The organism is Tessaracoccus sp. ZS01 (assembly GCF_022342445.1).
In the GTDB taxonomy this organism is placed as follows: Bacteria; Actinomycetota; Actinomycetes; order Propionibacteriales; family Propionibacteriaceae; genus Arachnia.
In genome coordinates this window covers 1-115343 of sequence record NZ_PQFE01000005.1, presented here as the reverse complement: position 1 = coordinate 115343, position 115343 = coordinate 1, and the positions used below count along the sequence as shown (strand labels likewise).

Genomic DNA, 115343 nt, shown 5'->3' with positions numbered 1-115343 from the left:
TGTCGCCCGGCGAGATCCGTGACGTCGGCCTCGAACGGCAGGTAGCCGCCCACGTGGGAGGCCACCTCGTCATCGTTGACCCAGACGCGGGCCTCGTGCGAGGCCGAGCCGAAGCGGAGGAACAACCGTTCGCCGTCCGCGAGGCGGGGCACCGTGACGGTGCGCTGGTACCAGACCCAGCCGACGTGGTCGCGGACCGCGGATTCGGTGGTGATGTCGTTGTACGACGCCGGCACCGGCATGGGGCGCGGCTGCTCCAGGGGCCCGGCGAACCAGCGCTGCTCGATGCCGCTGTTCTGCGTGTCGACCGAGAAGTCCCACACACCGTCGAGCGACGTGATGGTGCGGGAGAGGGAGGTACGGGCGCCCAACATGTGAGCTCCTTTGCTTGAGGGTCCGGGTCAGTGCCTCAATTCAACCCGCGGCAACTTTGCCTTCCCCCAGATTGCCATAAGTTGCAGTGGCCCGGTATGGCTCGGCGCATCCGACCCATTGTTGAATTGTCACGTTGGCTGGGGTGCAACAGACGGCAACTTTGAGGTGCCCAGCGGCTCGAATGAGACATTTACTTCATCAACCTATGGGAGCAGATCGGTGCGGTACCGAACTGCACTGGCCTCGGCAGCACGGGTGCTGCCTCGTCGAAGGAGACGGAAACAAATGTCCATCAGCACTCAGAGCCGGACGGTTCGCCCCTTCGGGTGGCGCGACAAGATCGGCTACCTCTTCGGTGACTTCGGCAACGACTTCACCTTCATGCTCCAAATGATGTTCTTCATGGTGTTCTACACCGACGTGATGGGCATCAACCCGGCCCATGTTGGTCTGCTGTTCCTGCTGGCCCGCCTCCTCGACGCCTTCACCGATGTGGGCATGGGGCGCCTCGTCGACGTGCTGAAGCCCTCGTCGAGCGGCCGCTTCAAGCCGTGGATCCTCCGCATCGCCATCCCTGTCGCCCTGGCCGGCGCGATGATGTTCATGCCGTTCGCCGTCGACGCAAGTTACGCGATGCGCGTGCTCTACATGATCGTCACCTACATCGTGTGGGGTTCGGTCTTCTACACGATGATCAACATCCCCTACGGCTCGATGGCCGCGGTCATCTCCAACAAGCCCGAGCACCGCGCGTCGCTGTCGGTGTTCCGCTCCGTGGGCGCCCAGCTCGCCTTCCTGCTGATCTCCGCCGTGCTCCCCCAGGTGGTGTTCGTGGAGAATGCCAACGGCGTCGACCAGCTCGACCCCACCCGGATGGCGCTGGCCGCCGTCGCCTGTGCCATCGCCGCAGTCGCCTGTTACGCATTGTGCTACTTCAACGTCGAGGAGCGCGTCCAGTCCATCCTCAAGCCCAAGGACCAGCAGGCCTCGTTCGGTCAGATGCTCGGCACCCTCACGAAGAACCGCCCCCTGATCGCGCTGGTCGTCGGCGCCATCGTCTTCCTCATCGGCAACCAGATCGCCTCCACCACCACCGCGTACCTGTGGAAGGACTACTTCAACAACGGCGGCATGATGTCGACCGCGCAGATCGTCGCCATCGCCCCTGTCTTCATCATCGCGCTGGTCGCCACCCGCCTGGCCATGAAGTTCGGCAAGAAGGAGATGATCGGCACCATGCTCGCCGTCTCCGGGCTGCTCTCCATCGTCATGTGGATCATGAAGATCTCGAACCCGTGGCTGTTCATCGCACTGTTCTTCGTCCTCTCCATCGGCGTGGCGATGTACAACACCCTCGTCTGGGCGGTCATCACCGACGTCCTCGACTACCAGGAGATCCAGACCGGCGAGCGTGACGACGGCACCGTGTACGCCATCTACAGCTGGAGCCGCAAGCTGGGTCAGGCCGCCGCCGGCTACGTCGTCGGCTGGGCCGTGGGTTCCGTCGGCTACAGCTCCGAGGCCGCGCAGGCAGGGGTCCAGCAGTCGTTGGAGACCAAGAACGGCATCTACCTGCTGTTCCTCCTGGTGCCGGGCATCCTGTACCTGATCACCTCCGCCATCATGCTCTTCTGGTACCCGCTCGGCCGCAGGCAGGTCATGGACAACTTCCAGACGCTGCAGGCCCGCGCCGCCGCTGTGGAGCCCGATTCGGCTCAGTCGGTCGACCCGGCCGCCGCCGACGTCATCCCGGCCGCCAGCGGTGTGACCCACGGCGAGACCGGCGCCCGCCGCGACAACATCGCCAACGATCCGCGCGAGTGACCTCTGTTCCCTCGGCACGGCCCCCGCACTCCTGGTGCGGGGGCCGTTTTGTTGCCGTCCGGGTGTCGAACTCGACACAACGCTTCCGGAGCCCGCGTCGTGACGATTCTGGAACCGTCCGGGGTGCCACATCTGTCACTACGACGGGGGGTCGAGGTGACGTGTCGGTCATGTGACCGTCGGTCACCGGGAGGGCACGCAGCGGGCGCAGCGGGAGGGGAGGTCTGGCCAGCCGCCTTTCCAGAGCAGCGAGGCGACCTGTCCGGCCGCGCGGCAACTTTCGTACATGACGCCGTTCCAGCCGAAGCGCAACGTCCGGCCGTCGTGGTGGACGGCGTTGTCGTTGTCGCGCAGCATGTCTTGCGAGCCGTCCGCATGGTCGCGCATCCCGTCGAGCTCGATGATGAGGTTGTACTCGCGGTAGTAGGCGTCCGCCCGGCCCGCCATGCGTTGCACCTGCCGCTCCGGGATGGGCAGCCCGTGGGGTAGGAGCACCTCGGTGTGGAACCGCCACTCGAGCGCACTCTCGATTCCGCGGCCCGCCTGGCCGCACAGTTCGCGCAGGACAGCCCGGTGCCTGACCCCGGGGGTCGCCTCCAGTTGCTTGAGGACCCGCTCGGGGGTCGTCAGCCCTTTCGCCAGTGCCCGCGCGACTGCCGAGACGGCGTCGTTCTCCGTCGTCTCGTCCGCGATGTCCAGGAGCGTCACCTCGACGCTGGTCCGACGGAGGCTGAGCACACCGTGCCGGGTGGCGCGGCGGAACCTGATCTGCCATCGGTCGAGATCAAAGTCGGCCCGGGCCTTGGGCGCCCAGACGGTGACCTTCGACGGGGCGTCGCGCACCGCGTCGTGCAGGTGGCCCGAGGCGAGCCCGCCCACCACGGCCTCGCTTCCGCCGCGCAGCAGCCCCGCCCACGCTGCGGCTGCGAACGACGGTGGGCCAAGGAGGTGGAGACCGGGCGCAACCGGGGTCCACTCCTGCGCCATGCGGGCGATGATGCGTCGGCTCAGCCCGCCGTCGAGTAGTTGCCGGGTACTGACCACCTGGGCCTGCTCGCGGATCTGCTTGAGGAGCGAGTCTGGGATGTTCTTGCGCGCATACACGGGTCCAGCCTGGAACGGGAGCCGAGGGCGGGGAAGGGGCCGGGGCCAACGGACAACACCCGACTGGAAACGGACAACACCTGGTGGGCGTCGGACAACACCTCGAGCGTTGATTGGCCGTCCAGTGGGGCGTCCAACGCGTGGTGGCGGCCTGGGCTGGTCTGGTGGCACCCGTTGACCGGCTGCGGGTCGTCCGTGGCCGCGGTGGACGGCAGCAATGCGCGGACGACGCGGTGGCGGCGGCCGGTAGGGCGCCTGGGGGTTCGCGGTGCTGATGGGACGGTGGCAGAAGTCGCAAGACGGCTCGACCCGCCGTCGGAGTGTCGGTTCCAGCACCGACGTCGGTGCGAGATTTCGCACTACGCGGCGCGCCTGCGCAGTACTGCGAGATCTGGCACCGTGCTCGTTCGCCAAGGACGGCCAAGCTGGCCGGGCGGGCGTGGTTGGCGCCGACCTGCCGTGTTGGCTGCCTTGCTCAGCGTCACCATCCTCGGCCTCGGCTTCCAGCGGGTGAGCGACGACGGCCCCAGCTGGTCGGGTGTCACCCGTTGACCGGCTGCGGGTCGTCCGTGGCCGCGGTGGATGGCAGCAATGCGCGGACGACGCGGTGGTGGCGGCCGGTAGGGCGCCTGGGGGTTGACGGTGATGTACGGACGGGGGCAAAAGTCGCAAGACGGCTCGGCCCGCCGTCGGAGTGTCGGTTCTGGCACCGACTTCGGTGCGAGGTCTCGCACTACGCGACGTGTCCGGGTCGTAGTGCGGGATCTGGCACCGCGTCTTCGCGGCCCAGATCTCCCACCTCAGACGGGGAGCCTGCCCCTCTGGTCCTCAGTCCGGTGCAGCAGTTCGCCGGCGTTCGGCACCACGAGCGTGTCCGGGTCTGCCGACATCGCCTCCAGGTCCACGTCGGCCGGGTCCAGGTAGGTCAGCGAGATCTTCTCCACCACCTCGCGCGGGATGCCCGTGGCCAACGTCACGGTCACGCGGTTGGTCTCGACCCCGGTGGCCGGGTCGTAGTCGCCCAGGCCGCGCAGGTGCGTCGAGTGCGCCAGTTCGCCCCACGGGTGGTCCTTGAACCGCTCCCACTGCCCGACGAAGTACTGCCGGTTGTGGTAGCCGATCTCCTCGATGCCCGGGTGCATCACGGACACGTCCTTGATGTGCGGTGCGTAGATGATCAACTCGCCGCCGTCGGCGACGACGGGCTCCATCTTGTAGAAGCCCTTCGCGCCCGTCCACATGTCCTCGTACATCTGCGGGATCACGGAGACCACGCGCTTGTACGCCTTCGGCACGTACTTCACGTGCACCTGGCTGGACACCTCGGCGCAGGCCTCCCAGGAGGAGCGGGTGTCGCCGAAGGCCATGAACTGCAGGTCGTCTGAGCCGGGCTTGACGATCATGCCGAGCAGCAGCTTCGTCGACGGGACGAGCGCGGCCGCCGCGTCGATCATCTGCCGCACGGGGGTGATGCCGACGGAGCCGATCATCTCAAAGCTGGTGATCAACGCCCCCACCCAGTGGGACATGTCGATCACGTCGTGGCCGGAGAGTCCGGGGAAGAAGTACTTGTTGCCGCCGGAGATGCCCACCACCTCGTGGGGGAGGACGGGGCCGAGCACCAGCGAGATGTCGGTGTCGACGACCATCTTGTTGACCAGCACCGTCATGTCGCGGTCCGTCAGGCGGCCGTCGGTCAGCTCGCCGATGCGGGCGGCGGGGATGGTGCCGAGGTGGGCGAAGGTGTCGTGGTTGCGCCAGTCGTGGTTGTGGATCTCCCAACCGGGGTAGGTCTCCTCGAACCGTCCGGGCGCTGAGCCCATGAGCCGGCCGATGGCCTCGTCGCCCATGTAGTCGTGGGTGCCCAGCGCGATGACCACGCGGACGTCCTTCGGGCGCTGGCCGAGGGCCTCGTGGATGACCTTGGCCACCATGTCGACGGGGGCGTGGCGCGTGCCGTCCGGCACGACGAGGGTGACGCGCTTGCCGTCGAAGTCGTAGCGACGCAGCTCGTCGAGGACGAACGTGCGGATCTGCTCCTCGGTGAGGACCTGGTCTGGGCCTCCGACGGTTGCAGCGTCGGGCACTCCGGGATACAGCTTCGTCATGAGACCACCCTACGTCCGGCCGGCCGTCCCGCACCTGGGGTGCGGGACGGCTCAGCGGCTTCATTCATCGCTGGACACGCGCGTTGCCCTCCCAGATGGACCAGACCTGCGCCTCATCCATGGGGGAGCCGTAGTCGTTGAGGGACGTGGCAGCGAGGGCCCCCGTCGCCCAGCCGAACTGCATGCACTTCTCCGCGGGCCAACCGCGCAGCAGGCCGTGGAGGACGCCGCCGATAGAGCCGTCGCCGCCGCCGATGCGGTCGAGCACGTCGATGTCGCGCAGGTGGGCGACGTGGAACTCACCCTCGCCCCAGAGCACCATGCCCCAGCGGTGGTGGTTGGCGGAGATGACCTCGCGCAGCGACGTGCCGATGAACGAGGCTCGGGGGTACCGCTCGGAGACGCGGGCGATCATGGCCTTGAAGCTGCCGATCTCGTCGGCGATGTCCTCCCCGCCTGCCTCCGGGCCGGGGATGCCCAGGCACAGCTGGAAGTCCTCCTCATTGCCGTAGAGGATGTCGCAGAGCTGGGCGATCTCGTGGAAGGCTCTGTGCAGTTCGTCCTCGCGACCCTTCCAGAACGACGCCCGGAAGTTGAGGTCGAAGCTGATCGCCGTGCCGTGCTCGCGGGCCTTCTTGGCCAGCTCCACGCAGAACGTCGAGGTCTGGGGAGACAGCGCCGCCACCAGGCCGGACAGGTGCAGGATCTTCACGCCCTCGTCGCGGAACAGCTTGTCAAGGTCGTAATCGGCGACCTTCAGGTCCAGTCCCACCTCGCCGGCGCGGTCGTTCCAGACGCGCGGCGCGCGGCCGCCGAAACCGGCGTCGGCGATGTTGAACTGGTGGCGGTTGCCCCAGGCGTCTCCCTGCGGCACCTCCGGGCCCTCGTAGGCCATGCCGCGGGCGCGCAGATCTGCCTTGATGAATGCCGAGATGGGGGAGCCGTCGACGAACCGGGTGAGCACCTTGACGGGCAGCCCAAGGTGGGACGCCACAGAGGCGACGTTGGTCTCGGCGGAGGTGGCCTGCATCAGGTAGCGGCTCGAGGAGTGCACCGGCTGCCGGTTCTCCGGCGTGATCCGCACGCCCATGGAGGTCGGCACCACCAGTGCCCACTGCGCATCTTCACGTAGCTGCATGTCAGCTCACCACTTCCTGGCGTTCGTCGGTTGCCCACAGGGTGTGGAAGCTGCCCCCGTCGTCGACGCGCTTGTAGGTGTGGGCGCCGAAGTAGTCGCGCTGACCCTGGATGAGCGCGGCGGGCAGGCGGGGGCTACGCACCCCGTCGTAGTAGGAGAGCGACGAGGAGAAGACCGGGGCCGGCACGCCGTGCAGGGCCGAGAGGCTCACCACGCGGCGCCACGACGGGAGCGCGTCGACCACCTTGTCGTAGAAGTACTTGTCGGCGATGAGCAGCGGCAGATCCGGCTGGCCCTCGTAGGCGCGGGTGACCTCGCCGAGGAAGCGGGCCCGGATGATGCAGCCGGCGCGCCAGATGCGGGCCATGTCGCCGAGGCTGATGTCCCAGTCGTATTCGGCGGCGGCGGCCTGGATCAGGTTGAAGCCCTGGCTGTAGGCCACCAGCTTCGACGCGTACAGCGCCTGGCGGACGTCCTCGATGAAGGCGTCGCTGTCCTCGATGTACCAGCCGGCGGCCTCGGAGGCGAAGCGGTGTGCGCCCTCGCGCTGGACGGGCGACGACGACAACCCGCGGGCGAAGGTCGCCTCGCCGATGCCGGTGACGGGCACGCCCAGCGTCAGTGCGGTCTGGGTGGTCCAGGCGCCGGTGCCCTTCTGACCCGCCGCGTCGACGATGACGTCAACCAGCGGCGTGTCGGTGCGGGCGTCGACCTGGCGCAGCACCTCGACGGAGACCTCCATCAGGTAGGAATCGAGGTCGCCCTTGTTCCACTCCTCGAAGATGTCGGCGATCTCCGCGGGGCTGAGGCTGAGCGCGCGGCGGAGGAGGTCGTAGGCCTCGCCGATGACCTGCATGTCGGCGTACTCGATGCCGTTGTGGACCATCTTGACGAAGTGGCCGGCGCCGTCCGCCCCGACGTGGGTGCAGCAGGGTTCGCCGTCGACATGTGCGGAGATGGATTCCAGCATGGGGCCGAGGCGACGGTAGGACTCCTCCGAGCCGCCGGGCATGATCGACGGGCCGAGCAGCGCTCCCTCCTCGCCGCCGGAGACGCCGCAGCCGACGAAGTGCAGCCCGCGCTCGCGGAGCGCAGCCTCGCGGCGGCGGGTGTCGGAGAACAGCGCGTTTCCGCAGTCGACGATGATGTCGCCCTCGTCCATGCGGGAAGCCAGTTCCTCGATGACGGCGTCGGTGGCGGGGCCGGCCTGCACCATGATGATCGCGACGCGGGGTGACGTGAGGGAGGCCACGAAGTCGTCCATCGACTCGCCGGGGATGAACGTACCCTCGTCGCCGTGTTGGGCCATCACGGCCTCGGTCTTGGCGGCGGTGCGGTTGTGGATGGCGACCTTGTGGCCGTGGCGGGCGAGGTTGCGCGCCAGGTTGGATCCCATGACGCCCATGCCGGTGACGCCGATGTCAGCGCTGGACGGGGTGGGGGTGGCGAGTGCCATCGGGTTCTCCTTCTACGTTGTGTGGCTCCAGCATGTCGCGTGGTGGTGGTGGCGCCGGAGGTGTTGCAGTAAGTTGCCACAGCCCGGCTCCGTGGGGGATGGCGGGAGGCCTCGGGGGCCCGGGAGGGGAGCGGCGCTGACCCCGCCGTCGGTGGCAACAAATGGAAACTTGGCCGTCCCGAAAGACGACTCTGGTGGAGTTGACACCGTAACCCACGGCAACGGAGCGAGGACAGACTCATGGTGGATCTCACAGCGCAACCCTTCAATCTGGACGACGACGCGGTCGCCTGGGTCGAGAAGACCATCTCGGAGATGACCGACGAAGAGAAGATCGGGCAGCTGTTCGTCAACATGGGCGCCCAGCGCACCGAGGAGTACCTCACCGGGGTGCTGGACAACTACCACATCGGCGCGGTGCGCTATAACCCCGGCAAGGCCGAGGAGGTGTGGGAGCAGAACTACATCCTGCAGACCAAGTCCAAGCTGCCCATGCTGATCGCCGCCAACACCGAGGCCGGCGGCAACGGTGCCTGCACCGACGGCACCTACATCGGCTACGAAGCCAAGATCGGCAACACCCACGACGCCAGGTGGGCCTACGAGATGGGCCGCGTGTCCGGCATCGAGGCCGCCGCCATCGGCTGCAACTGGTCGTTCGCGCCCATCGTCGACGTCTACCGCAACTGGCGCAACCCCGTCGTGTCGCTGCGCTCGTTCGGCGGGGACGTCGACAAGGTCCTCGAGATGAGCCTCGCCTACATGAAGGGCATCCAGGAATCCGGCATCGCCCCCGCCGCGAAGCACTGGCCCGGCGACGGCATCGACGAGCGTGACCAGCACCTCTCGCACGCCCCCAACTGGCTGTCCACCGACGAGTGGGACGCCACCTTCGGCAAGCTGTACCAGGGCCTCTTCGACGCCGGCCTGCCGTCGATCATGACCGGCCACATCGCGCTCCCGTCGTACCAGAAGCACTTCAACCCCGACATGACCGACGAGGACATCCTGCCCGCCACCCTGTCGAAGGAGATCAACACCGACCTCCTCCGGGGCAAGCTGGGCTTCAACGGTGTCGTCGTCACCGACGCGTCCCACATGGTGGGCCTGACCGGCGCCATGAAGCGCTCCGACATCCTCCCCACGGCCATCGAGGCCGGCTGTGACCTCTTCCTCTTCTTCAATGACCCCGACGAGGACTTCGGCTGGATGATGGAGGGCTGGAAGTCCGGCAAGCTGTCCGACGAGCGACTCCACGACGCCCTGACCCGCATCCTCGGCCTCAAGGCCATGCTGGGCCTGCACAACCGCAAGCGCGAGGAGATCCTCCCTCCCAAGGAGGAGGCCATGGCGCGCATCGGCCTGCCCGAGTCGAAGAAGGTCGCCGAGCAGGTGGCCGACGCCGCCATCACGCTGGTCAAGAACAAGCAGCCCGGGAACCTGCCGATGTCACCGCAGAAGTACCCCCGCGTCCTCGTCGTGCCGATCGGCGCCGCGCCCAGCCCCTTCGCGATGCTCGCCGGTAACGGCGGCGGCCACCCGGCAGACCGGTTCGTCGAGAAGCTGCGTGAGCGTGGTTACCGGGCGGACCGCTACGAATCCCAGCTGGAGAAGGTCAAGGGCAAGGAGCCCGACGAGATCAAGAAGATCCTCGCCAACGCCTACGCCGGCAAGTCGCCGGTCTCGGACCTGACCGACAACTACGACATGGTCCTGTCCGTGGCCCACGTCTACGGCCTCGGCCAGCCGATCGAGCGCCCCTACTGGCCCGGTACGAAGGGCACGCTCGACATGCCCTGGTATGTCCACGAGCTGCCCACCATCCTCGTGTCGACGGCGTCGCCGAACCTGCTGGCCGACATGCCGCAGGTGAAGACCTACGTGGCCGGCTTCGACGACAAGGACTTCAACCTCGACATCATGCTCGACAAGCTGGAGGGCCGCTCCGAGTTCAAGGGCACCCCCGCCACCGAGATGTTCCCGTTCGCCGACACCCGAATCTGACGGAGATGTTCATGACCGAAACCAAGATGCCGGAGCGGGCCCAGGTCCTCGTCGACTTCAAGCCCACCAGGGAATTCTTCGTGGGCATCGACTCCGACGGCTGCGCCATGGACGCCATGGACATCAAGCACCAGGAGTGCTTCACCCCGGCCTACATCAAGTACTTCAACCTGCAGGCCGCCTCCACGCTGGTGCGGGAGACCGCCCTCTTCGTGAACCTGTACTCCACCACCCGCGGCCAGAACCGCTGGGTGGCGCTTGCCCGTCTCTTCGAGTTGCTCAGGCAGCGCCCCGAGGTGCTGGAGCGCGGCGTGCGGATCCCCGAGGGGCGGGAACTGCAGAAGTTCCTCGACTCCGGCTACCCCCGCTCTGACCGCGGCATCGCGGACTTCGCCGCGGCCCACCCGTCGGTGGAGATCGAGGAGTGCATGGAGTGGGGCAAGGGTGTCAATGAGCTCATAGAGTGGATGGTGCACGGCTGCGCGCCGTTCCCCGGTGTGCGCGAGGCGTTCGACGCCATGGCCGGCCGGGTGGACTGCATGACGGTCTCCGCCACGCCCATGGAGGCGCTGGAGCGCGAATGGCACGAGCATGACCTGGCCGGGTACATGAAGGTGATCGCAGGCCAGGAGATGGGCTCCAAGGCACAGCACGTGCACTGGGCCGCCAAGGGTAAGTACGATGATGACCACATCATGCTGATCGGTGACGCCCCGGGCGACCGGGACAGCGCCTTCTCCGAGGCGGTGCTGTTCTACCCGATCATGCCCGGCAGTGAGGCGGCGAGTTGGCAGCGTTTCCGCGAGGAGGCCCTCCCGCGCTTCCTGGACGGAACCTATCGCGGCGAGTACCAGGACGCCCTGGTGGCCGAATACGAGTCGCTCCTCCCCGCCACCCCGCCCTGGCGCACCATCTGACCGAGTCCCCCGGACCCCGAGGGAAGCCCCGGGGAAATCCAACTGAAGTAGGGGTTGGAACCAGACGTTGGCCTGATGCGGCCCAACTGATTTCTGGTGAAGGATGAGGTCCATGACCACTGTTGAGACCTCCGACGTGCACACTGGGCAGGGGAGAACTGTCCCGATGCAAGGGGAGGTTATGGAGCCGCTGGAACACGAGGACGTCACAACGCCGGCGGATCCGGTGCGCGCCAAACGGCTGAAGAGGCTGATCCACGTGTTGACCCTCATCGGCCTCGCCGGCGTCATCACCCTCATCGTCCTGGGGTTCTCCAGCGGGGTCCTGACGTCGGTGGCGTCCCTGCGTGAGTTCGTCGACGGCTTCGGGCTCCTCGCCCCCGTGGCCTTCATCCTGATCGGGTCGCTCGAGTCCGTCGTGCCGGTGATCCCGGGTTCCGGCGCCATCATCTCGGCGCCCATCATCTTCGGCCAGATCGAGGGCACCCTCTGGGCGTACCTCACCACCGTGCTGGGCTCCACCCTGGTGTTCTTCGTCTCGCGCCACGTCGGCCGCGACATGGTCGTCGCCCGTTTCTCGCAGCGCACACTGGAGCGGTACGGCAAATGGCTGGACCATCCAAAGTTCATGAAGTATTTCGCTATCGCGATTGCCCTTCCACTGGCCCCTGACGACGTACTGTGTTACATGGCTGGGCTCACCAACATGCGGTGGCGCACCTACCTGCTCATCATCTTCCTGTGCAAGCCGTGGGGAGTGGTGCTCTACACAACAGGCGTTATGACCATTCTGAAGGTGGTGTTCCCATGGCTGGGTCTCTAGTGCCAGCAGCGGAGACGCACCCCGACGCAGGTCTGCGGGTCTGTCTCTACTCGGGAGCCGGCCGGCTCATGGAACGCAGCGGCGTCGGATCCGCCATGCGGCATCAGGCGAAGATGCTGCTCAATCTGGGTTCGCAACTGGTGAAGCTGTGGAAGCGGCCCGACATCGTGCAGCTCAACACCATCTTCCCGGATTCCGTGCTCGTCGGCGTTCTCGCCAGGGCGTTGGGGATCCCCGTCGTCGTGTTCGCGCATTCCACCAGGGAGGACTTCGAACAGTCCTGGGTGGGCGCGCGAACCTTCGCGCCGCTGTTCGAGAAGTGGCTGGGCGTCGTGTACCGCCGCGGCGACGTCGTGGTCACCCCCACGCCCTATTCGCGCGGCATCATCGAGAATTACCGGATCACCGCGCCCATCCGCGTGCTCACCAACGGCGTCGACACGCGCTTCTTCTCAGGTGGCGCGGAGGCCCGCACGCGGTTCCGCGCGCGGCACCGCATCGCGTCGGATCGCCACGTGGTGCTGAGCGTCGGGCACCTGATGGTGCGCAAGGGCATCCTCGAGTACATCGATCTCGCCCGCTCCATGCCGGAGGCGGACTTCTACTGGGCGGGCACCGCACCCAATGCCGCGATGACGCCGGATGTGCGGGCCGCGTTGGCCCACCCGCCGTCGAACCTCCACCTGCTGGGCCACATCCCGCCGGACGAGGTGCGCGACGCCTACGCAGGGGCGGACCTCTTCTGCTTCATGTCGCACGAGGAGACGCAGGGCATCGTGGTGCTGGAAGCGCTGTCCAGTGGCGTCCCGGTGCTGGTGCGCGACATCCCGGTGTACGACGGCTGGCTCCACGAGGTGGCCGTGCACCGCGCGTCCACCACCCGCGAGTTCGAGACGACGGCGCGGGCCGTCCTCTCCGGCGAGGCGCCGGACCTGACCGAGGCCGGGCGGTTGCTGGCGGCCCAGCACGACCTGCTCGAGGTGTCCACGGACCTGGCTGCGGTGCACCGGGACCTGCTCGAGCGACGCCCGGGCCACCGTCGCGCCATCGGTGCCTGACCTGAGTGCTCGGTGAGCGTCGGTAATAGGCTGGGGCTGAGAACCCGTCAGTGGTGACGGGCGGCTAGGAGGGCCCCATGAAGACTCATCGGCTCGGCACGACGGACCTTGAGGTTCCCGCCGTCGTCACCGGCGTGATGCGCATCCAGGACAAGACCGACGACGAGATCCGCGCGTTGTACACCGCCTCGCGCGAGGCGGAGGTCAACTTCTTCGACCACGCCGACATCTACGGCTCGGCGCCGTACCACGGGTGCGAGAAGCGGTTCGCGGAGGCGCTGCGCCTCAGCGCGGCGGAGCGCGGGGAGATCATCCTGCAGACGAAGGCCGGGATCAACAAGGACGGCCCCTTCTTCGACTTCTCCTACGAGCACCTCGTGCGCCAGATCGACGATTCGCTGACCGCCCTGGAGACGGACTACCTCGACGTGTTCCTCCTCCACCGTCCGGACGCGCTGGTGGAGCCCGAGGAGGTCGCCCGGGCGCTCGACGAGGCGGTGACGGCCGGCAAGGTCCGGCACGTGGGCGTCTCCAACCACACCCCGAACCAGATCGAGTTGTTGAAGCGATACGTGCGCCAACCCCTCGTCGCGAACCAGCTGCAGCTGTCGATCACGCACGCGCCCATCGTCGCGCAGGGCGTGGCGGCGAACATGGTGGATGTGAAGCAGTCGGCGAGCCTGGACCTGGGCATCCTCGACTACTGCCGCCTGCACGACATCACCGTCCAGGCGTGGTCGCCGTTCCAGGCCGCGTTCTTCAACGGCGTCTTCCTGGGCCACCCGGACTTCCCTGAGTTGAACGCCGTGATCGACCGGCTCGCCGCCAAGTACGGCGTCGCGCCGGAGGGGATCGCGACCGCCTGGATCGCCCGTCATCCTGCCAACATCCAGACGGTGTTGGGCACGACCACTCCCGAGCGCGTCACGAAGGCGGCAGCCGGAGCCGACGTGGAGCTCACCCGCCCCGAGTGGTACGAGCTGTTCAGGGCCGCCGGGTACCTCGTCCCGTGATGCCGCGGTGCCCCCTGGATGTCGCCGTTTTGTGCGCCGCGGCGAGGGGGTGCTAAGGTTTGACGTCGGGTCGAGAGACCCGGATGCGCGCGTGGCGGAATGGCAGACGCGCCGGCTTCAGGTGCCGGTGCCCGCAAGGGCGTGGAGGTTCAACTCCTCTCGCGCGCACCACCAGGTGAGAAATCCCCAGCCAGCTACCCCGGCTGGGGATTTCCTGTCTGTAGCGACGCAGCCTGTAGCGACGCAGCCTGTAGCGACGCAGCGCGATGTGGTCAGGGTCAGAGCTGGACCGTGCCGTGTTCACCCTGGTCTGGTCGCTCGCCCGTGACAGCGGCCTTGGCCAACCCGATCAGCGTCGCCACCTGGCTGCCGCCGTCCCAGTACTCGGCGGTGTTGACGTTCACCTCGAGGATGACGTTGGCCGGGTCTTCGGCATCCCCGGCGTACGCCTCCTGGATGCGGTTCCACAGTTCGCGCTTCTTGGCCGTGTCGCGTTCGACCCGACCAGTGCCCGACATCGACACGTAGGCGCTGCCATCCATGAGCGAAAGGTTCACCTGCTGCCCGTCGGACTGGGTCGAGACGTCGTTGTCGCCCTGTGTGATGAAGCGAAAGACCGACTCCTCGCGCTCCGCGATGGTCATGGGGCGGCTCGTGAGCGCGCCGTCGGCGTCGCGCGTGGTGAACATCACGAAGCGCTGGCCCTTGATGAGGTCGTCGAGATTGGCGGCGTGCTCCGCCGGAGTCGTGTGCTTATCCATGGGGCGACTGTAAACGTTGAACAAACCTGACACAAGGGATGGCGCAGTCGTCCTTGAGGAGATGGCGTGGGTTACGCAGCGGCGTAGTAGCAGGGGCGATTCTGGGTCGTTGCGCAGGAACGGCGCATGGGGGGACGCGGGATGACAGAATCAGCCCACGGGCTGACGCGCGGCCCGGGGTCCTGGGGAGGCCGACATGGTGGTCGCAATTCTGTTGTGCCTGGGTTCCATCTGGGGCATTGTCACGGGCGTGGTCCAGCGCAGGACGGCGCGGATCATCGTCTCGACGATGGTTCTCATCCTGGTGATCGCCGGGTGGATCTACTTCTATTACCACCCGTACTGACGAGGGAATTTTCCGGATCAGGCCAGTGGGCCGAGCAGGAAGGTCTTCAGCGTCGCCTGCGCGACTTCGGTCTGACCGTGCTGGCCGGTGAACTGGGCCGTCGCGTCCGTGCCGCAGAGCGGCTCGATCCGCTCGGGGCCGCCCGGGTGCTGCGGGATCCAACTGGTGACGTCGAAGGCATTGCCGTCGACAGCGATCCAGCAGTCGGCGGGGGTGCTGTGGGCCGCCACGTCCGCCATCGTGTAGGCGCTCTGCCTAGGTGCCGCCGCCGTCGCCGCCACGCCGGACCAGGCGGCCGTCGCGCCCGAGTGGCCGGTGAGGGTCACCAGCACCAGCACCACGAGCGCCAGGGCGGAGACCACCCAGCCGACCACGCCCCGCTCCGACGCCACGTCGGCCTTGCGAACGCGCCAGAGCCAGGCGCCGCCCACCAGCAGCAGCACGACGGAGGCCAGCGCGGTCCACATGCCCAGTTCCGAGTGGGCTATGGGGAGGCCAACCTTCGCGGCCAGGTCGTCGCCGGTTCCCCAGGCGGCGACCGCCCCCAGGGCGCCGAGGGCGAGGAGCCCCAGCACCGGCAGGGCGAACCTCGGCCGCCAGGCCGGCCGGAGGGTCAGCGCGACGATCGAGACGGCGGACAATGGCAGCAACACGACGGGCAGGTGCACGAACAGCGGGTGGGCCGGTAGCCCGAGGATGTCTTCCAGCATGGGGATGAGACTAGATGTCGCGAAGGATGGAGCAAAGGTGTAGCACCTGTGCGTTCGCTGTGAGGTGAGGGGCTTGCGCTGCCGTTGACTTTGATGCCGTCCTCGGCATCAAACCCAGCATTGGAACCCAGCTCGCAGCTCGGGGGTCTGGTTAGTCCATCGACCTCATGCCCACCGACTTCGGGGCATGCACAACCGCCGGGCCTTGGAGCAATCCAAAGCCCGGCGGTGTCGCATCTTCCTACTCGACGCGCACAGGGCGACCGCTGCGGGCCGATTCTTCGGCCGCCTCGGCCAGCACCAGGGCCTCGATGCCGTCACTGATGGTCGGCGACACCTCGACGCCCTCGTTGATCGCGTCGATGAAGGACGCCAGCTCGTCGCGGTACGCGTCGGCGTAGCGCTCCAGGAAGTAGTCCAGGTATGGGTCCTGAGCCGCGCTGAAGTCCTTCTTGTTCACGGTCAACGACGTGGGGCGCAGGTTGTCGACGAACAGCGAACCGTCCGCACCGTGCACCTCCATCCGCTGGTCGTAGCCGGCGGCGCAGTGACGGTTGTTGGTGATCGACGCCACGGCGCCGTCGACGCTGCGCAGCACGACGACCGCGCCGTCGAAGTCGCCGGTGTCCGCCAGTTCGGGGATGTTGTTCTGTCCGAACGCGGTGACCTCGGCGATGTCGCCCATGAAGAACCGGGCCTGGTCGAAGTCGTGGATGGTGCAGTCCTTGAAGATGCCGCCCGACTGCGCGATGTAGCTCGCCGGGGGAGCGGCGGGATCACGCGATTGGATGGTCATCTGCTCGACGCGACCGATCTCTCCGGCGGCGACGAGATCGTGCGCCTTCTTGATCGACGGGTCGTAGCGACGCTGGAAGCCCACCATCACCGGCGGGTGCTGGAAGGTGGCCAGATCGGCCTCCAGTTCGCGCGCCTGCGCGACCGACGAAGCAACCGGCTTCTCGCAGAGCACGGCCTTGCCGGCCCGCGCCGCAGCAAGGACCTGCTCGGCGTGCAGCGGGGTGGGCGAGCCGATGATCACGGCGTCCACCTCAGGATCCGCGAACACCTCGGCGGCGTCCTTCACGGCCCGTGCGCCATGCGCGGCGGCGAGATCCTCTGCCGCGGTGCCGAACGGATCCGACACGAGCACGAGCTCGGCGCGGGGGTGCGACGCGATCGCCTGGGCGTGCACCCGGCCGATGCGGCCGGCGCCGATGATGGCTACGCGGAGCAACTTGTCTGTCATGTACCCACTCCTCAGGGGGCTGGAACGATGATGTCGCGGACGAGAGCGTCGAGATCGGCGTCTGCCGCGAGGAACTGGCGGAGGGTCTTGCGGGTGGGGCCGAAGCCTTCGAACTCCTCGGGCGTCATCCCGTCGACCTCGTAGGCGCGGCGGAAGTCCTCGATCTTCAGCAGCTCGTGGAGGTGCTCCTGCTTGACGGGCTCGTCCATGCGGGGGACGGTGTCATATCCGGACTCGTTGATGGTCTTCTGCCACGTGAACGGCGGGGAGACCACCACGTCGCCGCCCACGAACTCAGCCCAGTGGTTGACGTTGCGGAACGCGGCGGACAGGACGCGCGAGCGGTAGCCGCGCTCCTGGAAGATCTTGTAGGCACGCTTCATGCACGCGACGCCGGCCCACTCGAGGGCCTCCGGGTCCACGGAGAGTCCCTCGCGCTCGGCGGCTTCCTTGAGCCAGTCGTCGAGGCGTCCCACCATGATGGTGACGACGGGGCCCATCTCGGAGATGTCATGGCCCTCGGCCTCGCGGCGCTTCAGGCCGCGCTCGATGGCTTCGCCCGCCTGCACCGCCTGGGGTACGGAGAAGGAGACGGTCACGTTGATGGACACGCCGCGGTAGCTGGCTTCTTCGATGGCCTCCAGGCCGGTCTTGGTGGCCGGGATCTTCACGACGATGTTGTCGGCGAGCTCATGGAACTCCACGGCCTGGTCCGCGAGCGCCTGGGCGTCGCGGTGGAGGCGCGGGTCGGTCTGTACCGACAGGCGGCCGTTGCGGCCGTTGTGCTCCCTGAAGATCGGCTCGAGCAGCGCGGCTGCTTCGACGGACATGTCCTTGACGGCCTGCCAACCGATCTGCGACTCGCCCCAGGTGGGGTGCTCGGCCGCGATGGCCTCGATGCGCGGACGCCACTCATCGAGGTGCTGCTTGATGGTGGTGTAGGCGATCACCGGGTTGCATGTGGCCCCGACCCCGCCGAACGCGATGGACTGCTTCAGCTCATCGAGATCCGAGGAATCGTTCCACAGAGACGTGGGGGTGGTCTGCGCTGCGGCCAGCAGCGGCCCGGGGGTGTAGTCAGTCATCTGGCTCCTGCTTTCACGGAGAGCGGCGGCGTCGCCGTATGTGACCTCAGTTAATCGCATTGTCTATGCATAGTCAAGCTATTGTCAGAACATTCACCTCAGGACGTGAACAACGTGAACTGGAACGAGTACAGCGAGGGGCGGTAGACGTGGTTGCCCAGTTCGACGGCACGGCCCTCGGCCGTGCGGCCCACCCGGTGCATCGTCAGCAGCGGCGCGCCCTTGTCCTCGCCGAGGAGCTCCGCCTCTTCAGCCGTGGCGCCGCGGGCGCCGACCGACTGCTGCGCCGCCGCGATCAGCACGTCGCGCTTCAGCAGACACTGGTAGAGGCCGTGCTCGCCCAGCTCCTGCCAGGTGGGGGCGATGTCGAGCGGGATGAGGTTGGTGAGGATGGCCAGGGGGTGGTCGTCGGCGTAGCGCAGGCGGCTGACTTCGAGCAGTCCCTCGCCGGCCTTCATGCCGAGCTTCTCGGCCTCGTCGGCGGTCGCCTCGCGCACCTGGTAGTGGAGCACCTTGGTGGAGGGGGAGAAGCCGGCCTCCACGAGGTCCTCGTTGAGGGAGGAGAGCTTCATGGGGCGGTGCACGTGGGGCGGGGCGACGCGGGTGCCGACGCCGCGTCGGCGGGTCAGCAGGCCCTTGGCGACCAGTTCCTGGAGAGCGCGGCGCGCCGTCGGGCGGGCGACGTCGAGGCGCTGGGCCATCGAGACCTCGTCCTCGATGCGCGCGCCTGCCGCGAGTTCACCGGAGACGATCGCCGCCTCGATGGGTTGGGCGATCTGCTCATACAGGGGACGGTCCGAGTTGCGGTCGATTGTGATGTCCGGGGTGTAGGTCTCGTCCACGCATACTCCTTGACCTGGCCGACTTTGGCAGCGGTATGAACCGCCAGAGCGGTATTGCGACTGATCATACTCCGGAAGCGCGCCTCTCGAATGTTTGCACAAAGAGTTGACCACGGTGTTCCAGTCGGGCAGACTGAGGGCCGACGAAGGAGGTCATCACTGTGGATGGCGAACACGTGCCCGAGATTCTCGTGGTGGGGCGCTGCAGCGTCGACGTGTATCCGCTCGAGGTCGGGGTCCACCTCGAGGATGTGGGCGTTTTCCGGAAGTTCCTCGGCGGTTCCGCCACCAACGTCGCGGTCGCGGCCGCGCGCTACGGCCGCAACGTCACGGCGCTCACCGGCGTGGGCGACGACCCGTTCGGCCGTTTCATCATCGCCGAACTGGGGCGGCGCGGTGTGGACGCCTCGCACGTGGTGACCAATCCCGCGTTCAACACCCCCGTGACATTCTGCGAGATCTTTCCGCCGGACAACTTCCCGCTCTACTTCTATCGCGCGCCGACCGCACCGGATCTCGAGCTGCGCCCGGAAGATCTGCCGGCCGACCTCGCCGACTACCGCATCCTCTGGATGACCGCCAGTGGCCTGTCGGTTGAGCCTTCACGTCAGACCCACCGAACCCTGGCCCGCACGGAGCGCAGCGGAATGCTGGTGTTCGACCTGGATTACCGCGCCCGTTTCTGGGACGACGAGGTCACCGCCTCGGGGCACATCAGCTCCATGCTGGAACATGCCGACGTCGCGATCGGCAATCTCGAGGAGTGTCGCATCGCGGTGGGTGAGACGGACCCGGAGCGAGCCGCCGACGCGCTGCTCGACCGGGGCGTCGACATCGCCATCGTCAAGCAGGGCCCCGTCGGCACCTTCGCCAAGTCCCGCACCCAGAGCACCTTCGTGCCGGCCAACCGGATCGAGGTCGTCAACGGCCTCGGCGCCGGCGACGCGTTCGGTGGCGCGGTGTGCCACGGCCTCCTCAACGGCTGGGAACTGCCGCAGCTCATCCGGTTCGCCTCCGCGGCCGGCGCCATCGTGGCGTCCAAGCTCGAGACCGCCCCCGCCATGCCGGACCAGGCTGAGGTCGAGGAAATGCTGGCCCGCCACCCGGAAACCGACGCACGGGGGCAGGCGTGATCACCTTCGACGACCTCACTGACCTGCGCTTCACGCGCCCCGACGCAGTGGCTGCGGCCCTCGCTGCCCGCGCGCCCGGCGTCATGCCGGCACCGGGGGAGAAGCTGCTGGTCATCGCGGCAGATCACCCGGGCCGCGGCGCCCTCAAGGCCGGCAGCGACGAGTTGGCCATGGCGTCGCGCCGCGTGCTCCTCGAACGGTGCGCCGTGGCGATCGCCCGGCCCGGCGTCGGCGGGTTCCTCGGCACCCCGGACCTCATCGAGGAACTCGCCCTCCTCGGCGCCCTCGAGGGCAAGCTGGTGTTCGGCTCCATGAACCGCTCCGGCCTGGCCGGCTCCGCGTTCGAGGTGGACGACCGCATCACCGGCTACACCGCGCCCAGCATCGAGCAGGCGGGCCTCGACGGGGGCAAACTCCTCCTGCGCATCGACCTGCAGGACCCGGCCACCCCTGCCATGCTGGAACAGGCCGCGCGCGCCGTCGACGACCTGGCCGCGGCGGGGCGCATCGCGATGCTGGAACCCTTCATCAGCCGCCGCGTGGAGGGTCAACTCACCAACGACCTGTCGCCCGACGAAGTCATCCGCGCCATCAGCGTGGCCTCCGCGTTGGGCCACACCTCGGCGCGCACCTGGCTGAAGCTGCCGTGCGTGGCGGACATGGACCGCGTGCTGGAGTCCACCACGCTGCCGGTCCTGCTGCTGGGCGGCCCGGTCCCGGAGCAGATGGACGAAACCGTCCGCGCCTGGGCCAACTCACTGCGCAATCCCAGCGTGAAGGGGCTCGTCATCGGGCGCGCCCTGCTCTTCCCCCGCGACGGTGATGTGGCCGGCGCGGTCGACCGACTCGTGGAGGTTCTGTGAACGACAACGCCAAGTACGTCATCCCTGCGGGGGAAACTGCCCATGGCAACTTCGAGACGGACGTGACCGCGCAGCGCGCCGGCTGGGAGTGGTGTTCGATCCGCGTGCTCGGGCTGCCGGCCGGGGCCGCGCAGACCGTCGACACCGGCGGCGAGGAGATCCTGGTGCTGCCGCTCAGCGGATCCTGCACCGTGAAGGTCGACGGTGAGACACACCGCCTGGAGGGCCGCGGCGAGGTCTGGACCGAGATCACCGACTACCTGTACGTTCCGCGCGGCAAGACCGCCGTCATCCACAGCGAGCAGGGCGGCCGGTTCGCGCTGCCCGGGTCGAAGGCCACCAAGGACCTCCCCGTCGTGTACTGCCCGTCGTCGCAGGTCATCACGACGCTGCGCGGCACCGGCAACTGCTCGCGGCAGGTCAACAACTACGCGTTGGGCAACCCGCTGGAGACGTCCCACCTGCTGGCGTGCGAGGTGCTGACGCCCGGCGGCAACTGGTCCAGCTACCCGCCCCACAAGCACGACGAACACACTCAGGACGAACGCGTCCTCGAGGAGATCTACTACTACGAGGTGCGCCCCGGCCGCGACGGTTCGAAGGGGATGGCGCTCCAGCGCATCTACCCGTCGCCCGGCAAGCCCATCGACGTGTGCACCGAGGTCAACTCCCGCGACGTCGTGGTGATGCCGTTCGGCTACCACGGCCCGTCGGTCGCCGCCCCCGGCTATGACCTGTACTACCTCAACGTCATGGCCGGTCCCTCGGAGGACTCCACCTGGCTGATGACCGACGACCCCCATTACACGTGGATCCGTCAGGCCTGGGAAGAGTCCGAGGTCGACCCCCGTCTCCCCATGACCCCCCTCAATCCCCAGGAGTGAGCATGACCACCACCGTTCGCCTTACCGTCGGGCAGGCTGTTGTCCGATTCCTCGTCAACCAGTTCTCGGAATCCGACGGTGTCGAGCGCCGCCTGATCGCCGGGGCCTTCGGCATCTTCGGCCACGGCAATGTCGCCGGCATGGGCCAGGCGTTGCTCCAGAACGACCTGGACCCGGAACCCGACGGCGGTGAGATGCCCTACATCATGCCCCGCAACGAGCAGGGCATGGTCAACGCCGCGGCCGCGTACGCCAAGTCCACCAACCGCACGCAGACATGGATGTGCACCTCGTCCATCGGCCCTGGCGCGCTGAACATGGTGACCGGCGCCGCCGTCGCCACCACCAACCGGCTGCCCGTGCTGCTGTTCCCGTCGGACCAGTTCGCCACCCGCGCGCCGGATCCGGTGCTGCAGCAGGTCGAGGACCCGGTGTCGCCGCTGACGGCGGCCACCGACGCCTTCCGGCCCGTGTCGCGGTTCTTCGACCGCGTCACACGCCCCGAACAACTCATCCCGTCGCTGATGCAGGCCATGCGTGTGCTGACCGATCCGGCCGACACGGGCGCCGTCACCGTCGCCCTGCCCCAGGACGTGCAGGCCGAAGCCTACGACTTCCCGGTGGAGTTCTTCGCCAAGCGGGTCTGGCGGATCCGCCGTCCTGCGCCGGAAAGGGTCGCCATCGAGCGCGCCGCAGAGATCATCCGCGGCGCCGAGCGCCCGCTCATCGTCTCCGGGGGTGGCACGATCTACTCCGGGGCCAGCGACGTGCTGCGTGCCTTCGCCTCGGCGACCGGCATCCCGGTGTCGGACACCCAGGCGGGCAAGGGTGCGATCGACGCCGACCACGAGTGCTCCGTGGGCGGCGTGGGCTCCACCGGCGCCGAGTCGGCCAACGAACTGGCGCGCGGGGCGGACGTGGTGATCGGCATCGGTACCCGCTACTCCGACTTCACCACCGCGTCGCACACCGCGTTCCGCAACCCGCACCTCCGGTTCGTCAACATCAACGTCGGCGCATTCGATGCGGCCAAGCACGCCGCCGAGATGGTGGTGGCCGATGCGCGCGAGGCCCTGGTGGCCCTGAGCGAGGCGCTCGAGGGCTACCGGGTCGACGAGGCGTACTCCGCCGAGGTCGCCCGCCTGCGTGACGAGTGGGCCACCACCACGGACGAATGCGTCAACGTCGGCCATCAGCCGCAGCCCGCCCAGATCGAGGTCTTCGGCGCGCTCAACGAGATGATGGGCGAGAACGACGTCGTGATCAACGCGGCCGGCTCCATGCCCGGCGACCTCCAGTCGCTGTGGCGCGCCAAGACCCCGGTGCAATACCACGTGGAGTATGCGTTCAGCACCATGGGCTACGAGATCCCCGCCGCGATGGGCGTCAAGCTCGCGCTGCCGGACAGCGAAGTGGTGGCCATCGTCGGCGACGGCACGTACCAGATGCTGCCGATGGAACTGGCCACCATCGTGCAGGAGGGCCTCAAAGTCATCCTGGTCCTGTTGCAAAACCACGGCTTCGCGTCCATCGGCGCGCTGTCCGAATCGCACGGCTCGCAGCGCTTCGGCACCCGGTACCGCAAGGGCTCGGTGCCGCACAACCAGGACGGTGACCTGCTCCCCGTCGACATCGCCACCAACGCCGAGAGCTGGGGCCTCACCGTGCTGCGCGTGAAGACCATGGAGGAATTCCGCGCCGCCTACCGCGAGGCCGAAGCCATGGACCGCGCCGTGATGATCTACATCGAGACGGCCCTCATCGGCCCCAACCCGCCCAGCAGCAGCTGGTGGGACGTGCCGATCGCCGAGGTGTCGCGCATCTCCTCGACGCAGGAGGCCCGCGCCCGCTACGAAACCAACCGCGCCCCCCAGCGCCACTACCTCTGACCGAGAAATAGGAGAACCATGAAGATCGCCGGTGCCCCCATCAGCTGGGGCGTATGCGAGGTCCCCGGGTGGGGCTACCAGATGAGCCCCCAGCGGGTGCTCACCGAGATGAAGGAAATCGGCCTCACCGCCACGGAGTTCGGTCCCCAGGGCTGGCTGCCGATCGACGCCGAGGAGCGCGCTGCCGCGGTGCGCGAGTTCGGCCTCAAGCCGGTGGGCTCCTTCTTCCTCGCCGTCATGCACGACCCCGAATTCGATCCCATCCCGCAGGTCAACCAGGAGCTCGACGCGTTCGAGGCGGCCGGGGGCGAGTTCCTCATCCTGGCCGCGGATTCCGGCAGCGAGGGATACGACGACCGTCCTGTCCTGGACGAGACCGGCTGGCAGACGCTGTTCGGCAACCTCTCCCGCATCACCGAGGTGTGCGCCGCCCGCGGCGTGACCGCCTGCATCCACCCCCATTGGGGCACGATGGTGCAGAACCTCGACGAGGTGGAGCGCGTGCTGGACAACTCGACGGTGGGCCTGTGCCTGGACACCGGTCACCTGAGCGCCGGTGGCGCCGACGTCGTCGATCTGGTGCGCCGTTACGCCGACCGCGTCGACATTGTTCATGCAAAAGATATCCGCAAGGACCTCACGGACCGACTCCTCACTGGCGAGCTCAGCTGGAGCGAGGGCATCAAGGGCGGCATGTTCACCCCCATCGGCCAAGGCGACATCGACTTCTCCGCCATCGTCGCCCTCCTCGACGAGGCCGGCTTCGACGGCTACTACGTGCTCGAGCAGGACATCATGCTCGACGAGGAGCCCCCGGCAGACGGTGGCCCCGTGGCCAACGCGAAGGCCTCGCTCGACGCTCTTTCGGCTCTGGCCTGATCCGTGCTATTGTTAGAACAAATAGGCGACGTGGCCAAAGAATGGAAGGTTGAGCCATGACTGAGACCATCACCCACTGGATCGGTGGAGCCCCGTACGAGGGCTCGCCCACACACCGCATCCCCGTGGAGAACCCAGCTACCGGTGAGGTGACCGGTGAGCTGCTCGCCGCGTCGCTCGCCGACATCGACCATGCCGTCGAGGTTGCCCGCGAAGCGCAGAAGGGCTGGGCCGCGACCTCGCTGGCCAAGCGCACCGCCATCATGTTCACGATGCGCGAGCTCGTGCTTGCGAACCAGGACGAGCTGGCCAAGGCCATCGTGGCCGAGCACGGCAAGGACTACGGCGACGCGATCGGCGAGATCCAGCGCGGCCGCGAAACCCTCGACTTCGCCTGCGGCATCAACACCGCCCTCAAGGGCGACCACTCCTACGACATCTCCTCCGGCGTGGACATCCACAGCATCCGCCAGCCCGTCGGGGTCGTCGCGGGCGTGTGCCCCTTCAACTTCCCGGTCATGGTCCCGATGTGGATGCACCCCATCGCCATCGCCACCGGCAACGCCTTCATCCTGAAGCCCGCCACCCCGACGCCCACCGCGTCGCTGGTCGTGGCCCGGCTCTACAAGGAGGCCGGCCTCCCCGACGGGGTCTTCAACGTCGTCGCCGGCGACGTAGAGACCGTCACAGGGCTGCTCGAGCACAAGGGCATCGACGCCATCTCCTTCGTGGGCTCCACCCCGGTGGCCCACGTCATCCAGGAGAAGGCCACCCTGGCAGGCAAGCGCGTCCAGGCGCTCGGCGGGGCGAACAACCACGCCATCGTCATGCCCGACGCGGACCTCGAGTTCGCCGCCCAGCACATCTCCGCCGCGGCCTTCGGTGCCGCCGGTGAGCGGTGCATGGCGCTGCCGGTCGTCGTCGCCGTCGGCGGTGTGGAGGACAAGCTCGCCGATCTGGTCAAGGCCAACGCCGCCAAGATCAAGGTGGGCTTCGGGCTCGACGAGGGCGTCCAGATGGGCCCTGTCATCACCCGCAAGGCGCAGGAGCGCATCAAGGGCCTCATCACCGACGCCGAGGAGCGTGGCGCCGAGGTGGTGCTCGACGGCCGTGACCTCACCGTCGACGGCTACGAGGATGGCTTCTGGGTTGGTCCCACCGTCCTGAAGAACGTCCCGCTGGATGCCCCGGCGTATCACCAGGAGATCTTCGGCCCCGTGCTGACCATCGTGGTGGCGGACAGCTACCACGAGGCGATCGAGATCGTGAACGGCTCCCCGTTCGGTAACGGCGCCGCGATCTTCACCAACGACGGTGGTGTCGCCCGCCGCTTCGAACTCGACGTGCAGGCCGGCATGGTGGGCATCAACGTGCCGATCCCGACCCCCGTCGCCTACTACTCATTCGGTGGCTGGAAGGATTCGCTGCTCGGCGACCACCACATCCACGGCCCCGAGGGCGTGTCTTTCTACACGCGCCTGAAGGCTGTCACCAGCCGCTGGCCCTCCGAGCGCACCTTCGAAGCGACCATGTCCTTCAAGCGTGAAGAGTGAGTTCCCACCGCCTGGACAACGAAAATGATCGGTCCTGTGAAGGGTGGTGGTCCAGTGACGGATCGCTGCATCGGTGTCGGAGTTGTAGGTCTGGGGTGGATGGGGCGCCTGCATTCGCGCAGCTACCGCGCCCTCGCGGAGAAGTTCCCTGAGCTCCGCGCCACGGTGCGCCTCGTCAGCGCCTGCGACGCGCAGCCCGAAACCAGGAAGGCCGCTGTGGAGGGCATGGGATTCCAGCGGGCGGTGGAGGACTACCGCGAGGTGATCGCCGACCCCGAGGTGGACGTCGTGTCCATCTGCTCGCCCAACTTCCTCCATCGCGAGATCGCCCTCGCCGCGGCCGCCGCCGGCAAGCCGTTCTGGATAGAGAAGCCGATGGGCACCAACGCGGTGCAGTCGCGCGACATCGCCGAGGCCGCGCGTGCCGCGGGGCTGGTGACCGCCGTCGGCTTCAACTACCGCCACGCCCCGGCCATCGAGCGCGCCCGCGAACTGATCCGCGGCGGCCGTCTCGGCCGGATCACCAACGTGCGCTGCTGGTTGATCGCCGACTACGCCTCGTCGCCGGACGGGCCGCTCACCTGGCGCGACAGCCGCGAATACGGCGGCAGCGGTGTCATCGGCGACCTGATGAGCCACGGCGTCGACCTCGTGCAGTACCTGGTGGGACGCATCGAATCGGTGACCGCGGCCACCGGGCAGTTCATCACCGAGCGCCCCATCCCGCTCAAGGCGGGCGTCGGGCACAGCGGCTGGGAGGTCAGCGACAAGAAGGGCCCCGTGGAGAACGAGGACTGGATCGCGATGATCGCTCGCCTGGAGGGCGGGGCCCTGGCCACGCTCGAGGCCAGCCGTGTGGCCACCGGCCCGCGCGCCGAGTACATCGTCGAGGTTTACGGTTCCGACGGTTCGGTGCGCTGGAACTTCGAACACCTCAACGACCTGCTGGTGGCCGTGGGACGGGGTCAGGAGTTCGCCGGCTACACGCACGTCATGGCGGGGCTCGATTTCCCGCGCTTCGGCAACTTCCAGCCCTCCCCGGGTACGTCGATGGGCTTCGATGACCTGAAGGTCGTCGAGGCGTCCCAGTTCATCGGGTCGGTGATCGCCGGCCAGCAGCTGGCCCCGTCGGTCTATGACGGGCTGGCGGCCGCCGAGGTCGACGAAGCCGCCATGGCGTCGGCCGCCGACGGCCGGTGGCACGACGTCCGGCCCGTCGAAGGCGTTACGCACAATCGTTGACGCTGGGCGCGGTGTGCATGTGTGTACATAAACTTCCTTCTGCAGCGCCGGAATGGCTCAGGTTCCGTGCTGCCAGCAAAACACACGCGGCAACGCGCTATGGAAACGTTAGCAATTTTGATTGACCTGAGTTAACATTGCTCATACAATTGCTCCAGAGGGCATCGCCAAGACCACCGCTGGCCTGGGCTGAACCCTCGAAACCCATTCAAAGAAGAAGGGCTTACCCAATGAACATTCGTCGAGTCACGGCAATTGCGGCCTGTGCAACTCTCGCTCTGGGCCTCGCGGCCTGTGGCGGCGATTCCGGCACCGGCACCGATGGAGCCAATGGTGAGGCGGACCCCCGCGCCAACCAGATGTACACGTGGGTCTCGAACGAGTCCGACCGTGAACAGTGGGAGACGTTCATCGCCGGCGTGCAGGAGGGCGGTGACAGCGAGTTCGACATCACGCTGGACGGACCTTCGTTCCAGGAATACTGGACCCTCGTCAAGACCCGCATGGCCGCCTCTGACGCCCCGTGCATCATCACGACGCAGGCCGCGCGCGCCCAGGAGCTCGGCAGCCTCCTCTCGCCGCTGGACGACCTCGCCAAGGATGCAGGCCTCGACCTCAGCCAGTACAACGAGGCCATGATGCAGGGCCTCACAGTGGACGGCACCATCAGGGCCATCCCCTACGACGCAGAGCCCATGCTGCTGTTCTTCAACAAGGAGATGTTCGAGGCCGCCGGCCTTGAACTGCCGGGGGCGGACTACTCGCGCGAGCAGTTCCTCTCCGACGCGAAGGCCCTCACCAAGGACGACAAGTACGGCTTCGCCGTGTCCGCCGACATCGGTTACCCGCCCCTCGCCCTCAGCTTCGCCAACGGCGTCGGCCCCACCAAGGACGGCGAACTGAACCTCACGGACCCCGCGCTGATCGAGGACGTGCAGTGGACCATGGACCTGGTCAACAAGGAGCAGGTCGCGGCTGCGCCGAACCCCGGCGACACCGATGAGATCGGTCGCCAGGCGTTCATGGCCGGCAACGTCGGCATGTTCATCGACGGCCCCTGGTTCTACTCCACCTACCAGGAGGGTTCAGACTTCGAGGTCGGCATCGCCGCACCCCCGTCGGACGACGGCACCCCCGGCGGCATGATCCAGGGATCCGGCTTCGGCGTCGCTGACTCCTGCCCGGACAAGGCCGCCGCCTTCGAGAACATCGTCAAGATGACCACGCCGGACGTGGTCGCCTACGTCGGGGCCAACCGCGGCACCGTGCCGTCCATCGAGTCCGCCATCGACGGTTGGGCCGAGGGCAAGCCGGAGGCCGATGTCGAGGTCGTCAAGGCGCTCCTCGCCAGCGGCCAGCCGCTGGTGACCACCCCCACCTGGAACCAGGTCGTGACCCAGTTCGCGCAGTACTCGTCCGACGGCTACCGGGGCAACAAGACCGCTGAGGACATCCTCACCCAGATCGCCCAGGGTGTTGGCTGATCATGGCTTCCTCGGCAGCTCCGACTGAAGCTCGGCCGAGGGTGAAGGTGGAACGGACCGGCAAGCCTGGCTTCAACCAGCGCTTGCTGGCCTTCCTCCATCTCACCCCCGGGATGGCCGGCTTCTTCATCTTCATCGTGGTGCCGTTGATCGCCTCCCTGGTGATCAGCCTGTACAACTGGCCCCTGTACGGCGAACGTGAGTTCGTGGGGGTGGAGAACTACGTGCAGCTTCTGTCGGGGGCCGATCCGGTGTTCTTCACGGTGCTGCGCAACACCGCGGTCTTCGCGATCGGCTACACCATCGCGAACCTCATCATCTGCACCGGCATCGCGGTGTGGCTGCATTCGCTGCCCGAATGGGGCGGCTTCTTCCGGATCCTCTTCTTCATCCCGGTGGTCACCCCCATGGTGGCCAACGCCCTGGTGTGGCGGCTCATGCTGCAGGACAACGGACTGGTCAACACGTTGCTGGGCAACATCGGTATCACTGGCCCCTCCTGGCTGGGTGACGGCAACTGGGCGCTGGTGTCGCTCATCATGATGTCGCTGTGGCAGGGCATCGGCTACAACATCGTGGTGCTGGCCGCAGGCCTCAACAACATCAACCCCTCGGTGATGGAGGCCGCCAGGATTGACGGCACCACCGCGTGGAGCCGTTTCTGGCGGGTCACGTTCCCGATGTTGTCCCCGTCGCTGTTCTTCGCCTCGGTGATGACGGTCATCGGCGGTTTCAAGGTGTTCACGCAGCCCTACATGCTGACCAAGGGCGGCCCCGGCGACACCACCAACACCATCGTCCTGTACCTCTACCGTGCCGGTTTCTCCTACGACCGCCTCGGGTTCGCGTCGGCCATGGCGTGGGTGCTGTTCGTCATCATCATGCTGTTTACCGCCCTGCAGTTCCTAGGGCAGAAGAAGTGGGTGAGCTACGATGCCTGACGCCTTGACAAGGGAAGAAACCCTCCGGGTCGCCGAAGCGAGCAACAGGGCGCGCCGCGTGCGCCCCACGAAGATCATCAGCAAGGTGCTACTCGCGATGTTCGGCTTCGTGTTCTTCGTGCCGTTTCTCTGGATGTTCATCAGCTCCATCAAACCCAGCCAGGAAGTGCTGTTGGGCGGGGCCGACCTGGTGGGCTCCGAGGTGCGGTGGAGCAACTATGGGGAGGTCTTCACGGCCATCCCGTTCGCTCGAATCCTGCTCAACACGTTCTTCATCGCCGGCATGGGCGCGCTGATCGCAGTGACCGTCTCGGTGCTCAGCGCGTTCGCGTTCGCCCGCCTGCAGTTCAAGGGCCGCAACCAGTTGTTCGCCGTGTTCATCGCCACGCTGATGCTGCCCATCGAGGTGCTCGTCATCCCGCTGTTCATCGGGGCCAACGAGTTCGGTGCTGTCAACACCTATTCGATGATCATCCTGCCCTTCGCGTTCGGCGCGTTCGGCACCTTCCTGCTGCGCCAGTTCCTGCTGTCGCTGCCCCCGGATTACGAAGAGGCCGCGCGGATCGACGGCGCCAGCCAGATCCAACTGTTGTGGCACGTGATCGTGCCGCTGCTGCGCGGACCCATCGCCATCGTCGCGGCGTTCGCCTTCATCGACTACTGGAACGCCTTCCTGTGGCCCCTGATCATCATCACTGATCCGGCCAAGGCCCCGCTGCAGTTGGGTCTGTCCATGTTCTCGGGCGAGCGCGGCACCGACTGGGGTCCGCTGATGGCGGCCTGCTCCGTCGCCGTGGCGTTTTCTCTCATCATTGTTTTCCTCATGCAGCGCCAGCTGTCCCGAGGCATGAATATCGGAGGTTTCGGTGGTCGATGACCAGGAGCGCTGGGAGGCGCTGAATGACAGGGCAACGCCGGAGTGGTTCCGGCGCGCCAAGCTGGGTTTCTTCGTCCACTGGGGGCCGTACTCGGTGCCGGCGTGGGCGGAACCGACGGGCGAGCTGGGCACCATCGAATCCGCCACCGAGTGGTACACGCACAACCCGTATTCGGAGTGGTACTACAACACCATCCGGCTCGAGGGCAGTGCGGCCTGGAAGCACCAGCAGGAGGTCTACGGAGGCCGCCCCTACGACGACTTCATCGACGAGTGGAAGGCTGAGAAATTCGACGCCTCCGCTCTGGTGGGGGAGCTCGCGGCGGCCGGCGCCGACTACCTGGTGCTGACGACCAAGCACCACGACGGCGTCTGCCTGTGGGATGCCCCGGGCACGGACCGGAACACGGTCGCCCGCGGTCCGAAGAAGGACCTCGTCGGGGCCTACTCCGACGCGTGCCGTGAGCACGGCGTCCGGTTCGGCGCCTATTACTCCGGTGGCCTGGACTGGCACGAGCGGCCGTTCGCGCCCATCGGCGAGGCGGACACCTGGTCCTGGGACGGGCTGCGCCCGCTGGACGAGGAGTACGCCGCTTACGCGGCCAACCATGTCCGTGACCTGGTGCAGCGTTACCAGCCGGACGTGTTGTGGGACGACATCGAGTGGCCGGATGCCGGCAAGAACTTCGAGTCGCACGGCATCGGCTCGGTCTTCGAGGAGTTCTACGCCGCCAATCCCGACGGTGTGGTCAATGACCGCTGGAACGTGCCGCACGCGGACTATGTGACCAGCGAGTACCAGCACATGCTGGACAACGAGGACGCCCGCATGTGGGAGAACTGCCGCGGCGTGGGGCTGTCGTTCGCCTACAACCAGGAGGAGGACCTGTCGCACGCGCTGGCTGGCCCACTGGCGATCCGCCACCTCGTCGACGTCGTCACCCGCGGCGGGCGGCTCCTGTTCGGCGTCGGGCCGATGGCCGACGGACGGCTGCCCGGGTGGCAGTCCGAGGTCGTCGCCTCCGTCGGCAGGTGGGTGCGCCCAGCCGGCGATTTCCTTCAGGTGGAGCCGACGAACCGTGCCCTCGACCTCGGCGACGACGTCTGGGTGCGCCTCGGCACTGCCGAGGACGGGTCAACCTTGGCGTTCATCGACGCCGATACCCCCGTCGCGATCGCCGGCGAGCTGCTCACGCCCCAGTGGGGCAGCCTGACCGACGGCGTGCTCACCCTTGCCCCGGACCGCCCGGGTGCCGCAGTGGTGCGCCTGGCCTGACAGCAGGAAGCGGCCCAGCCTTCGAGGCTGGGCCGCTGTCTGTTGGCTGGAACTCAGCGGTGAGTTCGGGGCCGGGTGTTCAGGAACCTGAAGCGACGGCCTTCTTCGACGAGTCGAGCACGCGCAGCAGCGGTGCGTAGTGCCGGTCGACGGCGTCCCGGTAGGCGTCGAGGTCTCCGGCCAGGGCGGCCTGGAGCATGCTGCGGTGGGCGTCGACGGTGTCGGCCATGTCGCGGGGCGTCGGGACGCCGAGCCGGGGTGCGATGAGCGTGTGCACGTCCCAGAAGGCGCCCACCAACTGCGCGTACAACTCGTTGCTGAGCACTTCGGCCAACTTCAGGTGGAACAACCGGTCCTCAGTAGCGAAGCTCTCGCCGGCCGCCTTCTTCTCCGTCATCGCGTCACACAGTTCCGCCAGCTCGGGAGCGTCGTGGCCGCTCATCCGCTCGACGATGCCGGGAGCCAGCGCGTAATCCAGCGCGGTGCGGATCTCGACGATCTGGCGCAGCGTCTCGAACTCCTCGCCGGGCAGCACCACGCCTTTGAAGGCCAGTGCCTCCACCAGGGGACGCATCGACATCCGGCCGACGAACATGCCGGTGCCGTGCCGTACCTCGAGGATGTCCAGCGTCACCAGGCTGCGGATCGCTTCGCGCAGGTTCGAGCGGGAAACGCCCAACGCTTCGACGAGCTGGACCTCCGTCGGCATGGGATCGCCGGTCTTCAACTTTTCGCGCAGAATATGCTCTTTCACCGCCTGCGCCGTCTGCCGGAGACGCTGCGGTTCGTGGCTGTTGGTCACAATTCAGACTCTTTCAATCAGGATGAGCACTTTAGGTGAGCGTGGCGAGTCTATCGCCCGGTATCATGCAATACTGACATCAGGTCAGACATCGGATGTCCGATAACTAGGAGAGTTTTCAATGACGAATCCCTTGAGCGCGCAGACGTCGCGCCGTTCCATCATCAAGCTCGCTGGTTCGTTGGGCGCGGCCGCGGCATTCGCCGGGTCGCTCGCAGCGTGCAGCCCTTCGGCAACGCAGCCCACTCCGGGTGGCAGCGCATCGCCCGCGGGGTCCGAGCCGGCAGGGTCCGCGAGCGCGAGCCCCTCCGCTTCGGCCGCGACCGACGGCGCGATCACCGCCGCCATCTCTTACGAGCTCGGCACCAACGGGTACGACCCGATGACCACCACCGCCGCGCTCACCGTCGCCGCCAACTGGCACACCATGGAGGGCCTGACGGAGCTCCACCCCGCCACGCGCGAGGTGTTCGCCGCCCTCGGTGCCGACATGCCGTCCCAGGTCGACGACACCACGTGGGAAGTCACGCTCCGCGACGGCGCGGTGTTCCACGACGGCACGCCGGTCACCACCGATGACGTCGTGTTCTCCTTCGAGCGCGTCCTGAACCCGGACAACGCGTCGCTGTACGCGTCGTTCATCCCCTTCATCGAGTCGGTCACGGCCAAGGACGACACGACCGTCACCATCGTCACCAAGTACCCGTTCTCCCTGGTTCCCGAGCGCCTCGCGGTCGTCAAGATCGTCCCGAAGGCCCTCGTCGAGGCCGACCAGAAGGCCTTCGACCTCAACCCCGTCGGCACCGGCGCCTACAAGATGGTCGACAACGGCGCTGCCTCCCAGGTGGTCAAGTTCGAGCGCAACGACGCCTACACCGGCCCCAACCCGGCCCGCGCCGCCACCATGGAATGGCAGATCATCCCCGATGACTCCACCCGCACCAACGCGCTGAGCTCCGACACGGTCCAGGCCGTCGACTCGGTGCCCGCCGCCAACCTGGCGCAGCTGGCCGAGTCCAAGTCCGTCGCCGCAGAGCAGGGCTTCGGGCTGGTGTTCATGATGTTCAACTCGGGGCTCGCCCCGATGGACGACGTCCGCAACCGTCAGGGCGTGCTCTACGCCCTGGACTACGACCGCATCACCAAGGTCGGCATGTCGGATCTGGCCAGCCCGGCCAAGGCCTTCGTGCACGAAGCACACCCCGCCTTCAAGGAAGCCAAGGTCCAGTACGCCGGCAACATGGAGAAGGCGAAGGAGCTCTTCGCCGAGACGGGTCTCACCAGCGTCCGGCTCCTCTCCTCCGACCACGGCTTCTTCTCGGCAGTGCGCCCCATCGTGAAGGAGTCCCTGGAGGCTGCCGGCCTGACCGTCACCTACGAGGAGAAGAAGTCCGCGGACGTCTACGGCACCATCGACGCCGACCCGAATTCGTTCGACATCGTCATGGCCCCCGGTGACCCGTCCGTCTTCGGCCTCGACGCCGACCTTCTCCTGCGTTGGTGGTACGCCGGTGACGTGTGGACCGACACCCGCATGCACTGGAAGGGGTCGGACGCCTACACCCGCGTCCAGGAACTCCTCGAGACTGCCAGCCGCTCCACGGGCGACGACCAGGTGGCCGCATGGCACGAGATCTTCGACATCATCTCCGAGGATGTGCCGCTGTACCCGCTGTTCCACCGCAAGACCCCCACGGCGTGGGACCCGGAGACGCTGCAGGACTTCCAGCCCATCGCAGTGACCGGCCTGTCGTTCGTCGGCGTCGGTAGCACCAAGTAACACCCCCTGCGCCGGGCCCCACAGGGGCCCGGCCCCTCACCGCACAATCGCGGTCCCCCCTGGTTCCGCCCGGGGCCCTGCATGCGGGGCCCCGAGCGGAGCCATGCACACCGCAACCCTCTGGGCGCTTGAACCGCCCGCAAGGAGCGACAACACGTGTCCAATCTGATCCGGCTGCTGGGTCGGCGCATCATCGCGCTGCCGATCATGGTGCTGGGCGTCACGCTACTGGTCTTCATCGTGATGTCCCTCTCCTCAGCGGACCCCGCCCGACTCGCGCTCGGAGAGAGCGCGACGCCGCAGGCGCTGAACAACTACCGCGAGGCCAATGGGCTCAACGACCCCATGTTCGTGCGGTTCCTGCGCTATATCGCGGGGCTCGTCCAAGGAGACCTCGGCACGTCCTTCACCGGAGTGCCGATCTCCCAGATGGTGGCGGAGAACTTCCCGAGGACCCTGCAGCTGACCTTCATCGGGCTCGCCATGGGCGTGACGCTGGCGGTCATCATGGGCGTCGTGGCCGCGCTCTACCGAGACCGCTGGCCGGACCAGCTCATCCGCGTGATCTCGATCGCGAGCCTGGCGACACCGTCGTTCTGGCTGGCGTTGCTGATGATCCAGGCGTTCAGCAACATCCCCGGGGGCCTCGGCTGGTTCCCCGCAGTGGTCAACTGGATCCCGTTCACGCAGGACCCGGCCGGCTACGCCAACATGATCTTCCTCCCCGCGATCGCGATCGCAGTGCCCACCATGGGCTCGCTGACGCGCGTCGTGCGTACCTCCATGGTCGAGGAGCTCGACCGTGACTACGTGCGTACGGCGATCGGTGCCGGCGTGCCGAAGGCCACCGTCATCAGCCGCAACGTGCTGCGCAACGCGCTGATCACCCCGCTCACCGTGCTGGGTCTCCGTATCGGCTACGCCATGGGTGGCGCGGTGGTCATCGAGATGATCTTCAACATCCAAGGCATGGGCCAACTCATCTTCCAGGGCATCACCCGCAACGACATCAACATCGTGCAGGGCGTGACGATCACCGTCGCGATCGCCTTCATCGTCATCAACGTGATCGTGGACGTGCTCTACGTGATCGTCAACCCGCGGATCAGGAGCATCTGATGCTGACACTGTCTGCTGAAGCCAAGAAGAAGCTCGCCCAGCCGGGCCTCCGGTTCCAAGGGCTCAAGAAGCTGCCGATCGGCTCCAAGATTTCTATCGCCGTCCTGGCCATCATGGGCCTGCTGGCGCTCTTCGCGCCGCTGATCGCCCCCTACGCGCCGTACGCGGCCGGCCTCGTCCCCCAGGACATGGTCACGATGAAGGAGGTGAACATCGAAGGTGTCGGCAAGCAGCTCATCCCGGACAGCTCGGTGGGCCCGAACTCGATGTTCTGGTTCGGTACCGACGACGCCGGTCGCGACATCCTCTCCCGCGTGATCCACGGCACCCGTGTCTCCCTGCTGGTAGGCCTCGCAGCCACAGGCCTGGCGCTCGCGGTGGCGGCGGTGCTCGGCTCCATCGCCGCGACGGCCGGCAGGGTCGTCTCGGAGGTGTTGATGCGCATCCTCGACATCATCATGAGCTTCCCGGGCATCGCGCTGGCTGCCGTGCTCGTCACGGCCCTGTCGTCCCGGGCGCCCATCCTCCCCGTGGTGATCGTCTCGATCGCGTTCCTCTACGTGCCGCAGTTGACCCGCGTCGTGCGCGCCAACGTCTTGGCGCAGTTCGGCGAGGACTACGTGGCCGCCACGAAGGTGGCGGGTGCGCGCACCTGGTGGATCCTGATCAAGCACGTCGCCCGCAACTGCCTCGCGCCCATCATGGTCTTCGCGACGGTGCTGGTCGCCGATGCGATCGTCTTCGAGGCCTCGTTGTCGTTCATCGGCACCGGCATCACCTCGGTCAACGCTCCCACCTGGGGCAACATCCTGTCCGAGGGCAAGGCGCTCCTGCTGTCCGGCCACTGGTGGGTCACGTTCTTCCCGGGCCTGTTCATCCTGGTCACGACGCTGAGCCTCAACATCCTCTCCGAGGGCCTGACCGACGCGCTGGCGTCGCCGAAGATCAAGACCCGGGTCAACGTACAGGCCGAAGAGGACGCCATGGCCGGCACCTCTGTCGCGGACGGCATCGCACATGCCAACCTCACGCAGCGCGAGTCACTCACGGGCAGGCTCGATGCCCTCCGCGCGGCTGAGCTCGCCCGCGACGACCGCCTCATCCTCGACAACCCCGGCGCCGCACCGCTGCTCGAGGTGGACAACCTGTCGATCTCGTTCCCCGGCGCCCACGGCCCCGTCAAGATCGTCGACAACGTCTCGTTCACCGTCCGTCCAGGGGAGACCATGGGTCTGGTCGGCGAATCGGGCTGCGGCAAGTCGATCACCTCGATGGCGATCATGGGGCTGCTCCCCGAGACCGCCAAGATCGAAGGGTCGATCAGGTTCGACGGGCGGGAACTGCTCACCCTGTCACCCAAGGACCGCAACGCGCTGCGCGGCCACGAGATGAGCATGGTCTACCAGGACGCGCTCAGTTCGCTGAACCCGTCGATGCTGATCCGCAGCCAGCTGGCACAGCTCACCAAGCGCGGCGGCCAGCGCTCGGCCGAGGAGCTCCTCGAACTGGTGGGCCTCGACCCGGTCCGCACGTTGAAGTCCTACCCGCATGAACTGTCGGGCGGCCAGCGCCAACGCGTGCTCATCGCCATGGCGCTGACCCGCAACCCGCGTCTCGTGATCGCCGACGAGCCCACCACGGCCCTCGACGTCACGGTCCAGGCGCAGGTCGTCGACCTGCTCAACGAACTGCGCGAGAAGCTCGGCTTCGCCATGGTCTTCGTCTCGCACGACCTCGCCCTCGTGGCCCAGGTCGCGCACCGCATCACCGTCATGTACGCGGGCCAGGTCGTCGAACAGGGCGGCACCCGCGAACTGCTCAGCAACCCCATCCACGAGTACACCCGTGGTCTCCTCGGCGCGGTGCTGTCGATCGAGCAGGCCAGCGGCCGGCTCCATCAGGTGCCCGGTGTCGTGCCGTCGCCGCGCGAGTTCGTCGACGGAGACCGGTTCGCCCCGCGGTCGTCCCACCCCACGATCGGCCTCGACGAGAAGCCGACCCTGCGGGAGGTCCCGGGCCAGGACCACATGTACGCGCGCACTGACGAACTCGTCGCAGTGCTGGAGAAGGAGGGCCGGCGATGAACGCCACGCCTGTCATCGAACTCGACGACGTCCACGTCGTCCACAAGGCCCGAACGGGCAAGCTCTTCCGGCCGGACCGGGTCCACGCCGTCAACGGCGTCGACCTCGCGGTCAGCAAGGGTGAGACTCTCGGCCTCGTCGGCGAATCCGGCTGCGGCAAGTCCACGCTGGCCCGCGTGATGGTGGGCCTGCAGCCCATCACCTCCGGGGCGGTGCGCTTCCGCGGCGAGACGATGAAGCTCAACAGCAACGGCCGCAAGGAACTCGGCCGCGTCGTTTCGGTCGTCTTCCAGGACCCCGCCACAGCCCTCAACCCGCGCATGCTGGTGCGTGACGCGCTCATGGACCCGTTCAAGGTGCACGGGGTCGGGACCGTGAAGGAACGCGAGGACCGTGTCAAGCGCCTGCTCGACCTTGTGGGCCTGCCGCAATCCGCCCTGGACGTGTTGCCCCGGCAGATCTCGGGCGGTCAGCGCCAGCGCGTCGCCATCGCGCGGGCCCTCGCGCTGGAGCCGGACGTGATCATCGCGGACGAGCCCACTTCGGCGCTCGACGTGTCGGTCCGCGCGCAGGTGCTGAACCTGCTCATGGACCTGAAGGAACAACTGGGCCTCGGCCTGGTGTTCATCAGCCACGACATCAACACCGTGCGCTTCATCTCCGACCGCATGGCGGTGATGCTGGCCGGCCAGATCGTCGAAACCGGCCCGGCAGACGCCATCTTCAGCAACCCCCAGCACGCATACACCAGGACCCTCCTGGGTGCCGTGCCCTCGCTCCTCTGAACCCCCTACCTGAAAGAGAACCGCATCATCATGCAGAAACTGCGTGGCATCGTCCCTCCGGTCGTCACCCCCATGTCCCCCGACGGCACCATCGACCTCGACAGCCTCGACCGTGTCGTCGACCACCTGATCGACGCAGGCTGCACCGGCCTGTTCGTGCTGGGGTCGTCCGGACAGGTCGCCTACCTGACCGACTCTGAGCGTGACGCGGTCGTCGAGCGCACCGTCCAGCGCGCCGCCGGCCGCGTGCCGGTGCTCGTCGGCACCCCCGACCTCAGCGCACGCCGCATGGCCGAATGCGGGCAGCGCGTCGCCGCCCTCGGCGCGGACGCCATCGTGGTCACCTCGCCGCTCTACGCGCTCAACGACATGGCCGAGATCGAGGATCACTTCCGCATCGTCGCCGCCAATGTCGACGTGCCGGTCTACGCCTACAACGTGCCGGTGCGGGTGCACAGCTACCTCGCCGTCGACATGCTCGTGCGCCTCGGCCAGGAGGGCGTGCTCCGCGGAGTCAAGGACTCTTCCGGCGACGACGTCGGCTTCCGTCGCCTCGTGCAGGCCAACAAGGCGGCCGGTTCGCCGCTGGAGTTGCTGACCGGCCACGAGGTCATGGTCGACGGCATGGCGCTGCTCGGCGCCGACGGCGCGGTGCCGGGGCTCGGCAACGTCGACCCCGCCGGCTACGTGCGCCTCTGGAACGCCGCCGAGAAGGGCGACTGGGCCGAGGCGCGCAAGGAGCAGGACCGCCTGACGCGTCTCTTCGACATCGTGTTCGTGCCGAAGGGCATGTCCGGCGACGCCGGCGGGATCGGTGCTTTCAAGCAGGCGATGGCCAGCCTCGGCGTGATCAGCTCCGCCGCCGTCCCGGCGCCGCTGCGCCCGCTCGACGCCTCGTGTATCCCGGCGATCGAAGAGATCCTGCGAGAGGTGGACCTGCTCGCATGAGCTACGCGGTAGGGGTCGATCTCGGCGGAACGAAGACCGCCGTCGCACTGGTGTCCTCTGACGGGGTCCTGGGCGATGTGGTGACCGCGCCGACCCCTGCCGCGCAAGGCGGCGAAGCGGTGCTCGACACGGTCGCAGCCCTCGTCCGCCAGATCGCCACCGACGACGTCGTGGGTCTCGGGGTCGGCACCGCCGGCGTCGTGGACTCGCGCGCCGGACGGATCATCTCGTCGACGGACACGTTCCGTCACTGGGTGGGCACAGACGTGACGGCCGGCCTCCGCGCCCGCCTCGGCTGGGCGCCGGGCCGCCGCATCCAGGTCATCAACGACGTCGACGCCCACGCCATGGGCGAATACCGCTTCGGCGCCGCGCGCGGCCTCGAGTCGCTGTTCATGGTGGCCGTGGGCACCGGCGTCGGGGGCGCGCTCGTCCTGGACGGCCGGCTGCGGACCGGGGCGCACCACGTCGCGGGGGAGATGGGGCACATCCCCACCCCCGGGGCCGAAGCGCTGCGGTGCCCCTGCGGCCGCCTCGGTCACCTCGAGGCCATCGCCGCCGGGCCGTCCATCGAGCGGCGCTACGCGTCGCTGGGCGGTGACCACGCGTCGGGCCGCGAGATCATGGCCCGCGCCGCGAGCTACGACGACGATGCGCTCACCGTCGTGCGGGAAGCCGCCGTCGCGCTGGGCAAAGCCATCGCCGGTGTCGTCACGGTGGTGGACCCGGCCGCCGTCGTGATCGGCGGGGGAGTCGCCGATGCGGGCCCCGTCTGGTGGCAGCCGTTGCGCGACACCATCCGCGGCGAGGTCGTTTCCGTCCTCGCAGAACTACCCGTACTGAAGGCCGAACTCGGATCGTCGGCCGCCCTGGTCGGCGCCGCCGCCCAGGTCTTCGCCAGCGAGGAGAAGTAAATGGACGTCATCGCCCAACTCAAGGGCAAACTCATCGTCTCGTGCCAGGCCTACCCGGGCGAGCCGATGCTGGACCCCAACACCATGGCCCAGGTCGCCGAATCCGCCGTGCGCGGCGGCGCCGCGGCCATCCGGGCGAAGGGGCTCGACGACCTGCGCGCCATCCGGCAGCGCGTCGACGTGCCGCTCATCGGCCTGGTTAAGGTGGGCGCCAGCGGCGTGTACATCACCCCGACGCTGAAGGACTGCGTCGAGGTCGCCGAGACTGGCTGCGAGATCATCGCGATCGACGGCACCCGTCGTGAGCGCCCCGACGGCCGCACGCTGGCCGAGACCATCGCCGAGTTCAAGGCCCAGTTCCCCGACGTGCTGGTCATGGCCGACTGCGGGTCCGAGGGCGACGCCGTCGCCGCTCAGGAGGCGGGCGCCGATCTGATCGGCACCACCCTGGTGGGCTACAGCGGCGAACGCCCGAAGACCAAGGGTGTCGACTGGGAGGCCGTGGACCAGATCCTCGCCGCAGTCGATCGCCCCGTGCTCGTCGAAGGCCGGGTGCATTCGCCGGAGGCGGCGGGGGAGGCGATCAGGCGTGGCGCCTGGAGTGTCGTCGTGGGTACCGCGATCACGCATCCCGCCACCATCACCGGCTGGTTCGCCGAGGCCGTCGACAACGCTGGCTGAGTCTCTCGGCGCGACTGCGCAGTGTTCCGCGAACGTCGGGGAAAGAAGGGTGCGAGTGTTCTCCCTACGCTGTTCGGGCGACGTTGGCTCTGCGTGTGTTGGGGTGGACTCGAAACTCGCACCCTTCAATCCCCGACCTTCGCTGTAGGTTTCGCGGTCGTTGTGTCGCCGCCGATACCGTTCGTAGCCCGGGTTGCCGGAGCGTCCGAGGACGGGGTACGCCGCTTCTAATCGTCCTTGCCGGGCAACATTGACCTGGGTGCGGTCCGGTGCCGCGATCACACTTGCATCCCCCCGTCCTCGGGCACTCCTTGAGGTTCCGGTTGTATCCCTGTTGCTGGCTCGGCTGAAAGGTGCTTCCATGTTCACACTCGCGAAGACAGGCGAACCGCTCGAAGGCTCGGCCTTCGACGCGCCCTGCTACCGAATCCCCGCCCTCGCGGTGACGCCCACCGGGCGGATCATCGCCGCCTGGGACGTTCGTGCGGACTGGCGCGACCTCCCCGGCCCCTTCGACCTCGTCCACCGCGTCTCCGACGACAACGGTGACACCTGGTCGGACGTCCGCGTCCTCCGGGCCCGGACCGCCAAGGGCGGCTTCGGTGATGCCAGCTTCGTCGTGGACCCCTCCGGCACCATCTACTGCTGGTACGTCGGGTCGACGGGGCGGTCGTTCTTCACCGCGGACGCCGGGCCCGACGGCGAGGGACTCAGGCTCTGGCTCGCCACGTCCATCGACGACGGCGACACCTGGACGCACCGCGACCTCACCGCCGAACTCAAGCCCGACGACGTCACCGGCATGTTCGCCTCCTCCGGCCACGGGGCCACCCTCAGCACCGGGCGGCTCGTGCAGCCGTTCGTGCTGCGCACCCTGGACGAACAGCACTACGTCGCGATGGCCTACTCGGACGACAGCGGCGACACCTGGCAGCTCGGCGAGCGTATCGGCCCGGACTGCGACGAGAACAAGGTGGTCGAACTGCCCGACGGCAGCGTCCTGTTGCACGCCCGCACCCCGCCCCGCCGACGGTGGGCGATCTCCCACGACGGCGGACGCACGTTCTCGGCACCGGTGCCGCACGAACAACTGGTCGACCCGGCCTGCAACGGCGGGCTGGCCCGTTGGGGCGACGACCTCGTCTGCACCCTCCTCGACGACCCCCGCGAGCGACGGCGACTCGCGCTACGCGTCAGCTCCGACGGCGGCGCCACCTGGGGCGACTCCGTGCTGCTCGACGCCGGAGCCGCGGCCTATTCCGTTGCGGCCGAACTGCCCGACGGGCGCCTCGGCGTGATCTGGGAGGCGGGCGACTACGCCGCGCTGCAGTTCATGGCCCTCAGCCGCACCGAGGTGGGGCTCGACGGGGGAGCGGTCACCGTCGTCCCCGTGGAGAGCCCCGGCGGCAGCGCGGCGCCGCCAGAGGTCGCCCCCGACGGTTCGTGACCCCTGGCGGTCAGCCGTCAGCGCACCGAGATGTGCACGTGGTCGTAGTGGTTCGCGGACACGGAACCACGGTCCGACATCGGCCGCCAGCCGTCGCCGGCGCGCTGCGTCGTCCAGATCTGCTGTGCGTAGATGACCTCGATGATGCCCAACTCGCCGGCGTTGGCGCGGGCCCAGCGGGCGATGTCCCAGCCGTACTCACCGCTGACCATGACGTCGATCGCCTGACCGCTGCCGTGGTAGCTGTCGGTGTCGCCGGGGCGGTAGCCGCCGTAGGAGGTGACCCTCGGGAACTCGGCACACACCACCCGCAGCACGTTGGCGGTGCGGTCGGTGAGGTTGCGCTCCAGGCCGGAGGCCTGCTCGCACACCGCGGCGGGTGCCGCGGCCGCCGAGCTGGAACCCGAACCCGAGGCGGCCTCCTGCACGGCCTCGACGGCGGGCTTGCTGTCGGTGAGGAACGTGCCCTTGATCCAGCCGGCCTCCCCGTCGAGCGACACCTGCCGCCAGCCGTCCACCTCCCAGGCCGTCGTCGCGACCTCGGCGGCTTCAGCCAGCGAGGACCGCACATCGAACTCCGTGCCGGGGCCGGTGCGTACGTTCACGGCCGCGGTGACGAACAGCGTGCTGGACGCCTCGCCCAGCGCGGTGTAGTCGACGGCGGGCTCCTCGACGACCTCCGCCACCGGCTCTGCCGACTCGACTGCGGCGGGCGCCGATTCGGCGACACCGGCCACTTCGCCCGAGGCCGCCTCGTCGGAGACCGCTTTGGCCGGCGCCGGGGCCGGGGCAGGGGTGCTGGGCGTCACCACGGGAGTGGGCGTCGGCAACGCGGGATTCGCGGCAGCGGCGGCAGCAGTGTCGAGCGGCTCCCGGGAGGGCGACGGCGAGGCCGACGGCGACAACTCCGGCCTGGCCTGGCTCCGGGACACCCCGAGGTTGGCCACCGGGCGCGCAGACTGCACCGTCTCCGTGCTGTCAGCCGGCTGTCCCAACCAGAACACACCCGCGGCCAGCCCGCCGACCGTCAGCATGGCGAGCGGCGCCATGGCGAACCGCACCGCCCTGCCCCGTCCGCGGGTGAGGCCAACCGCCCTGCGGGCGTCTGTCACTGTCTGGAGTTCGGCTGCGTCGTCCTGCACTGCGGCATCGTTCGCTGCGGCCCGTTTGGGTGTTCCCATACCTTCGTCTTTCCTGAGAATGTCTTAAGATTTTCTCAGGATAGGTCGTGTTTGAGTGGAATCCAAGCTGAGGGACATCGCCTCCAGTCAATGCCGAAACGTCAGTTCCCGGGGTCTGTCACGAGGCGGCGCTCCAGCGCGATGAAGGAGTTGCAGCGATCCCGCAGCTGCGACAACGAGCCGCCGTCGAACGCGTCGCCGAGCAGCGTCTGGTCCACCCCGACGGCGGGGGCGCCGGCCTTGAACCATTCGCCCGCCGCGTACGCCCCGATGCCGCCCAGGGGGACGACCCGGTCCACGACGCCGAGTTCCTTGAGCCGAGCTGCCATGGCATGGCCCACCACGTCTGCGGGGTACAGCAGCGCACCGTTGGACAGCTGCAGTGCCGCCCGCACCTCGCGCGGGGTCATGGCGGAGCACCAGCATTCGAGCCCGCGCTCGTCCGCCGCGTCGGCGACATCGCTGTCGGCCACGTCCGAGAACACGAAGGCGGCTCCCGCTTCGGCTGAGCGGTGCACCTCAGCGCTCGACGACACCCTCAGCGCGCCGAAGTCGGCCCGTGCACCGAAGATCGTCGTCACGTCCGCGAAGGCCGCCGCGCCGGCCGGGAGGGCGAACCGCGAGAACCCCTCCTGGACGAGCACCTCGATGACGCCGACGTAGTCGTCAAGCGACGCATCAGGCAGGCACACCACAATTCCACGGAGAGTCATGGCGACCATCTTGCCGTACGCCTGCCGTCGCCCGAACCGGCGGCCCTATCGCGGCGCCCCGGCTTGGGCCTAGGCTTCCGCGCATGAGCCTCAACCTCAGCCGCGCGCAGCGTCTCGACGAACTGCCCTACACCCGCAAGCACAGCAAGCTGCTCTTCGGCTCCGGCATCGGCTGGGCCCTGGACGCGATGGACATCGGGCTCATCTCCTTCATCATGGCCGCGCTCGCGTCGGAGTGGGGGCTGGGTTCCGGGCAGCTGTCCATGCTGGCCTCCATCGGTTTCGTCGGGATGGCGGTGGGCGCCTCGCTGGGCGGGCTGCTGGCAGACAGGATCGGCCGCCGCCAGGTCTTCGCCCTCACGTTGCTGATCTACGGCATCGCGACGGGGATCTCGGCCCTGTCCACCGGCCTGGTGATGCTGATCGTTCTGCGCTTCATCGTCGGAGTCGGCCTCGGCGCAGAACTTCCGGTGGCGTCCACCCTCGTCAGCGAGTTCGCGCCGCGCAAGATCCGCGGCCGCGTCGTGGTGGCGCTCGAGTCGTTCTGGGCCATCGGCTGGCTGGGCGCGGCCACCATCGGCTACTTCGTCGTGCCGTCCGAGAACGGTTGGCGGTGGGCGCTCGCCTTGGGCGCGGTGCCGGCCGCTTACGCGCTGTTCGTCCGCTTCGGGCTGCCCGAATCTGTCCGTTTCCTGGAGGCGAAGGGCAGGCACGCGGAGGCGGAGCGGGCGGTGCGCGAGTTCGAGCACGCCGCGGGCGTCACCGTCGACGACCGCGACAAGGCGCCCGATGCCCCGGTCACCGCCGCAGCGAAGGTGACGAAGAAGGAACTCTTCGGCGATCGCTTCCGCCGGCGCACCGTCGCGCTGTGGCTGGTGTGGTTCGGGATCAACTTCTCCTACTACGGCGCCTTCATCTGGCTGCCGACGCTGCTCTTCGAGGGCGGCATGACACTGGTGCGCTCGTTCGAGTTCACGCTGTACATGACGCTGGCCCAACTCCCCGGCTACCTCGTCGCGGCCATCCTCATCGAGGTGTGGGGCCGTCGCCCCACCTTGGTCACATTCCTGGGCGGCTCCGTCGTCGGTGCCCTCGCCTTCGGCATGGCGCCCGCCATCGCCGAGTCGCTGGCGCCGGGCAGCGCCTCCGCCGCCTATGCCATCACGCTGGCCGCCGGCTGCACGTTGAGCTTCTTCAACCTCGGCGCCTGGGGCGCCCTCTACGCCATCACGCCGGAGGTGTATCCGACGGCGGTGCGGGCCAGCGGTGCGGGCGCGGCCACGGCGTTCGGCCGGATCGCGGCCATGGCCGCACCGCTGCTGGTGCCCGTGATCGTGGGCGCAGCCGGCCGGCCCACGCTGTTCATGGTGCTGGGTGGCATGTTCGCCATGGCCATGGTGGCCGCGTGGTTCCTCCCCGAATACACCGACAAGGCGCTCGAGGAGGCGTGACCACGCGAGCTCCGGGCGCGCCTCACCGAGCCGCCGCGACTCATTCGTCCGGGTCGACCTGCGGCAGCTTGGCGTAGGAATCCGCTCCGTAGCTGCTGAAGTAGTGCTCCATGGTGTCGGTGGACAGCGCCGTGGCCAGCATCTCCAGGCGACCCTGGTCCACCACGTCGACCGACTGCCCGTCGATCGTCGCGAACCCGCGGATGGGTGCCTGCAGCATCCGCACCCCGTCGGCCCCGAAGATCCGCAGCTGCGTGCCCAGGTTCGTGACGTACCCGTTGGTCATCTGGTCGTCCACCGTGAGGGTGTCCGCCACCTGCCCCACCACGTCGTTGAACCGCGTCGGGTTGGTGATCGTGTCCGGCGTCGCCAGCTTGCGGATGATGGCCTTGACGACGGTGCGCTGCCGGTAGGCGCGGTCGAGGTCGCCGTTGGGCAGCGACTTGCGCTCCCGGACGTAGGTCAGCGCGCGCTCGCCCTCCAGGCTGATCTCGCCCTCCTCGAACCTGTTCGCGCCCTGCCCCGAGGCCCACGGGTTGTAGACGGTCACGCCGCCGACGGCCTCGGTGAGGTTGACGAAGCCCTCGAAGTCGATGACCACGGTGTGGTCCATCCGCACGCCCAGCAGGCTCTCGAGCGTGCGCACCGTCAGCGGCGCGCCGCCCCACGCGTAGGCGGCGTTGATCTTGGCCTCGCCCCGCTCGGGCACCTCCACCCACATGTCGCGGGGGAAGGAGATGAGGTAGACGTGCTCGCGGTCGCCGGAGACGTGGGCCACCATGAGCGAATCGGAACGGCCGGTGTCGCCCTCCCGGGAATCCGAGCCCATGAGCACGAAGTTGACCGGGGCGGTGGCCTCCGGCTTCTCCGGATTGGGAGCGGCGGGGGAGGGGCGGCCCACATACTCCGACGGCGTGAGCCCCGGGTCGCGCTCGATGCTGTCCAGTGCCACCCAGCCCCGGCCGACGTAGAACGCCACGACCAGGGCGGGGATGAGCAGCACGAGGATGCACACCATGAACAACACGAACAGCGGGCCGCGCCGCTTCTTCGCGCGGCCCGCCCCGTCGTCGGTGCCCTGCTCCGGGGTCTCGTCGCCGTACTGGTCATCCTCGGGGTGGGCTCGCTTCATGCCCCTCATTGTGGCCGGTGTCCGTCGGGTGGCCAACCGCACCCTCCGCGTCTGTGTGACGCCCCGGCGGGACGCCGACCGGGGGAGCGTTCTAGGCTGGGCCCATGAACACTCCGGTAGACGCCACTGCCACAGAGGCCTGGGCAGACCTTCGCATCCTCAAGGACGCTCTCGTCCCCGACCTGCGCCACTGGTTCGAAGCTGATCCGCACCGCGCCGAGGAACTCACCTTCGACCTGGCCGACCTCCGGGTGGACCTCTCCAAGAACCTCATCACCGAAGACGTCGTGGGCGCGCTGGTGCGCCTCGCAGAGCAGGTCAATCTGCCCGAGCGTCGCGACGCGATGTTCAACGGTGAGCGCATCAACGTCACAGAGAACCGCGCGGTGCTCCACACGGCACTGCGCCTGCCGGCAGATGCCGAGCTCACCGTCGACGGGCAGGACGTCGTGGCAGACGTGCACGAGGTCCTCGGGCGCATGTACGCGTTCGCGGACCAGGTCCGCTCGGGCGAGTGGAAGGGCGTCACCGGCAAGCGGATCGAAACGGTGGTCAACATCGGCATCGGCGGCTCAGACCTGGGCCCCGTGATGGTCTACGAGGCCCTGTTGCCCTACAAGCAGGACGGCCTGGAGTGCCGCTTCATCTCCAACATCGACCCCAACGACTGCTACGAGCAGGTCAAGGACCTTGATCCCACCACGACGTTGTTCATCGTCGCGTCGAAGACCTTCACCACGCTGGAGACCCTCACCAACGCACGCATGGCCCGCGACTGGCTGCTGAACGCGCTCGTCGCCGACGGCGCCGTCGACGATTCCGACGAGGCCCGGGGCGGTGCGATCGCCAGGCACTTCGTCGCGGTCTCGACGGCGCTGGACAAGGTGGCCGAATTCGGCATCGACCCCGCCAACGCGTTCGGCTTCTGGGACTGGGTGGGCGGCCGCTACTCGGTCGACTCCGCCGTCGGCCTGCCGGTGGCGATCGCGATCGGGCCGGACGGGTTCCGTGATTTCCTGGCCGGCTTCCACGCCGTCGACACGCACTTCCGCACCGCGCCTGCCGAGCGCAACGTGCCGCTGCTGATGGGCCTGATCAACGTCTGGTACGTCAACTTCTTCGACGCGCACAGCCACGCGGTGCTGCCCTACGCCCAGTACCTGCACCGGTTCGCGGCCTACCTGCAGCAGCTCACCATGGAATCCAACGGCAAGTCCGTGCGCTGGGACGGCAGCCCCGTCACCACCGAGACCGGGGAGATTTTCTGGGGCGAGCCCGGCACCAACGGCCAGCACGCGTTCTACCAGCTGATCCACCAGGGCACCCGCATCATCCCGGCAGACTTCATCGCGGTGGCCAACCCGGCGCACCCCGTCAAGGACGGCGAAACCGACGTCCACGGGCTCTTCCTGGCCAACTTCTTCGCGCAGACGGCCGCGCTGGCGTTCGGCAAGACCGCCGAGGAGGTCCGCGCCGAGGGCACTGCGGAGGAGATCGTGCCCGCCCGCGTCTTCGAGGGCAACAAGCCCACCACCTCGATCATGGCGCCGGCGCTCACCCCGTCGGTGGTGGGCCAGCTCATCGGCCTCTACGAGCACATCACGTTCGTCCAAGGCGTCGTGTGGGGCATCGACTCGTTCGACCAGTGGGGCGTCGAGCTCGGCAAGAAGCTCGCCCTGGAGATCGCCCCGGCGGTCTCCGGTGACGCCGAGGCGCTGGCCCAGCAGGACCCGTCCACGCAGTCCCTCGTCAGCTGGTACCTACAGAACCGTGACTGAACCGCAGCCCTCCACCCGGCCCCGACGGTGGCGCACCGCGCTGATCGCCGTCGGGGTGGTCGCCCTGCTGGGGGCGCTTCCGGTGGTGTTGAGCGCGGGGAGGGTGGCGTTTCTCGCGTCCGGTCACGTGCACACGGTGCAGGACGTGCCGGAGCGGCCCGTGGGCATGGTGCTCGGCGCCAAGGCTGACCCCTCCGGGCCGTCGGCGTTCCTCGCCGCCCGGCTCGACGTGGCGCTGCGCCTGTTCCAGGAGGGCAAGATCCGCGCCGTGCTGGTCACCGGCGACGGCGGGGCCGACGCGAACAACGAGCCGCTCATCATGCGCCGGTACCTGGAGGCGCGGGGCGTGCCGGCGGACCGGATCGTCGAGGACCCGGCAGGCTTCGACACCTACGACTCGTGCGTGCGGGCCCGCGACGTGTTCGGCGTGGCGGAGATGACCGTCATCACGCAGGACTACCACCTGGGCCGCACCATCGCGATCTGCCGCGAGGTGGGCGTCGACACCGTCGGTGTCGGCGACACCAGCATGCTCGGCCGCTTCCCCTACAACTGGGTCAAGGGCTGGGTCCGCGAGTTCCCGGCGAACCTCAAGATGGAGTGGGACCTCCTCACCGGGCGGCGCCCACAGGCGGACGCGCCGGACCCGTCGCTGCTGGCCGCGGCCCAGTCCTGAATCTGGCGCCGGGCCGCGTGCCGTTGTCCGTCGGTGGCGGGGGCGGTGTTACCGTCTTAACCGCAAGCCCCCCCACTTCCCCGGAAGGTGCTCACCGTGAAGAGACTGTTCGCCCTGATGTTCATCGTCGCCGTTGCGCTCGCAGGGCTGGTCGCCCCGCGGGCGGAGGCAGACGAGGCGTCGCAGAAGGCCAACGTCGCCGACATCGCCGCCATGGTCGATGCGCACAACGCCATCCGGGTGTCCAAGGGACTCAAACCGTTGAAGTTCGTGCCGAAGGTGGCCGCGGCCATCGCGCAGGACTGGGCCATCTCCATGCAGAAGGCCGGCAAGATCTCCCACAACGACGACTTCCGCTGGGACGGGGCCGAGGCCTGGGGCGAGAACGTCGGCTGGAACGTCGGCTATGCCAATCCTGTCCAGACGATGATGGACGACTGGATGGCCTCGGACAGCCATCGCGCCAACATCCTGGAGGCGTCCTACACCCACATCGCCGTGGGCCTGGTGCGCTCTGAATCAGAGATCTACGCCGCGGTGAACTTCTACAAGGAGCCGCTGATCGACGCCGGCACCGCCTATGACTCGGGAACGCAGTGGCTCACCGCCGTGCAGCAGAACATCACCGCGATCAACCCGGCGAAGGCCGACGACGTCTACTCCAAGACCGGCACCTACGCCTACAACAACCGCCTGTGGAAGGTGGCCTGCGAGCCGTATTCCCAGACGCAGCGCTGCCGCACGGACATCTGGGCCACCGTCATCTCCTACAAGAGCGGCAACTACCAGCGCAGCACCGGCTGGGCCTTCAACAACCTGACCTACCAGCCGTCGGCGCGCAGCCTGTGGGCGGGCAACCCGTTGGCCACCAAGGGCGACCACGTCATCAGCGGCCGCAAGTGGCGCACCGACTGCGACTCCGCCGCCACCGGGCGCAACGGCTGCCGCTCCTACATCCAGGCTCCTGTCGTCACCGCCACCGCCAAGGCCGGCGGCGGCTACACGTTCACGTCGAAGGTCGACTACGTCTTCAACAACATCGTCCGCTTCAAGTAACACTCCGCAGTGGTGCGCGGCCCCGCGGGGGTCTAGTGTGACGCCGTGCTCAACGCGCTACGTCGGCTGTCCCCGGTGCGGGCGATCTTCGTCGCCTTCACGACGGCGGCCTGGGTGGGGATCGGCCTCCTCATGCTCCCGATCTCCAAGCGGGGCGCCGGTGGCGCCTCGCTGATCGAGGCCATCTTCACCGCCACTTCCGCCATCTGCGTCACGGGCCTCACCATCGTGGACACGGCGTCCTACTGGACGCCGTTCGGGCAGGTGGTCATCCTCGCCCTGATCCAGATCGGTGGCTTCGGCGTCATGACGCTGGCCACCCTGATCGGCCTGACGGTGCTGGGTAAGCTGTCGTTGCGCTCACGCCTCACCGCCGCCGTCGAGAGCCACATGGAGGGCCCGGGCGGGGTGCCCCATGTGCTGGGCGGCATCATGAAGACCACCGTCGCGATCGAGGCGGCGACGGCCCTGCTGCTGACGCTGCGGTTCTGGCTGGGGTACGGGCACAGCCTGCCCCAGGCGGCGTGGCACGGGCTCTTCCACTCGGTGTCGTCGTTCAACAACGCGGGCTTCGCCCTGTTCGCGGACAGCCTGATGGGCTTCGTGGGCGACCCCTGGCTCCTGCTGCCGATGGCGGGCGCCACCATCCTGGGCGGCCTCGGCTTCCCCGTGCTGCAGCAGCTGTGGCGCCACCACGCCGACCTCCTCGCGTGGACCATGAACACCCGCATCGTGGTGATCATGACGCCCCTGCTGCTGGTGGGCGGCACCGTTTTCATCACGGGCCTGGAGTGGACCAACCCCGGCACGCTCGGCCCCCTGGCGTGGGACGACAAGCTGCTGGCCGGCTTCTTTCAGTCAGTGCAGACCCGCACCGCCGGCTTCAACTCGATCGACATCGGCGCCATGCACGCCGTCACGCTGTTCGGGATGGACGTGCTGATGTTCATCGGCACCGGCCCGGCCGGCACGGGCGGCGGCATCAAGGTGACCACGTTCGCCGTCCTCTTCTTCATCATCTGGACGGAGGTGCGCGGCGACACCGCCGTCCACATCTTCGGCAAACGCCTCTCGCGCGCCGTGCACCGGCAGGCCATCTCCGTCGCGCTGTTGGCGGTGGCGCTGGTGGTGCTCGCCACCATGATCGTCCTGTTGCTGAGCCCCTTCCGCCTGGACGACGTCCTCTTCGAGGTGATCTCGGCTTTCGGCACGGTGGGGCTGTCCACCGGCATCACCGCGCAGTTGGATGCCGGTTCGCAGTTGGTGCTGTGCTTCCTCATGTACGTCGGCCGCCTCGGCCCGATCACGTTCGCCTCTGCGCTCGCCCTGAGCCCCCGCAAGCGGCTCTACGAACTCCCCAAGGAAAGGCCGATCATTGGTTAATCTGCGCCCCCTCAAGAGGCCGGGCAACGTGCCCCTGGCCGACAGCATCGTCATCATCGGGCTGGGCCGGTTCGGCCAGTCGCTCGCGCTCGAACTCATGCACGACGGGGCCGACGTCCTGGCCATCGACCGCGACGAGGACCTGGTCCAGCAGTTCAACGGCAGGATCACCCACGCGGTGCTGGCGGACGCCACCCGCGAGGACGTGCTGCGGCAGCTGGGGATCCACGAGGCCACGCATGCCGTCGTCGCCATCGGCGACTCCGTCGAGGCCAGCCTGCTCACCAGCTCGCTGCTCATCGGCTTCGGCATCCCGCACGTCTGGGCCAAGGCCGTCTCGGACGCCCACGGCCGCATCCTGGAACAGATCGGCGTGCACCACGTCGTCCATCCGGAGCGGGAGAGCGGCGTGCGTGTGGCACACCAGGCGCGCGCCCAGCTGAAGGACTACATCGATCTGGGTGGCGGCTACGCGCTGGTGCGCACCACCGCGCCCGCGGCGGTGCTCGGCAAGCCGTTGCGCGAGGTGCACGTCCGCTCCGAATTCGGGGTGACGGTCATCGCCTCGAAGCGCGCGGACGGCCGCTGGGTGGACGTCTCAGGCGACTCCGTGTTGTCGGCAGAGGACGAGATCCTCGTCACCGGCCCCATCGAGAAGGCCGAGCGGTTCCACCTGACCTGAGCCGGTCGTCGGCTCACCAGGTGGAGACGCTGCGCCCCATGCCGTAGTAGGTCCAGCCCGCGTCGGCCCAGTCGTGCGGGTTCAGCACGTTGCGGCCGTCGATGATGTTGGGCGTCTTGACCAGGTCGATCAGCGACGCGGGGTCCAGGTCCACGTACTCGCGCCACGGGGTCAGCAGCATGACGACGTCGGCTCCTGTGACGGCCTCCTCGACCGTTTCGGGGACGTTGAGCTCCGGCTGGCGCTGCCGCAGCGTGTGGGCGGCTGCGGGGTCGACGACGGCCAGTTCCGCGCCGCGGGCCCAGAGCCGGCCGGCGATGTCGAGGGCAGGGGAGTCGCGCAGGTCGTCGGTGTCCGGCTTGAAGGTGATGCCCAGCACGGCGATCTTCTTGCCGACCAGGCGGCCCCCGACGGCCTCCTCTGCCAGGTTGACGGCGTGGTCGCGGCGGCGCAGGTTGATGGTGTCGACCTCGCGCAGGAACGTGAGCGCCTCGTCGACGCCCAGCTCACCGGCGCGGGCCATGAAGGCACGGATGTCCTTGGGCAGGCAGCCGCCGCCGAAGCCGATGCCCGCCTGGAGGAACTTCTTGCCGATGCGGTCGTCGTGCCCGATGGCCTCGGCCAGCCGCGTGACGTCGCCGCCGGTGGCGTCGCACAACTCAGCCATGGAGTTGATGAACGAGATCTTGGTGGCGAGGAAGCTGTTGGCCGCCACCTTCACCAGCTCCGCCGTGGGGTAGTTGGACAGGATGAGAGGGGTGCCCGCGGCCAGCGGGATGGCGTAGCACTCGTCGAGGAGGGCCTTGGCGCGGTGGCCGCTCTCCTTGTCCTCGGACAGGCCGTAGACGATGCGGTCCGGCGTCAGCGTGTCGTTGACCGCGTAGCCCTCGCGGAGGAACTCCGGGTTCCAGGCCAGGAGGATGTCCTTGCCGGAAGCGGCGAGCTTCGCGGCGATGCCCTCGGAGGTGCCCACCGGCACCGTCGACTTGCCGGCCACCAGCACGGGTTGTCCGTCCTCGGGCACGACGGCGTGCTCGAGGATGGTGTCGACCGCCTGGTTGACGTAGGTGAGGTCCGCCCCGAGCCTGCCCTGGAGCTGCGGCGTGCCCACGCCGATGAAGTGGATCTGGGCGTCGGCGATCGCCGAGGCGTCCGTGGTGAAGCGCAACCGGCCGGTGGACACGTGCTTGAGGAGCAGTTCCGGGAGCCCGGGCTCATGGAACGGCGCAATCCCCTGCGAGAGTTTCGCGATCTTCGCCTCATCCACGTCCAGGCCCACCACATCGTGGCCCAGCTCGGCCATGCAGGCCGCGTGTACAGCTCCCAGGTAACCGCAACCGATCACAGAAATGCGCATGGCCCACAGATTAGCCAGGAATCGGGGGGGAGGGTGCACGCTCCGCGCGTGCTGCGGGATGATGGAGCAGCACACACTCTTCCGGAGGTCACAGTGGATCCCATCATCAACGCCCGCTCCACCGTCGAGCATGGCCAGGCCACGCTCGGCATCGAGTTCGGCTCCACCCGCATCAAGGCCGTGCTCATCGGCCCGGACCTGCAGCCCATCGCCACCGGCGGCCACGAGTGGCGCTCCACGTTGGCAGACGGCGTGTGGACCTACAGCCTCGACGCCGTGTGGTCGGGCGTGCAGGCCGCCTACGCGGACCTGGCCGCAGCGGTGCGCGAGGCGGCCGGGGTCGAGCTGAAGCAGGTGAAGGCGCTGGGCGTCTCGGCGATGATGCACGGCTACCTGCCGTTCGACGCCGACGGCCAGCTGCTCACCCCGTTCCGCACCTGGCAGAACACCATGACGCAGGACGCGTCCGCGGAGCTCACGCAGCTGTTCCAGCACAACATCCCGCAGCGGTGGAGCGTGGCCCATTTGCAGCAGGCCATCCTGCGCGGCGAGGAACACGTCGGGTCCATCGACTTCCTCACGACCCTGGCCGGCTACGTCCACTGGAGGCTGACGGGCCAACGGGTGCTGGGCGTCGGCGACGCCAGTGGCATGTTCCCCATCGACGTTGCCACCGGCACCTTCCATGAGCGGATGCTCGGGCAGTTCGACGAACTGGTCGCAGATCGTGGCTACGGCTGGAAGATCGGCGACATCCTGCCCGCCGTGCTGAGCGCGGGTCAGGACGCCGGCACGCTCACCGACGAGGGCGCGCGCCTGCTGGATCCCACCGGCGCGCTGCAGCCCGGGGCGCCCATGGCGCCGCCGGAGGGCGACGCGGGCACCGGCATGGTGGCCACCAACGCCGTCGCCCAGCGCACGGGCAACGTCTCGGCCGGGACGTCGATCTTCGCGATGGTCGTGCTCGAGGGTGAGCTGAAGGCCCTGCACGAGGAGATCGACCTGGTCACGACGCCGGCCGGCGACCTGGTCGCCATGGCGCACTGCAACAACGGCGCGGTGGACCTGGCGGCCTGGGTGTCGCTGTTCGGTGAGGCGCTGGCCGCCTGCGGCGCCGAGGTGGACACCACCACGCTCTTCGAGTCGCTGTACCGCGCCGCGCTCAACGGCAGCCCCGACGGCGGGGGGATGCTCGCCTACAACTACCTGGCGGGCGAGCACGTCGTCGGCATGGAGGAGGGTCGTCCGCTGTTCGTGCGGCACCCCTCCAGCGCGTTCAACCTGGCCAACTTCATGCGCACCCACCTGTTCTCGACGTTCGGCGCGCTGCGCGTCGGGATGGACGTGCTGCTGAAGGACGAGGGCGTGCGGCTCGATTCGCTGTTCGCCCACGGCGGGCTGTTCAAGACGGAGGGCGTCGCGCAGGGCTTCCTGGCCGCCGCGATGAACACCCCGGTGTCGGTGGGCGAGGTCGCCGGTGAGGGCGGTGCCTGGGGCATGGCACTGCTGGCCGCGTTCCTCGACGCGGGCGACGTGAGCCTGGGCGACTGGCTGGCCACGAAGGTCTTCGCCGGGGCCGAGATCTCGACGATGGACCCGGACCCCCGCGACGTCGAGGGCTTCAACCAGTTCATGGAGCGCTACCGTCGGGGCCTCGCGATCGAACGAGCCGCGGTCGACGCCAGCTGATCTCGCCGGGCTCCGTTGAGGCCGGCACTCGGGGTGGGGCCCCGGTTCCGCAGGGTCTGATCGGGGCCCGCCCCCCAACCCGGTCGGGCCCCATCAGCCCCCGCTCATTGCGCGCCGGTGCGGCCGAACGGCCGTCGGTTGGGACTGCTTCACGTCAGGTGAAACAATGGCCCTCATGCAGTCTCTCCCCGCGCTCCTGGACGCGCGTCTCCGTGAGGTCACCGGCGTCGACCCCGAGATGCGTCCCGCCACCAAGCCGCAGTTCGGTCACTTCCAGTCCAACGTCGCGTTGCGGCTGGCCAAGCAGCAGGGTCGGCCGCCGCGCGAGGTCGCGGCGGAGATCGTGGCCAAGCTGGACGTCGACGACCTGTGCGAGCCCCTGGAGATCGCGGGCCCCGGCTTCATCAACTTCCGGATGCGCTCCGACGTCCTCGCGGCGGCTGTGTCGTCGCTGCTGGAGGACCCCCACGGCGGCATCAACCCCGCCAACCACCCGCAGCGCGTGGTCATCGACTACTCGGCGCCCAACGTGGCCAAGACGATGCACGTGGGCCACCTGCGGACCACCATCATCGGCGACTGCTTCAACCGCGTCCTCTCCGCGCTCGGTCACACGGTGATCCCGCAGAACCACATCGGCGACTGGGGCACCCAGTTCGGCATGCTCATCGAGCAGGTCCTCGACGAGGGGCTCGACGTCACCAAGCTGAGCCTCGACGAGGCGGATGCGCTCTACAAGCGCGCCGCCGGCCGGTTCAAGGAGGACGCCGAGTTCGCCACGCGTGCCCGCGCCCGCGTCGCCGTGTTCCAGGGGGGTGACGAGCAGTCGCTGAGCATCTGGCAGCAGCTCGTGGACATCTCCAAGCCCGCCTTCAACGAGGCCTACCGCCGTCTGGGTGTGAAGCTCACCGACGACGACCTCGCCGGCGAATCCACCTACAACGCCGACCTCCCCGTCCTCGTCAAGGAGCTTGAGGAGAGCGGGGTCGCCGTGGTCGACGACGGCGCCCTCTGCGTGTTCGTCGACGGCTTCGAGGCGCCCCTGATCGTGCGCAAGTCCGACGGCGGCTACGGCTACGCCACCACGGACCTGGCCGCGATCCGTCGCCGCGTGAACGAACTGCACGCCGACCGGATCATCTACGTCACGGACCTGCGCCAGGCGGGTCACTTCGCGCAGGTCTTCGCGGCCGCGCGCAAGGCGGGCTTCCTGCCCGGCGATGTCACCGCGCAGCACGTCGGCTACGGCATGGTGCTCGGCACCGACGGCCGCCCCTTCAAGACCCGCGACGGCTCCGCCGCCACCCTGGGCTCCCTGCTCGACGCGGCCGAGGAGGTCGCGGCGCCGAACATCGCGCTGGCCGCGATCAAGTACGCCGATCTCTCCAACGGCCTGCAGAAGGACTACACCTTCGACGCCGAGCGCATGGTGCAGACCACCGGCGACACCGGCCCCTACCTGCAGTACGCCCACGCCCGGGTCAACCAGATCCTGCGCAAGGCCGAGGCCGAGGACATCCACTGGGGTTCGGTCACCGTGCTCGAGGAGCCGGCCGAACAACAGCTCGCGCTGCTACTGAGCGGGTTCGGCGAGACGGTCGACGAGGTGGCCCACCACCTACAGCCCCACAAGCTCTGCGCCTACCTCTACGACCTGGCTGGAGCGCTCGCGTCGTTCTACGAGGCGTGCCCGGTGCTGAAGTCCGAGGGCGACGTGCGCGCGTCGCGCCTCGCCCTGTGCGCGGCGACGAAGCAGGTGCTGGCCAAGGGCCTCGATCTGATCGGCATCGACGCGCCGGACCGGATGTGACCCACCGGGAGGTCGCGCCGCTCCCGCGTACCTGACGCGGATCGCGGGTTCCGGGGGGCATCGCTGCGTGTTAGGTTGCCTCGTGGGTTCACGAGAGGCAGCAAGACCCGGCACCTTCGGCCGCGTCCTGGGCAACACGGCGGCGGCCATGCTGGGCACCGCCTTCATCTGGTTCGGCATCACCTTCTGGGCCTACCTCGAGACCAGGTCCGTGCTCGCGACGTCGTTCCTCGGCGGCGCCTACATGCTGGGCATGGCGGTGATGGGCGTACCGTTCGGCACCCTGGTGGACCGGCACCACAAGCACAAGGTGATGGTGGCCTCCGCCGTCGGAACCGCTCTGGTGTTCCTCCTGGCCGTGGCCGTCTATCTCCTGACGCCGCCCGAGGTCCTCGTCGACCTGGGGCGGCCGTGGTTCTGGGTGTTCTGCCTCCTGGTGCTCTCCGGGGCCATGCTCGCCAGCATCCGCTCCATCGCGCTGGCCACCTGCGTGACCATCCTCGTGGAGTCCGACAGGCGCGCCAACGCCAACGGCCTGGTGGGCACCGTCAACGGCATGACCATGATGGTCACGGGGATCTTCTCCGGCCTGGCCATCGGACAGCTGGGGCTGTTCTGGACGCTGATGATCTCCCTGGCCATCGTGCTGGTCTCCCTGGTGCACCTCCTGACCATCCGGATCCCGGAGCCGGAGATCGTGCACGCCGAAGGGGCGCCGAAGGCCGTGGACTTCAAGGGCGCGTGGCTCGCCGTCGCCGCCGTCCCGGGGCTGATGGGGCTGATCTTGTTCTCCACCTTCAACAACTTCCTGGGCGGCGTCTTCATGGGCCTGCTCGACCCGTACGGCCTGGAACTGGTGTCCGTGGAATGGTGGGGCATCCTGTTCGGCCTGTCGGGCGTCGGCTTCCTGATCGGCGGCGGCATCATCGCCAGGAAGGGCCTGGGCCGGCTCCCGCTGCGCACGCTGCTGTTCGCCAGCCTGGCCATGTGGGTCATCGCCGGGGCGTTCACCATCCGCGATTCCGTCGTGCTCCTGGTGGCGGGCCTGGTGACCTACATGGCGCTGATGCCGTTCATCGAGGGCGCCGAGCAGACCCTGCTGCAACAGGTGGTGCCGTTGGCCAAGCAGGGCCGGGTGTTCGGGTTCGCGCAGGCCGTGGAGGTGTCGGCGGCCCCGATCAGCGCCTTCGTCATCGGGCCGATGGCCCAGTTCTGGCTGATCCCCTACGCGGAGTCGCCCTCCGGGCGGCGACAGTGGGGCTGGTTGCTGGGGCACGGCGACGCCCGGGGCATCGCGTTGGTGTTCGTGATCGTCAGCATCGGCGGCCTGATCCTGACGACGCTGGTCTTCTTCACGCGCACCTACCGACGGCTCAACGCCACGTACGAGGCGGGCGACGTGAACCTCGGCGTCGCCACGCCCGGGGCATCAGACCCCGTCCCCGGTCCGGACCCGCTGGGCAAGGGGCACAGCGAGTCCTGACGGTGTCAGTGCGGCTTGGCGAGGAGGTCCGGGTTCTCCGCGGCGTCCTGGGCGGCGATGGCCGCACCGATGATGCCCGCGCGGTTGCGCAGCTTGGCCGGGATGATCTCCGTGGTGAGGTTGAGTTGCGGGCCGAACTTGTCCCAGTCGCGGCTCACGCCGCCGCCGACGACGAACAGGTCCGGCGACAGCAGCATCTCCAGGCGCGAGTAGTACGGCTGCAGGCGCTCCTCGGTCCAGACCTGGTAGGACAGGCCCTCCTTGTCCTTGACCGACGAGGCGGCCAGGGTCTCGGCGTCCTTGCCCATCATCTCGATGTGGCCCAGTTCGGCGTTGGGGATCAGCACGCCGCGGTAGATGATCGCGGTGCCGATGCCGGTGCCGAGCGTGGTCAGGATGACGAGGCCGGGGTGGCCCTTGGCGGCGCCGAAGTGCACCTCGGCGAGACCGGCGGCGTCGGCGTCGTTGACCAGCGTGATCTTGCGGCCGAGCTTGTCCTCGAGGAACTGGTCGGCCTGCAGGCCGGCCCACTTCTGGTCGAGGTTCGCGATGAACGGGATGCGGCCGTGCACCACGGGGGCCGGGATGGTGATGCCGACGGGACCGTCACCGATCTGGTCCTTGAACTCCTCGATGATGTCGGCGATGACGGCTGCGACGTTCTTCGGGGTGGACTTCTCCGGCGTGGGGATGCGCTTGCGGTCCGTCAGGAAGTCGCCAGCTGCCAGGTCGACGGGTGCGCCTTTGATGCCGGAGCCGCCAACATCGATGCCAAGGATGATGCTCATGACGCACAAGCGTAGCGGAGCTTGGCACGATCAAATAGGGCGCACCCGGATTGCTGGGACTCAGGCGGTGGCCCGGGCGATCCGGGCGCGGGCGACCTGTTCGTCGAAGACCCGCCGGGCGTCGGCCTCGTCGAGGTGGTAGAGCTTCTGGGTGACCGGGCCGTCGGTGGTGTGGACGTGCACGTGCGCTAGTTTCAGGCGGCGCTGCAGGGGGCCCTGGTGGATGCTGGCCGACTGCATCCGCCGATGCGGCACGATGCTGATGACCCGCTCGAGCAACCCGTGCTGCGTCACGACGACGTGCTCGCCGATGCCCCAGGTGTGGCTGCTGAAGTTGAACGGCGTGAGCCAGCGGGCCCGTTCCGGCTGGGGGTGCGCCTGCACCTGGGTGAGGTCCACCTCAGGCCACAGGGCGCGCAGCACGGTGAGCACGTCGTCCCAGGTCCCGTAGGGGAGGACGACGGCGTTGGTCTGCCGGTTCTCATCGCCGGACGGGTCGCCGTAGCCCAGCACCGTCACCGTCATCTGGTAGAGCCCGGTGGCGCGCTGCAGGAGGTCCTGCTTGATCGCCACGCCCTGGATGCGGTTGGGGCGCAGGCCCTGGCTGGTGGTGCTCAGTGCACCGCGCGTGAGCCGGAGCGCGCCGTCGCTGCGCGTCATGCGGAAGTTCCAGTTGCGGCCGGTCTGGTTCCAGATCCAGCCGCCGATGCCCAGGGCCGCGGCGAGCATGGTGACGGGCGTCTGGGCGAGGAGCGCGAAGACCACCAGGATGCCGCCGCCCACCACGGCAGCCCCGGTGCCCAACGACACGAGTGCGCCCAGCAGCAGGTTGCTCGCCGGCACCGCCACCACCAGGTCCTCCCGGGCCTGGGGGAGTTGCGCCGGGGGCTGGCCGCCCAGGGGGGGCACGGCGTCGGCCGGGTACTGCGGAGCGCCGACGGGGATGTGGGCCTGCCGCATCCGCGCGACGAGGTGCTCGCGCAGCGACTCTGCGCGGCTGAGGGAGAGGAACGCCAGGTCCACACCGCCGGCACCGCCGACGTCGATGTGCACCTTGGCCAGCCCCATGAGCCGCGCTATGAGCGGTTGGGAGACCTCGACGGACTGCACCTTGGTGTAGTCCACCTTCGTGGAGGTCTCGGAGAGGAAGCGTCGCTCGACGCGAAACTCGTCGTCGTCGGCGATGAACGTGGTGGTGCGCCAGGTGAAGATCCCCGAGATGCCGGCGATCAGCGCCACGAGGAGCAGACCGCCGCCGATGAACAGGGCGCTGCTGCCGAAGCCCGAGGAGCCTTCGAGGATCTCGCGCGTGATGAAGTAGCCGCCCGCCACCAGCGCGATCCCGCCGCGGGCGAGGCCCGTGAGGGGATGGGGACGCTCGATGATCTTGGCGCGGGGGGCCTGCGGCTCGAACGGGTGGGGCGGCGGGAAGGTCGTCGGGTCGAGCTGCTGCACCGGGGTGTCGTCCTGGGGGACGATCGGCGGAGGCGGAGCAAAGGACGGCGCCACCACCGGATCTGCCGCCTCGACGCGGTCCGCCGGATCCGGGGGAGGCAGGGGCGGGAGGAAATCAGGCCCGTGGGTCATCAGATCCCGGCCTGCTGCTGCTCGCCGCGGGCGATCAGGCGGTCGCGCAGAGCGGCCGCGTCAGCGGCGGGGAGTCCCGGGATGGTGACGGTGCCGCTGGTGGACGACGTGATCATCTGCACGGTGGCAAGGCCGAACAACCGGTCGAGCGGCCCGGACTGGACCTGGACGAGTTGCATGCGGCCGTAGGGCACGCACTGCAGGCTCCGGCTCCAGAGGCCGCGGGTGAGGTAGACGTCCTCGTCGCGTTCGGCGTAACCCCACCGTCGGAAGACCCGCGGCGCGCGGATCATCCGCCACGCGATCACCACCACCGCCAGGGCGAAGAAGGACCAGCGCATCCAACTGGTGCCCCACAGGAGCACGGGCACCGCGAGAAACGCGAAGAAGAACCCCCATCCCAGCGGGATGAGGATCATTTTCTGGGTCAGGTAGTTACCGGAGAGACGCTGCCAGGGGGTGCCGGGCGGGTCGAACAGGTCATTCATCAACGGGTGAACCTCTGGTATTTGCGGACGCGGGTCGTGTCGGGGCCCAACACGGTGACCTCACCCATGATGAAGGTGCCGACAAGCCGCAGCCGGATGCCGTCCGGGTGGGGCACGGCACCGTCCACCTTCGATTCGCCCATGATCATGTTCAACCGGGACAGGTCCACGGAGACGCCCTCGGGCACGCGGATGCTGATCTCGCCCATGAGCCCGCCGACGTTGATGGTGGTGTCGCGGCTCTCGAAGGCCGCGCCCACCAGGTCGATCCTGGCATCACCCAGCCACGAGTTGACCGTCACGTTGGAAGCGATCGTGTGGAGTTGGCCGGGCTTGAACGTCGACATGACGGCGTTGCCGCCGGTGAACGCGTCGATTCCAGGCACGGCGGGCGGCCCGGCGAATTGGGCGGGCACCGGCCTGCGGTCCGGCGACCCCGCCGGGGTGGGGGCCGAATACGGTTCGACGACGGGCTGGGGCTGCGGGGCCACCAGATCGGTCGTCAGGGGGGTGAGGTCGCCGAAGGTCTTGGCGTCGTAGGCCTTGGCGATGCGGTCCGCGTGTTCGTCGAACGTCAGCCGCCCGTCGGCGTAGGCGTTGTTCAGCAACTGCGCCACCAATTCACGGTCCTGGTCCGCGCACCGCAGTTCCTGCAGCCGGTTCTGTTCGATCGACATGGATCCACTGTAGGTCGTCGACCCGTCCCGCCGACAGCCGGGAGGGCCGCGTCCCGGGTCAGTTCAGGGATGCCACGGATGGCCGTTGCTCGCGGGCGCGGAACGGCCCACGGGCCGGGCCTCGCCGCTCTAGGGTGGGCACATGGCAAAGCGCATCGGGATTCTGACGGCAGGCGGCGACTCGCCCGGCTTGAACGCGGCCATCCGCGGCTTCGGCAAGGCGGCGATCGGGCAGCACGGCATGGAGCTGCTCGGCTTCCGTTCCGGGCTGAAGGGCCTCGTCGAGAACAACTTCCAGGTGCTCGACTCGGACGCGCTGTCGGGCATCCTCACCATCGGCGGCACCATCCTGGGCACCTCGCGGGACAAGCCGCACAAGATGGTGATCGACGGCGAGGTACGCGACATGACGTCCACGATCGTCGAGAACTACGAGAAGAACGACCTCGACGGCCTCGTGTGCATCGGGGGCGGCGGCACGGCCAAGAACGCAAAGCGCCTCGCCGCGGCGGGGCTCAACGTCATCCACCTGCCGAAGACCATCGACAACGACATCGCGCACACGGAGACCAGCTTCGGCTTCTCCACGGCGCTGGGCATCGCGACGGAGGCCGTGGACAGGCTGCACTCCACAGCCCACTCGCATCACCGCATCATCGTCGTGGAGATCATGGGCCACAAGGCCGGCTGGCTGGCGCTGGGCGCAGGCATCGCCGGCGGGGCCGACGTGATCCTGATCCCGGAGATCCCGTACTCGGTGGAGGCCGTGGCGGAATCGGTCCACCGGCGGGCCGCCTCGGGCCGCAACTTCTCCGTCATCGCGCTGGCCGAGGGCGCCCGCGACGAGAAGGACTCGGCGGACCTGGCCGCTGCGGAGGTGCTGCGCAAGCACGCCTCCACCGCGGAGGCGAAGGCCGCCGCAGACAAGCACCGCGACGCGGTGGTGGCGAGCCACCGCAACAACGCCTTCAAGCTGGCCGAATCGCTCGAGCAGATCACCGGGCTGGAGTCGCGCGTGACCATCCTGGGGTACGTGCAGCGCGGTGGCATCCCGGACGCCAACGACAGGGTGCTGGGCACCCTGCTGGGATCTGCCGGGGCGGATCTCGTGGCGGAAGGCACCTTCGGTATCACGGTCGCTTCGCAGTGCGGCGCGGCGGTGCCCGTCCCGCTGGAGGACGTCGCCGGCAACCTGAAGACCGTGCCCGTGGACCACGAGTGGGTCCGCGCCGCGCGCGGGGTCGGCACCAACCTGGGCGACTGAATGGCCACGAAGGTGGAACGCCGCCGGCCGCGGTGGGTCGTGGTGGGCGTCGTGCTCGCACTCGTGCTGACCATGGTGCTGGCGGGCTACCTCTACATGCGTCCGCTGCTGCGGACGGGCACCGGCTATGCGGCGCACAGCCTGTGCGCGGTCACGGAGATCGCGGGGCGCACCGACGCCTCGGAGGACCTGCCGCCCAACCCCCTGGTGCCCTTCCTGACCCAGTTCAAGAACGGCAGCTACGCCTACGTCAACGTGCTGGGCGTGCTGGCGGGCCAGACCGCCTACTACACGGAGGGCCTGGGCTGCACCCTGTCGCCGCGACGCCCCGTCTTCCCGACCTCCGAGGCACTGCCGCCCACCACCCTGCTGACGGACGAGCCGGCCTTGGACGCCTCCCTCGACGACGCGATCGGACGCGCTTTCGGCGACGGGCTGTCCGACGACGAGGCGGGGGCGCTGGGCACCCGTGCCATCGTGGTGGTGAAGGACGGCGTCATCGTGGGCGAGCGCTACGCCGACGGCTTCACGGCGAACACGCCTCAGCTCGGCTGGTCGATGACCAAGTCCGTGACGAACCTCCTGACGGGTCGTGCGGTGATGCAGGGGGCGGTCGCCCTCGACGACGCCAACCTCCGCCCGGAGTGGACGGATGAGCGCGCTGGGATCACCGTCGACCAGTTGCTGCGGATGACCAGCGGGCTGGAATGGGATGAGGAGTACGACCTGGGCACGCCCATCACGGAGATGTTGTTCAACTCCGACGACATGGCGGCCTACGTCGCCGGGCAGCCCGCGGCGCACGAGCCGGGGACGTTCCAGCAGTACTCGTCGGGGTCGACGAACCTGGTGTGTTCGGTCCTGAACGATCGTCTGGGGGCGGGCCCGACCATGCCGCGCGAACAGTTGTTCGCCCCGCTCGGGTTGGCCTCAGCGGTGCTGGAACCGGACGCGGCCGGCACGCCGGTGTGCGGGTCCTACCTGTGGGCCACGCCCCGCGACTGGGCCCGGATCGGCCAGTTCGTGCTGGACGACGGCGTGGTCGACGATGTCCGGCTGCTGCCGGAGGGCTGGGTCAAGGAGTCCACCACCGTCGTGCCGCTGACCGGCGCCGACACCGGGGAGTACGCCACGGAGGAGGCGGGTTACGCGTCGTCGTGGTGGACGAACCTGCGCGGCGACGGGACCCTGGCCCACCCGGACCTCCCCGAGGACCTGTTCTGGGCGCAGGGCCACGACGGCCAGCGGATGTATGTCGCGCCCAGCCTGGACCTGGTGGTGGTGCGGATGGGGTTCACGCCCGAGTCGCGCGACCTGGGGCTCGCCGAGCTGATCGAGGCCGCCGCCGCCTCCTGAGGGACGCCCCGGCGAGACCAAGCGGTCAGCTCAGGGGCGGGTCGCCTGGGCGAGCAGTTCGATGATGTGGCGGTAGGTCTGCCCGGTGGCGCGGGTCATGGCGAGTTCGCAGGTGCGGTTGGTGGACGCGTACGCGGCGAACTGCCGACCTCCGAGTTCCTCGGCCATCTCCCGCGTCGCCGACTCCGTCAGCTCGGGGTGCAACACCCCCCGGTCGCCGGCCCAGCCGCAGCAGGCCCAGCTGTCCGGCACCACCACGTCGTCGCTGATGGCGTTGGCGATGGCCAGCAGGTGCTCGTTGATCCCCATCCGGGTGGACGCACACGTGGGGTGCAGCGCGATGGAGTCGATGGGGTGGGTGACCTTCAGGTGCGGGAGGAGGTGCTCCGCGGTGAACTGGACGAGGTCGAGGACCTCGATGTCGTGCCCCTCGGCCATCTCCTGGAGCGCCAGGGCGCAACTGGAGGCGTCGATCACGATGGGCAGGCTGGCGCCGTCGGGGCCGTGCACGTCGATGCTCTTGAGGGTCTTGGCCGTCATGATCTCGTAGCCCTCGACGAGCCCCTTGGCCTTCCAGGGGGCGCCGCAGCACAGGTCTGTGGCGTTGATCAGCGAGACGGAGACGTCCGCCCGGTTGGAGACGTCGCGGAACGCCTGGAACGTGCCCTGCCCGGCGGGGGCGAGGACCGTCTGGAGGCAGCTGGGGAAGTACGCGGCGACCCCGTAGATGCGGCCGCGGTCCCTCCGGTGCGGCCTGCGCTTCAGGCCGGCTCCGCGAGGCAGGTCCTCGTCGTACCCGGGGACGGCCTCCTCGCCGAGCCGGCGTCGGCCGGCGCTGGTGACGGCCAGGGCGAGCGGGGTGGTGGTCTTGGCCATGGTGAGGGCCGCGGAGCCCATCCGGGTGGCCAGCCCCCAGTGCTTCGCCGCCGACGTCCAGGCGGTCTTCTCCACGCCCTGCGCGAGTTCCTGTCGCTGGTGACGCACGAGGTCGCCGACGTTGATGCCGAGGGGGCACGCCACCGAGCACATTCCGTCGACTGCGCAGGTCTCGATGGCGGCGTAGAGGTAGTCGTCGGTGATCTGGTCGAGCAGCTCGTGGTCCGACTGGCGGGCGGCCAGTTCGCGGCGCAGCACGATGCGCTGGCGGGGGGTGATCGTCAGGTCGCGCGAGGGGCACACCGATTCGCAGTAGCCGCACTCGATGCAGGAGTCCACCTCCGGCTCGATGGTGGGCATGAGCTTGAGGTTGCGCAGGTGCTCGTCGGGGTCGTCGGAGATGATGACGCCGGGGTTCATGATGCCCGCCGGGTCGAAGAGGTGCTTGATCTCGCGCATCACCTCGTACAGCTCGTCGCCGTACTGGGCGTTGACGAACGGCGCCATGGCGCGCCCCGTGCCGTGCTCCGCCTTGAGGACGCCTCCGCGGCGCAACACCTCGCGCACCAGGCTGCGGGTGAACTTCCGGTAGCGCAGCAGACCGGCGGGCTGATCGAAGCGTTCGCTGAGCAGGAAGTGGATGTTGCCGTCACGCGCATGGGCGAACAGGGGCACGTTGTCGATGCCGTAGCCGTGCTTGTCGAACAGCACGTCGAGGGCCTTGCACATGTCTGCGAAGTTCTCGAGCGGCAGGCTCAGGTCCTCCAGCATGGTGGTGGTGCCAGAGGCACGCGCGCCGGCCACCAGGGCGTAGAGGCCCCGGCGCAGTTCGATGAGCGCGTTGCGCTGCGTGGGATCCGTGGTGAGTTCGACGACGTCCACTGCGTTCAGTTCGCCCAGCGCCTTCTCCGCCCGGGCAACGCGCTCTGCGAGGTTCTCCGCTGAGGTGTCGTGGAGCTCGACGAGCAGCACCGCCTGCGTGGTGAGGTCCGCGTCGCGGATGATCGACGGCGCGGTGGGCTGCTCGCGCACGACGCGCAGCGCCGCCACGTCCATCAATTCGATCGCCTCGAACCCGTGTTCGACGAGTCCCTGGGCGGCGGTGGCCGCGGCGTCGAGGTTGGGGAACACCGCGAGCGCCGCCGCCGAGTGGCTGTAGCGCGGCACGGTGCGGAACGTGGCCTCCGCGACGAACCCCAGCGTGCCCTCGGAGCCGACCAGCAGGTGGGGGATGATGTCGACGGGGCGGTGGAACTCCAGCAGCGCGTTGATGCCGTAGCCCATGGTGTTCTTGATGCTGAAGAGGCGGTTGATCTCGGCGATCGAGGTGGGGTTGGTGCGCAACCGGTTGCGCAGCATGTGGAGCCCGCCGATCAGCTTGGTCTCCTCCAGCCGGAGAGTGATGTCGGCCGTGGGATCAGCGGTGTCGACGATGCGTCCGCTTGGCAGGACGAACACCATCGACTCGAGCGTGTGATAGGCCGTCTCGTGGTTGCCGGCCAGCATGCCGCTGGAATTGTTGGCGATGATGCCGCCGATGGTGCACGCCACCTCGCTGGTGGGGTCCGGCCCCATCCGCCGGCCGTACGGCGCGAGCCGCGCGTTGACCGCCGCGAGAGTGGCTCCGGCTCCGGCGCGGACCCGTTCGCCGCCGTCGAGGACCTCCACCCCGCGGAAGTGTTTGCGCACGTCGACCAGCACTCCGTCGGTCACCGACTGCCCGCACAGGCTGGTGCCGCCTGAGCGGAACGTGATGGGCTGACGGATGAAGGAGGCCTCCGCCATCAGGTCTGAGACGTCCTCCACGCTGGTGGGGGTGACGACGGCGGCCGGCGTCAACAGGAAATGTGACGCGTCGTGGGCCATGGCCAGGCGCGTGATGGCGCGCTCATCCCGTTTGAGGTGGGGCTGTGCGTCAGTCACGGCTCCAAGCCTACTCATGTCCTGCCAATTTCGGGGTGCTGCGGACGGGGGCTGGATGCCTGCTAGTCTTGGGTTCGCAAACGCGGGCGTAGCTCAATGGTAGAGCGTCAGCTTCCCAAGCTGAACACGCGGGTTCGATTCCCGTCGCCCGCTCCATTGCTGCCCGGAGCTATTCGTCGGCAGCTTCCACCAGGGCCTCGCGCTGATCCGTCACCCGGTCCTCCACCTTGCTGAACAGCCAGGACGCGATGACGCCCACCACCAGGAGCACGACGGCGAAGAGCACCGCGTTGGTGAAGCTCAGGTCTGCGGCGCGCAGCCCCTCGGCGGAGAAGGCGGGGAAGACCACCGTCGGGAAGATGGCGAGCGAGGAACCGACCACCATGCCCAGGATGAAGTGGTACATGCCCGCGTAGTGGCGGTCGAAGGCCCACGCTGCGGCCTTGGCGAAGATCAGCACGCAGACGATGAGGCCCAGCGCGAGCGGGATGACCGTGCCCAGGTCCAGCGCCTTGATGCCGCTGGCCATCTTGTCGTAGAGGCCGAAGTAGATGAGGAAGTTCGAGGGGCTCATGCCGGGGACGATGAGGCCCAGGCCGATCAGGGCGCCGGAGCCGAACCAGGCGGGGATGCTGGGCTCCACGTGCAGGAGTTCGCCGGACTGGCCGCCCACCAGCATCAGCGCGAAGATCGCGGCGGCGGAGACCGCCATGATGACGAGGTGTTGGGTGCTGCGCCCGCGCTTGCCGGCCTGGTAGTAGAGCGACGGGAATGTGCCGATGACGAAGCCGATGAACAGGCACACGAACTGCGCGGCGTACTTGCCGAAGGCCGCCTCGACCACGACGGCGAAGCCGAGGATGCCGAGCCCGACGCCGATGCCGACGGGGATGAAGAACAACACGTTGCGCAGGAAGTTGCGGCGCGGATTGGCGAGGAAGCGGATCAGCGGGTCGTAGAGCTTGAAGATCACCGCGAGCACGCCACCGGACAGGCCTGGCAGGATCGCGCCGACGCCGACGGCGATGCCCTTGAGGAGCCGGGCCATCCAGCGACCGAAGGAATCCGGCTGGAGAACGGGGGACGCGTCAGTGTCGCGGTGCTCCGACTCGACGGGGGTCTCGCTCATGCAGATCGTGCTTTCTCTCGAGGGCGCCTCCACTGTAGACCGGGCCGCACGCTCGGGTTAATTTCCGCACGGGGTCTTGCGCAGCCGTCGTCCCAGTGCCAAGGTGTTTTCCATGATGATGAGGCTCTGAGCGCGCGGGTTTTCCCAGGCGTTGTCGCTGTGTGTGCCGATGTGTTTCGCGGCCCCGGGCAACGCCGCTGCAGCCTTTCCCGACGACCTCATCGCACCTCTTTAGGACTCATCATGAACATCTTTGAAATCCCTCTGCCCGAACTGGCCTCCGACCCCGATTGGGCGGACCACAAGCGGCTCGAAACCGAATGCAACCGCGAGATCATCGGCGGGCCCGAGTGGGACGTCGATCCGGAGGCGGATCTCGTCTCCGCCAGGGCCGAGAAGGAATGGGCCACCCGGTGGTTCCTGGCCCGCGACGCCGAAGTCGCCGCGGGGTGGGCGCGCACAGCCCGCAACATGGTGGACCAGCCGGAGCTGGCCTACGTCACGCTGTACGTCACCCCGTCCCACCGTGGGACCGGGTTGGGGCAGGCGCTGGCCGACACGGTGCGCGAGGTGCTCGTGGCCGAGGGCGTCACCCTGTTCCAGGTGTGGATCACCACGAACATCGTCGACGCGCCGCTGAGGCCGTCGTCGGGCTTCGGTGGAGTGGACCCCGGCCATGGGGGAGTGAAGCTGGCGCTGGCGAATGGGCTGAAGCTCAAGCAGGCGGAGCGCGTCAGCCGGTACGACTTCGCCCGGCCCCTCGTCGATCCCGCCGAGGCGCTGGCCGAGGCGCAGGGGGTGGCGGGTGCCGACTACGAGGTGGTCACCGTCGAAGGGCAGATGCCCGAGGGAATGTTGGCGGGCTACGCGGTTCTGATGGAGCGGATGGCGGTGGATCCCCCGCAGGGTGAGCTCACCGTCGTGGAACGCACATGGGACGCCGAGCGCGTCCGGCAGGCCGAGGCGGTACGGCTGTTGACCGACCGGATCTACCGGGCCGTGGTGCGGCACCTGCCCACCGGAGACCTGGTGGCGTTGAGCGAGATGCATGTGGACCGGGCCAATCCGCTGGCCTTCGTGGACCAGTGGGACACGATCGTGCTGCCGGACCACCGGGGCCACCGGTTGGGCATGCTCGTGAAGGCCGCCAACCTGATCCAGGTGCGCGACAAGGAGCCCAACGCCCAGGCCATCCTGACGTGGAACGCCGAGGAGAACCGCCACATGCTGCAGGTCAACGAGGCGCTGGGCTTCTACCCGGTCTACGCCGAGGGCGGCTTCGAGGCCAGCGTGGCGGAAGCTGTGGACAACGGTGAATCGGTGGTCTGACCGGCCACAGTGCTGCCATGGAACATGGCAATGAAATTCGCAGGGAGATTCCTGCCACATCGCCCGTAAACAGCCCGATGTGGCAGAAATCTCCCTCCAGATTCCGATGACCCAACTCGTCATTTCCCGTGCCGACCTCCTGGCCAAGGAATGGACGGGCAAGAACATCGAAGCGGCCGTGTCGGCGGGCACCCTGACCAGGGTGGCCCACGGCTGGTACGCCCACCCCACTGCGGAATCCTGGCTGATCGAGGCTGTGCGGGTGGGCGGTCGGCTGGGCTGCCTGTCTGGCTGCAAGCATCACGGGCTTTGGACCCCTTCTCATCCGAAGCCGCACATCGTCGTGGGGAAGGGGGTCACGGTGGGGCGGGCAGGTTGGCACCGCCACACCGCGGCGCTTCCGGGACAGGCGGTCTTCCCCGTCAAGGACTGTCTGGCTCAGGTCATCCGGCACCACAGCCCGGAAGAGGCGCTGATGGTGCTGGAATCTGCAGCCCACAAGGAACTGATCACCCGCACCGAAGCGGAGCTGCTGATCGCCGATGCCCCGGCGCGGAAGCAGCGGGTGCTGAAGTTCTTCAGCCCGCTGGCGGAATCCGGCTCCGAGACCCGGGTGAGGCTCTGGCTGCAGCAGCAACGGATCCCGGTGCAGGCCCAGGTATGGATCGCGGGGGTGGGGAGAGTCGATCTCCTTGTGGGCAGGTCCCTCGTCCTGGAGTGCGACAGCGCGGAGTTCCACGAGTACCGCGACGAGGACTACGAGCGCTACCTCGGCCTGCGTGACCTCGGCTACACGCCCGTGGGGTTGGCCTTCAACCAGGTGCACCACTCCTGGGAGGCCACGAAGCTCTCCTTGCAGGCGGAACTGCGTTCCGGCCTGCATCTGCGACCGCCCAGCCCGAGGTGACCGGGAAACGGAGGGAGATTCCTGCCACATCGCCCGCTTATGGCCCCGATGTGGCAGAAACCTCCCTCTGAATTTCAGCGGTCGGTGGTCAGCAATGCCGTGACCTCGGCGGCGGAGTCCACAACCACCTCGGCCCCGCCGGCGAGCAGCTCTTCGCGGGTCGCGGCGCCGGTGGTGATGCCCAGCGGGCGCATCCCGGCCGCGATGGCCATGGTCATGTCGCTCACGGCGTCGCCCACGTACCAAGTGCCCTCAGCCTGGACCTCGAGGCGCTCGAGGCCCAGCAGCGCCGAATCCGGCGCGGGCTTGCCGTGCTCGACGTCCTCGGTGGTGACCAGGGCGTCGATGAGGTGGCTCAACTCCGTGATGTCGAGCAGGTGGATGGCCGAGGCGGTGCCCTTCGCCGTCACCACGCCGATGCGGTAGCCCGCCAGACGCAGGTCCTCCAACATCTCCCGCACGCCGGGGAGGACCAGCTTCGAACCGGCGGCGTTGACCGCGAGGTGGAGGGCGTCGCGGTACTCCACGATGATGCGGTTCATGCGCTCCGGGTCGTCGGCGAACGTGTGCAACTCGCCCATCGCGAACTCGATGGGGCGGCCGATCAGCGGGTAGACGTCGCGCGGGACGCACTCGATGCCGTGGGCATTGAGCGCCCCGGCGATGTACTCGGCGATGAGCGGCACGGTGTCGGCGAGCGTGCCGTCGAGGTCGAAGAGAACAGCGCGGGTCATGAGGACAACCCTAGCCACCGCATCGCGGGGTCAACTGCCGGTTCGGCCCGGTTGTCCTTTGTCCGCGCACCAGGCGTCGGGTCAGAGGCTGGTGAGCAACTCCTGCATCTCGGTGATCTCAGCCTGCTGGTCGTCGATGATCTTCTGCGCCGATGAGAGAGCATCGGGGTTCTGGCCCTCAGCCAACTGCTGCTCGGACATCTCGATCGCCCCCTGGTGGTGGGCGATCATGGCCTCGAGGAACGCCTGATCGAACTCGGCGCCGGACAGTGCGTCGAGCTGAGTCATCATCTCCTCCTGGGTCATCCCGTCCATGTCCATGCCACCCATGTCCATGCCGCCGTGGTCGTCGGGGGAGACGTCTTCGCCCCAAGCGCCCAACCAGGTGGTCATCTCGTCGATCTCGGGTCCTTGGGCTGCGGAGATCCGCTTGGCGAGTTCGACGACCTCGGCGTTTTCGGCCCGTTCGATGGCCAGCTCAGACATCTCAATGGCACCCTCGTGATGGATGATCATCATCTGAGTGAAGGTGATGTCCTGCTCGTTGTGGTCCGCGGCGACGTCTGACGAGGCGCTCGCAGACGCTGACTCCGTGGCCCTGGATGTAACTGTGGGGGAGGCAGAGGCTGCCGGAGAGGTCGTGGCGCTCTGGTCTGCGCAGGCTGCCAGGGTGGCTGTGAGGGCCAGCCCGGCCACGGTGGCGGTGATCCGCTTCGTACGTGACATGTGTTGGTGCTCCGTTCCTGGCCGACGGGGATCGCCGGACTCCCCTCGAGGCTATTCACCCTCAGCTCGGGAACCAACCCGCGGAGGGTCAAGAATCGATCAAGACACGCTGTGGTTCTGGCGCGGTGGCGGCGGGGCCGGGGCGGGGGAAGGCTCGGCACGGGCAACCTGTTCGATCCCCGCTCGGCTTGTGGCCAGGTGGGGATCGCGTGACGAGGTGACCTTCCGGTCAGGAGGAGTGGTGGTGCTCCATGCCGGAGAATCCCTGGTGCATGCCGGGGTTGTGGGTGCCGTCGAGGCCCCTCTCTGACTGGGCCATCATGCGGACGTGGTCGGCGAACTCGCGGCCGGTGGGTTCGACTGCTCCGGCGGAGGTGGCGGTCATAGCGACGACTGCCGCGGCTGCGGCGGCGATGGCGGCGATCCTGCGCTTGGTGATCATGGTGGTCTCCCTCATTCAGGTGCCGGTCCTTCCGGCTGATACGTCCACTGTTCCTCGACAATGTATGGATCTGCTCAACTTTCCCCTCGGCTTCGATCAAGAAGCATGGCCGGCCGCTGGACATGGATCTCGTGTGGCTCAGCAGGCGAGCCCAGCGGGCTTCGCCACGACAGGGCCGCGGTTGACGCACACCCCGATGCCGCGGGCCTTCAGCCCGTCGCGCATCGCCCTCAGCGTGGGCCCGTTGAACGCGTACCACTTCATGTGCATCAGCACGCTGTCGCCGGGCCGGGCCGAGGTGACGACGGTGTTGATCAGCTGCTCGCTGGTGCGGCCCCGGTAGTCCAAGGTGTCGAGGTTCCACAGCCAGATCTTCATCCCGACGGCGGCGTAGGCCCGCTTCACGGTGTCGGTGTTGTAGGAACCACCGGGTGGCCGGCCGTAGGTGGTCACCACGCCCGGAGCGCCCAGCTCGTGGACGACCTGCGAATAGGTCAGCGTCGTCAGGTTGGGGTGGGTGATGGAGTGGTTGAACACGTAGTGGCCCTTGGAGCGGGCGAAGGCGGCGTCGAACCGTCCGGCGCTGATGCAGTTGCCCGTCGGGAACAGCACCAGCGCGATGCCCAGGTCCGTGGCCGCGCTGACGGTGGTCTTGAAGGCCGACAGCGACGTGGGGCAGTCATCGAACGTGAGAGTCACCCGGTTCGTCGCGTTGGGGCCCTTGTTGATGTTGTAGGCGCTGGGTGCCGGCACGGACGGTGCCTGCGTCGCGGGCGGCCGGTACCAGTAGAGGGTGGCGAGATCCGGGCGGATCGTGCCGAACTGCACGATGTTGTTGAACACGAACTGCCGCCCGTTCCACAGGTAGGAACGGCAGCCGTTGCGGCCGGTGGTGGCCGTTTCGCATTCGGTCCACCAGGTGCGACCGTTGATGTCGTGCTCGCCCGGGGTGGCCAGGGGATTGCCGGTCCACAGGCTCCTCGGCGACGGCAGGTACGTGAGGTTGTTGAACGTCCACACGCCGCCCACCTTCAGCTGCGACGTGCAGCGCGCGGTCTGCGAGTAGGGCTCGCACCAGGTGCGCCATTCGCGTCCGGCGCTGATGTGTTCCCCCGGCGTGGTGTAGACGTCGAAGGCCTGGGCCGGGGGCGCCGCCACCCAGCCCGCCGCGACCAACGCAAGCGTCAGCGCAGCCATGATCCACCTCGTGATGTGCCGCATCAGAATCCCCCTGTTTCCAACCGGCTCGGGCGGTGTCGCCCGGGTCTTGAAAACAATGTACGCCCGGGTGCGCCCGGGGAGAAGAGTCCGGGAAACCGAATATCACAAGGGGAAACACGGCGACGGGGCCACGCGGATCACCCGCGTGGCCCCGTCGTCAAAGGGATGTGATCAGCCGGGGATCACGTCACCGGCAGGCCACTCCTGCTTGATGAACTCGGCCACCTCGTCGGAGTGCAGCAGTTCTTCGAGCTTGGCGACACCGGGGTTGGTGTTGTCCGTGCGCCACGCGAGGATGTTGGCGTACGGGTTGCCCTCGACGGCTTCGATGGCGATCGCGTCATCGGCGTTCAGGCCCGCGTTGAGGATGAAGTTGCCGTTGATCAGCGCCGCGTCGACCTTCGGGTCCTCGAGCTGTTGCACGACGACCTCGGGCTGCGCCTCCTCGAACTTCAGTCCCTTCGGGTTCTGCTCGTCGGAAATGGTCAGCGCGGTGGTGTCCTCGGCGATGTCCTGCAGTAGGCCGGCCTCTTCGAGGAGCTTCAGGCCGCGGTACTGGTTCGACGGGTCGTTGGTCAGCGCGATGACGCCACCGTCGGGCACCTGGTCCGCCGATTCGTGCCTGTCGGAGAACAGGGCGAAGGGCTCGATGTGGACGCCCTCGCCGTGCTCGAACTCGAAGCCCTTCTCCGCCACCTGGTTGTCGAAGTACGGCACGTGCTGGAAGTAGTTGGCGTCGAGTTCACCCGACGCGAGCGCCTCGTTGGGCAGCACGTAGTCGTCGAACTCCTGGATCTCCAGGTCGATGCCTGCCTCGGCAGCCAGGTTCTCCTTGACGAATTCGAGGATCTTGGCGTGCGGCACGGGGCTGGCGCCGACGACGACCTTGGTGGGGTTCGCCGAGTCGAGCGAGGCGTCGGCTCCGGGCGTGGCGGCGTCAGAGCCACAGGCCGTCATGGCCATGACGGTTGCCAACGAGGCAGCGACGGCGGTGAGGATCTTGCGCATAGGTCTTTCTCCTTAGCTACTGGGCCGACAACAAGTCGGCCATCTTCCTTACTGTGGCCCCGAAGGGCCGCCCGCCTGACGGCGGGAGTCTGTGGGATGGGTCAGCGGTGGTCGATCTTCTTGGTGACGGCCTCGCCGGCCATCTGGATGACCTGGACCAGTACCACCAGGATGACGACGGTGACGATCATCACGTCCGCCTGGTAGCGCTGGAACCCGTAGTTGTAGGCCAACCGGCCCAGGCCGCCGCCCCCGATGAGGCCGGCCATGGCCGAGTAGCCGACGATGGTGACCACCGTGGTGGTGATCGACGCGACGAGCGCGGGCATGGCCTCGGGGATCAGCACCTTGGCGACCGACTGCAGTTTCGTCGAGCCCATGGCGTGGGCGGCGTCCAGTTTGCCGACGTGCACGTCGCGTAGCGACGTCTCAACCAGCCGCGCGAAGAACGGGATGGCGGCGATGGCCAGCGACACGGATGCGGCGATGGGGCCCAGAGAGGTGCCGACGAGCCAGCGCGTGAAGGGGATGAGCGCCACCATCAGAATGGCGTAGGGCAGCGAACGGGTGATGTTGACCAGGATGGGCGACAGTGCGAAGTTGAGCGCCCGGTTCTCCGCGAGCCCGCCGCGCTGGGTGACGAACAGCACCACGCCCAGGGGGAGGCCGATGAGGACGGTGGCGATGCTGGAGATGCCCACCATCTGGATGGTCTCGACGAACGCGGGGAGCAGCGCCTTCTGCAGCGCGGGGTTGTTGAACCAGGTGTCGAGGAGGATCATGCGATGGGTTCCTCCTGACGGATGTCTGTGGTGAGGCGGGCGTCGGCACCGAGCAGTTTCAGCTCGTCGACGACGCGGTTGGCGTCGGTGCCGTGGGGCACCGCGAGCCGGAGATGGGAGAACGTGGTGCCGGCGAGCTGCTCCACCGAGCCGGCGACGATCGCGAGCTCCGCGCCGACGGCGCCCGAGGTGTGGGCGATCATCGGCAGGGCGGCGCGGTCACCGCTGGCCAGCACGTCGACGAGGGTCGCGTCGCTGGCTTCGACGGGGGAGTGCGGCGGGATGCCGAGCAGCGCCTGGCTGAGCCTGCCGCTGAGGCGCTGGACGACGTGCGTGAGCGGCCCGGATTCGACGATCCGGCCGGCTTCGAGGAGCGAGACGGAGTCACAGATCTTCTTGACGACGTGCATCTCGTGTGTGATCACGAGGACGGCCAGGTCCTGGGGGCTGCGGTCGCGCAGCGACACGATGAGGTCGAGGATCTCGTCCGTCGTGCGCGGATCCAGCGCCGAGGTGGGCTCGTCGAAGAGCAGCACGTCGGGATCTGTGGCCAGGGCCCGGGCGATGCCGACCCGCTGCCGCATGCCGCCGGACAGTTGTGCCGGGTAGGCGTTGCCCGCGTCGGAGAGGCCGACGAGCCGCAGCAGTTCCTGGGCCTTCTCGCGGCGCTGCTCGCGGCCCACGCCGATGAGCTCGAGCGGGTAGGCGACATTGGCCAGGATGGTGCGCGAATCGAAGAGGTTGGCCTGCTGGAAGACGAGCCCGATGCGACGACGGGCGGTGCGCAGCGCGTCGGAGCGGGCAGCGGTGAGGTCCACGCCGTTGATCTCGACGGTGCCGGACGACGGCCGGTCCAGCATGGTGAGGCAACGCACCAGGGTGGACTTGCCTGCGCCCGAGTGCCCGATCACGCCGTGGATGGACCCGGCGGGGACGGTGAGCGAGACTCCGTCGAGGGCGCGCACTTCACGCTTGCCCTGGTGGTAGACCTTCCGCAGGTCTGTGACGGTGATCATGGACTCTCCTGTGCTTCTGCACAGTCATTCAACCACTCGCCGGCCCGGCGCTCCGAATCGGCCGGCCCCTTGTTCACCACCGGCAGAAGTGGCCCCGCCTCCGTGAGGTGCCGGGTGGGTGGGGCGTCGTAGGGTGGGACGCATGAGCCGCACGGTGGTCTTCGTCCATGGTCTACGCACCTCGTCGACCATGTGGGACCCTCAGGTGGAGCGGCTCCGCGAACGCGGCTGGACCTGCATCAGCCGGGATCTGCCGGGGCACGGAAGCCGTCGCGACGAGACCTTCACCTCTCAGAGCGCCCTCGACACCATCAGGGCCGCCCTGCTCGAAGCGTCGACGGCGGGGCCGGCGCACCTGGTGGGCTGTTCGCTGGGCGGCATGCTGGCGATCCACGCCGCCGCCCGCTTCCCTGAAGTGGTCCGCTCGCTCGTGGCGGCCGGGTGCTCCACCCAGCCGGGACGGCGCAGCGCCGCATTCTACGGCCGGCTGATCGGTTGGACGGACCGGGCGGGCGAGGCGCCACTGCGCCGCGTGCTGGGCCCGGCGGGCGCGGAGGCATATCTGCGGCGGGGCCGTGCCGATCTGGCCGCGGTGGCGGCGGGGGTGCGGGCGGCGGCGCAGTTCGACCTGCTCGCCGACCTGGCCTCCATCGGCGCCCCCGTGACCATCCTCAACGGCCGGTTCGACCAGTTCCGGGGGCAGGAGCGGCGTTTCGCGCGCGCGGCCCGGCGTGGTCGGCTGGTGGTGTTGGGCTACGGCACCCACATGGTGAACCTCACGCACCCCGGCCCGTACACGGACCGGCTCGAGCGCCTGCTGCTGGAGGCCGAGGCGGCGTCCTGATGGCCGCTCAGTAGTGGTTGCCCACCTCGCGTCCGACGGTGCGGAAGGTGGACTCGTCGAGGATGGCGCCCACACGGCGCACGGTAGCCGGATCGATGCGGATGATCCGGTTGACCCGCACCTCGCTGGGGCGGCGCTGCGAATCCCAGTCGCCGGCGCCGATGTCCACCCAGTACCGGCCGGCGCGCGCTTCCTGCTCCTCATCGCGGTCGTGGTCCTGGCTGGTGATCTGCAACCCCAGGAGCCAGGGGCCGTCGTGCCCGATCAGCAGCACGGGGCGGTCCTTGCCGCGGCTGTGGTCCTCCTCGTAGGGCACCCAGGTCCAGACGATCTCGCCCGGGTCCGGACGGCCGTCCAGATGGGGGGCGTAGCTGATCTCCGGCATGCGCGTGAAGTCCCCCGGGTAGTCGCCCGAGGGTTCCTCCCTGCGCCGCTCCTGCGGCGACTCGTTCTGCTTGAAGCGCGCGCGGGTGCGGGGTCCACCGCCGGGGGCGTCCAGCGGGCGCCGGAGCGAGCGGGTGGCCGCGTCGCGGAGCACGCGGAAGAGACCGTTGAGGAGCGAGTTGGCCATGCTGGGGAGTCTATAAGTCAGCGGAACCGGGCGAGCCGGCCGTAGTGGATCTCACCGGGCCGGCGGTACGGGGCGGGCGGGGTGGCGCGCACCTGCGTCCAGTGCCGGAAGTAGCGGGTGACGGGCGGTAGGAACAGCAGGCCCGCGCCGAGCGCCGTCAGGCCGACGGGCACCGCGGCGTACCAGTGGGTGATGGCCATGAAGCCGCCCATCAGCGCAGCCGCGACGAGGCCGGCCCAGCGCGCCCAGCGCCACCCGTTCCAGGCCTGGAAACCGGCGATGCCGGCGGCCCCCGCTGCCAGCGCGAGAGCGGCGGCCAGCGCGACCTCCAGCGTCAGCGACAACCACGTGCCCGGTGCCGGATCCGTCCACGCGATGAGCCACGCGGAGTTGGCGTAGCTGGCCGGGTGCGCCGCCATCCACCAGTGCCAGGCGTAGGCGCCCAGGGCCGAGGCGACGGCGAGGTAGAGCAGCACCGACGCGACCGCGAGCACGACGGGGCGCCGGGGCTCGCCCGTGCGCCTGCTGAGCGGCACGCCGCCCTGCAGTTCCTCCAGCGGCGGGAGGGTCGCGATCTGCTTGGTGGTGTCCATCGCCGCCAAGACTACAAGCCGTCCGGCCCCGGTGGCAGAGGCATACTTGAGCCATGCACGACCACGACTGGGACGAGACCTACAGCCACTCCGAGGCCATGTGGTCCGGCAACCCCAACGCGGCGCTGGTGGCGGAGGCCTCGAAGCTCTCCCCGGGGCTGGCCCTCGACGTCGGCTCGGGCGAGGGCGCCGACGCCATCTGGCTCGAGCAGCAGGGGTGGGAGGTCGTCGGGCTGGAGCCGTCGTCGGTGGCCATCGAGCGTGCCACCAGGGCCATGAAGGCCGCCGGCGTCGAGGTGGAGTGGGTGCACGGCGAGCTCGGCTCCGCCTTCCTGCCGCACGCCGAGTACGACCTGGTCACCGCCAGCTACGTCCCGCTGTTCACGGATGCGCACACGGCCGGTCTCCTCACGAGCCTAGTAGCGCCCGGCGGCCACCTCGTGGTCGTGCACCACGCAGACTTCGACACCCAGGTGCACGAGGACCATCCCGCCTACGGCAGGGAACTCCTCAGCCCGGAACTGATCTCCGAACGACTGCCCGACGGGTGGAGCGTCATCACCCTCGACAACCGCGAGCGTTCTGTCACCCACGGGGCCGGTGCCCAGCACCGCGACGACGTGGTGCTGGTGGCGCAGCGGCTCAACTGAGCGGCGACGGCTCAACCGATCTCGGCGACGGCCGCCTCGGCCGGCGACACGTCCGGGCGCAGCCGCATCATCACCGGCTGTCGCAGCACCCCGTCGGGCGTGACGTTGAGGTAGCGCACCTGGACGCACAGCATGGGTTCCACCCAGTGCGTGCGACGGACTGCCGGGTCTGAGGGGACGGGATCGAAGGGCGGGGTGGGGCGTTCGGTCGTGCGGAGGACCTCGAGCAACATGTCCTTCTCCGCGTGGCTCAGCCCGGAGCCCACGCGGCCGAGTGAGTACAGCACCGCTTTGGTCTCGAACGTCGCCTCGTCAGCCGGGTGGCCGATCCACACCGCGCCCAGCCGTGCCGGGTTGGTGGTCTCCGGGAGCCAACCGCCGATCACTCCCACCAGTTCGGTGCGGTGCGGAGTCTTCACCCAGTCCGTGGTCCGTGCTCCGGGAAGATAGACGGAATCGGCCCGTTTGCTGATCACGCCCTCGAGCCCGGCGTCGCGAGTGGCCCGGGCGAGCGCCTCGCCGTCGTCGTGCTGGTCCGACAACTGCCAGTGCGGCCGGGCCAGGTCGAGCTCCTCCAGCCGTGCGCGCCTTTCTGCCAGCGGCAACCGGGTCAGGTCCTCGCCGGCGAGCTTCAGCAGGTCGAACGCGACGAACGTGACGGGCCGCTCGGCGGACCACCTGGCCGCCCGCGCCGCGTTGCGCACGTGCATCCGCGGTTGGATGGCGTGGAACGACGGCACGCCGTCGCTGTTCAGCGCGATGAGTTCGCCGTCGACGATGAGGCCGTCAGGTAGGCCGCGGGCGCCCGCTACCACCTCGGGGTAGGCGATGGTGATCTGCCCCTCGGTGCGGTTGTACAGGATCAGTTCCCCGCCACGGGTCTCGGCGATCGAGCGCACGCCGTCCCACTTGATCTCGTGGACCCAGCCCGGCCCGACGGGTGGCACCCCGGGCGTGGCGGTGGGGGTGGCGAGCATGGGACGCATCGGCCCATTGTCCCCTCTGTCAGGCGCGGGCGCCCCACTGGACGCGATTCTGATCGAGCGCGCGGCGGTCGTCGTCCGTGGGCGGCTTGACGAGGAGCCGGGGCGGGAAGGTGCCCTCGTGCAGGGAGAAGAGATGCGGGCACAGCACCAGTGCGTCGCCGAGGCTCACGCCGAGCGGCTCCTGGTCACCGTCGCGGAAGAAGACCACCAGGTCCGTGCGCGGGATGCTGGTCACGTCGTCGGCGGTCACCGCGAGGGTCTCCCAGCGGCCGGAGCGCTCGATCTGCAGCATCGACGACGGGAACGGCCCGCCGGCCTGGAGCCGCTCGCGTTGCTCGGCGTGCTGCTGGGCGTGGATGTCGGCGCGCAGCCGGGTCAGTCTCTGCTCCGCTGGGTGCCCCGCTGGTGGCAGCCACTCGCGCCACGCGTGGTCCGCCTGCACGTGGGGCAGTGGGCACACCTCCTTGTGGCTGCCGTGCACCGACTCCAGCACGTCCAGGAACTCCGGCCAGTGCAGGGTGTCGGTGTCCAGCAGGAAGAGGTCCTCGCGGGAGGCGGGCACCGCTGCCCATTCCGAGCCGGTGACGCTCTCCATCTGGGTGAGCGCCGCCTCCATGGTCTGGAGGTCCGCGAACCAGGCGGAGTCGTTGCCCTCGGTGGCGTGCACGACGAGGATCGAATTGTCCTCGACGACGGGGGCGAGACCGAACTGCTCAGCCATGTCGCGCAGGTTCAACACCGCGCGGGCCGCGCGGTTCACGGCCTCCTCCGCGGTGTCGCCGGCGAGTTGGTCCTCGCTGATGGGCATGACGGCGGTGGGTAGGTCGAAGGCGAGCCCGACGCCGATGTAGTCGGTGAGGGGGAAGGTCAGGGCCGGGCTGGCCTCCGGCCTGGTGAAGTAGTCGGCGCTGCGCACCAGGGGGATGGCGTCGTCGAGGCTGTGTTCCTCGTCTAGCGTGGTCTGGACGGTGACCAGGAGCTTGTCCAGTGACGCATGGAAGCGCATGAGGGCGTCCTCGTCCGACTCGCCGGGATCAGGCTCGGCGAGTTGCGGGTTGCAGATGATGTCTTCACCAGTGAGCAGCGTGAGCGTGACCATTCCCGGATGCTCGCTGCTGGGCGCGGCGGCCACCACCAGTGGGTGGGCCAGTGCCGCCGCAACGGCGTCGTCGAGTTCCATCCTTCGACAGTACCCGTGACCCGCCCCCTCACCGCCACACCCGTACGGTGGCGGTGCGCCTTTTCAGGCGATTTTGCGCAGGGCCAGTTCGGTGAAGAGCCTGGCACCGTCCGCCAGCACGGCGTCGTCGAAGAGGGCGTAGGCGGAGTGGTTGAACGGTGCGCTGGCGGGGTCCAGATCCGGCGGGCAGGCCGACAGGCCGATGAAGCAGCCCGGCGCCTCCTCCAGCAGGCGCGAGAAGTCCTCTGCGCCGGCGAGCGGCTTCTCCCAGCGCAGGTGGCGCTCCGAGCCGAAGAGGTCTGTCACCGCTGCGGCCACGGCGTCGGCCTCCGCGTCGTCGTTGACCGTGACGGGGTACTGCTCGACCAGGGAGAACTCGCCCGTGACGCCGTGCGCAGCGGCGATGCCCTCCACCACCTGGGGGATGATCTCGATGAGCTTGGCCCGCACTCCGGTGTCGAAGGTGCGCAGCGTCGCCTCGAGGCGGCCGTCCTCCGGGATGACGTTGGCGATGGTGCCGGCCTGCAGCAACCCGACGGTGACCACGACGGGGTTCTGCACGTCGAAGCGGCGGGTGACCATGGTGTTCAGCGCGGTGGTGATCTCCGCCAGCGCCGGCACCGGGTCTGCCGCGAGCTGCGGGGTGGAGCCATGACCGCCGCGACCCACCACCCGGACCCGGGCGACGTCCGAGCTGGCCATGACGGTGCCGGGCTTGGTGCTGAAGGTGCCATGGGGGTCCAGCGCGGACCACACGTGGATGGCGTAGACCCAGTCCGGCCGCGACCCTGCCACGTCGAGGAGGCCTTCCTCCAGCATGTAGCGGCAGCCGTCGACGCCCTCCTCGCCCGGCTGGAACATGAAGACCACGTCGCCGGCGAGGTCCGCCCGGCGGGCGGAGAGTTCGTGGGCGGCGCCGATGAGCATCGCCATATGCAGGTCGTGCCCGCAGGCGTGCATGTTGCCGTTGGTCGACGCGTACTCCAGGCCGGTCAACTCCTCGACGGGCAGCGCGTCCATGTCCGCCCGCAGCAGCACGACGGGGCGCTTGCCCTGCGTCGGTTTCCCGCCGCGCAGCACGCCCACGACGCTGGTCACGGACTCGCCCAGGGTGATCTCCAGCGGCAGCCCCTCCAACGCGCTGAGGACGCGGGCCTGGGTCTGGGGGAGCTGCAGGCCCACCTCGGGGATCTGATGGAATTCGCGGCGTAGGGCAACCAGGTCGATCATGGCCCTATTCATACCAGTCGCGGCGGACGGCCGCCCCGCGTCAGCCCGTGAAGAAGGCCTTGATGCCGCCCAGCATCATCTGGACCGCGAGGATCACCAGGATCATTCCCATCAACCGCTCGATGGCGATGAGGGTCTTGTCGCCGACGACCCGGCGCAGGAAGCCCGAGAGGTAGAGGATCCCGGCGGTCACCGACCACGCCAGGATCAGCGCGCCCAGGAAGATCGGCCAATCTGCCGGGTTCTGCGAGATGAGCACGACCTCGACGGCCAGCAGCGACGGCCCGGCGACATAGGGCACGGCCAGCGGGACGATGAACGGCTCGTCGTCGGTGTGGGGCTCTCGCAGGTTCCGCTCGGCGGTGGGGAACACCATCCGGATGGCGATGAGCAACAGGATCACTCCACCGGCTGTTTCGAGCGCGGCGTTGCCGATGTTGAGCAGGTCCAGCAGGCTCCGCCCCGCGAACAGGAAGGCCACCATGACGGCCAGGGCGATGAGGAGTTCGCGCAGGATCACCCACTGTCGCCGTTCTTCCGGGGTGTTGCGCAGTGCGGTCAGGAAGAGGGGCACGTTGCCCAACGGGTCCATGACCAGGAAGAACGTCAAGGCGGCGGAAAGCACGGGGTGGGGGCTCCTTTCAGGGCGCGACGCTGCTCAGCCTGCCAGAGTCCGGTCGCCCGCGTGGGGGCGGGTGGCGACGCAGGTTCAGAGCCCGCCACAGAGCCCCGCCACGATCCCCGTCGCAGGCCCACAGAAAAGGGCACCGGGGGTGGAAACCCACCCCCGGTGCCCGTGTGGCTGTCAGCTCACTGAGCCATGGTGCCCGTCTCGAGGAAGCGCACGTGCCAGCCCAGCGCGGTGGCCAGGTCGTGCGGCGTGTGCATGCCGTTGGCCTTCTTCTCCGCGAGCTTCACGTATTCACGCAGCGGCTCCTTGAAATCCGGGTGCGCGCAGTTGTCGATGATCGCCTTGGCGCGCAGCCGCGGGGCGAGCCCACGCAGATCCGCCAGGCCCTGCTCGGTGATGATCACCTGGACGTCGTGCTCGGTGTGGTCCACGTGGTTGACCATCGGCACGATGCACGAGATGGCGCCGCCCTTGGCCGTCGAGGGGGTGACGAACGACGAGATCCAACCGTTGCGGGTGAAGTCGCCGGAGCCGCCGATGCCGTTCTGCATGCGCGAGCCCATCACGTGGGTGGAGTTCACGTTGCCGTAGATGTCGGCCTCGATCATGCCGTTGCAGGCGATGACGCCCATGCGACGGATGGCTTCGGGGTGGTTCGACACGTCCTGCGGACGCAGCACGATCTTCTTGGCGTAGTGCGCGGCGTTGTCGTTCATCTTCTCCGCGGCCTTCGGCGACAGCGAGAAGGCCGTCGCGGAGGCGACGCTGAGCTTGCCTGAATCCAGCAGATCCACCATGCCGTCCTGGATCACCTCGGTGTACGAGGTGAGGTTCTCGAACGGGCCCTCGAGCAGGCCCTGGAGCACGGCGTTGGCGATGTTGCCGACGCCGGACTGCAGCGGGAGCAGGTTCTCCGGCAGACGGCCGACCTTGACCTCGTGGCCGAGGAAATCCAGGAAGTTGCCGGCGATGGCGCGGGAGTCGTCGTCGAGGTGCTTGAACGGCGTGTTGCGGTCCGGCGAGTTCGTCACGACGATCGCGATGACCTTCTCCGGGTCCACCGTGAGGTACTTGCCGCCGATGCGGTCGCCCGGGTTCTGGATGGGCAGCGGGACGCGGTTCGGAGGCAGGGCGCCGATGGGGTAGTAGATGTCGTGCATGCCGAAGAGACCCTCGGACTGCCACTCGTTGACCTCGATGATGACCTTGTCGGCGTGCTCGAGGTAGGTGCGGTTCATGCCCACGGAGGACGACGGGATGAGGTCGCCGCTCTCCGTGATGGCGGTCACCTCGATGACTGCCGCGTTGAGCTTGCCCAGGAAGCCCTGGGAGACCTGGGGGCCCATGTGGGACAGGTGGATGTCCTGGTAGTAGGACACGCCGGAGTTGATGGTGTTACGCATGTCGGGATCCGACTGGTACGGGGCGCGGTAGGAGATGCCGCCTGTGCGGGCGAGGGCGCCGTCGAGTTCAGGGGCCGTGGACGCACCGGTCCAGACGCCGATCTTGAACTCTTCGCCGCGGTTGTGCGCGGCGTCGATGATGGCGGCGAGCGCCTCGGGGAACGCCTTCGGGTAACCGGAACCGGTGAACCCTGAGAAGCCTATGTTCCATCCGTTTTCGACGAGGGCGGCGGCGTCGTGGGCCGACATCACCTTGTTCTTGAACGCCTCGTATCGGATGCGACCTGACATCTGTCCTCCTTGAAGAATTTCGGTGGCGTGGCCCACCATACCGGCTGACGTTTCCCCGGGGCCGTCGGGGCGAAATTGGACGGCGGAGCGGCGGCGGACCGGTCTGTGCATGGGGTACTACTACGTGTCCGAATTGTTATCGCATCAGCTTGACTCTGCGGTCCGACTCTCTTTAGTCTCAGCACAAAACAAAAGAGGCGGCGCCTCGATGATGAAAAGTCGCCCCGGAGACCCCGGCCCAAGAGAGTGAAGAGCATGAACCGCACACCAACCCCTGAAGACAAGTTCTCCTTCGGCCTCTGGACCGTCGGTTGGACCGGCACCGACCCCTTCGGCGGCAACACCCGCCCCGCGTTCGACCCGTGGGAATACGCCGAGAAGCTCGCCGAGCTCGGCGCGTGGGGCATCACGTTCCACGACGACGACGTCTTCCCGTTCGGCTCCACCGACGAGGAGCGCGCCTCCCGCGTCGGCCGCCTCAAGGACGCCGCAGACAAGGCCGGGCTGGTCATCGAGATGGTGACCACCAACACCTTCTCGCACCCCGTCTTCAAGGACGGCGGGCTGACGGCCAACGACCGGTCCGTGCGTCGCTTCGGCCTGCGCAAGGTGCTGAAGAACGTGGACCTGGCCGCAGAGCTCGGCGCCAGCACGTTCGTCATGTGGGGCGGCCGCGAGGGCACCGAGTACGAGTCCTCCAAGGACCTCTACGCGGCCCACGCCCGCTACGCCGAGGGCCTCGACACCGTCGCCGGCTACATCAAGCAGCAGGGCTACGACCTGCGCATCGCGCTCGAGCCCAAGCCGAACGAGCCCCGCGGCGACATCTTCCTGCCCACCATCGGGCACGCGCTGGCGCTCATCGCGACGCTCGACAACGGCGACATCGTGGGCCTCAACCCGGAGGTCGGCCACGAGCAGATGGCCAACCTCAACTACACCCACGGGCTGGCCCAGGCGCTGCACTCGAACAAGCTGTTCCACATCGACCTCAACGGCCAGCGCGGCCTGAAGTACGACCAGGACCTCGTGTTCGGCCACGGAGACCTCATCAGCGCCTTCTTCACCGTCGACCTCCTGGTCAATGGCTTCCCGTTCTCCCCGGACGCGCCCCGCTACGAAGGGCCCGTCCACTTCGACTACAAGCCGTCGCGTACCGAGGGGGTCCAGGGCATCTGGGATTCCGCCAAGGCGAACATGGAGATGTACCTCATGCTGGCCGAGAAGGCGAAGGCCTTCCGCGCCGATCCGGCCGTGCAGGCCCTCATGAAGGAAGCCAGCATCGACGAGCTGGGGCAGCCCACGTTGGCCGAGGGGGAGTCGATCGCCGACTTCCTGGCGGCTGAGGAGAAGTTCGACGCCGACGAGAAGGGCGCCCGCGAGTACCGCTTCGTGGAGCTCTACCAGGCGGCGCTGCGCCACCTCGTGAGCTGAACCTGACGGGAACCGTCAATGGCAGCGCCTGAGCCGTGGAGGCTCAGGCGCTGTTCTGTGTCCAGAGGGGCCCCTTGGGCCGTCGCCGCGACGGTGCCGCTCAGCGGTTGAACGCGAAGGCGGCCACCGCGTCGAGCCTGGCGAACGGGATGGCGACATCCGCGGCCGCGGCCGTGATGGGCTTGGCGCAGTACGCGACGGAGAGGCCTGCCGCGTCGAACATGTCGATGTCGTTGGCGCCGTCGCCCACGGCCACCGTCATCTCGGGGTCGATGGAGTGGGCGTGGGCGAAGCGCAGGAGGTCGCGGGCCTTCTGTTCGCGGTTGACGACGGTGCCGATCACGCGGCCGGTGAGCCGCTCCACGCCGTCGACGGTCTCGGTTTCGAGTTCGTTGGCGTGGAAGAAGTCCAACCGGAGGCGCTCAGCGAGGGGGCCGACGAGCTGCGTGAACCCGCCGGACGTGACGCCCACCTTCGCCCCGACGGCGCGCGCGGCCTGGATGAGGTCCTCGGCGCCCGGCGACAACGTCATGGCCGGCGCCACGTCTTCGAACACCGAGACGGGCAATCCCCCCAGGGTGGCGACGCGCTCGCGGAGGGACGCGGTGAAGTCGAGTTCGCCGCGCATGGCCCGCTCGGTGATCTCCGCCACCTTCTCGCCCGCCCCCGCATGGTGGGCCAGCAGGTCCACGGCCTCCGTCGTCGTGAGCGTGGAATCCACGTCCATCAGCAGCAGTTGTGCCGGTTGCGCGGCAAGCGGCCTGGTGAGTACCCCGACGGCGACCTTGCCCGCGACGGCGCGGAGGGCCTGACGCAACTGCTCGGGCTCGTCGTGGCGGGCGTAGACGTTGACCCGCTGCCCGTAGGCCGTGCGGTCCACGGTCCTGGAGATGGGGTCGGGAATGCAGGCGAGGAGCGACTCAGGGATGGGGCCCACGGCCGCCAGCGTCACGCGGATGTCCATGGACCCCAACTTTAGAGGGGGTTTGCCCCGCCGGCGCCCGGCGCCCAGCGGCCAGCCGGCCCCCCAAGCAGAGTGAAGTTGTGCAGCGGAGTAGCTGCACAACTTCACTCGGCCTCGGCTGGGATGCCCGAGCGGGCCGGGGCGTCAGTTGGGTGCGGCGATGGGGGTCACCGCCACCTTTGTCTCCTTGCCGCCACGCAGCAGGGTGATCTCCATCTCCTCGCCCACGCGTCCGGCCCGCACCAGGGCGACGAGCGACTCGGTGGAGCTCACGGGCTGGCCATCCACCTGGGTGATCTGGTCGCCCACCGCGATGCCGGCCTGCTCGGCGGGCGAGCCGGGCACGACCTGGACGATCTCGGCGCCCAGCGGGCCGTAACTCTGCACGTCGCTCGCGCTCACGCCCAGCTGCGGGTGTTCGGCCCGGCCGGTGGCGATCAGCTGCTCGGCCACGTACTGCACCTGGTCAGACGCGATGGCGAACCCGATGCCGATGTTGCCGGCCTGGTTCTGCCCGGCGGATGGCAGCGACGCGATCGACGACGTGATGCCCACCAGTTCGCCGGCGCTGTTGACCAGCGCGCCGCCCGAGTTGCCCGGGTTGATGGCGGCGTTGGTCTGGATGGCGGCGGTCACCACCACGCTGTCGGAGGTCTGCTGCGCCACGGTCTCGTTCGACACGGCGCGCGTGGTCACCGGGCGGTTCAGCGCGGAGACGATGCCGGTGGTCACGGTGTCCGCCAGCCCCAGCGGGTTGCCGATGGCCATCACGGGGTCGCCCACGACGAGTTCCCGGGAGTCGCCGTAACCCATCACGGCGAGATCCGCCGGCGGGTCGATCATCTTGATCACGGCCAGGTCCGTCGACGGGTCGAAGCCCACGGCCTCGGCCTGGTAGGCGGTGTTGCCCAGCAGCACCGTGATCTGCGCGCCGGAGCCTGCGCTGGCGACCACGTGGTTGTTGGTGGCGATGTGGCCCTCGCCGTCGATCACGACGCCGGAGCCCTGGCTGCCGCCGTCGCCACCGGCCACCTGGATGGCCACGACCGATTTCGACGCCACCTCCGCCACGGCGCTCCAGTCGGGGTTCGTGGGGTCGCCCTGCACCACCGTGGTCTGCTGGCCGCCCGACGCGTCCTCGGTGGTCTCCGTCGAGGGGCCGGCGCTCGGCGACGTCGACGTGATGCCGGGGGCCGCGGCGTCCTCAGCGGCGTAGCGCGAGGCGACGAATCCCGTGCCTCCGCCGACGCCTGCCGCGAGCATCGCGATGGCGAGCACGCCCGCCACCTGGGCGCCGCCGCGCTTCTGCGGGGGCCGCGTCGAGGTGCTGGTGGCCCCCGACTGCTGGTAGCTGGGGTACGACGCGGGCCTGGGCGGGTAGGCCGACTGCTGGAAGGAGGGACCCGACTGCTGGTACGTGGGCCGCGGCGGGTACTGCTGCTGCGGCTGGACGGGCTGCTGCTGAGAAGGCTGCGGGTGCGCCGGGGGCTGCCACTGCTGAGGCGGGCGGTTCATCGGATCCGGCTGCTGGTTCTGCTCATTGCTCATCTGGGCTCCTTGGTGGGTACGCGCCTAGATAACCCGTCCAGTCTATGTGATTCCTGTGAGGTTTCTTTGTGTCAGCTTCGGACCTCTTCGGGTCACCGACCCGACGACGTGACCGTGACGGTGTAGTGCCTGTCCTGCGCGACGACCCGGGTGCGCCCGAGCGTCTCGTTGAGGGCCCGGCGGTACGGCAGGTGCGAGTTGTACACGCACCACAGCTGGCCGCCGGGCTTCAGCACCCGTCGGGCGTCAACGAACATGTCGAGCGTGTCGCTGGAGTCCTTCGCCGTGCCCTGGTGGAACGGCGGATTGGTGACCAGCGCGTCGACGCTCTGGTCGGCGTAACCGTCGAGCCCGTCGCCCCAGGTGGCGTCCACCTGGAAGCCGTTGATCTCCGCGGCGACGGAGGTGCCGGCCACGGCGGACCAGCTCACGTCGCGGGCCAGCACCGTGTCGACGCCCTCCTTGGCCAGCCACATCGCCACGGACCCGTTGCCGCAGCCCCAGTCCAGGACGGTGTCGGCCTCGAGCGGGGCGTGGTCGCCGCCGCCCGCCAGCGCCATGAGCAGCAGGCGGGTGCCGGGGTCCACCTTCGTGCCGCCGAACGTCGCCCCGTAGGCGGCGACTGCGTAGCCCAGGTCTTCATGCTGGCGCACCTTCGGCCAGTCGGATTCCAGGCCCTGCGGCCCCCAGGCGCGCAGCACCCGCGACTTCGAGCGGCCCAGCGAGGCCGCCACGGCCACGAAGTGCTTGGCGAGCACCTCGTTCATCGTGTGGTTCATGTGCCGGATGCGCGCACCGCCCAGGTACGTCACGTCCGGGGCGCCCTGCACCACAGCGGCGTGGTGGTCCAGCGCCGAGAGGCTCTTGGGGAGGCGGGCCAGCGCCAGGTCGACGCCGCCGAGGTCGTCGGGGTTGGCCACCAGGTACTCCGGGGCCACCGACGCGGCGTCGCGCCAGTCGTCGCAGAAGACCCGAACGTCGTCGGCGATGGTGAGCGCGTCCTCCACGAGCGCGGGCGCGTCCATGATGGCTATCGCTCCCGCCTCCTTGGGGGCCTCGTCCCAGATCAGGTCGTCCACGGCGTCTCTCATGTGTTCACCCTAGACTCACCGGCGTGATTCTTCATCTGGTGCGGCACGGGCAGTCCGCCTGGAACCTGGAGCGCCGGCTCCAGGGCCAGACCCCCGACGTGCCGCTGACCGAGCAGGGTCATGCCGAGGCCGCGACAGTCGCCGAACTGCTCGCCGGCAGGCCGGTCTCCGCCATCTGGTCCTCGGACCAGGTGCGCGCGCTGCAGACCGCCGACGCCGTGTCCCGCGCGCTGGGCGTGCCCGTCCAGGCGACACCGGCGCTCCGCGAGCAGGGCCTCGGCCGGCTCGAGGGGCTCAGCTACGACGACCTCATCGAGGAGCCGGTGCCCGACGGCGTCCACATCTCGGAGGTGCGCTGGGGCGGCGGCGAATCGGTGCGCGACGTGCATGAGCGCCTCACGATCTTCATGGCGGGGCTGCCGGACGTCGACGGCGAGGTGGTGCTCGTCTCACACGGCGACACGCTGCGGATCCTGCTCGCAGTGCTCGACGGCCGGGACCACCGCAGCGTCGAATGGCACGAGTTCGGCAACGGCGAGGTCCGCACCCACAACCTGGCCCGATAGCCTTCCCCCGTGATCTCCAGAGCTCTCGGCCTCGCTCTCGGCGTGCTCGCCGACCAGATCGTCGGCGACCCCCGACGCCACCACCCGGTGGCCTGGTTCGGCTCCTTCGCCGCCCGCGCCGAAGGCCCCCTCTACGACGACGCCGTCGCCGCCGGGGCGGTCTACACGACGGCGACGGTGGCGCCCGTCGTGGCGCTGGGGGTCGCGGCCGAGCGGCTCACCCGCCGGCACCCCGTGCTCCACACCGCCGCCACGGCGCTCGCCACCTGGGCCGTGCTCGGCGCCCGCAGCCTCGCCCGGGAGGGCGACACGATGGCCGACAGCCTGGAGATCGGCGACCTCGCCCGCGCCCGTGCGCAGCTGCCCAACCTCTGCGGCCGCGACGCCGCCCAGCTCGACGCGCCGGAACTGGCCCGCGCCACCGTCGAATCCATGGCGGAGAACACGGCGGATTCGGCCGTGGCCTCGCTGTTCTGGGGAGCCCTGTTGGGCATCCCCGGCCTACTGGCGCACCGGGCGGTCAACACGCTCGACGCCATGGTGGGGCGCCGCGACGAGCGCTACGGCCGTTTCGGCACGGCGTCGGCGAAGCTGGACGACGCCTTGGACCTCCTGCCGGCACGCCTCACCGGGGTGCTGGGTGCGGCGCTCGCTCCCGCGGTCGGCGGCTCGGCCCGGCGCGCCTGGGCCATCACGCTGCGCGACGCGGGCAACCATCCCTCGCCCAACGGCGGCTGGTGCGAGGCCGCCTGGGCCGGCGCCCTCGGCGTGCAGTTGGGCGGGCGCAACGTGTACGCCAGCCGCGTGGAGGAGCGGGGGCTGCTCGGCGACGGGCCCCGACCCGGCGCGTGTGAGGTGCGCAAGGCGGCGCAGCTGGTCACGCTCGTGACCGGCGCGGCGACGGCTCTGGCGGCGGGGTTCGCCCTGCTGAGGAGGGGACGGCGATGAGTTTCCTGGTGGCGGGCACGTCGTCGGATGCGGGGAAGTCGCTGATCACCGCCGGGCTGTGCCGCGCGGCGCGGCGACGCGGCCTCGACGTGGTGCCGTTCAAGGCCCAGAACATGAGCAACAACTCCATGGTGGTGGCCGACGGCGAGATCGGCCGCGCGCAGTACCTGCAGGCCATCGCGGCCGGGGTCACGCCGTCGACCGCGATGAATCCAGTGCTGCTGAAGCCGGGCAGCGACCGGCGCGCGCACGTCATCCTCCGCGGCCAACCAGCGGGCGAACTGCGGGCCGGCGAATACGCCACCGGACGGCGGCTCTTGGCGCAAGCCGCGCACGACGCGTACCGCGAGCTCGCGGCCCGGCACGACCTGGTGATCTGCGAGGGCGCCGGTTCCCCGGCCGAGATCAACCTCCGTGAGGGCGACTACACCAACATGGGCCTGGCCAGGGCCTTCAACCTGCCCGTGTTGCTCGTCGGCGACATCGACCGCGGCGGCGTGCTCGCCTCCATCTACGGCACCTGGGCCCTGCTCGACTCCGAGGACCGGGCGCTGCTGGCCGGCTACCTCATCAACAAGTTCCGCGGCGACCAGGCCGTCCTGGACCCCGGGCTGGAAGAACTCACCCGCCGGTGCGGCCTTCGCAACTTCGGCGTGGTGCCGTGGCTGCCGGGCATGTGGGTGGACGGCGAGGACGCCTTGGAGGTCGCCCGGTGGCGCGGCGAGGAGAAGGCCGACGGCGGGCTCAGCGTCGCCGTGATCCGGATGCCGCGCATCTCCAACGCGACGGACGTGGACGCCCTGGCTGCGGAGCCGGGGGTGCACGTGAGCGTGACGACGAATCCCGCAGAGGTGGCCGCGGCGGACCTGGCTGTGCTGCCGGGGTCGCGGGCCACGCTGCACGACCTGGCGTGGCTGCGCGAGACCGGCCTGGCCGAGGCGGTGACCGCGAGGGCGGCGGGCGGGCGGCCGGTGCTGGGGATCTGCGGTGGGTTCCAGATGCTGGCCCGCACCATCGTCGACCCGGTCGAGAGCGGCGACGACACCCCCGTGCCGGGCCTGGGGCTACTGCCGGTGGACGTGCGGTTCGAGGCGGAGAAGGTGCTGGGCCGGCCGAAGGGTCAGTGGCGCGGGATTCCAGTGGAGGGCTACGAGATCCACCACGGCCGCATGCGCCCCTCGCCCGGGGGCGAGGAGTTCCTCGGCGGCGTCCGCGTCGGGCAGACGTGGGGCACCATGTGGCACGGCGCGCTGGAGTCAGACGACTTTCGCCGGGCCTGGCTCGCCGTCGTGGCCCAGGCCGCGGGGCGTGACTGGACGCCGTCGGCCGCGCCCGGGTTCGCGCAGCGGCGCGAAATGATGCTCGAAGCGGTGGCCGACGCGCTGGAGGAACACGCGGACGTGGAGCGCATCCTGTCGTTCGGCTGACCCCGCCGTCGGCGCCGGAAGGGGGTCTGCGAGGATGACTGCCAACGCGCAGAGCGTCAGAGGAACCCGGTGTGAATCCGGGGCGGTCCCGCCACTGTGAGCCCTAACGGGTGAGTCAGGAACTCTGTCTGCGCGGCCACTTTGTCCGGGCGAGCGAACCCACAGGAGGCCACGGTGTCCACCGTCCCCACCCCTGCCCCACGACGTCTGATCGGCGTCGGTGTCGGCCCAGGAGATCCCACTCTCACCACCATCAAAGCTGCGCTGGCGCTGAGGGCGGCCGACGTCGTCCTCGTCCCCGCGACGGAGGCCTCCGGCGACGGTCCGGGCCGGGCTGAGCTGATCGTCGCGGAGGTCGCGCCCGACGCGCGGATCCGGCGCATCCCGTTCTCCATGGCGGACCGAAGCGGCGTCTCGGACCGGCGGAAGGAGGCGTGGCTGACCTCCGCGTCGGCCGCGCTGGAGGAATTCGACGGCGGGGCCCAGCGCGTGGCCTTCGCCACCGTCGGCGATCCGTCGGTGTACTCGACGTTCTCGTACCTGGCGGCGCACGTCGTGGAGTCGCGGCAGGGCGTCGAGGTGGAGGTGATTCCCGGGATCACAGCGATGCAGGCCCTGGCCGCGGAGTCGAAGACGCCGCTCGTGGAGGGGCAGGAGATCCTGGCGCTGGTGCCGGTCACCGTCGGCCTCGACCGGGTGCGGGAGTTGTTGGGAGCCGCAGACACCGTGGTCGCCTACAAGGGTGGCCGGAAGCTGCCCGAACTGGTGCGCGTGCTCCGGGATGAGGGGCGCGACGCCGTGCTGGGCGTCAACGTGTCCCTCGAGGGGCAGCGGCTCGTGGCGCTGGACGACCTGACCGACGACGAACGGGCGCCCTACTTCTCCACCGTGCTGAGCGCCCCGCGCCGCACGGGGACGGGCGGTGCGCTGTGAGCGGCAAGGTGGTGTTCGTCGGCGCCGGTCCGGGCGCCGCTGATCTCATCACGCTGCGCGGGGCGCGCGTGATAGGGGAGGCCGACATCGTCATCTGGGCGTCCTCGCTGGTGCATCCCGACATCGTCGCGGGCGTGAAACCGGGGGCCGAGGTCATCGATTCCGCTTCCGCCTCGCTGGAGGACATCGCGCCCCTCTACGAGCGGGCCCGCGACGAGGGGCTCACCGTCGCCAGGGTGCACACCGGCGACCCCTCCCTCTACGGCGCCACCGCGGAGCAGCGCGACCTGATCCGCGAGCTGGGGCTCGACTTCGAATCCGTGCCCGGCATCTCCGCCTTCTCGGCCGCGGCCGCGCGCATGGAGGTGGAGATCACGGTGCCGGAGGTGTCGCAGTCGCTGATCCTCACCAGGCTGGAGGGCGGCCGCACGCCGATGCCCCAGAAGGAGACCGTGCGCTCGTTCGCCGCGCACGGCGCCACCATGGCGCTGTACCTGTCCGCGGCGCGCAACAAGGTGCTGCAGGACGAGCTCCTGGCGGGCGGCTACCCGCCGGGGACCCCGTGCATCGTCGGGTACCGCGTGACCTGGCCCGACGAGATGCTGCTGCGCTGCACCCTCGACGAACTCTCGGCGACGATGCGCGAGCACAAGCTGTGGAAGCACACCGTCGTCCTGGTGGGCCCGGCGCTGGCTGAAGGACCGCTCAGTACCCGGTCGCATCTCTACCATCCCGGGTTCCGGCACGAGTACCGCGCGGCCGAACCTCAGGCGCAGGCAGACCTGCGCGCCCACGGCACGCGGGGCGTCACGGAGGAACTGTCATGATCCACGTCCACGGTTACCTGGGGCAGCTCGCCCCGGAGACGGTTGCGCTGGCCGAGCGGGCGGCGCTGGTGGTGGGCGGCCGGCGGCACCTGGAGGCCTTGGGGGTGGAGGAGCCGCGCCGGGTGGTGCTCGGCGCGCTGACCCCGGCGCTGGAGCGGCTGCGCTCCCTGCCGGACGGCGCCGACGCGCTGGTGATCGCCAGCGGCGACCCCGGCTTCCACGGCATCGTGCGCCGGCTCCGTGCCGACGGCTTCGAGCTCTCGGTGCGGCCGGCGGTGAGTTCCGTGGCGGCCGCCTTCGCCGCCGTCGCGCTGCCCTGGGATGACGCCGTCGTGGTCTCCGCCCACGGGCGCCCCATCGACGACGCCGTGGCCGCGGCGCGCAGGCACCCGAAGGTCGCGGTGCTCACCGGGCCGGGTACCGGCCTGCGCGAGATCGCGGCTGCGCTCGCCCCTGCCGAGGGGGTGCGTTTCGTCGTCGCCGAACGGCTGGGGGAGGCCGACGAACGGGTGCGCTGGTTCTCGCCCGAGGAGGCGCTGACGGCAGAAGTGGCGGAGCCCAACGTCGTGATCATCCTCGACGGCCCGGGCCTCCGCCCTTCGACCGGCTCAGGGAACGTGATCGGTCAGGTCACCAACTCGGCGGCGGCCCGGCGGCACGCCGACGCCATCGACGGCGTCGTCGGACCCACGCTCCGCTTCGACGGCCCGGCCCGCGAAGGGCTGGCATCCGCCTGGCAGCGGTGCGATCTCATCGTCAGCCACCTCGCCCTGGGAGCGACCTCGCGCATCATCGCGCCGTTGCTGCGGAACAAGAAGACCGACCCCGCCGTGGTCGTCGTTGACGAGGCCGGCCGGTTCGCCGTCCCGCTGGTGGGCGGGCATGCGGGCGGCGCCAACGACCTCGCCCGGCGGATCGCCGAGGCCACAGGCGCCACGCCGGTGCTGACCACCGCCACCGACGCGCTGAACATCCCCGCCCTGGACACCCTGGGCTGGGCCTACTCCGGCGACGTCGCGGCCGTCACCCGGGCCATCATCGACGGCGGGCCGGTGCTCGTGGAGAAGCGGCAGCCGTGGCCGCTGCCGCCGCTGCCGGCCAACGTGTCAGAGAACGCCGAACGCCCCGTCGCCCGCATCCTCGTCACGGACCACACGCTGGTTGAGACTGAAAGAGTCCCCACCGTCGTGTTGCATCCCCCCAGCCTCGTGGTGGGCATGGGCTGCAACAAGGGCACCTCCGCCGAGCACCTCCGCGGGCTCCTCGAGGCGACCCTCGCTGAGCACAACCTGGCCCTCGAGTCGGTGACCGCGCTCACCACCATCGACGCCAAGGCCGGCGAGCTCGGGCTGATCCAGCTCGCCCATCAGTTGGGCGTCAAGCTCCTCGACTACCCAGCCGCGGAACTGGCCGTCTTCGACGTGCCGACGCCCAGCCAGTACGCGCTGGAGCACGTCGGCACACCGTCGGTCTCGGAGGCCTCTGTGATGGCGCGCGGCGCCGACCTCATCGTGCCCAAGCAGAAGACCCAGGACGCCACGTGCGCCGTCGGCCGTATCCCCGCGCGGGGGCGGCTCAGCGTCGTGGGGCTCGGCCCCGGGGTCCGCGACCTCCTCACGCCCCGCGCGAAGCAGCGTCTCCAGCAGGCCACCTACGTCGTCGGGTACGCCCCGTACGTCAAGCAGATCCGCGACCTCATCCGCCCCGGCGCCCGCATCATGGCCACGAAGATGGGCACCGAGGAGGAGCGCACGGCCTCGGCGATCGACGCGGCCCGGGCCGGCGAGAACGTCGCCCTGGTCTGCGGCGGCGACCCGGCGATCTATGCGATGGCCAGCCCCGTGCTGGAGCAGGGCACCGACGGCGTGGACGTCGACGTCGTGCCCGGCGTGACCGCCTCGCTCGCGGTCTCCGCCATCCTCGGCGCGCCGCTGGGCCACGACCATGCCACCATCTCGTTGTCCGACCTGCACACCCCCTGGGAGTCCATTGAGCGGCGCCTCCACGGCGCCTCCGTCGGCGACTTCGTCACGGTCCTCTACAACCCGCGCTCCCGCAAGCGTGTGGCGCATCTCCCGCGGGCCCTGGAGATCCTCGGCGAGCACCGCCCGGCCGACACCCCGGTGGCGGTGGTGCAGCAGGCGGAGCGACCTCGGCAGAAGGTCATCCTGAGTACGCTGGCGGAGTTCCGGCCCGAGTGGGTGGACATGAATTCCCTTGTCGTGGTGGGCTCGTCGTCGACGAAGTACGTCACGTCCGGCGGGGGGCGCCAGCTGATGGTCACCCCGCGGGACTACACCTGGATGGATCCGGCGGTTCCAGAGGGGCAGGGAATACACCGGACAGGGTCGGTGGTTCTGGAGGAGCAGGGCACCGTGAACGAGCTGCAGGCTCACCAAGGACCGGCGCCCGAACTACACCCCAAGGACAACGCATGAGGACCCCCCTGTTGATCGCGGCCCACGGCACGCGGCTCGAAGCGGGAGTGGAGGCGTGCCTGGAACTCGCCCAGTTGGTGCGCGAAAGGGTGCCAGGCGTGCCGGTCAGCGTGGGGTTCGTCGAACTCACTGAGCCGTCCATCACCGCAGCCCTCACCCAGGCACTGGAGCAGCATGGGCCGCGCGCCGTCGTCGTCCCGCTGATGCTGGGCACCGGCGGGCACGTGCGCTCCGATATCCCGGAGTTCATTGCGGAGGCTCGCTCGGCGGTGCCCTCAGCGCACGTGGATTACGCGGCGCATCTGGGCCCGCATCCGCGCCTGATGGAGGCCGTCGAGGGCCGGCTCCACGCGGCCCGCGGCGATTGGGCCCCTGCCGAGACCAGCGTCGTGTTCGTGGGCCGTGGCGCCCTGGTGCCGGACGCGAACGCCGATCACGTGCGCCTGGCTCGCATGCTGCTGGAGCGGGGGGAGTGGGCCGACGTCGAACCGGCGTTCATCCAGGTCACCCGCCCGTCGCTGCCCACCGCCCTGGATCGTTCGTACGCGGCGGGGGCACGCCGCATCGTGGTGATGGGGCACTGGCTGTTCCCCGGCATGCTCAGCACCTGGACGCAGCGGCAGACCGACGAATGGGCCGCCGCCCACCCAGATGCCGAGGTGCGGGTGGCCGACGTGATCGGGGCGTGCGCTGAACTGGCCGACGTGGTGGTGGAGCGCTACCTGGAGATGCTGCCGGAGGCGCCGCCGCATGGGTCGCCCACCTATCTGGCGGGGCTGTTGCTGCGCAACCGAGACGTGCTGGTGCTGGGCGGCGGCAAGGTCGCGGAGCGCCGTGTGCCACGGCTGCTGGAGGCCGGGGCGCGGCTGAGGGTGGTGGCGCCCCATCTGACGCCCGCGCTGCGGGCGCTCGCTGAGGAGGGCCGGTTCGAATGGATCCGGCGGGCGTTCCTCGATTCCGACCTGGGCGACGCCTGGTACATCCTCGCCGCCACCGATGACCCGACGGCGAACCGCGCCGCCTCCCAGATGGCCGAGGCGCACCACCGGTTCTGCGTGCGGGCCGACGACGCACGGGCCGGCACCGCGTGGACGCCGGCAACGGCGGACGCCCACGGGCTGACGGTCGCGGTGATCGGCAACCGGGACCCGCGCCTGTCCCGCGCGGTCCGCGACGCGGTGGTTGCCATCGTCGCGGACCCCGACTCCTGAGCGTCGTGTCCTGAGCCAGCCCCACCTCAGCGGGCGGGTTGCCAGACTACGGCGGTGCGGGCGATGAGTTCCTCGAGCCGGTTGAAGTCAGGGGGCTCGGGTTGGTCCGGGCAGGGTGGTGCCTTGGCTGACGGGGTGAGTTCGCGCAGCAGGTGCCTGCGGTGTTGCCTGGGTCTGCGGGCTGGGTCGATGTGTCGGGGTGGGGTGAACCACGGCTTTCCGGTGTCCGGGTCGAGGTGGACCTGCCACTGTGATTCGGTTGATTGTTGTGGGTCTGGTTCGATGAGCCGGTGGTGGTGCGGACACAAAAGCACCGCATTGCCTAGACAGCTGGTTCCGCCTGCCCACCAGGGGACGATGTGGTGCGCCTCACACGAGGCAGGTCTGGCGGTGCAGCCGGGAAACGCGCAGCCTCCGTCGCGCAGTGCGAGGGCGGTGCGGATCCCGGCGGGGAACAGGCGGTGTTTGCGGCCCACGTCCAAGGGTTGGGATTTGGTGCCGAGGACGACGGGGATCAGATCTGCGTCGCAGGCCAAATGTCTGGCGTCGGCGGCGGATAGTCCGCCCTGGCCGTGGCCGCCGAGGACGTCGACGCGTCCCAGCCCGGTGAGCAGGGTGTCGTAGTTGACGGTGATGTGGACCTGGGGCCGGTCTCCGCCGTGGGCGGGGAGCTTCCCGGTGGCGGCTGCGGTCTGGACCAGGATCATCAACGCGTCCGCGCGCCGCACAGCCGGATCCGACGGCTCATCCGAGTCGCGGTACGAGGATGCCGGCGGCGTCACCGCGTCCAGTTGGGCGGCGAGCAGTTCTACCTGGGCGGTGGGGAGCTTGCCGCTGAACCGCGACGACCCGTGATGGTCCGGGGTGATGATCAGGAACCGGCTGCGGTGGGCGGCGCGGTCTTGCGCGTCGAGCCTCTTCTTGTCCTCGGCTTCGGCGCCGTCGGGGTCGATCACCCGGAACACGTGACTGGCCAGCTCCCGCAACTCGTCCGGGCCGAGGTTGCGAACCTCGGCCAGCACCGATTCCTGGCACTTCACCAACTCTGCACGCGTCACAACGTTGGGGAGCTTCCGTAGCCCGGAGACGATCGCTTCGGCCTGCGCCAACGAGATCTCCCCGTCGTTCAACGCCGCGGCGATCAGCGGGAACCGCTCCCCGAGATCCATCGCGAGCTTCAGCGAAGCGGTGGCCTGACCGGTGGTGGTGCGCACGGATTGGCGGACCTCTTCGACGACTCCGTCGGCGGCGGAGAGGCGGGCCTCATGGAGGAGGTGGAGTCGCAGACCGGCCAGTTGCGCCTCGGCCTCGGTGACGGTGTGCACCATGTGGGCCAACCGTTCTGCGGCCGGTGAATCAGTTAGGAGTGAGCCTGCGGCGTCCCAGAGCGCAGCGATGCCCTGCTGCATCAGTTCCCGCGCTTCGCTCATGTGAACTATTTTAAGGGAACGCACGGTCTAAAACAAGGCAAAACACGTTGTCAGACGCAACTTGTGCTAGCACTGACCTCTGACAATTCCCGTCGTCACGTGGCCGATCACGGGCGGGTGGGCATCGCGGTCGGCGTCGGTATCCTTCGACCAGTTGCAGGCGGCAGGCTCAGGCGTCGAGCCCCACCCGCCGCAACAGGTAGGTGTCGAACATCCATCCCTTACGGGCCGCGGCGTCGGCCCGCACCCGGGTGATCTCCTCCCGGACGTCGGCCAACGGGCCGCTGACAAGGATCTCATCCGGCGTGCCCAGGTACGCGCCCCAGTAGATCTCGATGCCGGCGGGATCGATCGTCGCGAAGGTCTGCTTACCGTCGAGCATCACGACGACGTCGTCCACGCCGTCGGGCAGCCCGTCGGCCAGGAGCCGCGCTGGGCTGATCTGCACGGCCCTGCCCTGCCGGTTGAGCGGGATGCGGTGCCGCGCCGCCAGCGCCAGCACGCAACTGATCCCCGGGAGCACGCGCACGGAGAACGGTTCGACGGCGGCTTCCGCGATCCGCTCGACGATGGCCAGCGTCGACTCGTACAGGCTGGGGTCGCCCCACACCAGGAAGCCGCCGGTTTCGTCGGCGCCGAGCGCCCCGTCGATGGCGGCGCCCCACTGCTCGAAGCGCTGCTGCCGCCACCGGGTCACAGCGGCGGGATAGTCGGGCGTGCTGCGCCAGGGCCGGGGCGGGTCTGTCAACTCCACCACGCGCAAACCGGGAAGATCAGATCCCCGGTGCCGGGCCACCAGGTCACGCCGGAACGCGACGGGCTCCTCGTACTCGTCCTCCTTGATCACCACGAACAGGACGTCGAGTTCGCGGATCGCCGCGACCGCTTCGAGCGTGAGCCAGTTCGGGTCGCCCGCGCCGATGCCGATCAGCGCCACCTCGCGGCCCATCACCCCTCCTGCCGGGACGTGTTGGTCAGCTCGTCCACGCTGGCGATCGCGTTGACCGCGGCCACCGTCAACGCCGAGCCGCCGCGTCGGCCGTGCACCACCAGGTACTCCAGGCCGAGGCTGTTGGCGGCCAGCGCTGCCTTCGATTCCGCGGCGCCCACGAAGCCCACCGGGATGCCCACCACGGCGGCGGGCCGGACCCCGGTTTCTGCCACCATCTCGAGCAGCCGGAAGAGCGCGGTGGGGGCGTTTCCAATGGCGACGACGGCGCCGTCGAGGCGGGGCAGCCACAGGTCGATGGCGGCCATCGTCTTGGTCATGCCCTTGTCAGCAGCCAGTTGGGCCAGCGCCGGGTCCTTGATGTGGCAGATCACCTCGTTGTCGCGCGGGAGACGCGAGCGGATGATGCCCGTGGCCACCATCGACGAGTCGCAGAAGATGGGCGCCCCGGCCAGCAGCGCGGCGTTGGCCGCGGCCACGACCCCCGGCGTGAAGTCCACGTCGTCGGCGAGGTCGGTGGCCGCGCTGGCGTGCACCATGCGCACCACGACGCGGCTGACGTCGTCGGGGAAGCGCTCCAGGTTGGTTTCCTCCCGGATGATGCGGAAGCTCTCGCGGTAGATCTCGGAGCCGTCGGTGAGGTAGTCGTAGGTCACGCCGACACCGTAGTGCACCCCCCGGCGGCCCTCGGGACGGGTGTCTGGTTGGATGGGGACACAACACAAAAACCCTCGTGAGGAGACCAGGAAGCCGGAACGAGCCGGCACGGTCGCGCCACTGTGAACCGCCCAGCCGGGCGGAGAGTCAGGAACTGGATCCCCACCACCCGATCGCCGGGACGCGACATCCCGGCCGAAAGGAATCCCCATGCACATCGCAGAGGGGATGCTGCCACCGCTGCATTGCGCAGCCTGGTTCGCAGCGTCCGCACCGTTCGTGATCCACGGCGCCGTCGCCGTGGTGCGGAGTTCACGCGAGCGCCCGGAGAACAAACTGCTCATCGCCGCCGTCGGTGCCTTCACGTTGGTGCTGAGCGCGCTCAAGCTGCCGTCGGTGACCGGTTCATCGTCGCATCCCACCGGTACGGGGCTGGGTGCCGCGGTGTTCGGCCCGTCCGTGATGGCGCTCATCGGCACGCTGGTGCTGCTGTTCCAGGCGCTGCTGTTGGCGCACGGGGGCCTCACCACACTCGGCGCCAACATCTTCTCCTTCGCGGTGGCCGGCCCGTGGGCCGCCTACGGCGCCTTCCGCCTCGTCCGGGCCCTGCGCCCGCCGGCATGGCTGCCGGTGTGCTGCGCCATGTTCGTGGCCAACCTCACCACGTACCTGGTCACCTCCGCGCAGTTGGCGCTGGCGTACCCCGACGCTGCGGGCGGCTTCGCTGCAGCCTTCACCAAGTTCGCCACGGTGTTCGCGCTCACGCAGATCCCCCTCGCCGCGGCAGAGGGCGTGCTGGGCGTCCTGGTTTTCGGGTTCCTGGCGCGCGCCGCGCGCCCCGAACTGGTGCGCCTGGGCCTGCTCAGAGAGGGCACCCATGTCTAGGGGGAGGTTCCGCACCTGGGAGCTGGTCACCGTCATCGCCCTCATCGCCGCGCTGGTGGTGGGCTACCTCCTCGCGGTGGTCTTCGCTCCCGACGGCGCCACTTTCGAGGGAACGGATGCGACGGTGGGGGCGATGCTCCCCGCCGAGCCCTGGGCAGAGCCCCTCTTCTCGCCCGCGAGCTACGGGCCGGAGGTGGAGGCCGGCCTCTTCGCCATCCAGGCGGGCGTCGGGGGAGTCGTTCTCGGGTTCCTGCTGGGCCGCCTGACCCGTCGTCGCGTCCCTCCCGACGCGACGGAGGAGTAGGGCCATGGCGCACCTGGCGACGGTCGACGACGCGGCCTGGGGGTCGCCGTGGCGCGCGCGTCCCGTCGGCATCGGGGTGGCCTTGTCGCTCGCCCTGGTCCTCACGGCGCTGGTGACCCCGGCCTGGCCCGGGTCCGCGCTGGTGGCTGCGGTCGCCGTCGCGCTGATGCTGGGTTCCGCGCGGATCCGGGCCTCCCTCGTGGCGCTCGTCACGGTGCCGCCGGTGGTCTTCATCGCCGTGGGGGTCCTTCCGCTCGCCGTGCAGGTGGGCGGCTCTGCCGTGCTCTCGTGGGCACCCGACGGCGGGGCCAGGGCGCTCGATGTGCTGGCGCACGGCGTCGCCGGCACGCTCGCCCTGCTGCTGCTGGTCACCACCACGACCATGGTGGACCTGCTCGCCTGGTGTCGCGGGTTGCGCATCCCGGCACCGCTGCTGGAGATCGCCGAGCTGATGTACCGGCTGGTGTTCGTACTGCTGAGCACCGCCGTCGCCCTGCAGCAGGCGCAGCAGGCCAGACTGGCCGCCGACGCGCCGTTCACCCGCCGGCTGCGCTACGCCGCCGACGCCACCGGCACCGTCCTGCTGCGCACCTGGGACCGCGCCACGCGCCTGCAGCACGGCCTGGCGCTGCGCGGCTACGAGGAGGACCTGCCGACCCTGCGGCCCGCCCCGGGCGCTGCCGGGCTGAGCGTGCTGCGCGACGCCGCGCTCGTCGTCGGCATCTGGCTCGCCGTCTGGGCGGTGGCGTGATGCTGGTTGCCGAGGAGATCACGGTCGCCTACCCGGAACGTCCCGTGCTGGCCGGCGCGTCTGTCCAGGTGGGGCGCGGGAAGGTGGCGCTGCTCGGCGCCAACGGGTCCGGGAAGACCACGCTGTTGCAGTCGTTGGCCGGGGCCCTGGAACTGCGCTCCGGCCGGGTGCTCCTCGACGGTCAGCCGCTGCAGCGGTCGCGGGCCGGGCTGCGCGCCCACCGTCGCCGCGTGCAGCTCGTGTTGCAGGACCCCGACGACCAGTTGTTCTCCGCCGACGTGCGCCAGGACGTGTCGTTCGGGCCGCTCAACCTGGGACTGTCCGAGACCGACGCCGCAGTGCGGGTGGACGAGACGCTGCGGCAACTGGGCATCGCGCACCTCGCCGCGCGGCCGACGCATCGCCTCAGCTACGGCGAGCGGAAGCGGGTGGCGCTCGCGGGCGCCGTCGCGATGCGGCCCGACTACCTGTTGCTGGACGAACCCACCGCGGGCCTCGACCCCGAGGGCGTCCACGAACTGCTCGCGGCCCTGGACGGCCTCGACGCCGGGATCCTGCTGGCCACGCACCATGTGGCGTTCGCGCTGGCCTGGGCCGACGAGGTCGCCGTGGTGGTGGACGGCCGGGTGCGGCAGGGGCCGGTGTCGCTGCTGAACGACGCTGCGCTGCTGACCGCCGCCCGGCTCCACCGCCCGTGGCCGCTGGAGCTCGCCGGCCGCCTAGGGTTGGCCGGCACCCCCAGACACCTCGACGACGTCACCGCTCTGCTGGAGGCACGATGATCAACGACCCGCACTGCACCGTCCTCGGCCGCACCCCCGGCCTGCCGGAGGAGGTCTTCGAGCACGACGGGCTGATCACGAAGCGGACGCTGCGCGCAGGCGCGCTCGGGCACCTGCGGCCGATGCCGGGTGAACTGTTGTGGGACCTGGGCGCCGGCGCCGGGTCGGTGGGCATCGAGTGGTGCCGCGCGGCGGAAGGCTGCCGCTGCGTCGCTGTGGAACGGGTCGACCGGCGGGCTGACCGGGCGGAGGCCAACGCCCGGCGGTTGGCGCCGGCCGGGAGCTACACGCTGGTCCGGGGCGCCGTCGAGGACGGGCTCGCCGAGCTGCCGGACCCCGACGCCGTGTTCATCGGCGGCGGCGCGACGCCCGCCCTGGTGGAACAGGCCATCGGCCGGCTGCCGGAGGGCGGCCGGATCGTCGTGCACGGCGTGACCGTGGAGGCCGAAGAGGTGTGCGTCGCGGCCCATCGACGGTGGGGCGGCGCGCTGGCGAGGGTCGGCGTCGAGCACGCCGAGCCGATCGGTCGCCTGCTGGGCTGGACCCCGGCGCGCACCGTCGTGACGTGGGCGCTGCAGCGATGAGCACGAAGGAACTGCGCAACCGGCCCGTCCTCGCCGTCCACACGGGCGACGGGAAGGGCAAGACCACCGCCGCCGTCGGCATGGCCCTGCGCGCCTGGGCACAGGGCTGGAGCGTGGGCGTGTACCAGTTCGTGAAGTCGGCCAAGTGGCGCACCGGGGAGCAGGCGGCGTTCGCGGCGCTGCCCGGCGACGTCACGTGGGAGAGGATGGGCACCGGCTGGAGCTGGTCGCGGGCCCACACCGCCTCTGACCCGGAGACCGGGGCGCGCGAAGGATGGGCACGGATCCGCGAAGGCATCGCCGAGGAGCGACACCGCTTCTGGTTGCTGGACGAGTTCACCTACCCCATCGCCTGGGGCTGGGTGGACCTCGGCGAGGTGCTCACCGTGCTCCACGAGCGCCCGGGCACGCAGCACGTGGTCATCACCGGCCGACGGTGCCCACAGCCGCTCATCGACGCTGCGGATCTCGTCACCGAGATGGTGCCCGTGAAGCATCCCTTCACGCAGGGCCAGCGCGGGCAGGCGGGCATCGAATGGTGAGCCGGATCGTGGTGGCCGCGCCGTCGTCGGGCAGCGGGAAGACCACCGTCGCGACGGGCCTGATGGCGGCCCTCCGGGCGCGCGGGCTGACGGTGTCGCCGTTCAAGGTGGGGCCGGACTACATCGACCCCGGTTACCACGGCCTCGCCACCGGGCGGCCCGGGCGCAACCTGGACCCGGTGCTGTGCGGCGAGCAGTTGATCGCGCCGCTGTTCAGGCACGGGGCCGAGGGGGCCGATGTCGCCGTGGTGGAGGGCGTGATGGGCCTCTTCGACGGTCGCCTGGGCACGAGGGGCGAGGGGTCGACGGCCCATGTCGCGAGGCTGCTCGCCGCCCCCGTCGTGCTGGTGATCGACGCCCGGCACACCTCGCGCACCGTCGGCGCGGTGGCGTTGGGGATGGCGCGCTTCGACCCCGCAATCCGCGTGGCGGGGGTGATCCTCAACCAGGTGGGCAGTGACCGCCACGCGACGGAGGCCCGGGCCGCAGTCGAGGAGGTGGGCCTGCCGGTGCTCGGCGTGCTGCCGCGCAACCTCGAGATCGAGGCGCCGTCGCGGCACCTCGGCCTGGTGCCGGCGGCGGAGCGCGACGACGCGAAGATCGCCGCCATGGGCGAGGCCGTGGCCGCGCACGTCGACCTCGACGCGGTGCTGGCGGTGGCCAGGACCGCAGCACCCCTGGACGTGGTGCCATGGCGCCCGGATCCGGGCTGCGGAGTGGAGGGCACGCCCACCATCGCCGTGGCGGGGGGCCGGGCCTTCACCTTCCGCTATCCCGAGACCGACGAGTTGCTCGCCGCCGCGGGTTGCCGCGTCGTCGAGTTCGACCCCCTCCTCGACGACTCCCTCCCTGCAGGGACCCGCGGGCTCTGGCTGGGCGGCGGTTTCCCCGAGATGTATGCCGCCGAGTTGGCGGCCAATGCCACCCTGATGGGGGAGATCCGCGACTCCGTCCGCTCAGGCCTCCCCACGGTCGCCGAATGTGCCGGGTTGCTGTACCTCTGCCGAAGCCTCGACGGCGTCCCCATGGCAGGTGCGATCGAGGCGGACGCGGCGATGGCACCCCGGCTCACCGTCGGGTACCGCACTGCCACCACGGAGCGCGCCTCGCTGCTGGGCCGCCCGGGGGAGGGGATCACCGGCCACGAGTTCCACCGCACCCGGCTCCTCAACCGTCCAGCCGCCGGTCCCGCCTGGCTGCTCCCGGACCCCGACGGCGTTGCCACCGCCACGCTGCACGCGTCCTACCTCCACGTCCACTGGGCCGGCCACCCGCAACTCGCGGCCCGCTTCGCCGAGGCGGTGGGCGCATGACGGACCTGTGGCACCACGGCGACAAGGATCTCGCGCCGGGGCTCATCGACTTCGCCGTCAACGTCCGTCAGCCCCGCACCCCGGCGTGGCTGGTGGAGGCCATCATGCGCGACGCCGACTGGGCCGCCTACCCGGACCCGGAACCCGCCAGGCTGGCCATCGCGGAGCACCACGGCGTCGACCCCGCGATGGTGCTCCCGACGGCAGGCTCCGCCGAGGCCTTCACCCTCATCGCCCGCGCCGTCACCGGCTCCTCCCTGATCGTGCATCCGCAGTTCACCGAACCCGAGGCCGCTCTGCTGGCCGCCGGCCGCACACCCCAGCGCCACGTACTGACCCCCGAGAGCGACTTTCAACTCGACCCCGGCGTCGTGCCGCCGGCCGACCTGATCGTGGTGGGCAACCCCACCAACCCGACGGCGGTGCTGCACTCCGGGGCTGACCTGGCCGCGCTGCGCGCCGGGGTGCTGGTGGTGGACGAGGCCTTCCTCGACGCCGTGCCCGGCGAACCCGAGACGCTCATCGCGCCCAGCATGCCCGGGCGGCTGGTGCTGCGGTCGCTCACCAAGACCTGGGCGCTGGCCGGTCTCCGCGCGGGTTACGTCGTCGGTGACCCCGCCCTCATCGAGGCGCTCGAGCGTCAGCAGCCGCCGTGGTCCGTCTCCACCCCGGCCATCCGGGCCACGCTCGCCTGCCTCACCCCGCGCGCCCAGGCGGAGGCGGCAGGGCTCGCGCGGGACGCCGCTGCCCATCGTCGCGACCTCGTCATGCGCCTCACGGATCTCGGCCTCTACCCTGTGCCGGGGGCCGCCCCGTTCGTGCTGGTCGACACCGTGAGCAATTGGACGGGGTCACGGCGCGACACGCCGAGGAAAGCACCCCAAACCTCCGACGACCCCATCCCATTGCTCATGGAAGGGCCACGTCGAGCGCTGGCTCAGCGAGGCTTCGCCGTGCGGCGCGGGGAGACCTTCCCCGGCCTCGGTCCCACCTGGCTGCGCCTCGCCGTTCGAACACCCGGCGTGCACGCGCAGTTGGTGGCCGCCCTGCGTCAGGTGGCGGTGGGCCGGTGACGGACCCACGCCAAGGCGTCCTCGACGCTCGCCACCTCGTCGGCCCGCGGCAGGTCGGGCCGCCGCAGCACGATCACCTCGGCCCCGTACTCCTCGGCGACGGTCAGCTTGGCCTCAGTGGCCGCGCCTCCCGAGTCCTTGGTCACCACCACGCCGATCCCGTACCGGCGGAACAACTCCCGCTCGCCGTCAACGGTGAACGGCCCGCGGACAGTCAGCACCTCCCAGCCCGCCGGAAGGGTCTGGGAGGGAGCCTCCGCCACCCGCGCGACCACGCGATGCCCCGCCAGCGCCGGCACATAGTCGACGGTGTGCTGCCGCCCCACGGTGAGCAGCACCGTCCGCTCGCCCTCGGCAGCCGCAGCCGCGGCCTCGGCGTGCGAATCCACCCAGCGCCACGTCGCTGCGAGGGGGTGCCCGCCCCAGCCGGGCCGCACCACACGCAGCAGCGGCACCCCTGCCCGGGCGCAGGCGGCCACGGCGTTGGCCGACATGGTGGCGGCGAACGGATGCGTCGCATCCAGCACCGCCTCGACGCGGTGCTCCCGCAGGTGCGACACCAAGCCCTCGGCGCCGCCGAAGCCGCCGCGCCGGGTGTCGCCCACCGTCAAGGGGTCCTCCGTCCGCCCGGCCAACGAGAGCACGGCCCCGCCCCCTAGCGCGGCCGCCAACCGGCGCCCCTCCGCGGTGCCGCCCAGAATCAAGATCACCCCACCATCCAACCCGAAGGAAACCCATGTCGCTGCTCGACACCACACTCGCCGCCATCCAGCCCGTCTCCGCGGAGGCGTTGGCCGCCGCTGAGGAACGCCAGAACCAGCTGACCAAGCCGCCCGGCAGCCTCGGCCACCTGGAGACGGTGGGCAACCGGCTGGCCGCCATCGCCGGCGTCTGCCCGCCCCCCATCCCGGAGCCCGCCGTGATCGGCCTCTTCGCCGGCGACCACGGTGTCTGCGCGCAGGGTGTCAGCCCCTGGCCCCAGGAGGTCACGGTGCAGATGATGCTCAACATAGGAGCCGGTGGCGCGGCCATCAACGCCCTCGCCCGCCAGGCCGGGGCCACCGTCTGGGTCACCAACGTCGGCGTCGCCAACGACGCACCCGAGCACCCCGCCATCCGGAACCGCCGCGTGCGCCCCGGCACCGCCGACTTCACGGAGGGACCCGCCATGACGCTCGACGAGGCCCGCGCCGCCGTCGAGGTGGGCATCGAGACAGCCCTCGAGGCCATCGACGGCGGGGCGAAGTGCCTGCTCACCGGCGAGATGGGCATCGGCAACACCACGCCGTCGAGCGCTCTGATCTCCGTGTTCACCGGCACCGGCGCCGCCACTGTCACCGGCCGCGGTGCAGGCGCCGACGACGAGATGCTGAACCGCAAGGTGGACGTCATCGAGCGCGGCATCGCGCTCCACCGGCCCGACTCCACTGACGCGCTGGGCACCGTCGCCGCCATCGGCGGGCTCGAGCAGGCCGCCATCGCAGGGTTCATCCTGGGCGCCGCCTCGCGCCGGGTGCCGGTCATCCTCGACGGTGTCATCGCGTGCTCCGCGGCGTGCGTCGCGGTCGCCTTCAACGACGACGTGCGCGGCTACCTCGTCTCCGGCCATGCCGGTGCCGAGCCGGGCATCCAGGCCGCCGTCACGCACCTCGGGCTCCGCCCGCTCGTCGACCTCGGCCTCCGCCTCGGCGAAGGGTCCGGCGCCGCCGTCGCGCTGCCCATGGTCCAGGCGGCCGCCCGTATCCTGAGCGAGATGGCGACCTTCGCCAGCGCAGGCGTCTCGGAGGGCTGATGCAGTTCACAGGTGGTGGCACCGCGTTGGTGCTGGGTGGGGCCCGATCGGGCAAGTCGACCTGGGCCGAGGCCCAGTTCGCGGGAGTCGCCGACGTGGAGTACGTGGCGACCTCCGAACTGCGCGACGGCGACACCGAGTGGGCGCACCGCGTGGCCCTCCACCGTGAGCGCAGGCCCGGCACCTGGCGCACCACGGAGACCCTCGACATCGGCGCCGTCCTCGAGGCCGACGACGAGGCGCCCGTCCTGGTGGACTGCGTCGCCGTCTGGTTCGACCGCGTCCTCCTCGAGGCCGGGGCCTGGGACGACGCGCCCGGCTGGCGCGACACCGTCGCGGCCCGGACACAGTCCCTCGTCGAGGCGGTGCGCGCCACCCGCCGCAGCGTCATCCTCGTCAGCAACGAGGTGGGTCTGGGCGTGGTGCCCGCCACCGCCTCCGGGCGCCTCTACCGCGACGAGTTGGGTCGCCTCAACGCCAGCCTTGCCACGGCCGTCGACGAGGTCTGGTTCTGCGTGGCCGGCATCGCGAAGCGGTGGGCATGAATCCGCTCGGCGCGGCCACGGGGCTGTTCACCATCATCCCCGTGCGCGCGTTCGAGGTGGACCGCCGGCTCGCTGCCCGCGCCATGGCCGCCTTCCCCTGGCTGGGGCTGCTGATCGGCGCCGCTGGGGGAGCGGTCGTGTTCGGCGCCTGGCACCTCGCCGGCCCGTTCCTGGGGGCCATGCTCGGCCTTGCGCTCCTCGCCGGAGTCACCGGCGCGATGCACCTCGACGGGGTGGCTGACACCGCCGACGGCCTCGGCTCCCGCCGCCCACCGGCGGAGGCGCTGGTGATCATGCGCCGCTCCGACATCGGACCGATGGGGGTGGCCACCCTCGTCCTCGTGCTGCTGATCGACGCTGCCGCCCTCGCCTCCATGCCCACTCCCTTGCTGGGCGGGGTGGCGCTGGCGGCCGCGGCCGCCGCGGGTCGGCTGGGCATCACCGTGGCGAGCGTCTCGAAACTCTCGGCCCGGCAGCAGGGTTTCGGGGCGCTCTTCGTGGGCGTCACGAAGTTCAGGACCGCGGCGATCACCCTGGTCGCCGTCGCCGTCGTCGTCCTCGGTGGTGCCTGGTGGGCCGGCGGCTACCAGACGCTGCTCGCCGCAGCGATCGGCCTGGCGGCCGCGGCTCTCGTCGGCGCGCTCTGGAGCCGGCACCTCCTGACCCGGCTGGGGGGCTGGACGGGCGACACCTTCGGCTCGCTGATCGAGGTCATCCAGACGGTGTTCCTCGTGGCGTTCGCGCTGGCCGCCTGAGGTCGATCGCGTCCACCTCCGTCAGCGGCCCTGCCACGTCCGCCGCGTCGTACCGCAGGAGGCTGAGCCGGGTCACGGGCAGCGCGATCGACGGCGACTCCCACCCGGCGGCCCGCCCGGCCAACTCGCTCAGCGGCGCCGACACCGCGTACAGCCCGATGGTCACGTGCGGCACGTACGGCCGCCGTCGGTCCTCCCGGAGCGCCCGGGCCACGGCCTGCAACTCGGGTGCCTCCGCGCGCAGGTACGGCACCATCTGGAACGTGTCCCAGCCGCCGATCCGCACCTCGAACGGCGCCAGGCCCAACGCCTCGACGGCGGCCCGGTCCGCGTCGATCCGCTCGGGGGTGTACGGCTCATCCTCCGGGGTGGCGCCGGGCTTCGGCACCGGCCCGCCGTAGCCGACGGTGATGTGGGGCTGGCGGTCATAGCGCGGCAGCAGCACGTCGGCCCAGTGGGCGCGGGCGGAGTCGACGGCGGCGCGCACGTCGTCGACGTCAGCCAGCACGGCCCAGATCAGGGCGTGGTCCGCGCCGCCGCGCCACTGGGTGAAGTCGCGGTCGTGGCACGCGATGGAGTGCAGCGTCACTTCGGCGGTTCGCCGCCCTGCGGCCAGTTGCCCTTGAGGAGCTCGGCGCCCCGCACCAGGTCCTCCAGTCCCCGGGCGAGATCCAGTGCGGGGGTGCCGTGCAGGGCCCCGTCGAGGTCGCGGCCCAGCTGGGAGGTGGCCCGGTTCACCTCCGCGATCGCCCGGCGCGTGCGGGCGAACAGGTGCCCCGCATCCCCGGCGACCAGCACGTCGACCTGGGCGGCGGCGGCCTTCAGGGACTCCGCGCAGAGGAAGAAGGTGGCGCGGTGCAGGAGCGCGGCCTGCCCGAGGTACTCCGCCGACGCGCGCGTTACCGCCGCGTACTCCTGCAGCGCGTTGGCCTGCGTGTCCGCCGACGTGCGGTACGCCTGGGCGGCCTCGCCCTGCCAGGTGCCGCAATCCTGCAGCTCCTGGGCGGTGCGGAGGGCCTCGTCGAGGTGGTCCGCCTGCGCCAGCACCTCACCCTGCTGCGTCTCCAGCCGGGTGGGGACGGGGGAATGGGGGTTCAGCCGGCTGTTCACTGCACTGCGCAGCTCGCCCACCGCCTCCTCGAGATCCGCCCTGGCGGCTCGTTCGCCGTCTGCCACGAGGTAGCCGATGATCGTCTGCATCTCCGGGTGCTGACGGGCGATCTCCGCGACGGCCTCGCGGCTCTGCCTCAGATCCGCGTCCAGCACCCGTTGAGCCGAGCGTTGCAGCCCCCAGGTCGCGTCGCGCACCGCGTCGAAGTCCGCCTTCGGGGCGATGGCGTTGGCGTCCTGCTGGCGCAGCAGGCTTGCCTGCACCTGTGCCAGCCTCATCACGAGCGTCCGGGTGGTCATGCGTCCAGCCCTTCCGTGCGGCGCAGTTCGGCGACTCCCTCATCGTCGACGCGGCCGTACCGGGCCGCCGTCACGTGCAGCCGCTCGGCCATCGCCTCGAACTCCTCCACGGCGCCGGTGCGCCATGAGTCCAGCTGTTGGCTGAGGGAGTGCTGCGCCTGCTGGGCGTCATCGAACAGCCCCATACCCGCCTCGGGATGCCGCGACAATCCGGCGACCTGCTCGGCAAGCCCTGACCAGCGCTCTCCCAGCCCGTGCAACTGCGTGGGGTCTGCCTCGAACCCGTCGAGCGGTTCCGACGCCGGCGCCACCGCCACCGCACGCCCGAGAGTTGCGGTCTCACCGGCCACCATCGCCAGCCCCGCCACCTCGCTGGCCTGCTCGACGGGGGGCGCAACCTCCGCTGCCGCCGCGGGTTCGACACCGGGGCCGCCGCCGCTTGCGAGGGGAGCGGGCCCTGCGCCGCCGGCAATGCCGCCGGCACCGGTGCCGCCGCCCGCTCCGCCGCTCTGGCGCGGGAGGGCCGTGGCGTCGCCGGGGACGCCCGCTGCCGCCGGTGCTGACGCGGGGACGGACAGCGGGCCGGCAGCCGGGTCCGCCAGCCGCCCGCCGGCGCCGAGGCCGCCTGCGGGGGCGGCGGCACCACCGGCCGCGCCGCCGGCGCCGCCCATCATCATGGGAGGCATCATCCCGGGGGAGCCGCCGCCGCCCATGCCGGCCTGGGCCCCGCGGTGGGGATTGATCGTCGCCTCGAGAAGGTCTGCCGTGGCGAGGAGGTCGTCGTCCTCAGCACGGACGCCGCCCACCTGGGAGCGGGTCACGCGGAACGTGAGTTGATCCCAGAGCTCGTCGTTGCTGGTCATGCTGGATCCCTTCCGGTCACCATCCGGCGGAGGCCGGCCATCAGAATCTCATGCTCGCGCGTGATGGCGGCCAGTTCGCCGGCGGCGTCTGAGGGGGCAACGTAGCGGGCGTAGGCCTGCTGGGCGAGTCTCAACACACCGTCGTTGATCTCGCGGACGTCCGCCTCGTCCAGCCAGTCCTCGTCGAACTCGACGGCCACCAGGTGGCCCTGTTCGTCAAGCCGCACCCCCAAGGCGCCCTCCTGGACCACGCTCACCGGTTCCGACGCAGCGGGCGGGTGCTCGAGGTGCCGCTGGGCCGCCGCCTGCCAGCGCTGGTTGACGTTCTCCAACGCCAACTGGAACGTGGTGAAAGGATCCGGGCCGAAGCGCCACAGACCGGAGAAGTCCACGCCGTCGAGATCCGGCTCCGGCAGTTCCTCCGGCTCCGCGATGCGGATCCGCGCGGCGGCCAGCGCCGCCGCGAACGCGGTGCCCAGGGTGCGGTGTTCGCCCAGTTTGCGGTGCCAGATGGGGGAGACAGAAACCCTGGTCAGGCGGCCGTCCTCGAACCACAGCCGCACGATCCGCTGGGGGTCTGCGATGGAGTTGGCGGCCTCCTCCTCTCCCACCTCGTTCGAGGGGTCTGCGACGTGGACCGGCGCGAGCGGGTCGAAGTCGTCATCCAGGAGGCCGTCCATGGGCCCAGCTTGCCAAACTTCGAGGTCATTCGGTGACCAGCGCGTAGGCGGGAACTCCAAGACCCCGCCCGGGAAGCCCGGACGGGGGTCTGATGGCGGAGGATACGAGATTCGAACTCGTGAGGGCGTTAACCCAACCCGCTTTCCAAGCGAGCGCCATAGGCCTCTAGGCGAATCCTCCAGGGAGAAACTTACCGGAGTTGCGCGCCCAGCCTCAAATCCGGCCGGAAAGCAGCGACGGCGCGCCCGGGTGGGCGCGCCGTCGAAGTGCCTGGGGGAGGGTGGATCAGTTGTAGACGATCACCTTGTCGCCCACGCGGGCGATGTTGAAGAAGCGCTCCATTTGAGCGTAGTCACGCACGTTGACGCACCCACCGGAGCCGCCGCTGTAGCCCACGCGGGCGAAGTTGGCGGAGTAGTGGATGGCGATGCCGCCGTCGAAGAAGAGCGCGAACGGCATGTCCACCTTGTAGATGCTGGAGAAGTGGTCACGCGACTTCCAGCCGATCTTGAAGGCGCCGTTGCGGGTGGGAGTGGCGGTCCTGCCGAAGCGCACGTCGACGATGGTCTGCACCTTGCCGTTGATCACCCAGGCCATCTTGTTCTGGTCCTTCGAGACGCAGAACGCGCGGCCGGTCATGCAGCGCTGGTCCAGCCGGAAGCCGGACTGCACGAGCGGCTGCGTGACGACGGGCACCGGGGCGGTGGGGTACGGCACGCCGGCCGGGCGCGGGTTGCTGGCGGGGATGCTCTTGACCCACGGGCTGTACTGGCTGTCGAACTTGACGATGCCGTTGAACACCCAGTCTGTCTTCTGCGTCACCTGGCCGGTGGCCACCGACGCGGTGGTGGCGACGGCGTAGCTGCGGCAGGCACCGCGGCCGGTGGCTGCGGTGTCGCACTCGGAGCGCCACTTGCGGCCGTCCGTGGCGGTCCACTCGCCGGTGCTGCCCAACGGGTTGTTGGCCCACACGGAGCGCGGCGACGGCAGGTACGTCAGGTTGTTGAACACCCACGCGTTCTGCGTGAACCACTGGCCGTCCTTCTGGAAGACCGTGGAGGCGTAGATGCTGGTGCGGCACCGCACTGTCGTCGAGGAGTACATCTCGCACTGGGTGTACCAGTAGCGGCCGGCCACCAGGTGGTAGCCCGGGGTGACGTAGACGGCCTGCTCGGGTGTCAGCTTCGGCTGCACCGTGGGCGTGGGCGTCGGGGTGGGTGTGGGTG

Annotated in this window: 103 protein-coding genes, 3 tRNA genes, 2 pseudogenes and 1 riboswitch (1 of these 109 running past the window's edge); of the genes and pseudogenes, 60 read left to right on the top strand and 48 right to left on the bottom strand. The window is 69.3% G+C overall.

The window, feature by feature from the left end:
• Positions 1–374, bottom strand: the start of a protein-coding gene (gene uidA, locus C3E87_RS07585; RefSeq protein WP_076061234.1) for a beta-glucuronidase. The gene continues 1432 nt to the left of window position 1, outside the view; only the first 374 of its 1806 coding nucleotides appear in the window; its start codon is at positions 372–374; the stop codon falls past the left edge of the window.
• Positions 375–660: 286 nt separating this feature from the next.
• Between uidA and C3E87_RS07580 the strand changes: the two genes are divergently transcribed.
• Positions 661–2199: an MFS transporter gene (locus C3E87_RS07580; protein ID WP_076061232.1), complete on the top strand. Its 1539-nt coding sequence runs from the start codon at positions 661–663 to the stop codon at positions 2197–2199.
• Positions 2200–2382: 183 nt separating this feature from the next.
• On the opposite strand, the gene C3E87_RS07575 is transcribed toward C3E87_RS07580, so the two are convergent.
• The 4 genes from C3E87_RS07575 to gndA all read right to left on the bottom strand — a co-directional run bounded on the left by C3E87_RS07575 (position 2383) and on the right by gndA (position 8005).
• Positions 2383–3303 (bottom strand): hypothetical protein, encoded by a 921-nt coding sequence (locus C3E87_RS07575; protein WP_076061229.1) that lies wholly within the window; start codon positions 3301–3303, stop codon positions 2383–2385.
• A gap of 800 nt (positions 3304–4103) precedes the next feature.
• The gene (locus C3E87_RS07570) at positions 4104–5411 is read right to left on the bottom strand and encodes a lactate racemase domain-containing protein (protein ID WP_076061227.1); all 1308 of its coding nucleotides are present in this window, start codon (positions 5409–5411) and stop codon (positions 4104–4106) included.
• 64 nt (positions 5412–5475) lie between these two features.
• A complete protein-coding gene (locus C3E87_RS07565) occupies positions 5476–6549 on the bottom strand; it encodes a PfkB family carbohydrate kinase (protein WP_076061225.1) in 1074 nt (357 codons plus the stop codon).
• Position 6550: 1 nt separating this feature from the next.
• Positions 6551–8005 (bottom strand): NADP-dependent phosphogluconate dehydrogenase, encoded by a 1455-nt coding sequence (gene gndA, locus C3E87_RS07560; protein ID WP_076061222.1) that lies wholly within the window; start codon positions 8003–8005, stop codon positions 6551–6553.
• Positions 8006–8245: 240 nt separating this feature from the next.
• Here gndA and C3E87_RS07555 point away from each other — a divergent pair, with 240 nt between their 5' ends.
• The 6 genes from C3E87_RS07555 to C3E87_RS07530 all read left to right on the top strand — a co-directional run bounded on the left by C3E87_RS07555 (position 8246) and on the right by C3E87_RS07530 (position 13991).
• A complete protein-coding gene (locus C3E87_RS07555) occupies positions 8246–10009 on the top strand; it encodes a glycoside hydrolase family 3 protein (protein WP_076061220.1) in 1764 nt (587 codons plus the stop codon).
• Between the two features lie 11 nt (positions 10010–10020).
• Positions 10021–10926: a haloacid dehalogenase gene (locus C3E87_RS07550; RefSeq protein WP_076061332.1), complete on the top strand. Its 906-nt coding sequence runs from the start codon at positions 10021–10023 to the stop codon at positions 10924–10926.
• 112 nt (positions 10927–11038) lie between these two features.
• A complete protein-coding gene (locus C3E87_RS07545) occupies positions 11039–11749 on the top strand; it encodes a TVP38/TMEM64 family protein (protein ID WP_158069057.1) in 711 nt (236 codons plus the stop codon).
• Positions 11734–12807 carry a glycosyltransferase gene (locus tag C3E87_RS07540; protein WP_083665478.1) on the top strand — a complete coding sequence of 358 codons (1074 nt, stop codon included), beginning with the start codon at positions 11734–11736 and terminating at the stop codon, positions 12805–12807. The genes C3E87_RS07545 and C3E87_RS07540 overlap by 16 nt, the downstream gene beginning before the upstream one ends.
• 77 nt (positions 12808–12884) lie before the next feature.
• Entirely contained in the window at positions 12885–13820 is a 936-nt protein-coding gene (locus C3E87_RS07535) for an aldo/keto reductase family oxidoreductase (protein WP_076061216.1), read from the top strand.
• Positions 13821–13905: 85 nt separating this feature from the next.
• A tRNA-Leu gene (locus C3E87_RS07530) sits at positions 13906–13991 on the top strand.
• 107 nt (positions 13992–14098) lie between these two features.
• Here the strand turns inward: C3E87_RS07530 and C3E87_RS07525 are convergent.
• Complete coding sequence (locus C3E87_RS07525; RefSeq protein WP_076061213.1) at positions 14099–14581, bottom strand: pyridoxamine 5'-phosphate oxidase family protein; 483 nt, start codon at positions 14579–14581, stop codon at positions 14099–14101.
• A gap of 196 nt (positions 14582–14777) precedes the next feature.
• On the opposite strand from C3E87_RS07525, the gene C3E87_RS07520 reads away from it, so the two are divergent.
• Complete coding sequence (locus C3E87_RS07520) at positions 14778–14927, top strand: hypothetical protein (protein ID WP_158069056.1); 150 nt, start codon at positions 14778–14780, stop codon at positions 14925–14927.
• 17 nt (positions 14928–14944) lie between these two features.
• Here the strand turns inward: C3E87_RS07520 and C3E87_RS07515 are convergent, their stop codons facing one another.
• From C3E87_RS07515 to C3E87_RS07500, 4 genes are all read right to left on the bottom strand, one after another.
• Positions 14945–15637: a cytochrome b5-like heme/steroid binding domain-containing protein gene (locus tag C3E87_RS07515; RefSeq protein ID WP_076061211.1), complete on the bottom strand. Its 693-nt coding sequence runs from the start codon at positions 15635–15637 to the stop codon at positions 14945–14947.
• A gap of 241 nt (positions 15638–15878) precedes the next feature.
• A complete protein-coding gene (gene iolG, locus C3E87_RS07510) occupies positions 15879–16871 on the bottom strand; it encodes an inositol 2-dehydrogenase (protein ID WP_076061328.1) in 993 nt (330 codons plus the stop codon).
• 23 nt (positions 16872–16894) lie between these two features.
• Positions 16895–17968, bottom strand: a complete 1074-nt coding sequence (locus C3E87_RS07505; protein WP_076061209.1) for a transaldolase family protein — start codon at positions 17966–17968, stop codon at positions 16895–16897.
• Positions 17969–18066: 98 nt separating this feature from the next.
• On the bottom strand, positions 18067–18810 hold the full coding sequence (locus tag C3E87_RS07500; RefSeq protein ID WP_076061206.1) for a GntR family transcriptional regulator: 744 nt from the start codon (positions 18808–18810) through the stop codon (positions 18067–18069).
• 155 nt (positions 18811–18965) lie between these two features.
• Here C3E87_RS07500 and iolC point away from each other — a divergent pair, with 155 nt between their 5' ends.
• The 11 genes from iolC to C3E87_RS07445 all read left to right on the top strand — a co-directional run bounded on the left by iolC (position 18966) and on the right by C3E87_RS07445 (position 31831).
• Complete coding sequence (iolC, locus tag C3E87_RS07495; RefSeq protein WP_198928246.1) at positions 18966–19943, top strand: 5-dehydro-2-deoxygluconokinase; 978 nt, start codon at positions 18966–18968, stop codon at positions 19941–19943.
• Positions 19940–20806 carry a hypothetical protein gene (locus C3E87_RS07490; protein WP_076061201.1) on the top strand — a complete coding sequence of 289 codons (867 nt, stop codon included), beginning with the start codon at positions 19940–19942 and terminating at the stop codon, positions 20804–20806. Before iolC ends, C3E87_RS07490 begins: the two co-directional genes overlap by 4 nt.
• Entirely contained in the window at positions 20803–21690 is an 888-nt protein-coding gene (gene iolB / locus C3E87_RS07485) for a 5-deoxy-glucuronate isomerase (protein ID WP_076061198.1), read from the top strand. Before C3E87_RS07490 ends, iolB begins: the two co-directional genes overlap by 4 nt.
• Complete coding sequence (iolD, locus tag C3E87_RS07480; protein WP_369819259.1) at positions 21687–23579, top strand: 3D-(3,5/4)-trihydroxycyclohexane-1,2-dione acylhydrolase (decyclizing); 1893 nt, start codon at positions 21687–21689, stop codon at positions 23577–23579. Before iolB ends, iolD begins: the two co-directional genes overlap by 4 nt.
• Before the next feature lie 18 nt (positions 23580–23597).
• Positions 23598–24458, top strand: a complete 861-nt coding sequence (locus C3E87_RS07475; RefSeq protein WP_076061193.1) for a sugar phosphate isomerase/epimerase — start codon at positions 23598–23600, stop codon at positions 24456–24458.
• A gap of 56 nt (positions 24459–24514) precedes the next feature.
• The gene (locus tag C3E87_RS07470) at positions 24515–26011 is read left to right on the top strand and encodes a CoA-acylating methylmalonate-semialdehyde dehydrogenase (RefSeq protein WP_076061191.1); all 1497 of its coding nucleotides are present in this window, start codon (positions 24515–24517) and stop codon (positions 26009–26011) included.
• A gap of 24 nt (positions 26012–26035) precedes the next feature.
• Positions 26036–27253 (top strand): Gfo/Idh/MocA family protein, encoded by a 1218-nt coding sequence (locus C3E87_RS07465; protein ID WP_076061189.1) that lies wholly within the window; start codon positions 26036–26038, stop codon positions 27251–27253.
• Between the two features lie 230 nt (positions 27254–27483).
• Positions 27484–28737 carry an ABC transporter substrate-binding protein gene (locus C3E87_RS07460; protein WP_076061187.1) on the top strand — a complete coding sequence of 418 codons (1254 nt, stop codon included), beginning with the start codon at positions 27484–27486 and terminating at the stop codon, positions 28735–28737.
• Between the two features lie 47 nt (positions 28738–28784).
• Positions 28785–29678 (top strand): carbohydrate ABC transporter permease, encoded by an 894-nt coding sequence (locus C3E87_RS07455; RefSeq protein ID WP_233120756.1) that lies wholly within the window; start codon positions 28785–28787, stop codon positions 29676–29678.
• A gap of 4 nt (positions 29679–29682) precedes the next feature.
• Entirely contained in the window at positions 29683–30555 is an 873-nt protein-coding gene (locus tag C3E87_RS07450) for a carbohydrate ABC transporter permease (RefSeq protein ID WP_233120755.1), read from the top strand.
• Positions 30545–31831 carry an alpha-L-fucosidase gene (locus C3E87_RS07445; protein WP_076061182.1) on the top strand — a complete coding sequence of 429 codons (1287 nt, stop codon included), beginning with the start codon at positions 30545–30547 and terminating at the stop codon, positions 31829–31831. Before C3E87_RS07450 ends, C3E87_RS07445 begins: the two co-directional genes overlap by 11 nt.
• 79 nt (positions 31832–31910) lie before the next feature.
• Here C3E87_RS07445 and C3E87_RS07440 read toward each other — a convergent pair whose 3' ends face one another.
• Positions 31911–32633: a FadR/GntR family transcriptional regulator gene (locus C3E87_RS07440; protein WP_255362914.1), complete on the bottom strand. Its 723-nt coding sequence runs from the start codon at positions 32631–32633 to the stop codon at positions 31911–31913.
• A 121-nt stretch (positions 32634–32754) separates the two neighbouring features.
• Here C3E87_RS07440 and C3E87_RS07435 point away from each other — a divergent pair, with 121 nt between their 5' ends.
• The 8 genes from C3E87_RS07435 (at position 32755) to C3E87_RS07400 (ending at position 42391) form a co-directional block, all read left to right on the top strand.
• Positions 32755–34413, top strand: a complete 1659-nt coding sequence (locus C3E87_RS07435; protein ID WP_076061178.1) for an ABC transporter substrate-binding protein — start codon at positions 32755–32757, stop codon at positions 34411–34413.
• A 156-nt stretch (positions 34414–34569) separates the two neighbouring features.
• Positions 34570–35532, top strand: coding sequence for an ABC transporter permease (locus tag C3E87_RS07430; protein ID WP_076061176.1), 963 nt, complete (start codon positions 34570–34572; stop codon positions 35530–35532).
• Entirely contained in the window at positions 35532–37616 is a 2085-nt protein-coding gene (locus tag C3E87_RS07425; protein ID WP_076061174.1) for a dipeptide/oligopeptide/nickel ABC transporter permease/ATP-binding protein, read from the top strand. The genes C3E87_RS07430 and C3E87_RS07425 overlap by 1 nt, the downstream gene beginning before the upstream one ends.
• Positions 37613–38401, top strand: coding sequence for an ATP-binding cassette domain-containing protein (locus C3E87_RS07420; RefSeq protein WP_076061172.1), 789 nt, complete (start codon positions 37613–37615; stop codon positions 38399–38401). The genes C3E87_RS07425 and C3E87_RS07420 overlap by 4 nt, the downstream gene beginning before the upstream one ends.
• Positions 38402–38431: 30 nt before the next feature.
• Positions 38432–39349 carry a dihydrodipicolinate synthase family protein gene (locus tag C3E87_RS07415; protein ID WP_076061170.1) on the top strand — a complete coding sequence of 306 codons (918 nt, stop codon included), beginning with the start codon at positions 38432–38434 and terminating at the stop codon, positions 39347–39349.
• Positions 39346–40263, top strand: coding sequence for an ROK family protein (locus C3E87_RS07410; protein WP_076061168.1), 918 nt, complete (start codon positions 39346–39348; stop codon positions 40261–40263). The genes C3E87_RS07415 and C3E87_RS07410 overlap by 4 nt, the downstream gene beginning before the upstream one ends.
• Positions 40264–40944 carry an N-acetylmannosamine-6-phosphate 2-epimerase gene (locus tag C3E87_RS07405; protein WP_076061166.1) on the top strand — a complete coding sequence of 227 codons (681 nt, stop codon included), beginning with the start codon at positions 40264–40266 and terminating at the stop codon, positions 40942–40944.
• Between the two features lie 361 nt (positions 40945–41305).
• The gene (locus C3E87_RS07400; protein WP_076061164.1) at positions 41306–42391 is read left to right on the top strand and encodes an exo-alpha-sialidase; all 1086 of its coding nucleotides are present in this window, start codon (positions 41306–41308) and stop codon (positions 42389–42391) included.
• Between the two features lie 17 nt (positions 42392–42408).
• Here C3E87_RS07400 and C3E87_RS07395 read toward each other — a convergent pair whose 3' ends face one another.
• Both C3E87_RS07395 and C3E87_RS07390 read right to left on the bottom strand, forming a co-directional pair.
• Entirely contained in the window at positions 42409–43572 is a 1164-nt protein-coding gene (locus C3E87_RS07395; protein ID WP_083665476.1) for a hypothetical protein, read from the bottom strand.
• Between the two features lie 101 nt (positions 43573–43673).
• Positions 43674–44285 (bottom strand): hypothetical protein, encoded by a 612-nt coding sequence (locus C3E87_RS07390; RefSeq protein WP_076061159.1) that lies wholly within the window; start codon positions 44283–44285, stop codon positions 43674–43676.
• An 83-nt stretch (positions 44286–44368) separates the two neighbouring features.
• Between C3E87_RS07390 and C3E87_RS07385 the strand changes: the two genes are divergently transcribed.
• Positions 44369–45736: an MFS transporter gene (locus tag C3E87_RS07385; protein ID WP_076061157.1), complete on the top strand. Its 1368-nt coding sequence runs from the start codon at positions 44369–44371 to the stop codon at positions 45734–45736.
• A 40-nt stretch (positions 45737–45776) separates the two neighbouring features.
• Here C3E87_RS07385 and C3E87_RS07380 read toward each other — a convergent pair whose 3' ends face one another.
• Positions 45777–46868, bottom strand: a complete 1092-nt coding sequence (locus tag C3E87_RS07380) for an LCP family protein (RefSeq protein WP_076061155.1) — start codon at positions 46866–46868, stop codon at positions 45777–45779.
• A gap of 104 nt (positions 46869–46972) precedes the next feature.
• On the opposite strand from C3E87_RS07380, the gene pgi reads away from it, so the two are divergent.
• From pgi to C3E87_RS07355, 5 genes are all read left to right on the top strand, one after another.
• Positions 46973–48646: a glucose-6-phosphate isomerase gene (gene pgi, locus C3E87_RS07375; RefSeq protein WP_076061153.1), complete on the top strand. Its 1674-nt coding sequence runs from the start codon at positions 46973–46975 to the stop codon at positions 48644–48646.
• 40 nt (positions 48647–48686) lie between these two features.
• Entirely contained in the window at positions 48687–49322 is a 636-nt protein-coding gene (locus tag C3E87_RS07370) for a vancomycin high temperature exclusion protein (protein ID WP_083665490.1), read from the top strand.
• Positions 49323–49418: 96 nt separating this feature from the next.
• Positions 49419–50378, top strand: coding sequence for a CAP domain-containing protein (locus tag C3E87_RS07365; protein ID WP_076061149.1), 960 nt, complete (start codon positions 49419–49421; stop codon positions 50376–50378).
• 45 nt (positions 50379–50423) lie between these two features.
• Complete coding sequence (locus tag C3E87_RS07360; protein ID WP_076061146.1) at positions 50424–51761, top strand: TrkH family potassium uptake protein; 1338 nt, start codon at positions 50424–50426, stop codon at positions 51759–51761.
• Positions 51754–52443, top strand: coding sequence for a TrkA family potassium uptake protein (locus C3E87_RS07355; RefSeq protein WP_198928237.1), 690 nt, complete (start codon positions 51754–51756; stop codon positions 52441–52443). The genes C3E87_RS07360 and C3E87_RS07355 overlap by 8 nt, the downstream gene beginning before the upstream one ends.
• Positions 52444–52456: 13 nt before the next feature.
• Here the strand turns inward: C3E87_RS07355 and C3E87_RS07350 are convergent, their stop codons facing one another.
• The gene (locus tag C3E87_RS07350) at positions 52457–53800 is read right to left on the bottom strand and encodes a UDP-glucose/GDP-mannose dehydrogenase family protein (RefSeq protein ID WP_076061144.1); all 1344 of its coding nucleotides are present in this window, start codon (positions 53798–53800) and stop codon (positions 52457–52459) included.
• A 93-nt stretch (positions 53801–53893) separates the two neighbouring features.
• On the opposite strand from C3E87_RS07350, the gene C3E87_RS07345 reads away from it, so the two are divergent.
• The 3 genes from C3E87_RS07345 (at position 53894) to C3E87_RS07335 (ending at position 58782) form a co-directional block, all read left to right on the top strand.
• Positions 53894–55489: a xylulokinase gene (locus C3E87_RS07345; protein WP_198928236.1), complete on the top strand. Its 1596-nt coding sequence runs from the start codon at positions 53894–53896 to the stop codon at positions 55487–55489.
• Positions 55490–55655: 166 nt separating this feature from the next.
• Complete coding sequence (gene argS / locus C3E87_RS07340) at positions 55656–57299, top strand: arginine--tRNA ligase (RefSeq protein WP_369819258.1); 1644 nt, start codon at positions 55656–55658, stop codon at positions 57297–57299.
• Between the two features lie 82 nt (positions 57300–57381).
• Positions 57382–58782 carry an MFS transporter gene (locus C3E87_RS07335; protein ID WP_076061142.1) on the top strand — a complete coding sequence of 467 codons (1401 nt, stop codon included), beginning with the start codon at positions 57382–57384 and terminating at the stop codon, positions 58780–58782.
• 5 nt (positions 58783–58787) lie between these two features.
• Here C3E87_RS07335 and ppgK read toward each other — a convergent pair whose 3' ends face one another.
• The 4 genes from ppgK to C3E87_RS07315 are packed head-to-tail and all read right to left on the bottom strand — an operon-like array spanning position 58788 to position 62322.
• On the bottom strand, positions 58788–59570 hold the full coding sequence (ppgK, locus tag C3E87_RS07330) for a polyphosphate--glucose phosphotransferase (protein WP_076061140.1): 783 nt from the start codon (positions 59568–59570) through the stop codon (positions 58788–58790).
• A gap of 60 nt (positions 59571–59630) precedes the next feature.
• Positions 59631–61157 (bottom strand): PH domain-containing protein, encoded by a 1527-nt coding sequence (locus tag C3E87_RS07325; protein WP_076061138.1) that lies wholly within the window; start codon positions 61155–61157, stop codon positions 59631–59633.
• Positions 61157–61645 (bottom strand): PH domain-containing protein, encoded by a 489-nt coding sequence (locus tag C3E87_RS07320; protein ID WP_076061136.1) that lies wholly within the window; start codon positions 61643–61645, stop codon positions 61157–61159. Before C3E87_RS07320 ends, C3E87_RS07325 begins: the two co-directional genes overlap by 1 nt.
• Positions 61645–62322 (bottom strand): DUF1707 domain-containing protein, encoded by a 678-nt coding sequence (locus tag C3E87_RS07315; protein WP_076061134.1) that lies wholly within the window; start codon positions 62320–62322, stop codon positions 61645–61647. Before C3E87_RS07315 ends, C3E87_RS07320 begins: the two co-directional genes overlap by 1 nt.
• Before the next feature lie 142 nt (positions 62323–62464).
• Between C3E87_RS07315 and C3E87_RS07310 the strand changes: the two genes are divergently transcribed.
• Both C3E87_RS07310 and C3E87_RS07305 read left to right on the top strand, forming a co-directional pair.
• On the top strand, positions 62465–63586 hold the full coding sequence (locus C3E87_RS07310; protein ID WP_076061132.1) for a 6-phosphofructokinase: 1122 nt from the start codon (positions 62465–62467) through the stop codon (positions 63584–63586).
• Entirely contained in the window at positions 63587–64942 is a 1356-nt protein-coding gene (locus C3E87_RS07305) for a serine hydrolase (RefSeq protein ID WP_076061130.1), read from the top strand. It begins immediately after the preceding gene.
• 30 nt (positions 64943–64972) lie between these two features.
• On the opposite strand, the gene C3E87_RS07300 is transcribed toward C3E87_RS07305, so the two are convergent.
• On the bottom strand, positions 64973–67741 hold the full coding sequence (locus C3E87_RS07300) for an FAD-binding and (Fe-S)-binding domain-containing protein (RefSeq protein ID WP_198928235.1): 2769 nt from the start codon (positions 67739–67741) through the stop codon (positions 64973–64975).
• 82 nt (positions 67742–67823) lie between these two features.
• Here C3E87_RS07300 and C3E87_RS07295 point away from each other — a divergent pair.
• Positions 67824–67897 (top strand) — tRNA-Gly (locus C3E87_RS07295).
• Between the two features lie 13 nt (positions 67898–67910).
• On the opposite strand, the gene C3E87_RS07290 is transcribed toward C3E87_RS07295, so the two are convergent.
• A complete protein-coding gene (locus C3E87_RS07290; protein WP_198928234.1) occupies positions 67911–68870 on the bottom strand; it encodes a DUF368 domain-containing protein in 960 nt (319 codons plus the stop codon).
• 243 nt (positions 68871–69113) lie between these two features.
• On the opposite strand from C3E87_RS07290, the gene C3E87_RS07285 reads away from it, so the two are divergent.
• Both C3E87_RS07285 and C3E87_RS07280 read left to right on the top strand, forming a co-directional pair.
• Positions 69114–70199, top strand: coding sequence for a GNAT family N-acetyltransferase (locus tag C3E87_RS07285; protein WP_198928233.1), 1086 nt, complete (start codon positions 69114–69116; stop codon positions 70197–70199).
• A gap of 79 nt (positions 70200–70278) precedes the next feature.
• The gene (locus C3E87_RS07280) at positions 70279–71106 is read left to right on the top strand and encodes a hypothetical protein (protein ID WP_143570937.1); all 828 of its coding nucleotides are present in this window, start codon (positions 70279–70281) and stop codon (positions 71104–71106) included.
• 74 nt (positions 71107–71180) lie between these two features.
• Here the strand turns inward: C3E87_RS07280 and C3E87_RS07275 are convergent, their stop codons facing one another.
• From C3E87_RS07275 to C3E87_RS07245, 7 genes are all read right to left on the bottom strand, one after another.
• Positions 71181–71840 carry an HAD family hydrolase gene (locus tag C3E87_RS07275; protein ID WP_076061123.1) on the bottom strand — a complete coding sequence of 220 codons (660 nt, stop codon included), beginning with the start codon at positions 71838–71840 and terminating at the stop codon, positions 71181–71183.
• An 81-nt stretch (positions 71841–71921) separates the two neighbouring features.
• Positions 71922–72566, bottom strand: coding sequence for a DUF305 domain-containing protein (locus tag C3E87_RS07270; protein ID WP_076061121.1), 645 nt, complete (start codon positions 72564–72566; stop codon positions 71922–71924).
• Positions 72567–72795: 229 nt separating this feature from the next.
• Positions 72796–73023, bottom strand: a complete 228-nt coding sequence (locus C3E87_RS07265; protein ID WP_076061119.1) for a hypothetical protein — start codon at positions 73021–73023, stop codon at positions 72796–72798.
• A gap of 123 nt (positions 73024–73146) precedes the next feature.
• A complete protein-coding gene (locus C3E87_RS07260) occupies positions 73147–74229 on the bottom strand; it encodes a polysaccharide deacetylase family protein (protein WP_076061117.1) in 1083 nt (360 codons plus the stop codon).
• A 171-nt stretch (positions 74230–74400) separates the two neighbouring features.
• Positions 74401–75237, bottom strand: coding sequence for a MetQ/NlpA family ABC transporter substrate-binding protein (locus tag C3E87_RS07255; RefSeq protein ID WP_076061115.1), 837 nt, complete (start codon positions 75235–75237; stop codon positions 74401–74403).
• A gap of 101 nt (positions 75238–75338) precedes the next feature.
• Positions 75339–76019: a methionine ABC transporter permease gene (locus tag C3E87_RS07250; RefSeq protein WP_076061113.1), complete on the bottom strand. Its 681-nt coding sequence runs from the start codon at positions 76017–76019 to the stop codon at positions 75339–75341.
• Positions 76016–77035 (bottom strand): methionine ABC transporter ATP-binding protein, encoded by a 1020-nt coding sequence (locus C3E87_RS07245; RefSeq protein ID WP_076061111.1) that lies wholly within the window; start codon positions 77033–77035, stop codon positions 76016–76018. Before C3E87_RS07245 ends, C3E87_RS07250 begins: the two co-directional genes overlap by 4 nt.
• A 142-nt stretch (positions 77036–77177) precedes the next feature.
• Between C3E87_RS07245 and C3E87_RS07240 the strand changes: the two genes are divergently transcribed.
• Positions 77178–77879, top strand: a complete 702-nt coding sequence (locus C3E87_RS07240; protein WP_076061109.1) for an alpha/beta fold hydrolase — start codon at positions 77178–77180, stop codon at positions 77877–77879.
• 7 nt (positions 77880–77886) lie between these two features.
• Here C3E87_RS07240 and C3E87_RS07235 read toward each other — a convergent pair whose 3' ends face one another.
• Both C3E87_RS07235 and C3E87_RS07230 read right to left on the bottom strand, forming a co-directional pair.
• Positions 77887–78450 carry a type II toxin-antitoxin system PemK/MazF family toxin gene (locus C3E87_RS07235; protein WP_076061107.1) on the bottom strand — a complete coding sequence of 188 codons (564 nt, stop codon included), beginning with the start codon at positions 78448–78450 and terminating at the stop codon, positions 77887–77889.
• 17 nt (positions 78451–78467) lie between these two features.
• Positions 78468–79043: a hypothetical protein gene (locus tag C3E87_RS07230; RefSeq protein WP_076061105.1), complete on the bottom strand. Its 576-nt coding sequence runs from the start codon at positions 79041–79043 to the stop codon at positions 78468–78470.
• Between the two features lie 53 nt (positions 79044–79096).
• Here C3E87_RS07230 and C3E87_RS07225 point away from each other — a divergent pair, with 53 nt between their 5' ends.
• Positions 79097–79693, top strand: coding sequence for a bifunctional 2-polyprenyl-6-hydroxyphenol methylase/3-demethylubiquinol 3-O-methyltransferase UbiG (locus C3E87_RS07225; protein ID WP_076061102.1), 597 nt, complete (start codon positions 79097–79099; stop codon positions 79691–79693).
• An 11-nt stretch (positions 79694–79704) separates the two neighbouring features.
• Here the strand turns inward: C3E87_RS07225 and ligD are convergent, their stop codons facing one another.
• The 5 genes from ligD to C3E87_RS07200 all read right to left on the bottom strand — a co-directional run bounded on the left by ligD (position 79705) and on the right by C3E87_RS07200 (position 85414).
• Complete coding sequence (gene ligD, locus C3E87_RS07220) at positions 79705–80679, bottom strand: non-homologous end-joining DNA ligase (protein ID WP_076061100.1); 975 nt, start codon at positions 80677–80679, stop codon at positions 79705–79707.
• Between the two features lie 19 nt (positions 80680–80698).
• On the bottom strand, positions 80699–81859 hold the full coding sequence (locus C3E87_RS07215) for a hypothetical protein (protein WP_076061098.1): 1161 nt from the start codon (positions 81857–81859) through the stop codon (positions 80699–80701).
• Positions 81860–81922: 63 nt separating this feature from the next.
• Positions 81923–83089, bottom strand: a complete 1167-nt coding sequence (locus C3E87_RS07210; protein ID WP_233120754.1) for a M20 family metallopeptidase — start codon at positions 83087–83089, stop codon at positions 81923–81925.
• A gap of 40 nt (positions 83090–83129) precedes the next feature.
• Positions 83130–83714 (bottom strand): MarC family protein, encoded by a 585-nt coding sequence (locus C3E87_RS07205; protein WP_076061094.1) that lies wholly within the window; start codon positions 83712–83714, stop codon positions 83130–83132.
• Between the two features lie 185 nt (positions 83715–83899).
• The gene (locus tag C3E87_RS07200) at positions 83900–85414 is read right to left on the bottom strand and encodes an acetyl-CoA hydrolase/transferase family protein (protein WP_076061092.1); all 1515 of its coding nucleotides are present in this window, start codon (positions 85412–85414) and stop codon (positions 83900–83902) included.
• A 255-nt stretch (positions 85415–85669) separates the two neighbouring features.
• On the opposite strand from C3E87_RS07200, the gene xylA reads away from it, so the two are divergent.
• Positions 85670–86848, top strand: a complete 1179-nt coding sequence (gene xylA / locus C3E87_RS07195) for a xylose isomerase (RefSeq protein WP_076061090.1) — start codon at positions 85670–85672, stop codon at positions 86846–86848.
• A gap of 100 nt (positions 86849–86948) precedes the next feature.
• Here the strand turns inward: xylA and serB are convergent, their stop codons facing one another.
• The 3 genes from serB to C3E87_RS07180 form a co-directional block, all read right to left on the bottom strand.
• Positions 86949–87812, bottom strand: a complete 864-nt coding sequence (gene serB, locus C3E87_RS07190; RefSeq protein WP_076061088.1) for a phosphoserine phosphatase SerB — start codon at positions 87810–87812, stop codon at positions 86949–86951.
• A 144-nt stretch (positions 87813–87956) separates the two neighbouring features.
• The gene (locus C3E87_RS07185; RefSeq protein WP_304442052.1) at positions 87957–89360 is read right to left on the bottom strand and encodes a S1C family serine protease; all 1404 of its coding nucleotides are present in this window, start codon (positions 89358–89360) and stop codon (positions 87957–87959) included.
• A gap of 92 nt (positions 89361–89452) precedes the next feature.
• The gene (locus C3E87_RS07180) at positions 89453–90451 is read right to left on the bottom strand and encodes a class I SAM-dependent methyltransferase (RefSeq protein WP_076061086.1); all 999 of its coding nucleotides are present in this window, start codon (positions 90449–90451) and stop codon (positions 89453–89455) included.
• 23 nt (positions 90452–90474) lie between these two features.
• On the opposite strand from C3E87_RS07180, the gene C3E87_RS07175 reads away from it, so the two are divergent.
• From C3E87_RS07175 to C3E87_RS07145, 7 genes are all read left to right on the top strand, one after another.
• Positions 90475–91017: a histidine phosphatase family protein gene (locus C3E87_RS07175; RefSeq protein ID WP_076061084.1), complete on the top strand. Its 543-nt coding sequence runs from the start codon at positions 90475–90477 to the stop codon at positions 91015–91017.
• A gap of 9 nt (positions 91018–91026) precedes the next feature.
• Positions 91027–91965, top strand: coding sequence for a cobalamin biosynthesis protein (locus C3E87_RS07170; RefSeq protein ID WP_076061082.1), 939 nt, complete (start codon positions 91027–91029; stop codon positions 91963–91965).
• The gene (locus tag C3E87_RS07165) at positions 91962–93392 is read left to right on the top strand and encodes a cobyric acid synthase (protein WP_076061080.1); all 1431 of its coding nucleotides are present in this window, start codon (positions 91962–91964) and stop codon (positions 93390–93392) included. Before C3E87_RS07170 ends, C3E87_RS07165 begins: the two co-directional genes overlap by 4 nt.
• 15 nt (positions 93393–93407) lie before the next feature.
• A riboswitch (cobalamin riboswitch) is annotated at positions 93408–93539 on the top strand.
• Between the two features lie 27 nt (positions 93540–93566).
• Positions 93567–94325 (top strand): precorrin-2 C(20)-methyltransferase, encoded by a 759-nt coding sequence (gene cobI, locus C3E87_RS07160; RefSeq protein WP_076061078.1) that lies wholly within the window; start codon positions 93567–93569, stop codon positions 94323–94325.
• Entirely contained in the window at positions 94322–95152 is an 831-nt protein-coding gene (gene cobM / locus C3E87_RS07155; RefSeq protein ID WP_076061076.1) for a precorrin-4 C(11)-methyltransferase, read from the top strand. Before cobI ends, cobM begins: the two co-directional genes overlap by 4 nt.
• On the top strand, positions 95149–97590 hold the full coding sequence (gene cobJ, locus C3E87_RS07150; protein WP_076061074.1) for a precorrin-3B C(17)-methyltransferase: 2442 nt from the start codon (positions 95149–95151) through the stop codon (positions 97588–97590). The genes cobM and cobJ overlap by 4 nt, the downstream gene beginning before the upstream one ends.
• A complete protein-coding gene (locus C3E87_RS07145; RefSeq protein WP_076061072.1) occupies positions 97587–98801 on the top strand; it encodes a CbiX/SirB N-terminal domain-containing protein in 1215 nt (404 codons plus the stop codon). Before cobJ ends, C3E87_RS07145 begins: the two co-directional genes overlap by 4 nt.
• A 26-nt stretch (positions 98802–98827) precedes the next feature.
• Here C3E87_RS07145 and C3E87_RS07140 read toward each other — a convergent pair whose 3' ends face one another.
• The 3 genes from C3E87_RS07140 to C3E87_RS07130 form a co-directional block, all read right to left on the bottom strand.
• A complete protein-coding gene (locus tag C3E87_RS07140; RefSeq protein ID WP_083665474.1) occupies positions 98828–100231 on the bottom strand; it encodes an HNH endonuclease signature motif containing protein in 1404 nt (467 codons plus the stop codon).
• Positions 100232–100400: 169 nt separating this feature from the next.
• Positions 100401–101180, bottom strand: a complete 780-nt coding sequence (gene cobF / locus C3E87_RS07135; protein WP_076061068.1) for a precorrin-6A synthase (deacetylating) — start codon at positions 101178–101180, stop codon at positions 100401–100403.
• Entirely contained in the window at positions 101180–101836 is a 657-nt protein-coding gene (locus tag C3E87_RS07130; protein ID WP_076061312.1) for a precorrin-8X methylmutase, read from the bottom strand. Before C3E87_RS07130 ends, cobF begins: the two co-directional genes overlap by 1 nt.
• Positions 101837–102047: 211 nt before the next feature.
• Between C3E87_RS07130 and C3E87_RS07125 the strand changes: the two genes are divergently transcribed.
• The 7 genes and pseudogenes from C3E87_RS07125 (at position 102048) to C3E87_RS07095 (ending at position 108071) form a co-directional block, all read left to right on the top strand.
• Positions 102048–102722 (top strand): energy-coupling factor ABC transporter permease, encoded by a 675-nt coding sequence (locus C3E87_RS07125; protein ID WP_076061066.1) that lies wholly within the window; start codon positions 102048–102050, stop codon positions 102720–102722.
• A complete protein-coding gene (locus C3E87_RS07120; protein WP_076061064.1) occupies positions 102715–103026 on the top strand; it encodes an energy-coupling factor ABC transporter substrate-binding protein in 312 nt (103 codons plus the stop codon). The genes C3E87_RS07125 and C3E87_RS07120 overlap by 8 nt, the downstream gene beginning before the upstream one ends.
• Before the next feature lie 4 nt (positions 103027–103030).
• Positions 103031–103777 (top strand): cobalt ECF transporter T component CbiQ, encoded by a 747-nt coding sequence (gene cbiQ, locus C3E87_RS07115; protein ID WP_076061062.1) that lies wholly within the window; start codon positions 103031–103033, stop codon positions 103775–103777.
• The gene (locus C3E87_RS07110; RefSeq protein ID WP_369819260.1) at positions 103762–104559 is read left to right on the top strand and encodes an energy-coupling factor ABC transporter ATP-binding protein; all 798 of its coding nucleotides are present in this window, start codon (positions 103762–103764) and stop codon (positions 104557–104559) included. Before cbiQ ends, C3E87_RS07110 begins: the two co-directional genes overlap by 16 nt.
• Complete coding sequence (cbiT, locus tag C3E87_RS07105; RefSeq protein WP_076061058.1) at positions 104556–105143, top strand: precorrin-6Y C5,15-methyltransferase (decarboxylating) subunit CbiT; 588 nt, start codon at positions 104556–104558, stop codon at positions 105141–105143. The genes C3E87_RS07110 and cbiT overlap by 4 nt, the downstream gene beginning before the upstream one ends.
• Positions 105140–105685: a cob(I)yrinic acid a,c-diamide adenosyltransferase gene (gene cobO / locus C3E87_RS07100; protein ID WP_076061056.1), complete on the top strand. Its 546-nt coding sequence runs from the start codon at positions 105140–105142 to the stop codon at positions 105683–105685. Before cbiT ends, cobO begins: the two co-directional genes overlap by 4 nt.
• Positions 105679–108071, top strand: a pseudogene (locus C3E87_RS07095) (cobyrinate a,c-diamide synthase). The gene cobO and the pseudogene C3E87_RS07095 overlap by 7 nt, the downstream one beginning before the upstream one ends.
• Here the strand turns inward: C3E87_RS07095 and C3E87_RS07090 are convergent.
• Positions 108050–108781, bottom strand: a complete 732-nt coding sequence (locus C3E87_RS07090) for a cobalt-precorrin-6A reductase (RefSeq protein WP_076061054.1) — start codon at positions 108779–108781, stop codon at positions 108050–108052. The pseudogene C3E87_RS07095 and the gene C3E87_RS07090 sit on opposite strands and share 22 nt — an antisense overlap.
• Positions 108782–108807: 26 nt before the next feature.
• On the opposite strand from C3E87_RS07090, the pseudogene cobT reads away from it, so the two are divergent.
• Positions 108808–110408: pseudogene (cobT, locus tag C3E87_RS07085) on the top strand (nicotinate-nucleotide--dimethylbenzimidazole phosphoribosyltransferase).
• Complete coding sequence (locus C3E87_RS07075) at positions 110405–111163, top strand: adenosylcobinamide-GDP ribazoletransferase (protein WP_076061310.1); 759 nt, start codon at positions 110405–110407, stop codon at positions 111161–111163. Before cobT ends, C3E87_RS07075 begins: the two are co-directional and overlap by 4 nt.
• On the opposite strand, the gene C3E87_RS07070 is transcribed toward C3E87_RS07075, so the two are convergent.
• The 6 genes from C3E87_RS07070 to C3E87_RS07045 all read right to left on the bottom strand — a co-directional run.
• On the bottom strand, positions 111120–111752 hold the full coding sequence (locus tag C3E87_RS07070; RefSeq protein ID WP_076061047.1) for a 2'-5' RNA ligase family protein: 633 nt from the start codon (positions 111750–111752) through the stop codon (positions 111120–111122). The genes C3E87_RS07075 and C3E87_RS07070 overlap by 44 nt on opposite strands.
• Entirely contained in the window at positions 111749–112573 is an 825-nt protein-coding gene (locus C3E87_RS07065) for a hypothetical protein (protein ID WP_076061045.1), read from the bottom strand. The genes C3E87_RS07070 and C3E87_RS07065 overlap by 4 nt, the downstream gene beginning before the upstream one ends.
• The gene (locus C3E87_RS07060) at positions 112570–113436 is read right to left on the bottom strand and encodes a hypothetical protein (RefSeq protein WP_076061043.1); all 867 of its coding nucleotides are present in this window, start codon (positions 113434–113436) and stop codon (positions 112570–112572) included. The genes C3E87_RS07065 and C3E87_RS07060 overlap by 4 nt, the downstream gene beginning before the upstream one ends.
• The gene (locus C3E87_RS07055; RefSeq protein WP_076061041.1) at positions 113433–114116 is read right to left on the bottom strand and encodes a hypothetical protein; all 684 of its coding nucleotides are present in this window, start codon (positions 114114–114116) and stop codon (positions 113433–113435) included. The genes C3E87_RS07060 and C3E87_RS07055 overlap by 4 nt, the downstream gene beginning before the upstream one ends.
• Before the next feature lie 93 nt (positions 114117–114209).
• Positions 114210–114297, bottom strand: a tRNA-Ser gene (locus C3E87_RS07050).
• Between the two features lie 105 nt (positions 114298–114402).
• A partial coding sequence (locus C3E87_RS07045) for a L,D-transpeptidase (RefSeq protein ID WP_143570936.1) occupies positions 114403–115343 on the bottom strand: 941 nt, incomplete at its 5' end.

Coding starts and splice junctions, on each gene's coding strand:
- C3E87_RS07580 (WP_076061232.1), top strand. CDS start 661: ATGTCCATCAGCACTCAGAGCCGGACGGTTCGCCCCTTCGGGTGGCGC.
- C3E87_RS07570 (WP_076061227.1), bottom strand. CDS start 5,411: ATGACGAAGCTGTATCCCGGAGTGCCCGACGCTGCAACCGTCGGAGGC.
- C3E87_RS07565 (WP_076061225.1), bottom strand. CDS start 6,549: ATGCAGCTACGTGAAGATGCGCAGTGGGCACTGGTGGTGCCGACCTCC.
- gndA (WP_076061222.1), bottom strand. CDS start 8,005: ATGGCACTCGCCACCCCCACCCCGTCCAGCGCTGACATCGGCGTCACC.
- C3E87_RS07555 (WP_076061220.1), top strand. CDS start 8,246: ATGGTGGATCTCACAGCGCAACCCTTCAATCTGGACGACGACGCGGTC.
- C3E87_RS07550 (WP_076061332.1), top strand. CDS start 10,021: ATGACCGAAACCAAGATGCCGGAGCGGGCCCAGGTCCTCGTCGACTTC.
- C3E87_RS07545 (WP_158069057.1), top strand. CDS start 11,039: ATGACCACTGTTGAGACCTCCGACGTGCACACTGGGCAGGGGAGAACT.
- C3E87_RS07540 (WP_083665478.1), top strand. CDS start 11,734: ATGGCTGGGTCTCTAGTGCCAGCAGCGGAGACGCACCCCGACGCAGGT.
- C3E87_RS07535 (WP_076061216.1), top strand. CDS start 12,885: ATGAAGACTCATCGGCTCGGCACGACGGACCTTGAGGTTCCCGCCGTC.
- C3E87_RS07525 (WP_076061213.1), bottom strand. CDS start 14,581: ATGGATAAGCACACGACTCCGGCGGAGCACGCCGCCAATCTCGACGAC.
- C3E87_RS07520 (WP_158069056.1), top strand. CDS start 14,778: ATGGTGGTCGCAATTCTGTTGTGCCTGGGTTCCATCTGGGGCATTGTC.
- C3E87_RS07515 (WP_076061211.1), bottom strand. CDS start 15,637: ATGCTGGAAGACATCCTCGGGCTACCGGCCCACCCGCTGTTCGTGCAC.
- C3E87_RS07505 (WP_076061209.1), bottom strand. CDS start 17,968: ATGACTGACTACACCCCCGGGCCGCTGCTGGCCGCAGCGCAGACCACC.
- C3E87_RS07475 (WP_076061193.1), top strand. CDS start 23,598: ATGAAGATCGCCGGTGCCCCCATCAGCTGGGGCGTATGCGAGGTCCCC.
- C3E87_RS07470 (WP_076061191.1), top strand. CDS start 24,515: ATGACTGAGACCATCACCCACTGGATCGGTGGAGCCCCGTACGAGGGC.
- C3E87_RS07465 (WP_076061189.1), top strand. CDS start 26,036: ATGATCGGTCCTGTGAAGGGTGGTGGTCCAGTGACGGATCGCTGCATC.
- C3E87_RS07460 (WP_076061187.1), top strand. CDS start 27,484: ATGAACATTCGTCGAGTCACGGCAATTGCGGCCTGTGCAACTCTCGCT.
- C3E87_RS07435 (WP_076061178.1), top strand. CDS start 32,755: ATGACGAATCCCTTGAGCGCGCAGACGTCGCGCCGTTCCATCATCAAG.
- C3E87_RS07425 (WP_076061174.1), top strand. CDS start 35,532: ATGCTGACACTGTCTGCTGAAGCCAAGAAGAAGCTCGCCCAGCCGGGC.
- C3E87_RS07420 (WP_076061172.1), top strand. CDS start 37,613: ATGAACGCCACGCCTGTCATCGAACTCGACGACGTCCACGTCGTCCAC.
- C3E87_RS07415 (WP_076061170.1), top strand. CDS start 38,432: ATGCAGAAACTGCGTGGCATCGTCCCTCCGGTCGTCACCCCCATGTCC.
- C3E87_RS07410 (WP_076061168.1), top strand. CDS start 39,346: ATGAGCTACGCGGTAGGGGTCGATCTCGGCGGAACGAAGACCGCCGTC.
- C3E87_RS07405 (WP_076061166.1), top strand. CDS start 40,264: ATGGACGTCATCGCCCAACTCAAGGGCAAACTCATCGTCTCGTGCCAG.
- C3E87_RS07400 (WP_076061164.1), top strand. CDS start 41,306: ATGTTCACACTCGCGAAGACAGGCGAACCGCTCGAAGGCTCGGCCTTC.
- C3E87_RS07395 (WP_083665476.1), bottom strand. CDS start 43,572: ATGGGAACACCCAAACGGGCCGCAGCGAACGATGCCGCAGTGCAGGAC.
- C3E87_RS07390 (WP_076061159.1), bottom strand. CDS start 44,285: ATGACTCTCCGTGGAATTGTGGTGTGCCTGCCTGATGCGTCGCTTGAC.
- C3E87_RS07385 (WP_076061157.1), top strand. CDS start 44,369: ATGAGCCTCAACCTCAGCCGCGCGCAGCGTCTCGACGAACTGCCCTAC.
- C3E87_RS07380 (WP_076061155.1), bottom strand. CDS start 46,868: ATGAAGCGAGCCCACCCCGAGGATGACCAGTACGGCGACGAGACCCCG.
- pgi (WP_076061153.1), top strand. CDS start 46,973: ATGAACACTCCGGTAGACGCCACTGCCACAGAGGCCTGGGCAGACCTT.
- C3E87_RS07350 (WP_076061144.1), bottom strand. CDS start 53,800: ATGCGCATTTCTGTGATCGGTTGCGGTTACCTGGGAGCTGTACACGCG.
- argS (WP_369819258.1), top strand. CDS start 55,656: ATGGCCCTCATGCAGTCTCTCCCCGCGCTCCTGGACGCGCGTCTCCGT.
- ppgK (WP_076061140.1), bottom strand. CDS start 59,570: ATGAGCATCATCCTTGGCATCGATGTTGGCGGCTCCGGCATCAAAGGC.
- C3E87_RS07325 (WP_076061138.1), bottom strand. CDS start 61,157: ATGACCCACGGGCCTGATTTCCTCCCGCCCCTGCCTCCCCCGGATCCG.
- C3E87_RS07320 (WP_076061136.1), bottom strand. CDS start 61,645: ATGAATGACCTGTTCGACCCGCCCGGCACCCCCTGGCAGCGTCTCTCC.
- C3E87_RS07315 (WP_076061134.1), bottom strand. CDS start 62,322: ATGTCGATCGAACAGAACCGGCTGCAGGAACTGCGGTGCGCGGACCAG.
- C3E87_RS07310 (WP_076061132.1), top strand. CDS start 62,465: ATGGCAAAGCGCATCGGGATTCTGACGGCAGGCGGCGACTCGCCCGGC.
- C3E87_RS07305 (WP_076061130.1), top strand. CDS start 63,587: ATGGCCACGAAGGTGGAACGCCGCCGGCCGCGGTGGGTCGTGGTGGGC.
- C3E87_RS07290 (WP_198928234.1), bottom strand. CDS start 68,870: ATGAGCGAGACCCCCGTCGAGTCGGAGCACCGCGACACTGACGCGTCC.
- C3E87_RS07285 (WP_198928233.1), top strand. CDS start 69,114: ATGAACATCTTTGAAATCCCTCTGCCCGAACTGGCCTCCGACCCCGAT.
- C3E87_RS07275 (WP_076061123.1), bottom strand. CDS start 71,840: ATGACCCGCGCTGTTCTCTTCGACCTCGACGGCACGCTCGCCGACACC.
- C3E87_RS07270 (WP_076061121.1), bottom strand. CDS start 72,566: ATGTCACGTACGAAGCGGATCACCGCCACCGTGGCCGGGCTGGCCCTC.
- C3E87_RS07265 (WP_076061119.1), bottom strand. CDS start 73,023: ATGAGGGAGACCACCATGATCACCAAGCGCAGGATCGCCGCCATCGCC.
- C3E87_RS07260 (WP_076061117.1), bottom strand. CDS start 74,229: ATGCGGCACATCACGAGGTGGATCATGGCTGCGCTGACGCTTGCGTTG.
- C3E87_RS07255 (WP_076061115.1), bottom strand. CDS start 75,237: ATGCGCAAGATCCTCACCGCCGTCGCTGCCTCGTTGGCAACCGTCATG.
- C3E87_RS07250 (WP_076061113.1), bottom strand. CDS start 76,019: ATGATCCTCCTCGACACCTGGTTCAACAACCCCGCGCTGCAGAAGGCG.
- C3E87_RS07245 (WP_076061111.1), bottom strand. CDS start 77,035: ATGATCACCGTCACAGACCTGCGGAAGGTCTACCACCAGGGCAAGCGT.
- C3E87_RS07240 (WP_076061109.1), top strand. CDS start 77,178: ATGAGCCGCACGGTGGTCTTCGTCCATGGTCTACGCACCTCGTCGACC.
- C3E87_RS07235 (WP_076061107.1), bottom strand. CDS start 78,450: ATGGCCAACTCGCTCCTCAACGGTCTCTTCCGCGTGCTCCGCGACGCG.
- C3E87_RS07230 (WP_076061105.1), bottom strand. CDS start 79,043: ATGGACACCACCAAGCAGATCGCGACCCTCCCGCCGCTGGAGGAACTG.
- C3E87_RS07225 (WP_076061102.1), top strand. CDS start 79,097: ATGCACGACCACGACTGGGACGAGACCTACAGCCACTCCGAGGCCATG.
- ligD (WP_076061100.1), bottom strand. CDS start 80,679: ATGCGTCCCATGCTCGCCACCCCCACCGCCACGCCCGGGGTGCCACCC.
- C3E87_RS07215 (WP_076061098.1), bottom strand. CDS start 81,859: ATGGAACTCGACGACGCCGTTGCGGCGGCACTGGCCCACCCACTGGTG.
- C3E87_RS07210 (WP_233120754.1), bottom strand. CDS start 83,089: ATGATCGACCTGGTTGCCCTACGCCGCGAATTCCATCAGATCCCCGAG.
- C3E87_RS07200 (WP_076061092.1), bottom strand. CDS start 85,414: ATGTCAGGTCGCATCCGATACGAGGCGTTCAAGAACAAGGTGATGTCG.
- xylA (WP_076061090.1), top strand. CDS start 85,670: ATGAACCGCACACCAACCCCTGAAGACAAGTTCTCCTTCGGCCTCTGG.
- serB (WP_076061088.1), bottom strand. CDS start 87,812: ATGGACATCCGCGTGACGCTGGCGGCCGTGGGCCCCATCCCTGAGTCG.
- C3E87_RS07185 (WP_304442052.1), bottom strand. CDS start 89,360: ATGAGCAATGAGCAGAACCAGCAGCCGGATCCGATGAACCGCCCGCCT.
- C3E87_RS07180 (WP_076061086.1), bottom strand. CDS start 90,451: ATGAGAGACGCCGTGGACGACCTGATCTGGGACGAGGCCCCCAAGGAG.
- C3E87_RS07165 (WP_076061080.1), top strand. CDS start 91,962: ATGAGTTTCCTGGTGGCGGGCACGTCGTCGGATGCGGGGAAGTCGCTG.
- cobJ (WP_076061074.1), top strand. CDS start 95,149: ATGATCCACGTCCACGGTTACCTGGGGCAGCTCGCCCCGGAGACGGTT.
- C3E87_RS07145 (WP_076061072.1), top strand. CDS start 97,587: ATGAGGACCCCCCTGTTGATCGCGGCCCACGGCACGCGGCTCGAAGCG.
- C3E87_RS07140 (WP_083665474.1), bottom strand. CDS start 100,231: ATGAGCGAAGCGCGGGAACTGATGCAGCAGGGCATCGCTGCGCTCTGG.
- cobF (WP_076061068.1), bottom strand. CDS start 101,180: ATGGGCCGCGAGGTGGCGCTGATCGGCATCGGCGCGGGCGACCCGAAC.
- C3E87_RS07125 (WP_076061066.1), top strand. CDS start 102,048: ATGCACATCGCAGAGGGGATGCTGCCACCGCTGCATTGCGCAGCCTGG.
- C3E87_RS07120 (WP_076061064.1), top strand. CDS start 102,715: ATGTCTAGGGGGAGGTTCCGCACCTGGGAGCTGGTCACCGTCATCGCC.
- cbiQ (WP_076061062.1), top strand. CDS start 103,031: ATGGCGCACCTGGCGACGGTCGACGACGCGGCCTGGGGGTCGCCGTGG.
- cbiT (WP_076061058.1), top strand. CDS start 104,556: ATGATCAACGACCCGCACTGCACCGTCCTCGGCCGCACCCCCGGCCTG.
- cobO (WP_076061056.1), top strand. CDS start 105,140: ATGAGCACGAAGGAACTGCGCAACCGGCCCGTCCTCGCCGTCCACACG.
- C3E87_RS07075 (WP_076061310.1), top strand. CDS start 110,405: ATGAATCCGCTCGGCGCGGCCACGGGGCTGTTCACCATCATCCCCGTG.
- C3E87_RS07065 (WP_076061045.1), bottom strand. CDS start 112,573: ATGACCACCCGGACGCTCGTGATGAGGCTGGCACAGGTGCAGGCAAGC.
- C3E87_RS07060 (WP_076061043.1), bottom strand. CDS start 113,436: ATGACCAGCAACGACGAGCTCTGGGATCAACTCACGTTCCGCGTGACC.
- C3E87_RS07055 (WP_076061041.1), bottom strand. CDS start 114,116: ATGGACGGCCTCCTGGATGACGACTTCGACCCGCTCGCGCCGGTCCAC.